Source organism: Candidatus Dadabacteria bacterium (assembly GCA_009840385.1).
Classification (GTDB): Bacteria; Desulfobacterota_D; UBA1144; order Nemesobacterales; family Nemesobacteraceae; genus Nemesobacter; species Nemesobacter australis.
In genome coordinates this window covers 1-97,475 of record VXNX01000003.1, presented here as the reverse complement: position 1 = coordinate 97,475, position 97,475 = coordinate 1, and the positions used below count along the sequence as shown (strand labels likewise).

Here is a 97,475-nt window from a genome sequence, read left to right as displayed (position 1 = left end):
ATGCTTCTGCTTACAGAGAAGTGGAATCCTCTCGGTGGAGTACCAGGCTAAGATTATATTGTTTTAGCTGGCTTATAACGGACAGGGAGAATCATAATGGATTCTTTCTGTCCGTTGTTTTTTGTTTTCTTCCCAACAAGCAGTTCTTGCGTCCCAAGCGAAGCGGACGCAGATTCTCGCTGTATTCAGGCAGGATAACTGCCCCTGTCTCTCTTTTTCTTCTCTTGGTCTTTCTCTGAAGCGCCGTTTGATATAATCCGCAGTATAATTGATAATAGAGTCTCCGGGACGGTGATCTTAATTGTCTGAAAAAATCCCAAATTTTCTCAAAAACGGGTACTTGGCGCTCGCCTTGGGAACCATTATTGTCCTATCTTTTTTTCTCGTCGCCGAGCCGGTCAGTCTTGACCGAAAATACAACAATCAGAGCATAAAGATTGCCGAGGACGCCCTTAAGCATGTAAACAAGTTTTATCTGGATAAAGCCAAGATCGACTACGCAGAAATGCTTGAAAAGGCGGTCTCCAGCCTCGAAACCTTTCTTGACGACGTGCTGGTGGAATTCCCAGAAGATCGGGGCGGGAACTTCGCCGTTCAGGTAAAGGAAAAAACGAAAAAATTCAAAGAAAAGGAACTGCCGTCCTCAAACGATGTCGCAAGCACCTTGGGCCAAGTCGTGTCTTTTGTCCTTTCTAACACAGGGGCCGAAGAACGCGCCGTCAAAAACATAGAATATTCAATATCGGACAGCATGCTGAAGGTCCTTGACCCGCACTCCGCCATGATTCCGCCGGATGTCTACAAGGAGTTTTTGATAGATACTGAAGGAAGCTTCGGAGGACTCGGAATAGTGGTCGGAATAAGAGACGGTCAGCTGACCGTCATATCGCCGATAGAAGGCACTCCCGCCTACAGATCGGGAATAAAGACCAAAGACAAGATCGTGCAGATAGAAAACGAGTCGACCATAAACATGCCGCTTCTCGAGGCCGTTGGAAAACTCAGGGGCAAAAAAGGGACCAAGGTAAACTTGCTTATTTCCAGGAAAAACTTCAGTAAACCCAAGAAGTTCTCGATAGTAAGGGACACAATAAAGATAGAAAGCGTTGAAGGGTTTGATCTTGAAAACGACATTCTTTACCTGAGAATAAGAAATTTCCAGAAAAACACATCTTCTGATCTTAAAAAAGAGATAAAAAACCGCTCCTACCCTATCAAGGGAGTAATTCTGGATTTAAGAGCAAATCCCGGGGGTCTTCTCTCGGAGGCGGAAAAAGTAGCCGATCTCTTCCTTTCCTCGGGAACGATAATGACGACAAAAGCAAGGGATTATTCAAAGACCTACAGGGCGACGGCAAGACAGCCTGAGTACAAGGGAAAGGTAATAGTGCTTGTGAACCAGGGAAGCGCGAGCGCGTCGGAAATAGTCGCCGGAGCGCTGAAAAACAACAAAAGAGCAATTGTGGTGGGAAAAAGATCCTTCGGCAAAGGTTCTGTCCAGAAGATCTTCGAGTTCGAAGACGGCGCCGCGTTGAAGCTCACCATAGCGAAATATCTGACCCCGGGCAATATCTCCATACAGGATAGCGGTATAACCCCCGACATCCTCCTGCAGGGATCCTTTGTTAACGAGGAGAAGGTCGTTTACAATCCGCTACCCGAAAAAAGAGAAACCGCAGAGGAGACAGAACCGCCGACTCCTGAACTCACGATCAAGTATATTGACGACAGCTTGGCACCGCAGGAAGAAGACGAGGCCGAAGTCCAGCCGGACGAATCACTTACAAAAGTGCAGAAACTTGAGAAGCTGGAAAGCGATTTCTACATAAAACTCTCAAGCAGGCTGCTTCTGGCGGAGACCCCGGAACAGATGTATGCAGCGGCCGGCGATTTCTCCAACGCACAGCTTGAAGAAATCAAAACCCGTATCGAGGATACGGGAATCGACTGGTCGGCAGGTGAAACAAAAGATCTCAGCGTATCAGTTGAAACGGTTCCCTCGAAGACAGTTTTCCGAGCCGGTGAAGAGAGTTTTCTCGAGATAAAAGTGACAAACTCCGGCCCCGACCCAATCTACAGGCTCAGTGCCGTCACAGACTGTGAGAACCGCGTTTACAGCAATGGGGAACTTCTGTTCGGAAAATTGCTCCCTGGGCAGAGCAAAACCTCGAAAGTTAGGTTCTCCGTACCCAGGTGGGTAACTACCAGAGAGGATAATCTAAAGCTTGTTTTCACAAGTTCGGGGGAAAAAACCTTTACGGAAGAAAGCCTGCTCGTGAGAACCGTGGCGGACAAGCGTCCCGTCTACTCCCATAACCACGAAGTAGTGGACGACGGAAGATTCGAGAGCCAGGGAAACGGAAACGGACGCGCGGAATTTGAAGAAACGGTAGTACTCAACTTGAGATTAAAAAACGTAGGAGACGGAGTATCGGAAAAAACGGTCGTGACTCTCAAAAATCTTTCGGGCGACGGCGTGTTCCTTGAGAGAGGAAGAATTGAATTTGAGAACTTTCGTCCTGGAGAAATCCGCTTTGCGCCGTTTCGTTTCAGGCAGGACGGCAAAGCCGATGAGACGAAATTCGAACTTATCGTAATGGATGAAGACTTTCGGGAAGTAAAAACACAGAAAATAACCCTACCTGTCTTCGCGCAAGAGAGACCGTTTTCCCCGGCTTCGGCAAAGAAAACCGCCGTGTTCAGGGACGCAAGCTACATACTCGGGGGGACTTTCCCCGAAGCCTCGTCAATAGCCTTGGCGCAGAAAAGCTCCATTGTAAAAATTCTCGGGGCCTCGGGGCGATGGATACGGGTTGAGGGGAAGAACTCGGTAGCGGGCTGGGTTGAGGAAAAGTCTATCAGGGTTAACCGGGCAAGTCACGATGACTCATCCGGGGAAACGTCGGGAGAGAGCGGATCAAACGGCGCCGCACAGCAGATCTCGCTTCTCGAAGAGGCTTTTGAGTGGCCCCCCTCCATAATAATTTCAGATTTCCCGATGTCCACAGAAGATTCCATGATACTGGTACGAGGGTCTGTCAGGGACTCTGACCGCATAGAGAGCGTCTCGGTGTGGAAAAAGAACGACAAGATAAAGCTCCTCACTCCGGGCAAAAACACCGCCGCCCTGCTTTTTCCTTTAACTCTTGAAGAAGGGATAAACCTTTTCACCATAGTGGCCAAGGACGAAAAGGGAATGACGTCAAGAAAAATCCTGGCCATAAGAAAGGATATTTCTTGACCTTCGGATATGCGGCGCCTACGCATTGAGAACAGTGGATGAAGTCCCAGAAACAAAATAATGCTTAAATTTCTTTCCTTTCGAATACTGACCGGAGCAGTCGTGATCCTCGCGGTCGCAAGCATAACCTTCTTTTTGCTCAGAGTGCTTCCCGGAGGTCCTTTCGATACGGAAAAAAGCATTCCTCCGCACATACTCGAGAATATCGAGAAGAAATACCACATGGACAAACCACTGCACAAGCAATATCTCATCTACATGGGGAACCTGGCCCAGGGGGATTTCGGACCTTCATACAAATACGACGACAGGCCAGTTACAGACATAATAAAGGAAACCTTGCCGGTCTCAATGGGGCTCGGGTTTGTATCCCTTGTGCTTGCGTTTTTCTTGGGAACTGCCGTCGGAATGATCTCCTCGCTGTTTCCAAGAAGCATCCACGACATTGCTTCCGTGCTAATCTCCACCTCTCTTGTATCGGTCCCGAGCTTCGTCGTGGGAGCAGCGCTCATATATTTTTTCTCCGTTAAATGGGGGGTTCTGCCGGCCGCTCTCTGGGGAGAGCCCAAGCACATCGTCCTTCCGGCGGTGACCCTGAGCCTAGCTCCATTCGCCTATATCTCAAGGTTAGTACGCTCCAACATGCTCGATGTGTCGGGCCAGTTTTTCGTAAGAACCGCAAGAGCGAAGGGTCTTGGAAGAACAAAGATATTCACAAAGCACATACTGAGAAACGCGCTTATACCTGTCGTAACGGTGCTCGGCCCCCTGACCGCCTACCTAGTTACGGGATCATTTGTCGTCGAACATATATTCGCGATACCGGGAATGGGACGGTTTTTCGTTTTCGCCGTGGCAAACAGAGATTACTCAGTGGTGCTCGGGATAACGATCATCTACGCTCTTCTGCTTGTAATAGCGAATCTCATCGTCGACCTTCTCTACGCCATACTTGATCCGCGAATAGAGCTTAGAAAACAGGAGCCGATCGCCTGATACCGGGCAGCCGCAGACGGAAATGAAAAACATAAAAATAGTTATCGAGTATGACGGCACGGACTACCACGGCTGGCAATGCCAGGCGAATCTTCCCACGGTACAGAAGACGATAGAGGACGCCTTACGGCAAATTACCGGAGAAAACATAAAGATAACGGGATCCGGAAGAACGGATGCCGGCGTGCACGCGATGGGTCAGGTGGCAAGTTTTCTCACCGAGACGCAACTGGATTCCGAAACCTTGCGAAAAGCACTCAACTCCACCCTTCCCCGCGACATATCCATTATCAAGGCCCTTGAGGTTCCAGAAGGCTTTCACGCACAGTTCAGCTCCCGAAACAAGATATACGAATACAGGATTTTCAACAGACCGCATCCCCCTGCACTTCAGAGAAACAGAGTATGGCATATCCCGGAGAAGCTTGATACGGGGAAGATGAAAGAAGCCGCCTCCCATCTTGAGGGAAAGCATGATTTCTCCGTTTTCGCCACGGCCGACATAACCGTGAAAACCACGGTGCGCACGGTAAAACGGGTTCACATCAAGAAAACCCGCGAAGGGATAATCCTTATTGAAATAGAGGCGAACGGGTTTCTGAAAAGAATGGTGAGAATGATAACCGGAACCCTCGTGGAAACTGGAAAGGGAAAACTCGCCCCAGAGGGATTCGGACAGATACTCGCCCAGGGACAGAAGACCAAAAATGTTTTCACCGCTCCTCCTCAGGGACTTTTTCTTAAAAAAGTCCTTTACTGAATCTCAAAACGCTTAAAAGACCGATACTCTTATACGAGATTCCCGTATATAATTAGAGGCATTTAAACGAAACGCGCGATGAAATTCCTAAGATTCAAAAACGCCGAAGAAGAACCTGTATTCGGAAAATATCTCGACGGATCGGTCTTTGAGATAGAAGGGGATATTTTCGGTAGGTATTCGGTAACGAACGTAAAGCACGACTACGCGGACATAGCGCCGCTTGCTCCCTGCCTCCCGACAAAAATCATAGCCGTAGGACTCAACTACGAGGATCACGCCAGGGAAATGAAAAGGACTCCTCCCGAAGACCCAATGCTCTTTATGAAACCCTCAACGGCGGTTATCGCACATCAAGAAGAAATAAAATATCCTGCGCACATGTCGAGCAGGGTCGACTACGAAGGAGAACTCGGGGTCGTTATAGGAAAGAAAGCCCGCATGGTGGAAAAGGAACAAGCGCTTGAATATGTCTTCGGGTATACCTGCGTAAACGACGTGACCGCAAGAGACCTTCAGGCAAAGGATATACAGTTCACAAGAGGCAAGGGATTTGACACGTTCGCCCCGTTCGGACCTTTCATAGAAACGGAAGTCGACCCCACGGACCTGCACATAAAAACTTTTTTAAACGGTGAAGTAAAACAGAACTCAAGCACGAAAAACCTGATATTCAGCGTCCCTGAGCTTGTAAGCTTCATATCAAAGGTGATGACGCTTCTTCCGGGAGACATAATAGCGACCGGAACTCCTTCCGGGATAAGTCCCATGAGCCTTGGAGATGTGGTGGAAGTGGAAATTGAGGGAATCGGAAGGCTCGTAAACCGCGTCGCCCGGTAAAAAATTCTACTTCTCGGGCGCTTGCGGGAATCTGGCCTCGGAATTAATAATCATTCAGGTAGGTTAATGCCCTGAAAAAATCAGAGAACGCAGAGGAAAACTTAAATTGCCTAAAGTACTAGTAATCCCGGGAGACGGGATAGGAGTTGAAGTAACCGAAGTCAGCGTGTCTATACTCAAGGCCGTAGGGAAGAAAAACGGGATTGAGTTTGCGCTTGAAAGCGATCTTCTCGGCGGATGCGCCATAGACGCACACGGGGTTCCCGTAACCGAAGAAACCATAGAGAAAGCTAAGCAAAGCGACGCGGTGCTCCTGGGGGCCGTGGGCGGTCCGAAATGGGAGAACATGGAACACCACCTAAAACCCGAAAGGGGACTTCTCGAACTCAGAAAACAGCTGGACACCTTCGCGAACCTGAGGCCCGCGATTGTCTACGCTGCACTTGCCGATGCGTCCACGCTTAAAAGGGAAGTGGTGGAAGGAGTCGACATAATGGTCGTGAGGGAGCTTACGAGCGGAATATATTTCGGACATCCGAGAGGAACCGAACAGCTGGGCAAGGGGGAAAGCAAGGCGTTTAATACCCTCCATTACACAACTTCCGAGATAGAGAGAGTAGCGAAGATGGCCTTTGAAATCGCCAGAAAAAGAAAAAACAAGGTTACCTCAATAGACAAATCGAACGTTCTCGAATCGATGGTACTCTGGAGAGACACTGTCACGGAGATCCATGACCGCGAGTTCTCAGACGTGACGCTCGAGCATCTGTACGTGGACAACGCCGCTATGCAGCTCATAAGAAGACCCACAGACTTCGACGTTATGCTGGCGGGGAACATGTTCGGCGACATAATAAGCGACGAGGCCGCCCAGCTCACCGGCTCCCTCGGCATGCTGCCCTCGGCAAGCGTCGGAAACGAAGGGGCCATATACGAGCCGGTGCACGGAAGCGCTCCCGACATCGCCGGCAAGGGCGTAGCGAATCCCATAGCCTCGGTTCTCTCGATGGCTATGATGCTACGTTACTCCTTTGACATGGACGAGGCCGCCACACAGGTCGAAGAAGCGGTAGCAAATGTTCTTGAGAAGGGTTATCGCACATCCGACATATACGAGGAAGGAAAAACCAGGGTGGGCACAGAGGAAATGGGATCTCTCATACTCGACGAGTTGTGAGAAGAAATGATTCCTGTCCCGAAGAGTGAACGGTAAAAATCCCACGATTGAACTTTCGTCACACCTGGGAAACCCCATGGTGGAGGAGTTTCTTGCATCCCCGCCCGGAGGACCGACGGATCTTTCCGGTCTTTACGGAAACTCCCCCTATTTTCTTCTGGCTCTTCTCTCCGAGGTTCCGGGCAAAAGAATTCTCCATGTCTGTGAGCAAAGAGAACAGTGCGCCGTTGCGGCGCGGAGTGTCTCTTCTCTGAAAGGAATGGAAATCCCGGTTCTTCTCTCAAAAGGAATGGAGAAAAACCGCTCCCTTTTCGAAAAAAAAGAGATCTCCGAACCCGAGAGGCTTCACTCCCTTTTCATGTGGAAGCAAACGGGAGTGCTCTGCGCAGACGCGGCTTCCCTTGCCGAGATACTGCCTCCACCCCGCTCCCTCGAAGCCGAGAGCTTCACCGTGGAAGAGGGAATGGAAGTTGATCGGGATGAGCTTGCGCAAAGACTCCTCGGGATCGGTTACCGCGAGGTGGATTTTACCGAGAAACGGGGAGACATGAGCGTCCGGGGCTCCATAGTGGACTTGTTCTCGCCGGGTTCTTTGAATCCTTTGAGAGTGGAGCTTTTCGCAGACAGGATAAATTCGCTTCGGGAGTTCTCTTCTTCAACTCAGAAATCCATTGGAAAAACAAAAAAAGCCGTGATCAATCCGGCTTCTTTCGCAATTTACCGCCAAACAAGCAAAGACACCCTGATCAAGCAGATACTCTCCGGAGCTGACAAGCAGGGGCTTACGTCAAGCGAGGTTGAACCTCTGGTAGAGGCGTTTGAAAACGGCTCATATTTCAGGGGAATCGAGTGGTTCACGCCGTTTTTTTGGAACTCGCGCCAATGCATACTCGATTACCCCAGAGAGGATCTTATCATAAGCCTTCCCCAAGGATTTGAGGAAGTTGAGCTGCTATTAAAACTTGAGGAGAAATTCGAAGCGAGAAGAAAATCCCTTGGGAAACTCGAAAAATCGCTTCCCCAATTCAGAAAACTTTATCTCGAGGGAAAAAAGCTCAAAGAGAAACTGGGAAAATCAAGGCTCGTATACACAGGCGCGATGGAGATAGGTGCAGAAGGAAAAAACAGCATCAGGTTCAGCACCGAGGAGATATCGTTTTCAAAGCCTTCTCTCGAGGTCTTCATGGACAAAGCCGAAGAACTGATGGAAGACGGCTACGCGGTGTTTATATTTTTCACCTCGCGGGGCGAGAGAGAAAAATTCCTCAAGCTTACTGAGAACCGCCCGGATAGCGCGATGGTGCACGTGGTCGGAGAACTTTTTGAAAGCACCGTTCTTCATGATTTCAGGATCGCCCTTTTAACGGAGAAAACCCTGCTCCAGAAAACAAAAAGCCAAGGCACCCCCTTCGGAGGAAGCGACATACCCTCCGCGTTTCTTACCTCGTTCAGCCAGCTTAAACACGGAGACTACATAGTTCACAAGGAATTCGGGATAGGAATTTTCAGGGGGCTCAAGAGGCTTTCGTTTGAGAACCGCCAAGGTGATTTTCTTGAGTGCGAGTACAAAGGCGGGGACAAGATATTCGTCCCCGTGGAGAAATCCAGGCTGATCCAGAAATACATGGGAGACGGAAGAGAACCGAGAATCGAGAAACTCGGAAGTGCGAACTGGAAAAAAACCGTCGGCAAGGTTAAAAGGGCTGTCGAGGAAGTCGCGACCGAGCTTGTGGAACTCTGCGCTGAGAGAAAAGTCGGGAAAGGCTTTCAGTTCTCCCCCAGGGATCAGATGTTCAATGGATTCGAGATGGAGTTTCCCTGGAGCGAGACCCCGGATCAGTCAGCGGCGATAGAGGACGTAATGTCCGACATGGAATCGGAAAAAGCCATGGACAGGCTGATCTGCGGAGATGTCGGGTTCGGAAAAACCGAAGTGGCCCTGCGGGCCGCCTTTAAAGCATGCCTTGACGGAAAACAAGTCATGGTGATCGCCCCGACAACCCTTCTCGCCAGCCAGCACTACCGGACCGCGCTTTCGAGGTTTGAGCACTACCCCGTAAGAATCGATATGCTCTCGCGATTCACAACGGCCAAAAAAGAAAAAGAGATACTAAAAAGGCTCGAAGACGGTTCCCTCGACCTCATAATCGGAACACACAAGCTTCTGGGGAAAAAAATAAAGTTCAGAAACCTCGGCCTCGCGGTAATAGACGAGGAACAGAAATTCGGTGTCAACCACAAAAAATCCATAAGATCGATGAAAAACGCCGTTGAAGTCCTCACTCTTTCCGCAACCCCCATCCCGAGAACCCTACAGCTCTCCCTAGCCGACGTAAGGGACATAAGCGTAATAAACACCCCTCCTGAAGGACGTCAGCCGGTGGAAGTGTACATTCAGCAGTTCAACACCGGAGTTATAAAGGAAGCGGTGGAAAAAGAAGTCAAAAGGAACGGCACGGTTTTTTTCATACACAACAGGATAGAAGACATATTCGAGAAGGCGGACCTTCTGCAAAACCTCATGCCGGAACTGTCAATAGGGGTAACACACGGACGCATGAACGAAACCCGCCTCTCAAGAACCATAGAACAGTTCGCGGACGGAAGAGTGAACCTGCTGGTAACAACAGCGATAGTTGAATCCGGACTCGATATACCGAAAGCCAATACTATAATAGTGAACAACGCTCACACTATGGGACTTGCGGACCTTTACCAGCTGAAGGGCAGAGTCGGAAGATCGGACAAAAAAGCGTACGCCTACTTTCTCATACCGTCTGTGCACTCCCTAACCGAGGAAGCGAGAAAAAGACTTGAGGTCCTCTCGCGCCTCACTGATCTTGGAAGCGGCTTCAAACTGGCCACGGCCGACCTTCAGATAAGGGGGGCCGGAACCCTTTTCGGAGAAAAGCAGTCAGGACATATAGCGGATATCGGTCTTGAGTTTTATCTTGAGCTGCTTAGAGACACCGTGGAGAGCAAAAGGGGCGAGAGCCGCGTCCACGAAATCAGACCGGAGATAAAAACACAGGACGATGCGTTTATCCCCGAGCACTACATACAAAGCGGTTCGGAGAGGCTTTTTTACTACAAAAAAATATCATCGGCGGGAGAACGCGGGGAATTAAGAGAAATCGCCGCGGAAGTTGAAGACAGGTTCGGTGCTATGCCCGACCCGCTGAAACGGCTGATTCTCATCGCGGAACTCAGGATCGCCCTCGGGGAGAAATTCATAAAAAGAGCCGAGATAGGAAAAGCTTCAGCGACCCTGAGCCTTGCGGCCGCGGAGAACCGGGGCCGGGAGAAGAAACTCAAAATCCCCCTTCCGCCCGAGCGCAGATACGAAACGCTCATAAGCGCTGTGGAAAAGGTAGAAAAACCGGCCCAAGCCCGTGTATAGTATAATTCGCGGAATCGAGGCAAGAGAGAAAAAAAACGGTTTGTAAGGAGATTTCAGATGAAAAAACCATGGTGGCTTACGGTCCTGGCGCTCTTCACGGTCTTTACGCTCGTGTCTGTCCACACAACGCAAGCGGCGGTCGTGGAGAAGGTGGTGGCCGTGGTAAACAACAGAATAATAACGCTTAGCGAACTGAATCAGGAGATAAAGGACGTGACCATAAACCCGGAGGCGGAAATCAACAGTAGCGAAGTGCTTGACGCCATGATAGATCGTATTCTGCTCGACCAGCAGGCGGCCGCCAGGAAGATATCGGTAAGCGACGAAGAGGTAAAGGCGATAGTAAAAAGCCAGCAGGAAGCCATGAACCTAGATGAAGAAGCAATAGCCGAGGAACTTAAAAAACAGAACATGTCGGAAGAGCTTTTCTACCGCCAGTGGAAATACCAGATACTCTCAAGAAGGCTTCTTGACCACGTCACTCAAGGAAGCATAGCGGTTACGGACGAGGAAATAGAGGAATACCACAAAAAACATTATGGAGAAGAGGGAAGCGGTTACGGAAAACAGACGAAAATCGCCCATATACTGATTGACCAGGAGGCGGAAAACGCGCTCGCCAAAGCAGAAGAAGTTCTGGAGCTCGCAAAATCCGGGGAATCCTTCGGGGAACTCGCAAGAAAATACTCGATGGACGAATCGTCGGCGCAAAACGGCGGGGTGCTTGGATATTTCGTCAAAGGAGACCTGGTAGCTGAAATCGAAAACGCTGTGGAGCAGACCGAAGTAAATGGTATCGCGGGACCGGTAAAGTCATCTCGCGGCTACCACATAGTAAAGGTTCTTGAGAGAATCGAAGCTGGAGAAGCCTCGGTTTCCCGGTACAAAGACCGCATAAAGCACCAGATCTACATGGAAAAGGTCGAGCGGTTCATAAGTTCCTGGCTTGAGGACATCAAGAAAAAATCTTACATAGAGATAAAGATCTGAATTTCCCCCTATTACTCCTCCGCCGCATAAGCCTCGGGGGGAAGACACGTGCACACCAGATTCCTGTCACCGTAGGCATTGTCTATTCTTGAGACCGGCGGCCAGAATTTGTTAGTCCTGAGATATGGAAGCGGGAAAAACGCCTGCTGGCGTGAATAGGGATGTTCCCAGTCCGAAGACACGAGATCCAGGACCGTGTGGGGAGAATTCCTAAGTACGTTGTCCGAAAGGTCCGTCCCGCCGTCGATGATCTCCTGGATTTCCCTGCGTATTTCTATCATCGCGTCGCAGAACCTGTCCAGCTCTTCCATGGATTCGCTCTCCGTAGGTTCCACCATCAGCGTTCCCGCTACCGGCCATGACATAGTCGGCGCGTGAAACCCGTAATCCATGAGTCTTTTGGCTACGTCTTCCGCCGTTATTTCCGCGCTTTTCCCGAGTTCCCGGAGGTCGAGTATGAATTCATGGGCGACCCTTCCGTTCTCTCCCTCGTACAGAATATCGTAGTGCTCCCCAAGCCGGCACTTGAGGTAATTGGCGTTCAGTATCGCATAGCGGGAAGCATCGGTCATTCCTTCCTTTCCCAGAAGTCTTATATACCCGTAGGATATAAGCAGTATGCTCGCACTTCCCCACGGAGCCGCCGATATCGCTCCGCAGGACTTCTCACCCCCTACCCCTTCCACGACGGCGTGTCCGGGAAGATGCGCGGCAAGATGGGACGCGACGCATATGGGGCCCATTCCCGGACCTCCTCCTCCATGTGGAATGCTGAAAGTCTTGTGCAGGTTTATGTGGCATACGTCAACGCCGATAAGGGAGGGAAAGCAGAGGCCCACCTGCGCGTTAAGATTCGCCCCGTCCATGTATACCTGCGCACCGCTTGAGTGAATTATTTCGCATATTTCCCTTATTCCGGACTCAAAAACCCCGTGAGTCGAAGGATAGGTAATCATAAGGCAAGCCACTTTCCCCTCATTCTTCCGGCAGCATCTAACAAGATCGTCTATGTCCACGTCCCCGTTTTTCCGGCACTTTACCACCACAACGTCCATCCCGGCCATCCGGGCGCTTGCGGGATTGGTCCCGTGGGCAGAAGAGGGAATCAGCACCACGCGCCTTTGGGTCTCCCCTTTCTCCTCAAAGTATCTGCGTATGACCATAAGACCCGCATACTCTCCCTGGGCTCCCGAGTTGGGCTGAAGCGAGCAGGCGTTAAGTCCGGTTATTTCGCAGAGATACTTTTCGAGTTCACCGATCACCCGAGCGTATCCCGCCGTCTGATCCGAGGGCGCAAAAGGATGGATTCTTGAGAATTCCTCCCAGCTTATCGGTATCATTTCCGTCGTACCGTTGAGCTTCATAGTGCAGGAACCGAGGGGAATCATGGAATGGGCCAAGGAAAGATCTCTGCCCTCGAGGCTCTTTATGTACCTAAGCATCAGGGTTTCGGAGTGATAGCGGTTAAACACGGGCTGGGCTAGAAAATCCCCCTTCCTCTGAAGTTCCTCGGGTACGGACGCAACGGCGGAAACCCGGTCCGCTGTGACAGCCACTTTTTCACCGAGTTCCAAAGAGTCTGAAAAAAACGAAAGTATTTCCGCAACATCCTTCTCCGCAGTGGTTTCGTCAAGGGATATGCAAACTTTCTGGTCCGGAAGATATCTGAAGTTGATCCCTTTTTTAAGGGCGCTTGCGCGAAGCGTCTCGCAGGAGTCCTCCCCATGGGGTGAGATATCCACAAGCAGGGTATCGAAAAACGCTCCGTTTAGCTGAGCTACTCCGAGCTCCTTAAAGCCCAGGTCAAGCATTTTCGCGAGCGTGTTTATCCTCCCGGAGATGCGCCGCAGCCCGGCAGGACCATGGTAAACAGCGTACATGGAGGACATTATGGCAAGCAGAGACTGCGCGGTGCATATATTGGAAGTGGCCCTCTCCCTCCTTATGTGCTGTTCCCTGGTCTGAAGAGCCATTCTGTAAGCGGGGTTTTCGTCCCTGTCTAGAGATACCCCTATTATTCTTCCGGGAACCTGTCTTCTGAACTCGTCTCTTGTGGCAAAATACGCGGCGTGGGGACCGCCGTAACCAACGGGAACCCCGAATCTCTGCGAAGTTCCAACAACCGCGTCGGCCCCGAAGCGCCCTGGAGGAGTAAGCAGCACGAGGCTCATGAGATCAGCCGCGACCGCGACCATAATACCGTGGTCATGGGCACTTTTTATGAATTCCGAGTAATCCCTGACTTCTCCGAAAGCGTCGGGGTACTGAAGAAGCGCGCCGAAGAAACTCCCGTCAAGCGAAATTTCTTCCTCATCTCCCTCAACGATTCTTATTCCCAAGGGCGCAGCCCGGGTCTTTAAAACATCAATGGTCTGGGGAAAACACCTTCTGGAAACGAAGAACCCGTCAGCGTCCGCCTTCTCCCGCTTCGCGCCGCCCAGCCTGTGAAACATGGCCATAGCCTCAGCGGCAGCCGTCGCTTCATCAAGCAACGAGGCGTTTGAAAGTTCCATTTCCGTAAGTTCCGAAATTACGGTCTGGAAATTGAGAAGGGCTTCCAGGCGTCCCTGCGATATTTCCGCTTGGTAAGGAGTATACTGAGTGTACCAGCTCGGGTTCTCAAGAATGTTCCTTAATATGACCGCCGGGGTGATGCAGTCGTAATAACCCAGGCCTATATACGACTTGAAAACCGCATTCTCACGCCCGATGCCCCTTATGTGGTCAAGATAGGAACTCTCGGTCATAGCCGCGGGAACAGACATCTGGACATCTGAAAGCAGGTCGGCGGGAATGGTTTCCTGCACCAGTTCCTCAAGACTCCCCGCCCCCGCGCATGAAAGCATGCGGTGCGTTTCCTCGGGCGTGGGACCTATGTGCCTAGCCGAGAAAAAATCCCCTTCTTCATAAATGCCGTTTTCGCTTCCCAATCAGAAATCTCCGGAAAACCCGGGCAGGATGCCTGAATGTATCAGGCATCTTCCTCGTCTTCTATCAGTTCTTCATAAGCTGAGGGATCAAGAAGTTTTTCAACTTCGCTTTCATCAAGCTCGTCCGTATGAATTTTTATGATCCATCCGTCACCGTAAGGGTCGGCGTTTACAAGTTCCGGGGAGTCCACCAGAAGATCATTCACCTCGGCGATCTCTCCTGAGATCGGGGCGAAAAGTTCCGAGACCGCCTTTGTCGACTCCGCCCCGCCGAAGGAATCCCCCTGAAACAGTTCATCCCCTTCAACCGGCAGTTCAACATAGACTATCTCCCCGAGGGCCTCCTGCGCATAATCCGTTATTCCGACCACCGCCCTGTCCCCCTCGAACCTGATCCACTCATGTTCTTCAGTATATTTCAAGTCTTTCGGTACACTCATAACTTCAATGCTCCTTATATATTACTTGTCTCAGTCTTTATGAAGCGGAAATTCAGAAGAAACCGCTTTTCTCGCGTGTCCCCGGATCTCAATCCCTATTTCATCTCCACACTCAACTTCACCAGAGGTCACCGAAGCTATACCCACACCAATATCAAGAACCGGAGACATGGTACCGCTTGTAACTTCTCCTATTCTCTTTCCGTTCTTCACTACATCGTAGCCATGCCTGGGAACTCCCCTCTCAAGCATCTTAAAACCAAGGGTTTTCCTCGCTGTTCCACCCTCCATCTGCTCCAGAAGCGCAGCGCGGCCGATAAAATCGCCCTTGTCCATTTTCACGTACCTACCCAAGCCGGCCTCAATCGGGGTTTTCTTCTCATCCAACTCGTTTCCGTAAAGAGGGTATCCGGCTTCTATTCGAAGGGTGTCGCGCGCTCCAAGGCCGCAAAAAGTGATCCCTGATTCGCTCCCGCTTTCGTAAAGCCTCTCCCAGATCCAGACCGCGTCCCCCGCGGGCACGAACAACTCAAAGCCGTCTTCACCAGTATAACCGGTCCTGGCAGCTATCACTCCCGTCGCCTCGCCCTCCAGGATTCTGAAAGAAAATCTGGGGAAATCCCTCACGCTCTCCTCGCCAAGCGCCTTCTCCATTACTGATACCGAGTCGGGACCCTGAACGGCGATCTGAGCGTAAGCGGCGCTCGCGTCGGTTACCTCAACGTCAAGATCACCGCAGTTATCGCCCATCCAGCGATAGACTTTCTCAGTGTTAGACGCGTTCACGCAGACAAGGAAATGCTCCGCCGAGAACCTGTAGGTTATAAGATCGTCAACCGCTCCGCCGTCTGGATAGCAGAAAAGACCGTACCGGGCCCGGCCGTCGCGAAGCTTTGCCATGTCATTGGTGTTAAGCCTCTGGCAGAGATCTTCCGCCTGAGGTCCGTTGACCTCTATTTCTCCCATGTGGCTCACGTCGAAAAGTCCGCAGGCGGTCCTGACAGCCATGTGTTCCTGCCTTATACCGTCAAACTGAAGAGGAAGCTTCCACCCGGCAAAATCGATCATCCGCGCCCCGAAACTCTTGTGTGTTTCGTATAAAGGGGTGTAAGTCATATACTAGATTAAACATCCTAAAAAGTGGACTGTCAAAACAACCTCGAGGAAGCGGGAGACTTATTGATATTTACAATTAAGAAATAAGATGAAGTTGAAACAGGATAACTGGATATATGACATGAAAATTGCCTTTATGATAAACTCCGTATTAAAATGATGTCATGGTTGAATGGAGCCGTAATACCAAATTCAGAACAGCCCATCGTCAATGCCGCCTTGGCAGACCGTATGCCGGGCGGGCGGAAGCCAGAAGCTGAACGCAAGATGAATCATCTTAGAGTAATTGCCTGCACCATATGCCTCTGTTTGCTTGTCTTGTTGTCGTCAGCGCCGGCAGTAGCGCAGACCTGGAATGCGTTCAACGCCCAGTTGCTCTATGGTACGGACTTCGAACTGGAGCGTGAGAAAGCGGGAACCCTCACTCTGGAATGGATTAACGGCTGGGCCTATGGCGATAACTTTGCCTTTGTGGATATCCGACCATTGAGAGGTAACAGTTCATTCTATGGGGAGTGGTCCCCCCGTCTGAGCTTCTCCAAAATAAGCGGTAAAGCTTTTTCCGCGGGGCCGGTGGAAGATGTGCTTCTGTCCGGCACTTTGGAAAAGGGAGAAGGTTTTACCAATTATCTCATTGGCGCCGCGGTGGACCTTGATGTGCCCGGGTTTAATTTCGTCCAGACAAACGGCTACTTAAGGGAAAATCCGGATCTTGCCGGAACAACTTGGCAGGTGACAGTGGTTTGGAATGCGACCTTCAAAACGGGACCGGCGCACTGGATGTTCAATGGCTATTTCGACTGGGCCGGCTCAGAGGGTGAGGCTGAAACATCCGCCTATGAAAAACAAAACTTTCTTATGCAGCCTCAGCTCCTGCTGGATGTGGGTCGTCTGGTGAACCGGCAGGGACAGGTATATGTCGGTATTGAGTGGTGGTATTGGCACAACAAGTTTGGGATCTCGGGGGTCGAGGAATCAGTTGTTCAGGCGATGATAAGGGTGGATTTATAGCTGATATCCATTGCCAAGCACAGCGGGAAGATCGTCGGCCGCGGGCACATCCACGAGAATCAGGCGCGCGGGGCTTTGCCCGCAATAGCTTTTTCATTATAATTAACGCTTCATTGCAGGTTTGCCGTTTGGTTCTACGGTTCCACACAATCCCGGAATAAGACATGAAAAACCTCTTTTTCCCCGCAGGCGCACAGCCTCTTTTTTCGTTCTCCGATGCCGAGGGGTTTTTCGGTCTCATGGTGGACAACCTCGTCCAGTACCTTCTGATCGTGGTACTGCTTACGGGTCTCGTGGGATTGCAGAGGGAGTTCATCATCTCATCCGTTCTCCCCGCCGTAGCCATATCGCTTATCATCGGCAATCTCTACTACGCCTGGCTTGCGCAGCGTCTGTCGGCTGCCACAGGAAGAAAAGACGTAACAGCGCTTCCCTACGGAGTCAACACGATTTCCGTGTTCGCTTTTATCTTCCTGGTAATGATCCCCGCAAAGCTTGCGGCACAGAGCCAGGGAGCTACTCCGCAGGAGGCCGCGCTTGTGGCCTGGCGCGTCGGCGTGGCCGCATGCTTTCTCTCCGGAGTCATTGAACTCGCGGGATCCTTCGTAGCCGAGAGGATCAGAAAAGCGACCCCGCGAGCCGCACTGCTCACCTCTCTTGCCGGAATAGCCGTAGCGTTTCTGTGCATGGACTTTGCCGCAAGATGTTTCGCCTATCCTCTGGTCGCCCTGCTCCCCTTTGGAGTGCTACTGTTCACCTTGCTCTCAAGGACAAGGCTTCCGCTTGGAATTCCCGGAGTGGGTCTTGCCCTTGTCCTTGGAATGTTCGCCGCGTGGGTTCTCTTCGCAGCGGGATTCGGAGAGGAAACATCCGTTTCGGGACCCGCTGTGGGCAAAGCATTCGGCGACGTGGGATTCTACCTGCCTATTCCAGTTCTGGGCGATCTCGTTGCAGGGCTTTCGGATCCCCTGGTGCGCTCGGTACTGATTCCCGTAGTGCTTCCGATGGGGCTTTACAACATTCTCGGGTCCCTGCAAAACATAGAGTCCGCAGAGGCCGCGGGAGACCCCTACCCCACGGGACCGTGCCTTGCAGTTAACGGAGTGGGATCGATAGCCGCATCCCTTTTCGGGTCGTGTTTCCCCACGACCATATACATAGGCCATCCGGGATGGAAAGAGATGGGAGCGAAAGGAGGCTACTCGGTTATGAACGGAGCTTTCTACGCCGTTGTGTCGCTTGTCGGTCTCAGTTCCCTCGCCGTGGCCCTGGTGCCGGTCGAGGCCGCCGGAGTAATACTGATATGGGTAGGTCTCGTGATGACGGCCCAGGCGTTTCAGACCACTCCTCGCTCCCACGCCCCCGCCGTAGCTCTGGGACTGGTCCCGTCTCTTGCGGCGTGGGGAACGATAGTGGTTTCCCAAACAGTAGGAGCGGTGGGAGCAGCGATTTCGGACGGTTCTGTAGCTCACCGCGCGTTTGAGAATTTAGACGTGTTTGTCGCCTCTGGGCTTCAGCTGCCCGGGCTGGTAGCGCTTTCCCAGGGATTCATGCTCTCCTCCGTTGTCTGGGCCGCAACAGCAGTGTGCCTTGTAGAACGCAGGCTCACTCAAGCGGGAGTTTGGATGGGAGTGGGAGCCGTGATGGCCTTTTTCGGTTTCATACACGCAGGGGAAATCTCGGTTGAAGGAAGCCTCTATTCTCTCGGCTTCGCAACAGGAGCCAGATGGGCCGCCGGATACGCGCTTGCGGCCGTCTTTTTCCTGGTCGTTTCCCACATTAACCGCAGAAGCGGCGGAGAAACAATACGTTGAGCGGTACAGGCGAATCCGAAAGAATACGGAATTTTTACTCCGTCCTGTATAAAAGATATGGTCCGCAGAACTGGTGGCCCGCCCGTACAAGACTTGAGTGCGCCACAGGCGCCATACTCACCCAGAACACCTCCTGGAGAAACGTGGAGCGAGCCATTACGGCTCTGAGGGAGAGTTCCATGCTTTCGGCAGAAAAACTGAAGTCGGTATCCCACGGGCAGCTTGCGGCCCTGATTCGTCCCTGCGGGTATCACAACCTAAAAGCCAGAAGGCTTAAAAACTTCATCGACTTTCTGTTCGCAAGCTACGGGGGAGAGATGGAAAACATGCTCGCAGAGGACACAGACAAACTCAGGGAGGAATTGCTTTCGGTAAACGGCATCGGCCAAGAAACAGCTGATTCGATCCTGCTTTACGCCCTTGGAAAACCCGTGTTCGTGGTCGATAACTACTCAAGAAGAATTCTCAGCCGCCACCGCCTGATCCCCGAAGACGCAAGTTACGCGAAGATACAGGAGCTTTTTACGCAAAGTCTTTCCCCAAACACAGGAGTTTTCGGAGAGTACCACGCGCTCATAGTGAAAACGGGGAAACTTCACTGCGCAAAGACCCCGCGCTGCGAAGGCTGCCCGCTTGAGCGCGACCCGCACGACCCCGGTATAAACCCGCTTTAGCCGGGAATAGAATAGAAGCCCCGGTCGGGGCGGAAGATCATCCCTTCTTCGAGGTCGCGAACTCCACCACGGCCTTGAAACTCTCGGGGTTTCTTATGGCGAGCTCTGAGAGACTTTTTCGGTCAAGTTCGACTCCGGACTGCTTAAGCGCGTTTATGAACCTGCTGTAGGAAAGTCCAAAAGGCCTTACCCCAGCGTTTATTCTCATAATCCAAAGCGCCCTGAAGTCTCTTTTTCTGCGGCGGCGGTCCCTGTAGGAATAGGCAAGTGCCCTGAGTATGGTTTCCTTCGCCCGTCTGAAATTGTTTTTTCTTCTCCCCCAGTACCCTTTTGCAAGCTTAAGAACTCTTTTTTTACGTCTTCTGGAAGTGACTCCTCTTTTTATGCGCATCGGTATTCTCCGTTTGTATCAGTTCACAGGTAAGGAACGTAGGTTTTGATCTTCTTGGCCGCGGAACCTTCGATGAAATCCGTCTCCAGCAGTCTCCGCATCCTTTTTGAACTCTTCTTCACGTTTATATGGCTTTTTCCACCCTTGTTCCTTCTTATTTTTCCGCTTCCGGTAACGGAAAACCTCTTGGCCGCGCTGCGGTTCGTCTTCATCTTAGGCATCTTGTGAATTCCTCACTGTTTTTTTTGCCGGTACAAGCACCATTATCAGGTTCTTGCCCTCTATCTTGGGCTCCATGTCCACCGAGGCGACATCGGACAGTTTTTCGCAGACATCCTCGGCGAGCTTGCGGCCGAGGTCCGAGTGAACTATTTCCCTGCCCCTGAAAAATATCCTTACCCTGGTTTTGTGACCCGCTTCAAGAAAACCCTTCATTCGGTTTACCTTGACTTCAAGGTCGTGGTCCCCTATGTTGGGACGAAACTTGATCTCCTTTATCGTCTGATCTTTCTGTTTTTTCGCGCTTCGCTGTTTTTTGAGTTCGTACTTGAACTTCCCGTAATCCATCAACTTGCATACGGGCGGAGTAGCGTTTGACGCAATCTCAACCAAGTCTACTTCCTTTTCCTCCGAGATCCGCAAAGCCTCGTCAATGCCTACGATCCCGAGCTGCTCACCTTCAATATCTATGAGCCTCACCTCTTTCGCGGTGATTCTCCTGTTAATCCGGGTCTCCGGAACGCGGGCCCTGAAATTATTTCTCCTTCTAGCTATACCGTTACCTCCATCCAACTGTAGGGATCGTTCTCCCCCACGACGATTTCGATAAAATCCTTTACCGGCAACGCCGCCATGGCATCTCCGCCGTACTTCCTGGGAGCAACCGTTCCCGTCTCAACCTCCTTGTCTCCCACAACCAGCAGGTAGGGAATTTTCATCACCTGAGCCTCCCTAACCTTATATCCTAGCTTCTCGTTTCGCAAATCGCTGCCGACCCTGATTCCCCGGCTCCGAAGCTCGGAGCAGACTTCCTCGCAGTACTCGGCCTGGCTCTGTCCCACGGATGCCACCCTTACCTGTTCGGGGCTGAGCCAGAGCGGAAACGCTCCCCCGTAATGTTCTATGAGAATTCCAAAGAACCGCTCGATAGAACCGAATATGGCCCTGTGGATCATTATCGGGGTATGTCTCGCGTTATCCTCACCCACAAATTCCATGTCAAACCGCTCGGGCAGGTTGAAATCTACTTGAATAGTTGAGCATTGCCAAGCCCTGCCTATCACGTCCTTTATCTTAAGATCTATCTTGGGACCGTAAAAAGCCCCGCCGCCGGTGTCAACTCCGTACGGAAGCCCAACATCCGACAGGGCCTCCTCGATGGCCTCTATAGACCTCTCCCAGTTCTCCTCGCTTCCAACAAACTTGGCCGGGCGCGTAGAGAGAAAGATCTCGTAATTATCAAACCCAAAAGTCTTCAGGAAATCCAAGGTGAGGCGAAGCACCCCGGAGACCTCTTCGCGTATCTGGTCGGGTCGGCAGAATATGTGGGCGTCGTCCTGGGAAAAGCCCCTTACTCTCAAAAGACCGTGGAGAACCCCTGAACGCTCGTACCTGTACACGGTTCCTATCTCGGCCCACCTGATCGGCAGATCCCTGTAGCTTCTCGTCTTTGTCTTGTATATCAGTATGTGGAAGGGACAGTTCATGGGCTTTACCTGATAATCGGAATTCTCAACCTCCATGCACGAGAACATGTTCTGCGAGTAAAAATCCACGTGACCGCTCGTGCGCCAGAGATCAAGTTTGGCCATATGCGGCGTGTAGAGCACTTCGTAGCCCCGGGAGATATGCTCCCTCTTCCAGAAATCCTCTATTACGTTTCTTACCTTCGCCCCCCTAGGATGCCAGAGGATGAGACCGGGTCCTATTTCTTCGTTCACGCTGAAAAGATCGAGTTCCCTCCCAAGCTTTCTGTGGTCCCTTTTTTTTGCCTCTTCCAGGCTCTGCAGATGTTTGCGCAGCTCCTTTTTGTCCCAGAACGCCGTTCCGTAAATTCTCTGGAGCATGGGGTTGTTCTCGTTGCCCCTCCAGTAAGCCCCTGCGGAACTCGTGAGCTTAAAGGCCTTTATGAGACCCGTTGAGGGAAGGTGAGGCCCCCTGCAGAGGTCATACCAGTCTGTCTGGTCATATATGGTTATCTCCTCCCCTTCGGGAAGGTCGTTTATTATCTCAACCTTGTAGTTCTCGTTTATCCCGGAGAAGGTAGCTATGGCCTCCTCCCTCGTGACCGATTTTCTCGTAAGAGGCCGGTTCTTCTTTATTATCTCAAGCATCTTCGCTTCGATGTTCTCAAGATCCTCGGGAGTGAAGCCCCTCTCGAAATCAAAATCGTAGTAAAACCCGTTTTCTATCACGGGACCTATGGTGACCCTCGCCTGGGGGAAAAGAGACTGGACGGCTTCAGCGAGAACGTGGGCCGCGGTGTGCCGCAGAAGCCCCAAAGAGGCTTCGGTATTGCTTTTTACGGGCAGAAGGTCGCAGTCGCTCCCGAGGCGGTGCCAGAAATCAACTACCTGGCCGTCTACGACGGCCCCTACTGTACGCTTGTCTTCCCCAAGTTCCGCCAGCACGTCCCCCACGGTGATTCCCGAAGAAAACCTGCCTTGCTTCCCGTCGATATTTACCTCTATACCCAACTGATTCGTCCTCTGAAACACATGGTGAGCACGGCAGGATTTGAACCTGCGACCCCTTGCACGTCAAGCAAGTGCTCTGCCACTGAGCTACGTGCTCAAAAACCTGATATTGTCTTTAATTATCGCACATTGTCAACAACTGCGGGGACGCTTGAGAATGGCCGCGGTTTCGGGTAGTTTCACCATTCAGTCAAAGCGTCCCGCAAAAATCGGGAATCAAGTGGCAGAACTATTCACCAAACGATACTCAGCACGGATTTCATCGGATTCGCAGAACCCACCAGAGGCAAGGTAAGAGACATCTACGACCTGGGCGAGCGCATCCTGATGGTAGCCACCGACCGCATCTCAGCCTTTGACGTGATACTCCCAAACGGGATACCGGCAAAAGGCGAGGTGCTAAACCGCATCTCAGAATTCTGGTTCCGGAAAACAGAGCATATAATCCCGAACCACATGATCTCAACGGACCCCGAGGATTTCCCCGACCCCTTCGGGGACCATGCCGAGGCGCTCTCAGACCGCTCGATGCTCGTCAAGAAAACCGACCCGCTTCCCGTGGAGTGCGTAGTGAGAGGCTATATAAGCGGTTCGGGGTGGGAAGAGTACAAAAAAACCGGTTCCGTCTGCGGCATACCCCTTGGAGAAGGGCTCCTTGAGTCGCAGAAGCTTCCGGAACCCGTTTTCACGCCGTCAACCAAGGCCGAGCAGGGAACCCATGACGAGAACATAACTTTCGCGGAAGTGCGCGAGATGATCGGCGGGGAGCTCGCGAGCAGGGTAAGGGACGCAAGCATCGAGATCTACACGGCAGCCGCCGGTATAGCCGAAGAACGAGGCATAATAATAGCCGATACGAAATTTGAGTTCGGTATAGACAGAGACACAGGAGAACTCATTCTGATAGACGAGGCCCTGACGCCGGATTCATCAAGATTCTGGCCCCGGGCAGACTACGCTCCGGGCGGACCGCAGACAAGCTTTGACAAGCAGTTCGTAAGGGACTACCTCAAGCAGACGGGCTGGAACAGAAATCCTCCGGCACCTGAGCTTCCCCCCGACATAGTCAGAAAGACAAGCGAAAAGTACCTCGAGATGCTCAGGCTTTTCTGCGGAGGATAGGGTTTTGGGAAAAACGAATTCTCCCTGCAACGGCATATGCATAATGGACGAGGACACGGGGCTTTGCGTCGGATGCCTCCGCACGAGCGACGAGATAGCGAACTGGGAGGAGTACTCAGACGAGCAGCGGGCGGAAGTCACGCGTGAAATAACGCGGCGGGAAGCGGAGCAGGACCAGTGAGGACCGTGAGCATTCTGGGCTGCGGCTGGCTTGGGGAACCGCTTGCTCTACATCTAAAGGGTGCGGGTTTTTCGGTGAGAGGGTCTGTAAGGGACCCTGAGAAGCTCCCCGCTCTTTCGGAAAAAGGAATAGAGCCCTACCTGATAGATATCGCCCCCGAGGTGAGGGGCGAGGGTGCGGATGAATTTTTCTCCTCGGACATTCTTTTCATCAATTTCCCCCCGGAACGAAGGGACGATATAGAGACCTACCATGAAAAACAGATCAGAAACCTCATCGGGGCCATACCGAACCCCCGAGGGAAGATGGTTATCTTCGCCAGCTCGACATCCGTTTATCCGAACACAAACGGGGTCGTAAGGGAAGAAGACTCGCTTCACCCCGATAAACCGTCGGGAAAGGCCCTTCTGCGCGTGGAGAGGCTTCTCATGGAACAGCCGGGAATCGATACGACCGTGATACGCTTCTCTGGACTAATAGGTTACGACAGGGCTCCCATAAAATCGATCAGAAGAAAAAAACTCGTGCTAAACCCCGATTGCCCTCTTAACCTCATACACCGCGACGACTGCATAGGAATCGTTCGGAGCGTAATAGATCTTGATGTAAGAAACACCGTGCTCAACGCCACCTGCGATAAGCATCCGACGAGAAGGGAGTATTACTCGCGCGAAGCCCGGAAATATGGAATCCCGCTACCGCTTTTCAAGACGGAAAGCTCCCCGGAGTACAAGATAGTCTCAAACGAAAAGCTTAAAGAAACGCTCGGCTACAGAATGATTTACCCGGACCCGCTTGGCATACCCTGAAAAAACGGGATCCGCGGTTAATTGGAATGCGATCTGAAAACTGTTGAGAAAAAGCCTAAAAAAAGGGAAAATAAGCAAAGGTGAGATGCCAAGTTGTGCAGAATCGTTTTCGGGTTGGAGCAAAAAATCTAAAATTCTAGACGCGAAGCATAATCTTTCCTGTACGCGGTAACTTAATTGCCTATGGATGGAATCAGAGAGCTTGAACTTGAGAATATAGAAGCCGTAAAGGTTCTCTACGGGGAACTTAATTCAAATCTCAAGGAAATAGAAAACGAATTCGACATAAGCATCCACACCCGGGGCAACAAAATCACTCTCAAGGGGGACGAGGAGAGAACCGCGGAAGCGGGCATGCTCATGGGGCAGATGTATTCGCTGATAGAAAAGGGCTATGTCCTTCAGCCTTCCGACATAAAAATAGCGAAGAGACTCCTTAACCAGAAAGACGCATCCCTTGAGGAAATATTCCTCGACACGGTCTGCATATCCGTCCGGAAAAAAATAATAAGTCCCAAGACCATAAACCAGAAACTCTACATCGACGCCATAAGAAGAAACGACATGGTGTTCGGCATAGGACCCGCGGGGACGGGAAAAACCTACCTGGCGATGGCGATGGCCGTTTCAGCGTTTACGAACAAGAAGGTAAACAGGATAGTGCTCGCGCGCCCCGCTGTGGAGGCGGGAGAAAAACTGGGATTCCTCCCCGGCGATCTTCAGGAAAAGGTGAATCCCTACCTGCGACCCCTTTTCGACGCCCTCTACGATATGATGGAATTCGAGAAAGCCAACAGGCTAATTGAGAAGAATATGATCGAAATCGTTCCGATAGCCTACATGAGAGGAAGAACACTCAACGATGCATTCATAATTCTCGATGAGGCGCAGAACACTACAGCGATACAGATGAAGATGTTTCTCACCCGACTCGGGTTCGGCTCAAAAGCGGTCATAACGGGAGATATCACCCAGATAGACTTGGCCAGGGAACAGAACTCAGGACTTATCGAGGCCATGAACATCCTATCCGGAATAAAGGGAATAGATTTCGTTCACTTCTCGAAAACCGATGTCATAAGACACCCTCTCGTCATGAAAATAATAGACGCGTACGAAAAAATTAAGGATAATCTCGGTAGCCGTACCCCCGTAACAGGAGAAAACGAATGAAAATACTCGCGGTCTTTTTTCTCGCAGTCATGCTGCTCGCTCCCTCGTGCAGGAGATGGGAGAACCCGGCGACTTCCATGATATCGGCCGACAAATCCGTAGCTGTTCTCATACTTAACCCTTCTGTGTACACGATGCAGGAAGTGCGCGTCAGGGGAAAAGTGTGGGAAATCTCGACATCTGAGGAACCGGCGGAATCAACGACCTTTAAGCTGGCCGACAGCGAGGGGAACTACATAACCGTCGTCTGGGAAAAGGAGCTCTCCTTCGCCGAAGGAGACATAGTCGAAGCGACAGGCCTTTTCGACAGCAACTTCATCTCGTCTGAAAACAGATTTGACCCCAAGCTTGCGGCAAAGACAATCGAGGTTCTCAAAGAGGACTGATTACCGAGAGAACACACAGTCGCTTAACTCGAAGTACTTGTCGCGCTGCGGTCCCACCGAAACTATCCAGACCGGGATCCCGGTCAGTTCCTCGACCCTTTTTATGAAACCAAGGGCGTTTCGGGGCAGTTGTTCAACGTTTTTTATCTCGGCCAGATCCTCATCCCATCCATCCATTTCCTCGTATGAAGGCTCGCAGTCCTCAAGAACGGAAAGGCTCGCGGGGAACTCTTTCGTGATTGACCCGTTATGTCCGTAGCCCGTGCATATCTTTACCTTTTCAAAACCGGAAAGCACGTCTAGTTTCGTAAGAGCTATGGCGGTTACCCCGTTTGTTCTGATCGCGTAGTTGAGCGCGACGGCGTCAAGCCACCCGCACCTTCTGCTCCTGCCGGTGGTAGCACCGTATTCCTCCCCTTCCCTTCTGAGCACTTCCTGTATCTCGCCCGATTCCTCCGTGGGAAAGGGCCCCTCTCCCACCCTGGTGGTATAGGCCTTTGCGACTCCCACTATGGAGCCTACAAGTCCCGGGACAGCCCCGGTTCCGGAAAACACGCCCCCGAGACCCGCGTTTGACGAAGTGACGTAGGGATAAGTACCGAAATCGATATCGAGAAGCGAGCCCTGAGCGCCTTCGAAAAGAATCCTTTTCCCCTCCTCGCCGCTTTTGCGGATAATCGCGGAAACATCCGAAATAAAGGACCTCAGAACCTCTCCATACGTAACGTACTCCTCATACACGCTCTCGGTATCCAGGGGATCCGCTCCAAGAACCTTCTCAATATAGGCGTTTCTCTCCGCCATAACCGACCGAAGTCTTGCGAGAAAGGCTTCGGGTTCTGTAAGATCAAGCATCCTTATGCCCCGCCTCGCGTACTTGTCTTCGTAAACGGGGCCTATGCCCCTTCCGGTCGTGCCTATTTTTCTTCCGCTTGCGCGCCGCTTCTCCCTCAGCAGGTCTATTTCCCTGTGGTACGGCATTATCACGTGAGCCCTTTCACTCACGAGAAAATTCAAAGGGCTTACCGGATAGCCCGCGCTTCTGAGCGCTTCTATCTCCCCGACCAGCACCTTGGGGTCAACAACCACCCCGTTTCCTATAAGGGACAGGCTGTTTTCCCTGAGTATGCCCGAGGGTATGTGGTGGAGTATGATTTTCCTTCCGTCCGCCACGATGGTGTGGCCCGCGTTGTTTCCGCCCTGGTATCTTACCACCAGGTCGGTTCTTGAGGCTATCAGGTCTACTATTCTTCCCTTGCCCTCATCCCCCCACTGCGTACCCAGGACCACTATGCTCGACAAGCCTAGAGCCCTCCTCCGGTAAGAAGTTCTTCGAGATTGGAGAATTCCCTGATCGACCCGGTCCGGGATTCAACGAGCTTTATTTCAGAAGGAGATTCAAGCTTTATCAGCCCGTACGTAGCAAGCGAGCCGTCTCCGTCGAAGAAATCCTGAGAATCAATCATGTCGGCGTAACTTCCGTTGAGGTCAAGTATGACCTTGAAGCTGCTTGAGCGAAGCCACTCGGCAAGCCTTATGGCGTCACCTCTGAGATCCTGATTTTTTGGCACTATTATGAAATGGACCTGATTCTCTCCGTCGCCACCCTTGGTGCTCTGCATAAGTGCCTCGGCGTCTATGGCAAAACCCGCGGCGGGGACGTTTTTCCCGTACCGGTTTACAAGCCCGTCGTATCTGCCGCCCGTCACCAGAGAAGCGGGAGCTGCTGAAGATATTATCTCGAAAGTAACCCCCGTGTAGTACTCAAACCCCTTGACCTCCACAAGATCGATCGATATGTCGCACTCAACCTTGTATTCCTCAAGCACGGTAATCAAGGAGATGATCTCTTCTATGCAGGGCCTGAATCTCTTGTTCCGGGCCGCCCTGCGAAGGATATCGGCATCGCCGTAATAATCTGAGAGACTGAAAAGAACATCCTTTACGTCTTTTGGAATCGCAGAGGGCTCCACTATCTTTCTTATCAGCTCCTGGTCTTTCTTTATGAGGGCGTGTACAAGCTGGTCCCTTATTTCTCCTGCATCCTGCAAAACCGCATCAAGAATGCCCGTGTGTCCGAGATTCAGGGTTATTTTCTTAAGACCGAGACGATTAATGGATTTCAGAGCGAGCGCGATTATCTCGGAATCCCCTTCCGTTGAACCAAGTCCCAGAAGCTCGCAGCCGAGCTGAAAGACCTCCCTTTCCTTGCCGCTCCCTTTCTCCTCGTACCTCACTACCCTTCCCGAATAGCAAAGCCTGAGGGGGTGGCGGTGGTCGCTGAGCTGAGTGGCGACCATGCGTCCGATCTGTGGAGTTATGTCGGGGCGCAGCACCACAACTTCGCCCGTGTGCGGATCGACGAACTTCATTAGCCTGTGCTTGAAGTTCTCCCCTATGCCCACGGACATGGTGTCGAGATACTCGAAAAGAGGAGTTATAACCCTCCTGTAGCCCCAGTAGGAAAATTCCTCAAGGAGCACGTTTTCTATCCGCTTGAGGTTCTCCGCCTTCACGGGACCGAAATCTTTCACTCCCTGAGGCAGCGTCAAAAACTTATTCATCTGAAAAACTGACCTGGGTTACCGAAATAATATTCTCTATGGCGGAAATTTCCTGGATAACTTCCTCGCTTACCCTTGTATCAACGTTCGTGAACACTATAGCTTCCCCGCCCACGGATTTTCTTCCAAGGTGCATACGGCCGATATTGACGTTGTTTTTTCCCAAAACAGAACACATCGATCCTATGAAGCCCGGGCGGTCGTAGTTGTGGCTCACGAGCAGGAATCCCTCGGGAACGACGTCGATCTCGACCCCGTTTACCTTGACTATCCTTCCATGATTGCCGCCGAACACGCTTCCCGAGATTTCGCTGGTCTCCTTACGGGTCGTCACCATTACAGTAATGAGGTTTGTGTACTGGCTCATAACGGCAGACTTCGACTCAACTACTTTTATCTTCCTTTCCTCGGCTATAGACGGAGCGTTAACGTAGGTCACCGAGATGTCCATTATGTGCGAGAGAAAGCCTTTCAGCACGGCAACTGTCAGGTACCCGGAGTCCATCTCGGCCACCTCGCCTTCGTAAGTGACCTCTATAGTGCGGACAGCGCCCTCGCAGAGCTGGCCGTGAAGACTTCCTATCTTCTCGCAGATGGACAGATACGGCTTCATCACGGTAAGCTGCTCCGTCGTCAGCGACGGCATGTTGACCGCGTTTTTCACGACTCCTTTCTGGGCAAAATCTATCAGTTGCTGCGCCATGGTGGTTCCGACCTTTATCTGCGCCTCCTCCGTTGAAGCACCGAGATGCGGGGTAAGCACTATGTTCTCCTCGACTGACAGAACAGGGTTGTCGGGATCAACAGGTTCCGAGGTGTACACGTCAAACGCGGCTCCTCCCACCTTGCCTTCACGAAGCGCCTCCGCCATGTCTGCCTCGTTCACTATGCCTCCCCGGGCGCAGTTAATCACTATCACCCCTTCCTTCATCTTTTCAAAAGACTCGGAGTTTACAAGATCCCTCGTCTCGTCAGTAAGAGGGGTGTGCACCGTTATCACGTCTGAGCGGTGGAAAAGCTCATCTAGGGAGACAAGCTCGATGCTTAGCTTTTTCGCGGCTTCCTGGCTCAGGTACGGGTCGTAGGCAATCGCCTTCATCTTAAGACCCATCGCCCGCTCGGCTACCAGCTTTCCTATGTTTCCAAGACCCACAAGGCCTATTGTCTTCCCGTAAACCTCGACCCCCTTGTACTTGTTTCTCTCCCACTTGCCCGACTTTATCGAGGAATGGGCCTGGGGAATCCTTCTCGCGAGGGAGAGCAGAAGAGTGATTGTGTGCTCGGCCGTGGTTATGGAATTTGACTCCGGGGTATTCATAACGGCCACCCCGTTTCTGGTCGCGGCGTCAAGGTCTATGTTGTCTATTCCTATGCCAGCGCGGCCTATTATCCGAAGCCGCCCGCCCGAAGCCTCTATAACTTCTCTGGTGACCTTGGTGGCACTTCTTACCACTAGGCCGTCGTAGTCCTTTATGATATCAGTGAGCTCTTCGGGAGAGACGCCTTTTCTTTCGTCAACCTCCACTCCCTCGGCGGCCATCAGAAGTTCAAGACCCTGCTTCGCAAGTCCGTCAGTTATAAGTATTTTCAAGAGATTCCTCCGGAAAGGCGGGATAAAAAACCAGTAACATAATAGTTAAACCAAAGACAATGTCAATCAGTCAGACCGCGTTCGGAAAGCGGGCAAAGAGAGTCTCCGGCGGACGCCGAAGGGATTGTTAAAAATCCCGATTTGGGTTACCCTAACCTGCCGTAATGAAAGAAGAAAGCGGCATGAATTTTCTCGAGCATGCAGAAGAGCTCAGGAAAAGAATCATATATTCAGTAATTCCCATACTTGTCTTTTTCATCCCCTGCTATCTTTTCTCGAAACAGCTCTTCGACCTGCTCATGGGACCAATAATAAGGAGCCTGCCCGAGGGAAGCTCCCTTATATTCACCCGGCCGGCCGAAGGATTTCTGACCTACCTCAAGGTATCGCTGTTTTTCTCCTTTTTCCTTTCGGTTCCGTTCATTCTATACAATGCCTGGCATTTTGTTTCCCCGGCGCTTTACAAGAAGGAAAAAAGGGTCGTTATCCCGCTCGTAACTTTTGGAACCCTGTTTTTTATCCTGGGAGCGCTTTTCTGCTACTTCGTCGCCGCCCCCCAGGGACTGCGGTTCCTGCTCGGCGAATACACTACCGAGTACGTAAAGGCGTTTCCGAGCATAAAGGAAGCGCTTTCGTTCTTGACAGCACTTATGATCGGTTTCGGGCTGGTATTCGAGTTTCCCCTCATCGTTTTTATCCTCTCAAGGCTGGGTCTGGTCACGGCCGGGTTTCTGGCCAAGCAGAGAAAATACGCGCTTTTGATAAACGCCATACTGGCCGCTTTTATAACCCCGACTACAGACGCCGTGTCGATGATGTTCATGCTCGTTCCGCTTTTCATTTTCTACGAACTGGGAATAGTTATCGCAAAAATATTCGCTAAGAAAAAACCCGAGGCGGAACCGGCTGGAGAGGAATTTGGTTAAGTGGAAAGACCTGACCCCTAATTGAGAAGCCCGCCCCGGTACGGAAAAGGAGAGAAAAATGACAAGAAAAAAACCTAAGGACCTAATGCATCCCGTCACTTACAAGCGCGAGAACGGGAAATTCGACGTCAACTGGTACCTGAAGGAAGACAGGTCGGACTGGGTGCTTCCCAAGGTGCTCAGGGAACAGGCGAAAAAACTGGGCAAAAAGCCCTTCCTTCAGTTCGGCTACAAAAAGCCGCTTAGCTTCTACCAGACAAACCGTCTCGCCAACCGTGTGGCAAACGCCCTTTGCGGCCTCGGGGTGGAAAAAGCGAAAAAAGTCGCCGTCTACATGCCAAACTCCGATGACTACGTAATAATCTGGTTCGGAATCCTCAAGATGGGAGCCGTGATGGTCCCCATAAACACGGCCTACAAGATGGATTTTCTTGAATATATAATCGACAGCTCAGACGCTGAGGTGCTTTTCATAGCCGAAGAGTATCTGGACCGCATGCCCCCCATAGCGAAGAATCTCTCCAAGCTTCGCCATGTCATAGTCTGGACAAGGAGCGGGAACAGGAAGTTCAAAAAACACGGATACAATTTCCCCAAGATGATCTCCTATTCAGAATTCATAAGCTCGGGCTCGGGCAGGGAGCCGGATGTCGAGGTTACCTTCATGGACTACGCAAGGCTCATGTACACCTCCGGCACCACGGGCCGCTCAAAGGGGGTCATGAGACCTTGCGCCGCCGATTACAGCAGCGCGAGAAACTACGCCGAGATAATGGACATCGGCCCTGATGACGTTTGCTTCACCTGCCTTCCGCTTTTCCATTCAAATGCTATGGTGATGACCGTCTATCCGGCACTGATAAAGGGAGCAAAAACTGTGGTGGAGGAAAAATACAGTTCAAGCCGCTTCTGGAAATGGATGGTCGACCACGAGGTGACAAAGTTCAACACCGTGGGGACCATGTCGTATTTTCTCTGGAACACCCCTCCCGTGCCTGAGGAGGGGCAACATAAAATAAAGCTCGTCCTGGGCTCCCCAGCCCCCCACGACATGATAGAGGAGTTCATGGAGCGCTTCGGGATAAAGTTCATGGAAGGCTACGGCCTGACGGAAATAGGCCAGTGCACCTGGATGAGACCTGGAGAACCCTTCAGGGTGGGGTCCTGCGGAAAGGAAGCCCCCAACTACGAGATAAAGGTCGCCGACCCGGAGACGGACGAAGAAGTGCCGAGGGGGGATATAGGGGAAATCATAGTACGCCCCAGGATACCGAACGTGATGCTTCACTACTATCACAAGATGCCTGAGAAGACCGTCGAGGACTTCAGAAACTTCTGGTTCCACACCGGCGACGCGGGAAGAATGGACAAAGACGGCTACATATACTTTGTCGACAGGGTTAAGGACTACATAAGAAGAAGGGGCGAGAACATAAGCTCCTTCGAAGTGGAGAAGATCGTCAACTCCTACCCCGATGTCGAGGAGTCGGCCGCGATAGGCATAAAGTCAGAAGCCGGGAAATACGCAGAAGACGAACTCATGATACTCGTGATTCCGAAGGAAGGAAAAGAGATAGATCCCCCGGAACTCATGGACTACCTGCAGCCCAGGATGCCCTATTTCATGATCCCGAGGTTCATAAGATTCGTTGATTCCTTCCCCAAGACAGGCACGCAGAGAACCCAGAAAAACAAGCTTCGTGAACAGGGAGTAACGAAAGACACCTGGGACATGGTGAAGACCGGTTACAAGCTAAAAAGGTAAAGAAACCGCATCTCGAGTTGTTAAATCAAAACCAGTTCGGGTTCTTTGAACACTTCTTTTCTGTGCCAGCGGATGTAATCCGTCCTTGGGAAATGATTGCTGTTTCTGGGCAATCTGATTTTACGCTTATGGTGCTCCCGTATAAAACTGTTTTCTCGGTCGGGATCAAATATCCACTCTGAAAGAATGATTTGATAATTATCAGAGAGTGCCAGTACCCCTGAGTCAAGTAATTTGTGGTGTGTGGCGCAGAGGGCAAGACCATTGTTCTCGGTGTCAGGTCCTCCATGCTGATGCCACTTGATATGTGCAGCTTCAAGGGCAACGGGTAAAGTTTTCATGCGCAGATTAAAACCGCACACTGCACAACTGTAACCGTAAGCGTGAAGAACCTTCTGCCGAAATCTACTGTCTCTTTTGGTTTTCTTGGAAATGTATTCTTCGGCAGAAATTGTCTTGTAATCTAAGCCTACCGTTTCCAGTATGTCCTGATGCAACGATTCTGGGAAATGTCCATTAAGCAACTTCCGTGCAGCCTGTAGAGCAATTTCAGGGTTCTCCTTTATTTCTCGAGCAACTTCTTTGGAGAACAAGCCCGTAGCATTACATTTTCTCAGATCACTTACGTAAGCACTTCCAGAACTGGTTTGTCTTATTATTCCGTCGTATTCAACTTCCCAGATTCCATCCCCGCGCAAACGCCAGAAAGGGTCATTTACATGATGTCTGCGCCCAGGAAATGATTTATAAAAATCATTTAACAACTGATCAAGATCTTCTTCTATGCGAGAGAACTCAAATTTGGCGTTTGGGTCCCGGACTTGTTCAGCAAGCGCATATAGAAGAAGTAGAGGCTTGTGAGGGGCTCTTTTGTCCCCTCGCTTCCAGATATTCAGGTTATCTATTGCCTCGAGTAATTTCATCCGCCCCGACCCGTAAACAGCTAGGAGTCGGAATAAATTCTACACAAACTTAAACTCCCTACCCAATGATTCCTCTTCGCCATCCCCCCGTGCGACCGTCTCGTAATCGCATCCTACTGCTTTGGCTAGGGCTCCAAGACGTCGACCTACAGTCTCAGGATGGGGTATCTGGTTCGGCATATGCAAAGTAAGCTTTTCTCCGGCTCTCTCGAGCCTAGTGCTCTCAAGGATCCGCGTCACCCCTCCCGAAACCGTGTAGGCCAAGCGAAGCGCAAGCCCGACAACTCTGGCTTCCTCAATATCGTTTCCGGAAAGAAAATCCGAAACTTCCCAGCGGCGGACCAAGTTTCCAATCGCCGCGTGCCTTGAGGCGACGGAAAAAGCTACCCTTACCCTTTCAGGGTGTGTAATTCCCACAAGCGGCATCCGCAGTATCCTCAAAAACACCTGCTCGGCCCGGTACTCGGGGTGTTCGGAAATCCCTATGTCTGAAAGATGGCATGCGGCTAATCTCAGCCTCGGATTCCCGGAGTATTCATCGGGAATCGCCGGCTCTATCCACCTACAGAAAGACTCGCCGTCTTCAACCGATCTTCCCATCTTGAGCGCGATTTCCCGGCACATGACAATAAGAGGATCCAGGGAACGCTGCTCCGGTGGAAGATCATCATATATGCACCCTTCTCGAAGGCCGTATGTACAGAACATAAGATCTCTTACCCCTGTTCTTTTCAGAAGGCTTTTCATAAGCGCGGCGGCGTATGGGGCGGATTCCATCCTGTTTCTTCCTATGATCCAGAGACTCCGAAGTGAACCCGGGGATATATCAACTATCTCCTGGGTCATCTCAAGTGCCCTGGAACTGGAAAGACTGTAGCCGTGAACTATGCGAAGCGGGTAGTCCTCAGACTCCATGTGTCTTTTCGCAAGAGCACGCCACGAACCCCCGACGGCGTAGAAGGTTTTTTTCTTCGCGTCCTTAAGCCAGGGAAGCTCTTCAAGGCAGGGAGTGATCAGTTTCTTGGCGGCCTTTGCGGGACTGAGGCCACTTTCAAGAAGCGGGATAGTGCCCAGCGGCAACGTGGCGTGACTTCTTATTTCCCCCTCGCAAATCTCTACCAGTTCAAGGCTCCCGCCGCCTATGTCTCCCATCACACCGTCAGCGTCGGGGATGGCGCAGAGAGTACCGAGCGCGGAAAGCCTCGCTTCCTCCATGCCAGAGAGCACCCAGAGCGAAATCCCGCATTCCCGCTCAATAGCCTCTTTGAGATCGGGACCGTTTGCGGCGTTCCTCACCGCGGCGGTGGCAACGGCCTTTATGCCGGAGACCCTCATCGAGCGTGCGATATCAACGAAGCGCCTCACGGTTCGGAGGGCGAGATCCATGCTCTGCGGTGACATCATGCCCTCTGAATTCATCCCGCGCCCCAAGCCGCAGGAAACTTTCTCGTCGAGTATCGGAAGCGGGGCACGCCTAGGTCCCTTGTAGACAACAAGACGTATGGAGTTTGATCCCACGTCGATTACCGCTACAGTCCCACCCTCGCCGAATGGCGTGGCGGAAGGAGATATTTCTGTCATAAAATTATTCCTGCACAAACTCAGCCGGCATTAGCGGCCGGGATTCGGCAAGCGCCTTGCCTCTTCCCGAAAGACTGGGGTTGGTCATAAAGTATTTGTGAGCCGAGAAACTGTCCGAATCGCTTTTAAGCTTGCGGAAAGAGCCGTCGGGCCCCATCTCCCAGCTGTTAGCTACGTCGTTTAGATTAGCTACCATCACCTGCTCAACAAGCTGCTTCTTCACGGTGGCGTTTTCGATCGGAACCAGAGATTCCACCCTGCGGTCGAGATTTCGGGGCATCCAGTCGGCAGATGAGATGAAAACCTTGCAGGCATTAGAGGGAAGCCCCTCCCCGGCACCGAAACAGATGACCCTGCTGTGCTCGAGGAAACGTCCCACGATGCTCTTTACCCTGATGTTCTCGGAAAGCCCTGGAACCCCGGGCCTCAGGCAGCATATTCCCCGAACGAAAAGCTCGATTCTCACCCCCGCGCGGCTCGCCGCGTAAAGCGCGTCTATGATCTTGCTGTCCACCAGGGAATTCATCTTGGCCCATATCACCGCGGGGCGACCGGCCTTCGCATGGTCTATCTCGTCCCTTATCAGCTCAAGCACCTTCGGGCGCATAGTGACGGGAGAGAAAAATATCCTCTCCATCTTCTTCGGAGTGGCGTAGCCAGTCATGTAGTTAAAAAGCTTGGCGGCGTCGCGGCCGAGCGCCTCGTCGGCCGTGAAATAGCTGAGATCCGTGTATATCTTGGCGTTTACGGGGTGATAGTTGCCGGTGCCAAAGTGGGTGTAGGTGCGGATGTCAGAACCTTCCCTTCTCACCACCAGCGATACCTTGGCGTGGGTCTTAAGATCGATGAATCCGAACACGACCTGAACCCCCGCGTCCTCGAGGTCATGAGCCCAGCGGATGTTGGCCTCCTCGTCGAAACGGGCCTTGAGTTCCACCATGGCGGTTACGGATTTTCCGGCCTCGGCGGCCTCTATGAGCCTCTTCACTATCGGGGAGTCTTCCGAGGTGCGGTAAAGTGTCTGCTTGATCGCGACGACCGCCGGATCCGCCGCGGCCTGTTTCAGGAACTCGACCACGACGTCAAAACTCTCGTAGGGGTGGTGAACGACGAAATCCTTCTGCCCTATGGCGGCTATCACATCGCCTCCGAATTCCCTGACCCGCTCGGGGTAGCGGATGCTCATGCGCTTGTAAAGAAGGTCGCTCCGCTCATCCAGTATTATCTGCTTCACGCTCTCAAGCCCGAGCATCCCCTTGATCCTGAAAAAATGCGCGTCACGGGCCTCAAGCTTGTCCATTATGAAGTCGGCAATAGCATCCGGCATGTCCGCGTTGACGTCAACCCTGATCACCGATCCCCCCCTGCGCTGCTGCTTAAGCGCCGTCTCAAACGTCTCGACCAGGTCTTCCGCGTCCTCGTCTATCTCAAGAAGGCTGTCTCGGGTGATCTGGAAGATTCCGTTGTCCTCCACTTCAAAACCCGGGAAGAGGGATTTCATGTTGTGCTCAATGACCTTCTCAATCGGGACAAACTGGATTTTTTTTCCTCCCGGAACCCTTATGAAGCGCTCCACCTGGGAAGGCAGCAGCATGAGACCCTTCATGCGCTTTCCGTCCTCGGCGCGACCGAGCTGGACAGCGCACACGAGGCTCCCGCTCTGTATGAAGGGGAACGGATGCGCCGGGTCTATGGCAAGCGGGGTAAGCACCGGAAAAAGCTTTTTCGAGAACCACTCGGAAAGCCACTTGGCACCTGAGCGGTCGAGTTTCTCGGGAGTTACGATCTTGATCCCGGCCTTCTTGCAGAGGGAAAACAGTTCTTTTTCGCACTCGTACTGGCTGTCAAGCAGGAAATGGACCTTTTCCCTTATGGCTTCCAGCTGCTGGGATGGCGTAAGGCCGTCCTTGCTGCGATCGGTAACTCCCTCCATAACCTGTCCCGCGAGACCCGCCACCCTGACCATGTAGAACTCATCGAGGTTGCTCGCGGAGATTGAGAGAAAACGCACCCTCTCAAGAAGCGGAACATTCTTACTGGCCGCCGTCTCAAGAACCCGCAGGTTAAAATCAAGCCAGGAAAGCTCCCTGTTGATATATCGTTCCGAAGAACGAAGCGAGACCCTCTTGCTTGAAATATCCGTTACCGAAGAAGCCATCTGCAGTCTCCCTAGGCGATAACATTCTGCGTCTTAACACCCACAATCCGTGAGTTTACATAATTACCCGGCGCGTGAAAAGTCGGACTCACCGCGCCGTCTCCCAAAACGGGGTAATCCTCCCGAGGCGCCTCCACTGCGGCTGCGCCGTGCGAAGGCACTTTCTGACCCGGGCCTGGGACCATTCCTGCGCGAGGCGGATTACCGAGGGATCAAGCCTCCCGGGCTTGACCGCCGCGAGGATATGCCGCGCGACTATCGCGTCGTTTGTCTTTCCAAGGCTGTCCTGGAAGCGTCCCATGAGTTTCATGAAGGGCGGAACCTCGGGACCGCTCCAGAGCGAGTTAAAAAACTGCGTTGCGTAGCGGGCCTTTTTCCCCCGCTTTCTTATTTCGTGAAGATCCTCGTCAGGAAGGCGCGAAAGAGGCCTCGTATCCTCGAGAAAATAGCGCCACGTTCTCCTGAGCACGCTTTTTGCAAACGGCTTTACCGGCTGATCGAAAGCCTTGGAACCGATTTCTTTCTCTAAAGACGCAATCCATCGCTCGAACTGAAGAAGCAGCCGGGCGTAGCGGCGGCTCTCAAGGTAAGCGGCAGCGTCTCCCACGGCGCGGCGGCGCTCGGCGCGCGCGATGCGCCGAAGACGCTTTATCACCTCTTCCTGCTCGGGAGCGACAGCGGCTATCTTTGGAAGCGTTTCGCTCAAAAAGACCTGCCAGTCGCGGGCCGGAGCCAGTCGTTGCTGAAACCATCGGAACTCTCCGTTAAACGCCTTTCTCTTGTCGTAGGGAAGTATTCTCTTGAAAGCGCGAAGCGCCGCGCGCACACGCCTCATCGCCACCCTCGTCTGGTGCACCCCTTCTGCTTTACCCTCGAGGGTCGGAATCTCGTTTGCGAACATGTGTTCAAGGGCGCCCGAGATGATGAAATTAAACGCCTCTCCCACGCTCATCTCCTCTGTGAGCGCAACCTTCGGGGCCTTAAGGGGTCTTGGCCGAAGGGCCGGCCTCGCAAGTGCATAACCCCTCTGCGCCTTGGTAAGATGACCGAGCCGTATGTCGTAAGTTTCGCAGAGCTCAAGTGCTATATCGAACATGTGAGCCGGGTCGCCTGAGAGCAGTTCGAATTCCGCTTCGCAGATACGTTCCTCTACGCGTCCCCCGCGCGTCTCGGCGCAAATCACCCCCTGATCAACCGCAAGCTCGAATTCGGTACCATTGGTCCTGATATAAACCGCTTCGCGCTCAAAGTCCGTTGTGAACACTGGACGCAGGCGCTTTTCGTAACGCCGGCGGGAAAGCTTGCGCGAGAGCGCAGGGTCGTCCACCGCACAGAGATTAGGACAGTCACCGTTTACCGGCACGGTCCATTCGCGGAAATTCTGGAGGCCCGCGGGGCCCTGGAACGGCGCTTTCACGGTCTGCTCCCTGCCCTTGCCGTTATCGCGCACCCGAAGCACTATGTCGGATTTTCTAAGCGCATGGCGGGGAGTATCGAAATAGGTGCTCACTAGATGGCGCTTTACGCGGCGGCCCTTGCGGTGGGGCCTGAGTCCCTTGTAGCGTAGAATCCGACTCGCCACGGAAGGCGAAAGGGAGAGCTTGAGCTCCGTTTCCTCGTGCATGACGTAAAGATTTAACCACCCGTTTTGTCCGTAACCGGACTCTTTAATTTACTTGATTAAAACCCGGTTGTCATTTTCTCCCACTACTGGATGAAACCGAGGAAAAATGTATAATTCAGTAACCCGCGATGGCAGACTCCTTCGTTCACCTACATTTACATTCGCAGTACTCGCTTCTTGACGGTTCGATAAAGTTCGACGAGCTGATCGAAAGAGCCGAGAGCCACTCCATGCCCGCCGTCGCAGTCACCGATCACGGAAATCTCTTCGGCGCCTACGAGTTTTTCGAAAAAGCAAAAGCCGGGGGCGTAAAGCCCATAATAGGATGCGAGCTCTACGTAACCCCCACTCTCAAGCTTGAGAAGCCTTCTGACGGAAAAAACTACCACCTGACCGTGCTCTGCATGAACGAGCAGGGATACAGGAACCTCTCAAGGCTCGTAACTAAGGGATACTTCGAAGGTTTTTACCGCCGCCCGCGCGTTGACCACGAGATGCTGGCTGAGCACAACGAGGGACTCATAGTCCTCTCCGGGTGCATGAGCAGTGAACTTTCCCAGGCAATTTTCAAAAAGGACTTAAAGGAACAGACAAAAATCGCTTCGATCTACAAGGAGATATTCGGAGACCGCTACTATCTTGAAGTCCAGGCAATCGCTCTTGAGGAGCAGCGCAGGATCAACCGGGGTCTTCGAAGAATCGGCGAGCGCCTCGGCATAAAGCTCGCCGCTACCAACGACTGCCATTTTCTCACCAGGGAGGACTACAAGTCGCACGACGCACTTCTGTGCATCCAGACAGGGAGCATGGTGGCGGACCAGAAAAGAATGAGGTTCCAAAGCGATGACTTCTACGTTAAGACAAGGGAGGAAATGGCCCGTGACATGGAGGGCTTTGAGGACGCGCTTGAAGAGGCGGTGAGAATTTCTGAGCGCTGCGACTTCGAATTCAAAAGCGACGGGTACAGATTCCCCGAATACGTCCCTCCGGAGGGAAAGTCTCTTGACGAATTCATACGGGAGATCTCAGGCAAAAATCTCGAGAGAATACTCCGGGAAAACGAAATACCGGAAGAGGACCACGAGGCCTACCGGGAGCGTCTCCGCTCGGAGCTTGACACCATCTGCAAGATGGGATTCTCAGCGTATTTCCTCGTGGTTTCAGACTTCATATTCCACGCGAAGAAAAACGATATCCCGGTCGGCCCCGGTCGGGGAAGCGCAGCAGGGAGCCTAGTCGCCTACGCCCTAGGCATAACGGCTATGGATCCCATAAGGCATAACCTTATTTTTGAGAGGTTTCTTAATCCCGAGAGGGTAAGCATGCCGGATATAGACGTTGATTTCTGCGGGGAGCATCGGGATGAACTCATAAGATACGTGACGGAGAAATACGGGGCGGACAAGGTGGCCCAGATTGGCACCTTCGGAACCATGTCCTCAAAAGCCGTGATAAAAGACGTGGGGAGAGTCATGGGACTTGCGTACTCCGAAGTCGACCGGCTCTCGAAACTGGTTCCCTCTTTCCGGGGAAAGGTGTTCAGCATAGAGGAGGCCGTAAACAGGGTAAAGGAAATAAAAGAGCGCCTCTCCGAGAACAAGCAGCTTGCCGAAGTGGTGGAGCTGGCGAGATCGCTTGAGAACATGGTGCGCCATTCCTCTACCCACGCCGCGGGAGTCGTGATATCGAACGAACCGCTTGCCGATTACATCCCCCTTTACAAGGGGAGCAAAAACGAGATCGTGACCCAGTTCGACATGAGTTCTATAGAGAAGCTGGGGTACGTGAAATTCGATTTCCTCGGACTAAAGACCCTTACCATAATCGACAAGGCGGTAAAGTACGTCCGGGAGAATGAAAAAGAATTTGATCTGGACAAGGTTCCCCTTGACGACCCGAAGGTCTACGCTCTGCTGCGCGAAGGCGCGACCATGGGAATATTTCAGGTTGAATCATCGGGAATGAAAGACCTTCTCGCCAGACTTCGGCCCACGGAGTTCGAGGACATAACGGCCGCTCTGGCGCTTTACCGTCCCGGTCCTCTTGACAGCGGCATGGCGGAAGAATTCACCCGGAGAAAAGGCGGGGAAAAGGTGGATTTCCCTCACCCGGCGCTCCAGGAAATACTGGGAGAGACCTATGGCCTTTTCGTTTACCAGGAACAGATAATGCAGACGGCAAGCGAGCTCGCGGGCTTTACCATGGGAGAAGCGGATCTTCTTCGAAGGGCCATGGGCAAAAAGAAATCAAGCGAAATGAGAGCCCAGCGCAAAAGGTTTCTCACGGGAGCAGAGAAAAAAGGCATCGAGCCTAAAAAAGCCGCCGAGCTTTTCGACACCTTGGAAAAATTCGCCGAGTACTCCTTCAATAAGAGCCACAGCGCCGCCTACGCCATGATCACCTACCAGACAGCCTATCTAAAGGCACACTACCCGGCCGAATTCATGGCCGCTTTCATGTCCGTAGAGGCTAATAACATGGACAAGGTGATCTCCGGCATAACAGAATGCAGAAAACTCGGAATCGACGTGCTGCAGCCCGACATAAACCGAAGCTCCTCGGGATTTACGGTTTCGGAAGGAAAAATACGGTTCGGGTTCACAGCGATCAAATACGTCGGCGACAGCCTGACAGAGGAAATAGTCAGCAGCAGGGAAAAAGACGGGGAATTCGAATCCGTCTTTGACTTCTGCGCCAGAGTGGATTCGAGAAAACTTAACAGAAAGGCATTTGAAAGCCTGATAAGAGGAGGAGCGTTCGATTCCCTCGAATCCAACAGGGCACGGCTGTTTGCTTCCTGCGAGTCCCTGCTGGGCTACAACTCCATAAAGCAACACACCTCGGCAAACGGACAGGGAATGCTGTTTGACCTTCCAAATTCCGTGGCAGCCCCGACGCTTGCGGAAAGAGAACCATGGGACAACCGCATCAGGATCGAGAACGAACTTGATGTGCTCGGGTTTTTCATATCCTCCCACCCTCTCCAAAAGTATTCTTCCGAGCTTGAAAAATACAGTCTCCTTCACGATGCAGAATCCATAAAGCAGGCAAAAGACGGCTCGGAAGTGAGAATAGCCGGTGTGGTGAGATCAATCGAGATCAAAAACACCAAAAAGGGAACCAGCCTTATCGGTTACCTGACCCTTGAAGATCTAAACGGCCTAACCGAAGCAATCGTTTTTAACGACACCCTTCAGAAGTCGCGGGTGCTCCTGGAGCAGAAGGTCGAGCCGATAATAGTCAAGGGAAGGGTTGAAGTCTCGGATGAGAAGATACGCCTTCTGGCAAGCGATATTTCCTCGCTCAAGGAAGCCAGAACTAACTCCGCGGTCTGCATAAGCATCTCTTCTGAATCCGCTAGCGAACAGAGCATTCTCAGCCTGAGAGAGATACTCGAGAAATTCCCGGGAGGCTCAACCGTGATAATAGATATGAAAACCGACCACTCAGAGGCCGTCTTGAGAGTCGGAAACTGCAAGGTTGACTTCGGGGATGAGCTTATAGAAAACGTGGAGGGGCTACTCGGGGAAGGCGCAGTGACTCTCAGGGAAAGCTCATTTGCCTGAAAGCTCTATAACCGTTTTCAGCTCCTCGGGGTTGTTCGTGATGATGAACACCTCCTGCACCGAGGTGCCGCTTCTCGCTATGAGCTTGGCACCGCTTCGGGTGCTGTACTTGTAGCTCACCGCGAGTCTCTCCCCGGTGGCACGGCCGACCTTTATCTCCCCGGGAATGATTCCCGTCACGTAGTCAAGGTCCGAGATGTTGTCCTCGAGAAAACGCCGTAGTCCTTTTATTATCGAATGTTCGGTTTTTATCTTGTTTTTTCTGTACTTCATGCTCTCTCCAGAGAATATTATACTTCCTTATAGGACTAGTGGATATCCCATCCACAACGACCGGAACTTTTCCCGGCTCCCTGTATTCTGCTAATATAATCCAGTAACCAAGCGGCAGGGGATGCCCCAAGATGAGGAAAATAACAGATCTTCGCTTTGAAAACGCCTACGCGGAACTACCACCCGAGTTCTACCAAAAAAAAGACCCGCTTCCCTTCCAAAAACCCCACATGGTGGCGTTTAACGGGAACCTAGCAACGGAGTTGGGCGTAGATCCCAGCGAAGGGCAAAACCCCCTTGCGGCCGAGTACCTCTGCGGGAAAAGGTCTCTTGCGGGCGCAGACCCTCTGGCAATGTATTATGCTGGATGGCAGTTCGGCGTCTACAACCCGCACCTTGGAGACGGAAGAGCTCTTCTGCTCGGGCAGATAATCGACGAGCGCGGCCGCAGATGGGATCTTCACCTCAAGGGATGCGGCGCGACCAGATTCTCAAGAGGCTTTGACGGAAGAGCCACGCTCAAGTCCTCCATAAGGGAATACCTGGGAAGCGAGGCTCTCCATCATCTGGGAATTCCCTCCACAAGGGCGCTTTGCATAGTGGGGAGCACGGAGAAAATCGAGAGGGAAACCAAAGAGCCCGCAGCGATGATGCTCCGGGTGGCGGAGACTCACGTGCGCTTCGGTTCGTTCGAAGGCTTTTATCACTTGGGACAGGAGGAAAACATCCGGATACTCGCGGATTACGTAATCGCCCGCCACTACCCCGAAATCCCTCGCCGGACAAAAGAAGGCTACGGGCTTTTTCTTCGTGCCGTTGCCGAGAGAACAGCGTCCACGATCGCAAAGTGGCAGGCTTTCGGCTTCACACACGGAGTAATGAACACCGACAACATGTCTATAACGGGCCTCACTCTCGATTACGGACCGTATGGATTTTTGGAGATGTTTGACAGGGACTATGTACCGAACCACTCGGACCATTTCGGCAGGTACAGCTACGCAAACCAGCCCGCGATCGCGCGGTGGAACCTCGAGAAATTCGTAAAATGTCTTGACGCTCTGGTGGATGAAAAGCAGGCCCAGAACGCGATTGAGGCCTACAACAAGACGTTTTCTGCAACCTACAGGGATCTCATGCTGCGCAAGTTCGGTTTTGAAGAAGAAAAAAAGGAATCTCTGCGATTCATCGAAAAAACTCTAGGCATGCTCGCTGAATCCGATACGGACTACCATATCTTTCTTAGAAATATCTCGGACGTAGGGTGTGACGGCTCTTTCGGGGAAAATCCATGGCTAAAAGAACTCTCCGAAACATCCGAGAAGTGGCGGCAGTGGTTCTCTGAGTACGCCGGAGAGCTTCGGGAAAATTCGCTTCCCGACCACGAGAGAAAAGAGCTCATGGATTCAGTTAATCCCAAGTACGTCTTGAGAAACTATCTAATGGAAACCGCCATAAAGGAGGCTCTGGAGCAAGAAAACTACTCGGAGATAGAAAAAGTAAGGAAGATCTTTGAGAACCCCTTCTCGGATCAGCCGGAGCACGAAAGCTATGCGGCCCCCTCCCCAGAGTGGGCAAAGGACCTCGTAGTAAGTTGCCTCTCCTAGGCGGTAAGATAGCTCGCGAGGATTTTTTTCACGCCGGATACGGAAAAAACAACCGTGACCACGGCCTCATTTCCCTTTCCATCGATCCGTTTAACGACCCCGGGGCCGAAAATCGTGTGGGTAACCTTCTGGCCGGGCCTTAAGCTACAATCGGCATCTTCGGGCTCACGCGACGGTTTTTCTGGAGGCAAATCGGAATAACTATCGCTTTCGCTGCCGGAAAAATCTTTTCTGCGGGATTCGTAGACTACATACTCCGGCGGGAGATCATCCAGAAAGAGTGATCTTCGGGCTCCGTACACGCCGCCCGAAGTGGCTCTCGAAGAAGCATAGCTGACATGGAGCAACCGCTTGGCGCGGGTAACCGCAACATAAAAAAGTCTTCTCTCCTCCTCAAGCCCTTCCAAGCTGTCCATGGATCTCTGGTGAGGAAGCAGGCCCTCGTTTACCCCGACCACGAACACCACGGGAAACTCAAGCCCTTTGGCCGCATGGATTGTCATGAGAGAAACCTTCTCCCCTCCAGAATCACCCCTGTCCTCATCCGTAGCGAGCAACACTAGGTCGAGAAAATCAGAAAGGGTCATTTCCCCCAAGCCCTCGGCCGCGTTCAAGAGCTCCTTTACGTTCTCCATCCTGTGATGCTCTTTTCCCAAGTAATCCAGATAACCGGTACGCTCCAGAAGAGTACTGATCACTTTTGCCGCAGGCTGGTCTTGCGCCACCGAACCAAACTCCCTTATCATGTCGAGAAATCGGGAGAGTGCACGCAGAGCCTGTCCAGACAGAAGTTCCTGCTTCTGGCAGTATTCAATCGCGTCCATAAGAGCGAATCCGCCGATTCCTGAGATCTCGCGCAATTTCCGAAGCGTAACTTCCCCTATTTTTCTCGGCGGAACGTTGACTATTCGCTCAAAGCTGACATTATCCCTCGGGTTTTGAATCAGCCGCAGGTAAGCGATTATATCTTTTATCTCAGCCCTTTGATAAAAGCCGACCCCAGACACGATCCTGTAGGCAATTCTCTGTGCGCTGAGACCCTCCTCAATAACCCTTGACTGAAAGTTGGCCCTGTAAAAAACCGCCACATCACCCCAGGTGAAATTCCCGGACTCGACCAGATGCGAAACCCGCTCCGCAACAAAGCGTGCTTCGTCTGAATTGTCGCCGGCCTTGAAAACCACCACTTTTTCTCCCGCAGGATTTTCGGTCCAGAGGTTTTTTCCCTTTCTCCCCAGATTTTTCTTTATCACCGAGTTCGCGATGCCGAGTATTGTGGAGGTCGAGCGGTAATTGCGCTCAAGCTTAACGACTCTCGCCCCGGGAAAGTCTCTTTCAAAATTGAGAATATTGTTTATGTCGGCTCCTCTCCATCCGTAAATCGACTGGCTGTCATCACCCACCACGAAAAGATTCCTGTGGCGCTGCGAGAGAATCTTGGCGAAGCGGTACTGGGAAACATTTGTATCCTGGTATTCGTCTACAAGCACATGAGAGAATCTGTCCTGATAACGAACGCGAACCCCCTCGTTTTCAGAAAGAAGCCTGTTTGCCTGAAGAAGCAGGTCGTTAAACGTCATGGCGTTTCGCTTCACTAACTCATCTTTGTAAAAATCATAAAGCTCCCTGAGTGCGCGGCCGTAAAAATCGTCCCTGAAAGATACGTCCCCTCTGTTCTCAACGGCGTCAAACTCGGAAAGTACACCCTTGGGCGAAAAAAGGCTCTCTCCGTAGTCAAGCTCTTTCATGCAGCTTTTTAGCAGGCCCAGCTGATCGTCCTGATCGTAGACAACAAAATCCTTTGTGTAGTCCTCAAGAAAATCCACTTCCATCTTGAGAATCCGAAGACAAATCGAGTGGAAGGTGCCGATCCAAATGCCGCTTGTCCACTCACCTGCCAGTTCTTCTGCTCTTTTTTTCATTTCCGCAGCCGCCTTGTTGGTAAAAGTCACGGCCAGAATCTCTCCGAGAGAAACAGATAGGTCATTTATCAGGTAGGCAATGCGGTGGGCTATTACCCTGGTTTTCCCAGAACCTGGGCCCGCAAGCACAAGCAGCGGACCTTCTCCGTGGGTTACGGCCTCGATCTGGGAAGAATTAAGTCCTTTAAGAGAATTTCTTGGCACGGTACTTGAACCGTCTTTTTGGCTGGGGCGGGAGGACTCGAACCCCCACTACCGGGACCAAAACCCGGTGTCCTGCCGTTAGACGACGCCCCATTCGGAAAGAGAATTTACTGAGAGTCAGAAACAGCCTCGCAAGTGACGCCCGCGTATTCCCATGAAGTGCAGTCGCTGACTCCAAATCCCGCATGCCCGCACTCAAACAGCATGGTTTCGGTACCGCCACAGTCTACATCATCAAGCAGGAAAAGAAGCGGAGGCAATCCTATCCGGATTATATTCGTCTCCGCGGTGCCTCCGGACAAGCCTAACTGCCTACACGCGACTTCTGCCTCTTCTGTGCCCCACCCGTCATCACATATCCCCTTCCACTGCTTTGTCTCATTATCAAATATTTCAAGCATCCCCGAGCTGGAACCCGAAGTTTCACCTGTACTCGTATCGGTGGTGGAGATCAATCGCAGGCTACCGTCGGGCAGATCAGGGTAAATCGGCCCTACCTCAAAGCTTGTAACTTCCTCCGAATTGTCCTCGTCATCGGTGAATCTGATTCTCACTTTGACCCAGTTCTCTTCATCTATGGACTGGAAAACATAGGTGGAACTCGTCGCACTTGGAATTTCAGTCTCGTTGTAAGCAACATCAACCCTAATCCACTGATAGGCAAAGGAACCCTCCTCCGCCGGCTTGCCGTCCTCGTCAGTTATACCGGAGTGATCCGCAGCCACCGTAACCCCGGTTTTCGTTTCGGTACCCCTGACCGCAATCTGCCCGACGGCGTCGTTGTTCGAAGTCGCGGCTTCGCAGGCAACACCGAAAGCCTCATCGGCACCGCAGTTGTTCTCTCCGCGCTGCAAATGCTTGCACTTGTCCTCGCCAAATATCCTTGCTTCAGATCCCGAACATTCAAGATCGTCAAGCAAGTAATACTCTAACGGAGCCTCGCCATCTCCCGCAGCGTCATCCGGCACCGCAAGCTTGGTAAGCGGAGTTCCCCCAGAGAAACCAAGCTGGCGACAAGCGACCTCGGCCTCCTGCCTGCCGACTACCCGGATATTGTTGTCCTCTTCTCTTCCCAGAGTCTCCAACCCATCATCGCATATGCCCTTCCATTCGCCGGCACCGTCGCCGTCTGGATCATCGAATATTTCAAGCCTGCCCGAAGGTGCCGGAGTTACAATGAGGCTCACTACCTCGCCGGTAGTTATATCCACCAACCGGAGGTCGCCATCAGAAACAGTTTCCTGAGTGTTTACCTCTGCGGGTGCACCCATCAGCCAAAGCCCAAACAGAAATCCCGCGGCCACAACGAAAACGCGTGACACATCCAGGGCCCTAGCGGCCTTGCTTCCAATGCGTATCAAGTGATTACCCCTGTTTCCGAGGCGATTTCCAAGTTTTCCCAAGAGTGCTGTTTTCATTCTAAAGACTGGTTTAAATCAGGGCAGCTTTCCGGTTCTGATCAGCTTTTTCTCGCTCTTAGCCATTTTACTTTCACTACCCCATTTTTGCAAGCAGAACAGATATTTAGATTGTTCCAGGAAAATATAAAGCGGTTAGCCGTAACAAAGGGGGAAGATCGTCAACGAGCGGCTCATCTAAAGGATTCAGTCCGCAAGGAAATGCCAGCCGCTTATCCCCTGGGCCAGAAAAACGTCAAATTGTGAAGAAGTCCTCAGGTATTCGTAGATTTCCTCCGCTTCCCCGCGCTCGCGGAAAACTGAAAAAACGGAAGATCCGCTCCCGGAGACCAGCACGAAGCTAGCCCCGAGCGACCGGAAAATCTCCTTGAAGGAAAGAATGTCGGGCAAAATCCCGCAAGCCGCATCCTCAAGACCGTTTTCAAGGGGGAAGCCGTCGCGGAACCGCTCTACCAAGAAAGCAGGGTCGACTCCCTCGGGCGGCTGCTCGGGAAGTTCCAGCTTGTCGTAAACTTCCCCGGTGGAGAGGCCTTTGCCCGGGAAAAGGATAACGTAGTGAAGAAGCGGGAAATCCGAAAGTACCGTTACCTCTTCTCCCGCTCCCTCGACAAACGAAGAGGTGCATCTTATAAAAAATGGGACATCCGCACCCAGAGACGCAGCCATCCGCAGCAGGTCCCGGTCAGCAAAGTTCCTGAGAACTCTGTTAAGGCCCACGAGAACCGCCGCGGCGTTCGAACTTCCGCCGCCAAGGCCCGCGCCGAGAGGAATATTCTTTTTCACTCCTACCGAAACCTTTTTTCGCGTCGAGGCGGAATCAAGATAAAGCCGACAGGCGGCCACGGCAAGATTGTCACTTCCGGAAGACATCTCCCTCCCAGAAGAAAAAAGGCTGACCCCTTCTCCCGATTCGACCGAAAGGCTTATCTCGTCAAAGAGGCTTACGGGCTGCACTAGGGACTGGAGATCGTGATATCCATCTGGGCGCTTTCCGAGAATCCTCAGAAACAGGTTCACCTTAGCCGGGGAGAGGAGCTTTACAAAACTCATCTTCCCGCCCCGTCCGACTCGAAATTCATCGCGAGCTTCACGCTTCTAAGCGGAAGCACGAGCCTCTTGAGCTTGGCCGTTTTCTCGTTAAAGCTCAAAAGAAGACTGAACACCACGTATTTTCCCTCGGGGGTTTTTTCCCGCAACCTGTACTTATAGACGAAAACGCTGCCGCCCTCCTCGTTTAGCTTTGCGTACGGACGGCCGAGAATCTCTATCACCTCCGAGAGGTTCGGAATTTCCTTGGATTCAAGAGACGTAACCGCCGCGGTGCTTGTCTTTGCAAGCTTTTTCACTTCGGCACCGCCTACCGAGCCCATCACCTTCCCGAGAACCTCCTTGCTTATATACTTAGTGAAACGCTCGGGAAAGACGATCTCGCAAAGCTTCCTGCCACAAAGCTTCATTCCCATTGCCAGGTCGAAATTTCCGCCTTCGCTTTTTCTGCCCGGGTATTTCTTTACCAGATGATAGGTCCAAAGCTCGGTGTCCTGCGAAACGCGGGTTTTTACGGGCGGCGAGTAGACCATAAGCCACGCCATGTCTCCTGCGAGCAGCACGGGCTTTTTAAATATAAGCCTGAGGCCGTCGTGGTCGCTCACGCTGAAATTCTCGGTGAAATTCCCGAGCTGGCCCTTTACCTCGAGAAACCTGAAGAGCCGGCATCCCCCCGCCCCCAGGCACAGAATGAGCAGAAAGGATATGAGAATTTTTCTTCGCGAAGGCAGCTTTCCCATCGGCAATTCGGCATTTCCCCCCGGATATATTATTATACCGTAACAGATAACCGGGATTGCCCGGGGGGAATTCAAATGTTTGTAAGACTGTTAATTCTGTTCACGGTGGTTCCGCTCATTGAGCTGGCGCTGCTCATAAAGCTCGGAAACCTGATAGGGCTCTGGCCGACCATATTCATAGTAATAGCAACGGGAGTGCTTGGAGCGGCGCTTGCAAGAAGCCAGGGGACGCGTACCGTCGGCGCGATAAGGGCGGAGCTCGCCCAGGGCCGGGCGCCAACGGAAAGCCTCATAAACGGCCTTCTAATACTCGTGGGAGGGGTGGTGCTTCTCACCCCGGGACTGCTCACGGACCTTCTCGGCTTCTCCCTTCTCATCCCCTTTACAAGAGACTGGTTCAAAAAGAAACTCCGAGGCAAGCTGAGAAAATACGCGGAGAGAAACTCAGCCTCCGCGACCATAATAATCCGCTGAAGGAAAAAACGGCGGCCGCTTAGGGCTCAAACGGCTCGTGGCTTATTTTATGTATTATCGGCATGGAAAAGCTCACAGACTCCATGAGCTTCTGTCCGTACTCCATCACCCACTGCTCGGGGGCAAGGGAGTAGAAGTCCCCAAGCGTCATCCACTCCCCTCCCCTAACTACCTCCCCGTAGTCGGCGCTTACAAGAAAAGCCGTCATGTCTCCTCCGTCCATGGCGTTTAGCACTGAGCACTCGACATAGGAATGGACATCCCTTAGGACAGGGCAGCCGTTTCTGCCCTCGAAGTGGTCTATGCCGGGGAACTTTTTCCTGTCCCTGCCCGAGTAAAAACCGAAGTTTCGCACAAGGGCTATCTGATCCCTTTTCAGGAGGTGAACCACCAGATTTCTGCTTTTCATTATGAACCCATGGGTGTGGTTTCCCTTCCATATACCGATAAGGAGCCTAGGCACGGTATGGACTATCGAGGAGGTGACAAGGGTTACCGCCACCTGGCCGTTTATTTCATCCTCCCGCCTGCTGGTTATGACCACCACCGGGGAGTTATGCCAGAAAATCCCGGAAACCGAAGACGCTTCGTTCACTGAAAAACTCCTTTTTTTGTCCCAAGCGAGAAAAACGCTCCAGGAGAATTGAAAAACCTTCCCCCGTGTGCTACAGTAATCCCGTCTTTAAGTTTACCCGCCACAACTCGGTGGCGCCTTTTAAAACATACTGAAATTCTATACATGAAAAAAATAGTCCCGGCGGTTGCCTTTCTCTTCTTGGTTGTGGGCGTTTTGCACATTTCGGGGTGTTCGAAGAAGACTCTCCCTCCCCCACCTGAAGAACCTTCAGCAGAAGTTGAGTACAGGGTTCTGGCAGTTTCGGAAAAACTTGAAGAAGCCCGTGCTGAGGGGGCTGAAGACACTTGGGAGTACGAAGAAGCGCAAAAGCTTTTCGAACTGGCAAAGAGCCTAGTCAGTGACGGAGAGTTTGAGGAAGCCGAAAAGGTTCTTTCCCAAGCGGAACTTAAGGCCACCCAGGCGGTCGGAGTCGCAAGGGAAGACACCTTCATGGAGGGCTTTGACGAAGCCGCCCAGGAAATACGAAAATCCCTGCTCCGCGACTCTTTTTCCAGAGAAAACCTTATCAACCTTCCCACTTCGGATGTTTTCTTCGAATTCGACAGTTCGGAGATACCACAAGAGGCAATGGATGTAATCGACGGCAACATCGCTATCTTTGAAAAGAACAAAGACAAGATCAAATTCATCCTAGTCTTCGGTTTCTGCGACATCCGAGGAACCGAAGAATACAACCTCTCCCTTGGAAAGAAAAGAGCGGATGAGATCAAGAAGTATATGATCGGAAAAGGAATGTCTCCCGAGATGCTACATTCCATCAGCAAGGGAGAAACGGAAATATGGCAGGAAGGGACATCGGAAGAGGCCTACGGCCGCAACAGGCGGGGACACTTCATAGCCCTCTCAGCTGACAGCCCTTCAGAAAGCAATTCTCCAGATAACCAATGAGAAGAAAAATTCTTGCCGTAGCGATATCGTTCTGCTCCATATTTATGTACGGGTGCGTGGCGACGGAAGGGGACACGGACTTTCTTTACTCGAGGCAAAGGGAAATCGAGACAACCCTGAAAAAGACGCAGAAGGATATCGACTGGCTGAAAGCTGAAGTAAAGAAAGAAGAGAACATCCTTGATCTCAACGAAAAGGCTTTCGAACTTGAAAACAAGCTTCTGGAACTGGAACAGATGATAGCGGAAATGCACGCGCAGAATGAAGAACGCTTCAAGAAAATAGAAAGCAAACTGTCGATGAAAACAATTCCCGCACCTCAACAGACAGCCCCCGTACCACAGACGCCGCCCGCCGCTGCGCCCCAAACACCTTCTGAGACCCCGACAGCCGAACCTGAAGCTGCTCCGGCCGAAACCCCTACCGCGGAGAAAGTCTCAAGAAAGAACTACGATATGGGACGGAAGGAGTTTGACAACGGAAATTACGGAACCGCGAGAGCGCTGCTTAGAGACTATCTGGCCGACGACCCAAGGGGCGATAAGGCTTCAGACGCGATGTTTCTGATCGCCGATTCCTACTTCAAGGAAAAGCTTTACGAGGAAGCCATACTCGAATACCAGAACATAATCGAAACCTGGCCCGCCAGTCCCAAAATCCCTCTTTGCCAACTCAATCAGGGGCTCGCGCTTATGGAAATAGGGAAACCGAACGAGGCGAGTCTCTTTTTCGAATCGCTGATTGAAGCGTTCCCTGAGTCACCAGAAGCCGCCATGGCGAAAAAACACATAAAAAGCCTGTCGGCATCGGAAGAATAAGAACTCTAATCCCGGTCGGCGTCGAACCGTTTCCTATGAATACCCGGGGAATTAACTAGACAGTTAGGTATAACACAATCATGATAAGGACTTACAAATGCCGGGCCAAGCTATCTAGGTCGGGGCACGAAACGCTTTCCCGAGTATTTCAGATGTGTGCCGACCTTTACAACGCCTGCCTTGAGGAGCGGATTGACTGCTACAAGAAGACGGGCAAAGGTCGCTCATATTACGACCAGTGCAGGGCATTGACCGAGGTAAGGGCAGATGATCCTGAGTACGAGAGCATAAGCGTTCAAGTGTTCCGAGGTGTTGTGGGCAGGATAGACAAGGCATTTCAGTCGTTTTTCCGCAGGGTAAAAGCCAAGGAGAAGGCAGGATTTCCCCGCTGGCAGAGCAAGTACCGTTGGCATACTATAGAGATAAATGACCAGTGCTGGCGGATGCTAAAGAGTGAGGGCGACAAAACAGTCCTCAAGATAAAAGGACTTCCCCGTATCGTGGTGAAGCCGTCCCGGGAACTTCCTCCGAACGGTCTTCTCAAGGCAGTACGGATTACAAGGAAGCCTTTGAGAACTGAAGTGGCGTTGTCTTATAAACTGCCGGATGTTGAAACCGTGAAAGGGACAACCCGCCCCGTGGGTATAGACGTAGGCATATCGAAACGTCTTGCTCTGAGCGATGGAGAGAAGGTGGCCAAGCGGGAGATAGACAGAAAGAAACTGGTACGTCTGCAACGCTCCATGTCCCGCAAGGTGAAAGGATCGAACAACAGACGTAAAGCCGCATCCCTGCTCGCCAAAGAATGGCAAAGGGTAACGGACAAGGAAAGAAACTACCTTCACCGATTGACTGCTGAGTTGGTGAAAATGTACGACTTTATAGCAGTGGAGAAGTTAGAGACAAAAAACATGCTTCGCAACAAGCAGTTGGCAAAGAATATATCTGAGCAGGCTTGGGGCAGGTTCATTACGCTTCTTAACGAGAAGGCCGAAAGTGCTGGCGTTAAGATGGTACGTGTGAATCCCAAGAATACTTCGCAGAAATGCTCAAGCTGCGGAGCAACGGTGAAAAAGAACCTGTCTGTGCGGACGCATAAATGCTCATGCGGACTTGAGATAGACAGGGACTTAAACGCTGCGATAAATATCCTTCATCGAGGTATCTCGATTGCGGGCGGGAATCTTAGCCGCATGGTCGGAAGGATGGAAACTAAGCAAGGCAGTGGTCTTGTTCGACCAAGAACAGTAGAGGTAACTGTCTAGTTATGACTATAATTCCCAACACCCGCAATTCAGAAAAGCTTTTCCGCAGGGCGAGAAACGTTCTCGTGGGCGGGGTGAACAGCCCAGTGAGATCCTTCGCGGCCGTCGGAGGTTCGCCACTTTTTGTATCGAGGGCCGAAGGTCCTTACGTGTATGACGCCGACGGCAACAGGTTCATCGACTACGTGGCCTCCTGGGGTCCTCTGATACTTGGTCACTCGCACCCTTCGGTCGTAAGCGCCGTGGAGAAAAGGCTTCCGCTTGGAACAAGTTACGGCGCCCCCTGCGAACTGGAAACGGACCTTGCCGCGCTGATAGCCAGAAGCTTCCCGTCGATTGAAAAAATCCGCATGACCAACTCCGGAACCGAGGCTACGATGAGTGCCATAAGGCTCGCAAGAGCAGCCACCGGAAGGGAGTACATAGTGAAGTTCGAGGGATGTTACCACGGGCACTCGGATTTTCTGCTCGTTAAATCCGGCTCGGGAGCCACTACTTTCGGAAATCCGAGCAGCGCCGGGGTTCCCAAATCGTTTGTGAACAGAACCCTGCTCGCGCGGTATAACGACATAGATTCCGTCGCGAAGCTTTTCGCGAAGTACCCGAAGAAAATAGCCGGGGTAATAATCGAACCCGTGGCGGGGAACATGGGAGTAGTAACCCCAGGGAAAAATTTCCTCAGGCGGCTGCGCTCGGCATGCAAAAGGCACGGAGCCCTTCTCATCTTTGACGAGGTCATAACGGGGTTTCGCCTCGCCAGGGGAGGCGCGCAGTCACTGTTCGGCGTAACCCCGGACATAACATGTCTCGGGAAAATAATAGGAGGAGGTCTTCCCGTGGGAGCATACGGGGCAAGCGGGAAAATAATGGGGATGGTTTCCCCCGAAGGCCCCATGTACCAGGCGGGAACCCTCTCGGGAAATCCGCTTGCCATGGCGGCTGGACTTGCTACCGTAAAAGAGCTTAACGCAAGAACCTACAGGCGCCTTGAGAGCCTGACCGACTCTCTTGTATCGGGAATAAGGGAGACAGTAGCGGAAATCGGTATTGCCGCCACCGTAAACTCGGTAGGTTCCATGTTCACCGTTTTTTTCACCGGAGAGAGAGTCACGGACTACTCCAGGGCCCTTGGATGCGATACCGAAAAGTACGCAAGATTCTTCAGAAACCTCCTTCGAAACGGGGTCATGTTTCCGCCGTCCCAGTTTGAAAGCGTATTCGTTTCAACCGCGCATACGAAAAAGCAGATAGATCAGACGCTTCAGGCCATACACACATCGCTTCTGGAGATTTCCCAGGGAGAGTAGAGATTAGAAATCCTAACTGGCTTTTTTTCACTGTAGTCGGCATTGAATTCGGCTTTTCTGTCATAGCAGGGCTCTTCCTCGGCGACTATATTGACGGAAAACTTGACACCGCCTTCCCTTTCTTTACCCTGCTAGGTCTTGTATGCGGAGTGGTAGCAGGACTAACCCTGCTTTTGCGGACCCTTAAACTCAGGCAGAAAAGGGAAAACGGAAACGATGAAAAATCTTAGTCTCGGCGTTGAGAAGGTGTCCCTGGCAGTAACGGCTCTTCTTTTCGCCGTGAATATCGCCATCGGGGAAAAAGAGATCGCAGTGGCCATAGCCGTTGCGGGAGTGCTTTTTCTGCTCGATTACGTGGCCATAAAATTTATCGTAAAGGCGCTTGCGGAGAAGAGATATTCGCTTGCGTTTTCCATGTTCATACTGGTCATGAAAATGCTCGCGCTGCTTGCGATAATAGCGGTTCTGCTCATATTTGCAAAACTAAATATATATGGTTTAATGATAGGCTTAACTTCCGTGGTGATAGTAATAATAGGTAAAGGTTTGAAGGGCTAAACATGGAACATTTCAGCTGGTTTTCCCTAGCCGGTCTCATACAATACGACCATATTCTGGGCGGAGTACTCGTAATTCTGTTCATACTTTTTGTCGGCCTGAGGACAACTAAGCATTATTCGAAAGAAGAGTCCGTAATCCCCGAAGAGAAGCCGTCGATGAACATTTTCTTCGAACTCGTGGGACTTGAGTTTCTCTTCAACACGATTGAAAACGTGTTTGGTTCCCGAGAGAAAGCGAAGAAATACTTCCCGCTTCTGGCCGGGTCGTTTTTCTTCATACTGTTCGCGAACCTTCTGGGAATGGTCCCGGGCTTTTTGCCGCCGACCGGAAATCTTAACACCACGGTCGCGTGCTCCCTTCTCATATTCGTCATGTACAACTACTACGGAATAAGAGAGCACGGATTCGGTTACATCAAACATTTTCTGGGCCCGGTAATTTTCCTCGCACCGCTCATGCTGATCATCGAGGTGATAAGCCATCTCGTAAGACCCCTGTCACTCTCCCTCAGGCTTTTCATGAACATAACGGGCGACCACATGGTGCTTGGGGTGTTTACCAACCTCACGCATATACTGATTCCAATGGCTTTCGTGGGACTCGGTATTTTCGTATCTTTTCTGCAGGCTTTTATATTCACTATACTTTCGACCATATATATCGCGCTTGCCGAAGCGCATGAACATTGACACAAATCTAGGAGGTTAGAAATGAAAAGGTTGTTTTCTTTTATAGGTCTGGCGGCGCTTGTTTCGCTGGGCGCTTTCGTTCCTGACGCATTTGCTGCGACCGAGGGGGGCCTAGGCGATCTGGCAAAAATGGGACTTGGCATCGGTGCCGGCGTGGGAATAGGCATAGCCGCGGGCGTTGCTGGAGTAGGACAGGGACTCGCCACGGCTTCAGCTGTTGACGGCATAGCCAGAAATCCCGGAGCTTCGGCGAAGATTCAGACGCCAATGATTATCGGTCTCGCCCTGATCGAGTCTCTGGTAATCTACGCCCTGCTGATAGCGTTTCTGCTTCAGGGAAAAATCTGACTCGTATACAATAAAACAAGGACGGGGAATGCAGCATAAGAGCCATTCCCCGTCTTTTTTTGCTACCTCTTTTTTCCTACAAGATCTTGTACGGAAAAATTCCTCAATGGTGGATTCCCGCCTTTTTACCAGCTATTCACCCGACGTATCACGGAAATGTCCGTGTACCCACGGAACAGCTCCGGTTAATTGCAGGTGAAACCCGGACAAAAACCGCTAACTGCGGCTGGCGGGGTAATTCTTCAGGACAAACTCTACGGCTTCTTCTTTGGAGGACAGCCTGTTCTCAAGCTGCAGTTCTTCAACCTGCCCAAGTATTTCTGAAAAAACGGGTCCCGGAGAATAGCCGAGATCTATAAGATCCTGCCCGGCGAGAAGCGGTGTGGGCTTTATCTCCTCACGCCCATACTCTTTCATCTTTTCCCGTATGAAATCGTAGGCGTCTGTTTTCCCGTGACTTGCCATGCAGTCGGCAAGATGCATCTCCATATGCTCCTCAAAATACGGAAGGGAAAGAAATTTCTTGAGGGTGCTTTCTCTCATGTTGAAAACATCCTTGAACTTGAGGTGCTCCAGGATAAGTTCCGAAATTCTCCTTATCTGCTTTTTGGAAAATCTCAGCCTCCTGCAGATATCTTCCGACATCTTGGCTCCCACCCTGTCGTGTCCGTTGAACCTTATCCTGTCGGATTCGCTGTAAGTGGGCGGCTTGCCGACGTCATGGAGAAGCGCGGCAACCGCAAGCTCCTCCGAGTAGCTGCCGTCCGTGTTGGCATAGAGCTTGTCCATTACCAGACAGGTGTGGTCAAACACGTCGCCTTCGGGGTGAAACTGAGGGGGTTGCTGCACCCCATGCATGCATTCGACTTCCGGGAGAAAATGCTCGAGAAGACCGCAGGAGCTAAGAAGTCTGAGTCCGTCCCCCGGGTTCTGGCGGGTGAGTATCTTGACAAGTTCCTCGCGTATTCTCTCCCCGCTCACAACGGATATTCCGGAAGCCCCGTCACGGATGGCCGAAAGTGCCGCCCCGTCAAGCTCGAAACCGAGACATGAGGTGAAGCGCACCGCCCTCATCATTCTCAGCCTGTCTTCGCCGAATCTCTTCTCGGGATCTCCTATGGTCCTGACCAGCCTGCGCTCAAGGTCTTCGAGACCTTCCACGTAATCGTAAAGCTCTCCTGAGAGCGGATCGTAGAGCATTCCGTTTATAGTAAAATCCCTTCTCCGAACATCCTCCTCGGGACTTTTCGTGTAATCGACGGATTCAGGATGTCTTCCGTCACCGTACCTTGATTCCCGCCTGAAAGTGGCGACTTCGAATTTCAGGTCTCCTCTTATTACGAGCACCACGCCGAAGCTTTCCCCCACGGCCACGGTTTTCGCAAACGCCTGCTGCACCTCCTGTGGGGTCGCGCTTGTGGCTATATCGATCTCCTCGCACGCAACGCCGAGCAGGGCGTCGCGCACGCAGCCTCCCACGAAAAAGGCTTCGTGTCCCTTTTCCCCGAGGGTCTTTACTATCTCAAGCGCCCCCGCAAAATTTTTCTTCTCAAAATCAAGTTCCCTTTTCATAAATTCGTCACTCTGGCGCGCAAACCGGTTAAATTATAGTTTTTAATTTTACCCGAATCACAATCCGCAAAGGCGGTCCGAAGAAGAAAGATGGAAGAAAGGAATTTTCACAATTTCCTTGCGCAAAGAACGAAGGAAAACGGCTCAAGGCTGCTGTTTCAGAAAAAAGACGGGTGGAGCTGGAAACAGATCACCTGGCCCGATCTTGTGACCGAGGTTGAAAGCATAGCCTGTTTTCTTCTGAATTCGGGGTTCTCCACCGGAAGCAGGGTTATTGTTCTCTCGCCTAACACCCTGGCGTGCCTTTTTTTCGAACTTGCCGTATTCACGCTCGGGGGGATATCCCTGCCTGCAAGGAGCATCAAGGAAGCAAGGGATATCCTCGAGGTCTCGGCTGGAGACTGCTTTTTTCTCTCCGCAAGCATAGATGACGCGCGGGAGCTGGTCGGGGACCCCATGCTCGGAGAAAAAGTGGAAAAAGCCTTTCTCAGCGTAAACCAGAGGGTTCCAGTGGAGGAAGAAATAGTCAGCTACGCAAATGTCGTGAAATTCGGCTTTCTCGCCAGGAAAAAGCTCAAGGACGAGATAAGCGCGCTTGGAAGTTCGGTAAAGGAAGACTCAGAGGCCGTAATATTCAATGCAGGAGGCGCCCCCGATGAGAGCAGGGTCTTTTCCCATGGGGACATACTCGACCTCCTGCGTCTATCAGAACAGGATCTGGGAACGGTCTCCATTGAGGATCAGACGTTTTCCTACCTTCCCCGCGGCGGTTCTTTTTCGAAATTCGCCAACCTCCTCAACCTGCAGACCGCAGCCAGGGGAGCCATCGCGGATGCCCCGGAGGATTTTTTCGCGGATGCCCCGGAGATAATGCCTGTAATGCTTTTTCTTTCGGGCACCGAGATTGAAAATGTCGTTAACAGGCTTTGCGACGAAAACGGTTCGGCGAAAAATCTAAGAAGCGATCTCGGCGGAAGAATAAGGCTGATACTTACGGACTTATCCCCGCCCGAGAGAACACAGGACCGCCTGTACGCACAGAACATATCCGTCGTCGAACTCAAGAGTCTTTCCGTCGTTCCCTGAAAATCAGGCCTGCGGTTCGTCCTCTGTCCCCTCAACACTGCAAAACGCCCTGCCTCTGCTTAGCCTTAAGATGAGTTTTTCCTCCTGCTCAAGCGTTCGGGAATCCTCTACTATCTCGCCGTTTTTCTCTCTTGAAACAATGGCGTATCCCCTCCGCAGAACACCGAAAGGATTGAGGGAATCCAGTTTTCCGGAATAGTTCTCGATGCGGCGCTCGAGGTTCTCAATTCGCGAGGTCATGTGATGTCTGAAGCTGTTTGCGTATCCGTCAAGCTGCATGGAGAACATATCGACGCGGTTTGTGAGGGAGCGATCGAGGCGGCGGCGAAACTGCACAAGATCTTCGAGAATCTCTCTTTTCTCCCTTACGGCAAGCTCGGCTGCCATCGAAGGCGTAGCCGCCCTCACGTCGGATACGAGATCGGCTATGGTCACATCCACTTCGTGACCCACCGCAGAGATCACCGGGAAAGGAGAAGCGGCAATTTTTCTGGCGACTCCCTCGTCGTTAAAAGCCTTTAGATCTTCTTTTGACCCCCCTCCCCTGGTTACGATCACAAGGTCCAGACCCTCCATGGCGTAGAGCCTCTCAAGGGCCCTGACTATCTCAGCCGGTGCACCGTCTCCCTGAACGCTTGCGGGGGAAATAATCACCTCAACGTTGGGAGACCTTCTGTATACGACCTTTATTACGTCTCTTACGGCGGCTCCCGAGGGGGAGGTAACCACTCCTATTTTACGGGAGAGAAACGGGAGGGGGCGTTTTTTCGAGATGTCGAAAAGCCCTTCTTCTGAAAGCTTCTGCTTCAGTTTCTCAAGCGCCAGCGCGTCGGCACCGATACCTCTGGGCTCCATGGCGCTTACGTAAAGCTGGTAAACGCCGCTTTTCTCGTAAACCCCAACCCGCGCGGCGCATATGACATCCATCCCGTTCTCCGGCGTGAACTTTATCTGCTGGTTGTCTCTTCTGAAGCAGGCAGCGGAGATCTGGCTCTGCTCATCCTTAAGGGAAAAGTACCAGTGGCCGCTTGCGTAATGCCCCTTGAAACCGGAAATCTCTCCGGCAACCCATATCGTCTCCCCTCCGAACTCAAGCTCAATCGCCTCTTTTATCGAGGAATTGAGTTCCGATACGCTATAGATTTTCCTGTCCATTGTTAAACGTAAATTAATCGGTCGGATGGGCGTTGGCAAGGCGCCGAGACCACTTGGGTATCAAAGGATGCGAAAAAGTTTCAAAAAAACCTTCCTGTCTGAAAAGCTCACTCAAACAGATGCGGGGACTTGTCTTTTACCTTCTCAAGGATTGCGTCTGAAACCTTGAGATTCTGAAGGTCCTTGAGAGCGAAGAGCTGCGGAGCCCGCAGTTTTTTCGCACCCGTAAGGTCTGCATCCCTCAGAATCGCCCCGTCAAAATTCGCAAGCTTGAGGTTTGCGCCCGCGAAATCGGCGCCCGTGAGATCGGCCCCGAGCATGTGGGCTCCCTCAAGGTTGGCACCCCTGAATACAGCACCGCGAAGATCGCATCCCTCGAAGTTTACTCCACGCATGCTCGCCCCTGAGAAATCCGCACCCACCAGACTGCACCCCTTGCAGAAAGCAAGCTTGAGAACCGCCCCGGCAAATACCGCGCCGTCAAGATCAAGCCCGTTAATATTCGCCCAGCCGAGATCCGGCAGAACATCCGGCTCTTCCTCCCGCCACCGGTTCCATGCGGCCGCACCATCTTTTAGTTTCGAGACATGATCGGGATCAGCCATAATACCCCGCCCCCGGCGAAAATCCGAAAACCTTAAAAGCGGACAAAAGGATGTAAGCCGCGATCGCTATAAGTATTACGCTTCTAAGAAGTCCCCTGACGCCGCCTTTCATCTTTCCTCTAATCTTCTCCCCGCAGGAAAGGCAGATATCCGTTTTCGCGGTGGTCTCGTAACCGCATTCCTCGCATCTTGTTACAGGACTCATCGACATCGGATTTTTTCCCTCACTCGACTCTCTGCAGAGCGGATTGGACGAAGACCGGATGAACTTCCTCAATGCTCCGGGCAAGCTGCTCAACTACATTCCTTATATCCCATTGTGCCCCCTCGGACATTCGCAGGTTCGTCAGGTGGTAGAGCTCCCAGAGATCGAAACTGCCCGAAACCCTCCTGTTATGGGCGTTTGTGACAACATAGCTTGCGATATCGTCAAAACCGGCGTCGATGAGCTTTTCGTAGAAATTCTCGCTTCGCGCTACGGCCCCGAGCAGAAGTTCCTCGGTTCCTGATTCCGTAACGTGCGGGGGAATCGTAACGCCCTCATCGACAGAAGGCTCCTTTATGGTCCAGTTGACTTTCCTGTGCCTGAGCAGCTGATGCCACGCAGCCTCGCTCAGGACAAACTCCGCGTTGTAATTGACCGATTTGAATATCCCGGCCGGATTATCGTGTTTCCCGAGAGCCTCGACCGCGATTGAGAAAATTTTCTCGAGCTCGGAGGTGTTTTCAGAAAGATGCCTTTCTATCTCGCTGCCTGAAAGTCCCGAGAACTCGAAAAGAAGCCCTCTTGCGATCTCCCTCAAAGCCTCGGCCTGGGGATTTTCCCCTCCCTTCCCCGTATAGTCGAAAAGGGTGACCGATGACCCGTTTTGGGGTCTGTTTTTTTCCGCGTCGCCAAGGCCGCGCGAGAACTCCGCAAGCGCATCGCGAGTTTTCACTATGTAAGGGTTTTCGTTGGCGTATTTCACGAGCGTCGGAACGGAGAACCTGACCTCGCTTTTTATCTCCTCGGCCCTCCGCCTCGCCTCGAGGTAGCGGCTTGAGAGAAGCGCAGAGAGGGTCTGTTCTATGGCTCTCGCGTTTGCCGTCATGCCGAGATTCGTAAGGGTGGAGAGATTAAGTGCGTACCTTGCATCTTCAAACGCTATTTTCTCAAGCGCTCTGAAGTGAGGTCTTTCCTCCTTGCCTTCGGGAACGGGGAATTTTCTTTTCAGAAAATCGAAAAGCTCATCGTTAAGCCTTGAATAAACTTCATATTGAAAATCGCAGAGATCCTCGAACTCCTTTTTAAGGGCCGGATGCGAGTCAAGTTCTTCGGGAATGTAATTGTCGCCTTTGCGCGGTCTCTGGTATCTCTGCGAATATTCCGTGAACGAAAGAAATTCGTTCGCGCACTCAAGCAGGGAGGAAAAAAGCCTTGAAACCCTTTCAACGCCTATGTGCACGGTAGCGTGCTCCGCAACAGAGGCATGGCCGTAGTTAAGAACCCACTTCTCATGGAACTTCTCCGCCCTGTCCCTCCCCATTTCCTGCTCCCGTATCACGGTATCTATGTTTTCCCTGAAACTTTTGGGGCTTCTGCTCACATAGGCGAAGATGACGGCGACGACCTCTTCAGGAATATTGCTTATGGTATAGATGTCGCTGTCGAGATTCGAAACGTAACGTTCCATCTCCTGGGCAACGCTTTTGTCATCCATTTTTATTTCGACAGACAAGCCTGCTCTCCGGTTCCCCTCACACGACCCTCCGGGCTCACGAAACCGTGTGCATTTCTTTGAGTTTACCGACTATGTACGGCATGACCATGCTGGGGCTTCCGGATATGACGGCGCTTACATAGTCATCAGCCGGGGTTTTTCTCTCGCCGATGATAACGACCCTGTTTCCCTTGTTCATAACCTGGAAGGGAAAGGACGCCACGGGTTCGATTTCAAGATTCGCCCCGACTATCATCAAAAGGTCGCAGTGCTGAAGCCTCATCCACGATTCTCTTATCTCCCAGTGAGGAAGCGGCTGACCCGGAAAAGACATCGGAGGCTTCATCTGGTCGCTTTGACATTCCTTGCATTTCGGGATACCGGTTTTGCTGTCCTCAAGGGAAAGCAGAATCCCGTCGGTGCGGTAATCGTTTCCGCATTCGTGGCAGTGGACCCAGTTTATCGTCGAGTATATCTCTATTATCTTTTCGCTGCCGGTTTTACTGTGCAGGCCGTCGGCCGCCTGGGTCAAAACGCAGTCGACGTTACAGAGAAACTCCATCTCGTAAATCGCTTCGTGGGCTGGGGAAGGCCGCGCCTCCGAGATTCTGGGATAAAAGTCCTTTATTTTTTCCCAGTATTCCCTTCTGACCTCCGGGCGATTCTTGAATTTTCCTATGTCGGGATTAAAGCTAAGATCCGAAACATCCGGCAGCCCGACCTCAAGGGAAAGCTCAACTCCTGTAAGAAAAACTATCTGGGAAGCCTCCTGGGCCCACTTGACTGTCGCGGAGAGCGCGTCCTGTTCCTGCTCGCTCATTTCAAGATTTGATTATAACCGCTTGCGCCAACTGTCCGCAAATTGACTGCGGCCCGTCGACAGCAGACGAATTCAGACCGCTAAAAACGCCGAATCTGTCCCTGCCCAAAACCGATGCACCTGCGATGGCCGCCAATTGAAACCATGCCAATATCGGCGAATTGGAACCGTGCTTAGATTGCAGCCAAACGGACGGGTAGAATATCGTATCGTGGGCGTAAAACCTAAGGAAATAAACGAATTCACAGAAAAAGCTCTCCAGATCGTCTGGGATGACGGGGAAGAAAGCATACTGTTCTACGACGAGCTCAGGGAGATCTGCCCATGCGCCACCTGCAGGAGGCTCAGAAAGAAAAGCAGAACCGGAAAACTTCCGTTTAAGAAACGGATTCCCCTTGGAAAAAGCGACATGACACCGGAGAGAATAGAGTACGTGGGGAATTACGCCATAAGGTTTATAGGCAAGAACTGGTGCGAAACCGGGTTCTACACATTCGATTTTCTCAGGAAAAACTGCGTGCCGGGCGAATAGCGTTCCCGCGGCGTAAGATCACGCCTGCGCGCTTATGGAAAGCCAGTTCCTGGTAACGAAGTGGTCGCCGTCCTCATTCACTTCCCCGTGCAGAAGAATGGCGGGCTCAACCGCGTTTTTCATCGCGTCGGAAGCAGCCTCATCCGGATATCCGTGAAGGGCGCCGGAAGCATACTGCTGGAAGGAGCTTATATGTTCCCACGCTTCTTTCGTAAGGTCAGCGGCGAATTCCCGGGCATCGACAAGATCAAATCCCACCTGGCTTACGAGTTCCTCGTAGTAAGAACGCGGGTGAAACTTCGCGGCCTCGGCTTTTCTTTCAATCTTTACTCTCTTCACTCCCTGCTTTTTTAAGAACTGAACGGCGTTTTTCACCTGGGTTCTGTAAAAAGGTATGGTCTCCGCGGGTCTCGCCTCTTCGTAGAAAGCAGTATTGAAAAAGAACCAGCCTCCAGGTTTAAGCGCTTTTTTGATCGCCCTGAGGCTCTTCAGCTGCTCCTCTTCGTCAAGGTAGTGGATGCCGTTACCCCATATCGCCACGTCAAGACTCTTGGGGGGCAGATCAAGTTCCTGTATGGACGAATTGATAAGGGTCAGCTTGTCAATCTCTTTTTCAAGTCTGCGCTTGGCAAGCTTGAGAGCGCCGGACGACTGGTCAAGGCAGAAGACCGCGGATTCCTTGAAGTTTGCGGGAAGCATATCGAAAAAAAGCTGCGCCATGGTGCCCGCGCCCGTAGCGATATCAAGGAACCTGTCTAGACTCTCGACCCCTCTGTCAGCCATTATCTGGATCCAGCTCCTGGTCATATCGCCGTTTACCTTTCTGTACTCTTCGGTATCGGCAAAAGGCTCGTAATTGTAATCTTCTATATGCTCTTCCATCGTGGCTCTCTCCTCGACTCTTAACCCATCCCCACAACCTACCTTTTATACCCTGAATTCTAACACAATAGCAACAAAAAGCTTGAAAAAATAAAAAAAGGCGACGAGGTTAAAAAGCCATCCAAGAAGGCTAAACGCCTCTTTTTTCTCCCCAGAATATTTTGTGAAGCTGCGGAAGCACCCTTACGTCTTCCATGCGGTCGCGAAGAACCCTCTCCGCTATCCAGTCCGCTTTTGTGCCGTAGACAGGCTGGAATATAATCGAAGCCCTGATACGACGCTTCGCTATAACGCCCATCGCGTACTCGTAGTCCGCGTCGTCGGCTATTACGAACTTAAGCTGGTCCTTTTCCCCCAAGGCGTCGTAAAGTGAAAAATCCATCTTGGAGTCCATGCCGGAACCGGGACATTTGCAGTCCATGCTCACAACAGAATTCGGATGAGAGAAAATCCCGGGGGGCTTCTTGTGTCCGCTTGTTTCAAGCACTACGACAAAATCCCTTTCAAGCAGAAATTCCGTCACCTCCTCCACGGCGTCACGCTGTATAAGCGGTTCCCCGCCGGTTATGCAGACACGGGAGCAGCCGTACCCCAGGATCCTGCTCAGCACCTCTGCGGTTTCAATCTCCCGGAAATCGGTTCCTTCCACGGCGTACATTGTATCGCACCAGCTGCATCTGAGATCACAGGCGAAAAGCCTGAGAAAAACCGTCGGCAGCCCGATATGAACTCCCTCCCCCTGTATTGAAAAGAAAATCTCGCTTACCTTCATCACAATTACGCTTCGTATTCGGTCGGATCGCCCACTTCCGCTTCGATAAAAGCTCTTTTTCTCTCCCTGCAGGAACTGCAGGTGCCGCAGTGCACCCGGGAGCCCACATAACACGACCACGTGTCCTTAAAAGGAACTCCAAGGCGCGAGCCGAGCTTAACTATCCCTGATTTGTCCATGTCCACAAACGGGGCAACTATGGTAAGCCGCTCGTTATCCGTTGCAAGCCTTTCTGCTTCCTCGAAAGCCGAAACAAACTCCGCGCGGCAGTCGGGATACACCCCCCTGTCGGAATGATGCGCGCCGTAGAACACAACGTCACAGCCGATGCTCTGGGAATAGGCGACCGCCAGAGAAAGAAAAATGGCGTTTCGGTTCGGAACGACTGTGGTGGAAAGAGTTTCGTAATTGCTTGTGGATGCGGAGACCCTCGGAATCTCGACCTCACGGTCGGTAAGCGCAGAGGCACCGAAAAGAACGCTTACCGAAGAAAGATCAACTACATTGGGTCGAAGTCCCAGATGGCGGCATATATTCTCCGAGGAAAGGACTTCCTTTTCATGCTTTTGCCCGTAGATAAACGTAAGAGGCGAAACATCGTAACCTTCCCGCACCGCCTTGTAGCAGAGAGTGGAACTGTCTATGCCTCCTGAAACCATTACAACCGCTTTTCCAGACACCTGTTTAATATTAAAGCTGAAAAAAGCAAATAACAATTAGAGGAACCCGGCCGGCACCGCGGCTACGCGCGGGTGAATCGAAATTCAAACGGTTTCAGTATGTTGGCATAAGCAAATTAGAGAGTACAATTTACGGAGGAAAAATCGGGGAGGCATCTGCCCGACACCTCGCGGCCGTCAGCGTGGCGGGAAAGAGGCGCGGAGAAACTTATGGGCAAAGCGAAAGAAAAACGTGAACAAACCCTTCTTTTCGGCGATTTTCCAAGCGTATCGAAAGAAAGCTGGAAAAAACAAGTTGAGAAAAGGTTCGCAAAGCTGGGATCCTACGAAGATTTCATATGGCACACAGAAGACGGCATAGCGGTCGAGCCTTTCTACACCGAAGAGGAAACCGAGGGTTTTTCCTTCCGGGAGAATCAGCTTCCGGGAGAATTTCCGTTTGTCCGGGGAACCAGAAGAAAAGATAACACCTGGTTTCTGAGCGAAGACGTAAAACTTGCCGACCCAAAAGACGCCGTGCGCGACGCGCTTGCCGCCATAAAAGGCGGAGCGGATTCGCTTACCTTCATCCTGGAAACGAAAATAAAACGCGGGGCAATCGAGACCCTTATAAAAGACATAGATCCCCTGCGCACCAGAATCAATTTCGCACTGAGAGAAGACCCGGAAAAAATCTGCGCGCTTTTCATCTCCGCATGCAGGAAAAAGGGAATCGACACCCAGGAGCTTAGCGGGGCGGTTTTTTTTGACCCTCTCTCCGAACTGCTCGCACGCGGGCACCTCGTGACGCCGCTTGAGAAGCATGTGGAGAAAATCGCGAAAACCATCGAATATCTCTCCGATGCCGTACCCGGTTATGCGGCGTTTTCGGTGAAAAGCTCAACGTATAAAGACTCGGGGGCAACGATAACCCAGGAGCTTGCTTTCACGATTGCCGCCGCGGTCGAGTACCTGGTCATGCTCCGCCAAAGGGGCGTCGACGCAGATTCCGCCTGCCGCCACCTCGTTTTTTCCTTCTCCACCGGTTCAAGCTACTTCGCGGAAATCGCCAAGCTTCGCGCCGCAAGGGCGCTCTGGGCAAACGTCGCGGAAAAATTCACCCCCGCATCCGCCGAGTCCGCAAAAATGAGGATCCACTGCCGCACCACGACCTTTAACAAAACCATCTATGACTCTCACGTAAACATACCGCGGGCCACACTTGAAGCCATGGCGTCGGTAATCGGGGGAGCGGATTCCCTAACAGTGGAACCCTTTGACGCCCGCCACAGGGAACCCGATGAATTCTCGAGGCGAGTGGCGAGAAACATTCAGCTTCTGATTAAGAATGAGTCCCGTCTCGACGCGGTCACTGATCCCGGAGGCGGCTCCTATCACATAGAGGAGCTGACGCAGTCCATCTCACGGAAATCCCTCGAGTTGTTCCAGGAAATAGAGAGAGAAGGCGGCTATCTTGAATGCCTCAGGAGCGGGTTCATACAGAACGCGGTCAAAGAAAGCAGAGAAAAAACCCTCCTCGACATTTCCCGGAGGAAAAAAACGCTTGTCGGAACAAACGAGTTTCCCAATCCTCTGGAGAGGATGATAGAGCATGTCCGGAAAACCGCGCCCGCGGAAAAAGAGACAGACGGCTCAGCCCGGACGGTAGAACCCATCGCGGAATCAAGAGCAGCCCAAGGGTTTGAGAGAATAAGGCTTTTAAGCGAAGAACTCGCTGAAGGAACGGGCGGGGCGCCGAAAGTTTTCCTGCTTCATCTGAGCGGCTCTCCGCAGACAATCGCAAGATCGGTTTTTTCGATGAACTTTTTCGGATGCGGCGGGTTCACGGTAATTGACGGGGCCGAAAGTCCGGGAATTGGCAAGGGAGTCACGGCAGCTCTTCGTGAGAGCCCTCTCGCGGTGGTGCTCTGCGGTTCCGACAAGGATTACGAACAGTCCGCGGAGGAAGCGATAAAAAGACTCAAGAACAAAAAAGCGGGAATAAAAACCGTTGTTCCAGGCGGCCCACAAAACGTAACCGAGAAGCTCGCACATGCGGGAGCGGATGACTTCATCAACTCGGATTCGGATGTTCTTGAGGTGCTTGAAAAATATCAGCAGATACTTCTGTTGGGTGAGATCGAACAATGAGACCTGATTTTTCGAAAATAGAACTCTGCGTGGGCTCAGGCCGGAGTGACAGCTCCCAGGAGAGCGGAGATATAATACGTGAATCACCGGAGAAAATAGACATAAAGACGCTTTATGTACGCGACGACCTAAGCGACACGGAACATCTGGGATTCGTCTCGGGAGTTCCTCCCTACCTTCGCGGTCCCTATCCGACCATGTACATCTCAAGGCCTTGGACTATCAGGCAGTACGCCGGCTTTTCCACTGCGGAGGAATCAAACGCGTTTTACAGGAGGAACCTTGCCGCGGGACAGAAAGGGCTTTCCATAGCCTTTGATCTTCCTACCCACCGGGGGTACGACTCGGATCATCCCAGGGTCTCGGGAGACGTCGGAAAGGCAGGCGTGGCGATAGACTCGATACTCGACATGGAAATTCTTCTTGACCGAATACCTCTTGATCAAATTTCGGTTTCCATGACCATGAACGGCGCGGTTCTGCCGATTATGGCTTTCTACATCGTCGTAGCGGAGCGCCAGGGAGTGGGACCGGAAAAACTGAACGGCACGATCCAAAACGACATACTAAAGGAGTTCATGGTAAGGAACACCTATATTTATCCGCCCGAATTCTCGATGAAGATAGTCTCGGACATCTTCGAATACACGTCAAAGAACATGCCGAAGTTCAACTCAATAAGCGTAAGCGGCTATCACATGGAAGAAGCGGGCGCCACGTCAGACATAGAGCTCGCCTACACCTTGGCGGACGGACTTGAATACTTAAGAGCGGGAGTTGATGCGGGACTCGATATTGACGACTTCGCTCCCAGAATCTCCTTTTTCTGGGGAATAGGCATGGACCATTTCATGGAAATCGCGAAAATGAGGGCCGCCAGGATGCTCTGGGCCAAGATCGTCAATCAGTTTAACCCCAAGAGTCCGCAATCGCTTATGCTCAGAACCCACTGCCAGACCTCGGGATGGAGTCTTACGGAACAGGATCCGTTTAACAACGTGACGAGAACCTGCGTTGAAGCCCTGAGTGCGGTGCTCGGCGGCACTCAGTCGCTCCATACAAACGCCCTTGACGAAGCCATCGCCCTTCCCACCGACTTTTCCGCCAGGATAGCGAGAAACACCCAGCTTTATCTTCAGAAAGAAACCGATATATGCAGGTTGATCGATCCCTGGGCGGGATCCTACTACGTCGAGTACCTTACCCACGAACTGGCGAGAAAGGCCTGGGAACTCATAATGGAAATAGAAGAGCTCGGCGGAATGTCCAAAGCCATAGAAACCGGCATACCGAAAATGAGGATCGAGGAAGCGGCGGCCCGGAAGCAGGCGAGGATAGATTCGGGAAAAGACGTTATAGTAGGAGTCAACAGATACAACCCGGACGTACAGGAAGAATTCGATATACTGGAAGTAGATAACCGCAGGGTGAGGCAGAATCAGATTAAAAGACTGGAGAAGCTGAGGGAAAATAGAGACTCTAAGGCGGTGGAGCGCGTGCTCAGGAAGATCACTGAATGCGCCAGAACGGGAGAAGGGAACCTTCTTTCCCTGGCGGTTGAAGCCGCGAGGGAGAATGCCACGCTCGGAGAGATATCGGACGCGTGTGAAGAGGTATGGGGAAGATACCAGCCCGGATGGCGCACGATCTCGGGAGTATATTCCTCGGAAATCTCGAAGGATGCCGGATTCGCCAAGGCGAGAGAGCTTGCCGACCGCTTCGCCTCGCTGGAAGGAAGAAGACCCAGAATACTGGTTGCCAAGATGGGGCAGGACGGCCATGACCGCGGGGCGAAGATAATAGCTACGGGTTTTGCCGATCTCGGTTTCGACGTGGACATAGGCCCACTTTTTCAGACCCCCGAAGAAGCCGCAAGGCAGGCGGTCGAAAACGACGTCCATATAATCGGAATATCAAGCCTGGCCGCCGGTCACAAAACGCTCATCCCAGAGCTGATAGAAAAACTCAGCCAGATGGGGGCGGATGATATAATGGTAGTGGCGGGAGGGGTTATCCCAAAACGCGATTACGATTATCTCAGGGATGCCGGCGTCTCTCAGGTATTCGGTCCGGGAACCGTGCTGTCCGTAGCGGCTGAAGCCATACTCCTGCCACTTGTGGAAACCCGAACATGAAGCCGCGCAGAAAAACGCAAGCTGAAGCCTACCGCAAGGGTATAAGCAAGGGAGAAATACCAGTTCTGAGCAGAGCGATAACTCTAGCGGAAAGCACCCTGCCCGAACACAAGAAGCTTGCGCAGGAAGTAATCACTTGGTGTCTGCCGCGATCCGGAAAATCCATAAGGGTGGGGATCACGGGCATACCAGGAGTCGGAAAAAGCAGCTTCATAGAATCCCTGGGCCTCTACCTCGCTCGCGAGTGCGGAAAGAAGATAGCGGTGCTCGCAATTGATCCCACGAGCAGCGAAACGGGAGGAAGCGTTCTCGGCGACAAACTCAGAATGCAGGAGCTCTCCCGGCACGAAAACGTTTACATAAGGCCTTCTCCTTCGGCCGGTTCTCTCGGAGGAGTTTCGAAAAAGACAAGCGACGCGGTGATTCTCTGCGAGGCTGCGGGGTTTGACACGATTATCATAGAAACGGTGGGAGTCGGACAGTCAGAGATCACATGTCATTCCATGGTCGATTTCTTCATGCTGCTGATGATTACCGGAGCGGGAGACGATATTCAGGGGATAAAAAAGGGAATAATTGAACGCGCCGATGCCGTATTGATAACAAAAGCGGACGGGCGGAACAAGAAAAAGGCGGAGCTTATGAAACAGGAAATGGAAGAAGCGCTCAGATTTCATAAGCCACCCGAATCCGGGTGGGTTCCCAAATCTTACGCCTGCTCCTCAGTTACGGGCTACGGGATAAAAGAAATCTGGCAATGCGTCGAGGAATATGAAAAGCTCTGCAGAGAGAGCGGATATTTTATGGAGAAAAGAAAAAAGCAGGCGAAATACCGCCTTCACGAGGCGCTCGCCCAGAATCTTGAGGACAGCTTTTACGAAAACGCCCTGATCAAGAAAACGCTCGGCGAAGTGGAGAGGGAAGTGATGGAAGGAAAAACGGATCCTTACACGGGAGCCGCAAATCTACTTGACCTTTACTTTGAAAAGCTCGGATTGCCCCCCTCGCCTGAAGAAAAATGATTATAAAATCCATCTCACCGAAATACATAAACGAGATCGTGAAAATCGAAAACGAGTCCTTCATTTCCCCGTGGCCGAAACAGATACTCGCAGATTACATCAAAAAACCCGGATTTTTCTGCAATATCGCCATAAACGGAACCGACGAAGACGTTGCGGGCTACTCAATATCCACTCTTATCTACGACGAAATCCACGTATTCAAGATCGCCGTGTCACCTTGCCACAGAAGAAAGGGAGTAGCGAGGGAACTGCTTTCCGACACGTTTAATTTTTACGAGAAAATGGGAGCCCTCTCAGTTATTCTCGAGGTAAGAACGACAAATACCCCGGCAATCGCTCTTTACGAAAAACTCGGGTTTGAAATCGTAAGAACGCGCAAGAACTACTACGGCAGGGGCAGGGGGGACGCTTATGTCATGGGCCTTGCTCTTGACCATTACTATCAGAAATCTCTCTCAGCCACGTAATCGGCGAGGTGGTCCAGGGACTCTTTATAATTGCTCTGCGCTATCCCGTCCAGAGATCTTTTCGCATCGACGACAAACTCCTTTGCGCGCTGCCTGGTCAGATCAACCCCGCGGTAATGGCTTACGACCTCCATTATTTCCTCTATCTCGGAACTATTGAGATCGTCTTCCTTGTCGAGCGTTTCGATTACTCTGCGTTTTACGTCTTCCGGGGCGTTTTCAATCGAGTAGTAAAGCGGAAGGGTCATTTTGCGTTCAGCAAGATCCTGGCCGGTCTTTTTTCCGAACTTGTTTTCTTCCGAACAGTAATCAAGCGCATCGTCTATAAGCTGAAACGCTATTCCTATATTGTGGCCGTAATGTGAAAGGGCCCTGATCGCTCCGTTCGAGGTGTTTGCCAGAAGCGCTCCGGTCTCTGTAGAGCACTCAATGAGCGCCGCCGTTTTGTGATCAATCACGGAGAAGCAGAAATCCTCGGAAATTTCAATCATCTTTCTTTCGCTCATGATCTCGAGCACGTGGCCCTCGGCAAGACGCGACGAGGCCCTCGAAACCACCCTCAGAAGTTCAAGACTGCCGCAACTGTATATCAGCTCAAGGCCCCGCGCCAGCATAAAATCCCCCACCAGCACGGTGGGTTTGTTCCCCCAGACCATATTTGAAGAGGCGTTTCCCCTTCTGAATTCCGCCTGGTCTACCACGTCGTCGTGAAAAAGTGTGCCGGCGTGGAAAAGTTCAATGCCCGCGGCGGCCGCAATCCTGTTCTCTCCCTCAGTAAGCCCGCAGGCCGCGCTTGAGAGCAGAACAAGGGAAGGCCTGATTCTCTTTCCCCCTCCGCCAAGCAGGTACTTAGCTATCTCGTAAACCAGCGGAACGTCGGATTTTATGAATTCATCGATTTTCCTCTCCGTCTCCGCGAGGCTTGGGTGAATTATCTCAATTATGTCCGAGAACTCCATCGGACGCTTAGACTATATAAACGAACCCCACAAGTCAAAGATTGGACACCGCCTTGAACCTAATGTAAGTTTCTTTTCTCAAATGAAATTTTTCGTAAGATAGCCCGCAAAACCGTAACGGTAAACTGATTTGAACCTTTTCGATATCTTACTCCTATGCATAATTCTGATCTGTTTCGCAACGGGACTCAGATCAGGACTTATAAGGCAGGTTTTCTCCCTCGCAGCCATAATAGGGGGAATAGCGCTGGGCTTTTTTTTCCATGAGTCGCTGGGGAATCTCCTGCTCGAGAAAAACATTATCGCCGAGCCGGAAATCTCAAATATTCTGGGATTCCTGATCGCAGCCTGCTCCGCATACATACTCATACATTATCTCTCGCGTTTCCTGACGGACGTGATGGAAAAAATCAATATGGGGTGGATTGATCACCTTCTCGGCGGAGCGATGGGATTTATCATCGGTCTGCTGCTCTGCTACCTCGTGGTAGTGGGGGTAAAACAATTTGTGGGGGAAGATTCTCCTTTCGTTAAAAATTCCGTTCTGGCGCCCAAAGTCGTAACCGGATACCACATTCTCAGGGAACAGGCACCGGATAACCTCGACAAAAGCCTAGAAAAATTCCGGGAACTGCGGGAAGGAAAAGAGGAACCGGACTTTGAGTGAGCGAATATGAACCAAGGGATCTTAACAATTGTCCTATCCGCAAGTCCACGTCGCTTCTCGAGCTGAAACGCTTTTTCTCCAATCATTATTAATCGATCTCCCCTTAATTAACTCCGCCGATTCAGTTAAACTCTTATGGAAAAGCGTTTTGTCGTGACCTTTCTCTAGAACAACTCGCAACATGGTTTCAATAACTACTCTCGACGAATTTATCATAAGAAATCAGTATGAATTTCCCTACTCCACGGGGGAACTTTCAAGGCTGCTTCGGGATATAGGGTTCGCGGCAAAAATAGTTCACAGGGAAGTAAACAAAGCCGGTTTGGTCGCGGACATACTGGGCAAAACAGGCCAGATAAACATTCAGGGGGAAGAGGTAAGAAAGCTTGATTCCTACGCAAACGAAAAATTTCTGACCGCGCTTGAACATGGCGGAGAATGCGCGGGAGTAGCGTCTGAGGAAAACGAGGATTTCATAGCCTTCTCCGATGAGAACTCGAAGAACTCAAAATACGTCATAGCGATAGACCCTCTTGACGGCTCTTCCAACATAGACGTGAACGTGTCGGTGGGAACCATATTCTCCGTATACAGAAGAACGTCAAAAATGTTCTCCCCGTGCCTAAAGGAGGACTTTCTTCAGCCGGGCAAGGCCCAGACGGCCGCCGGGTACATAATATACGGTTCTTCGACCATGCTGGTATACACCACCGGGCATGGAGTAAACGGATTTACCCTAGACCCGTCGATAGGAGAGTTCTGCCTTTCCCATCCGAATATAAAGATCCCGAGCCACGGCAGCATATTCTCGGTCAACTACTATAACTATCCGAAATTCCCGGACAAGGTAAAAAAGTATCTCGATCACTGCAGGGATGGAGAAAACAATTCAAGCCTTTCGCTTCGATATGTCGGGTCCATGGTCGCCGACATCCACAGAAACCTGCTCAAAGGGGGAATATTCCTCTACCCGCAGACCTCGGATTCTCCGAACGGAAAACTAAGGCTTCTCTACGAGTGCAATCCAATGGCTTTCATAGTGGAGCAGGCCGGAGGGGCTGCATCGAGCGGAGCGGAGAGAACCCTCGATATTCAGCCGACGGAACTTCACCAGAGAACCCCGATATATATCGGTTCATACAACATGGTAAGCAAGTTCCTGAATTTCTTGAAAGACACCAAAGAACCCGAGGAGGAGTAAAGAATGAGTGAGAGAATCAGCTTCGGGCTTACCGCCCCCCTTCCGGGCAAACCCGTTACCGAACTCGTGGATTTCGCCGTCCGCTGCGAGGCGGCCGGTTTCGATGCCGCATGGTTTCCCGACCACATACTGTTTATGGCGAAAAAACTGACTCCGGAAGTGTGGTCCATAATCACGGCTGCGGCGGTAAAAACGGACAGAATCCGACTTGGAGCCATCGGGGACCCCCACAGGTCCCATCCCGCCATGTTCGCCCACAGGCTCGCGACCATAGATAACCTCTCGGGAGGAAGGGCGTTCAGCTGTCTTGGGTACGGGGAAAAGATGAATCTTGACTACTACGGCATAAACTGGAACAGGCCCCTTGCGCGCCTGCGGGAATCCGTACCCATCATGAGACGGCTTTGGGCGGGCGAGACGGTGACCTTTGAGGGAGAGTTCTACTCTCTTAGCGAAGCCGAAGTAAGAATAAGTCCCGTTAACGGAGAAGAAGTTCCGGTATACATAGCGGCGACCGGCCCGAAAGCCCTCGGGGTCGCCGGCGCGCTGGGGAACGGCTGGGTAACGAACGCGATGCCCACATGGGTTTTCTCAAGCAAGCTCAGCGAAGTGGAAAAAGCCATGAGCGAGAATCCAACCGCCTCGGAGAACTTTGAGAAGTGCATATACATTTTCGTATCCATCGCCAAGGACAAGGACACTGCCTACGAAACTCTTGACAGAATAAAACACGCGATAATCTGGCCCGACGTCATAGAGGAAGCCGGGTACGATCTCGAAATAGATCCCAAGTACAAAGGGCTCTCCTACACAAGCATAATGCCCAACGACCAGGACATGCTGACCAGATTCAGGCAGATGGGAGAGACGTACTATACACGGGAGATACTGTCTGATTTCGTGATTTACGGAACGGCCGGTGACGCGATAAAAAGGTTCGAAGAATATATAGAAGCCGGGGTTACCCACTTCATAATCAGGGATTTCAGCCCCGATCTTGAGTACTCCTTTGACACGCTCGCAGGAGAAGTGATAAGCCACTTCAAGTAAGCGCCCGACACTCAGGCAATCGTGATCTCCCGCTCCAAGTAGACGTTCTGAATGCTTTTCAGAAGCGCGATGCCTTCGCGCATGGGTTTCTGGAAAGACTTTCTTCCGCTTATAAGTCCCATTCCCCCGGCCCTTTTGTTTATAATGGCGGTTCTCACCGCATCCCCAAGATCGTCTGAGCCTGAGGCACCTCCCGAATTTATAAGCCCCACTCTCCCCATGTAGCAGTTTGCGAGCTGATAGCGGGTAAGGTCTATGGGGTGGTCGGAAGTCAGCTTTGAGTAAACGCGCTCGTGGGTCTTTCCAAAGGAAAGAGCCGTGAAGCCGCCGTTGTTTTCCGGGAGCTTCTGCTTGACTATATCGGCTCCCACGCTCACCGAAAGGTGGTTTGCCTGCCCCGTGAGGTCAGCCGAAACGTGGTAATCCGCCTCGTCCTGCTTAAAAACCGGGTTTCTCAGATAGGCCCAGAGTATCGTTGCGAGACCCAGAGAATGAGCGTGGCTGAAAACTTCGGATATTTCCTGAATCTGGCGGGAGCTTTCCTCGGAACCGAAATATATCGTCGCTCCGACCGCCACGGCCCCCAACTGAAAAGCCTGATCCACGTTTCCGAAAATAATCTGGTCGTAAGTGTTGGGATAGCTCAGCAGCTCATTGTGGTTGATTTTCGCTATGAAGGGAATTTTGTGCGCGTATTTTCTTGAAACCGAACCCAGCACTCCCACGGTCGAGGCCACGGCATTGCAACCTCCCTCCATGGCAAGCTTCACTATGTTCTCAGGATCGAAATAAAGCGGATTAACCGCAAAAGACGCTCCAGCCGAGTGCTCAATCCCCTGGTCCACCGGAAGGATGGATACGTATCCCGTCCCTCCGAGACATCCGTGATTAAGGATGGTCTGCAGGTTTCTTATCACTGCGGGCGAGCGGTCGTTCTGGACGAATACCTCGTCTACGTAACCTGGTCCCGGAAGATAGAGGTTTTTCTTGCTTATAGTAGTGCACTTGTGGCCGAGCAGGTATTCCGAATCCTCTCCCAGCAACGCCTCTATCTTATTGATCCCCTTAAGTTCTTTTATGGCCATGAGTTCTCCCCTGAAAAATTTCAGATTCTACTGAAATAAATACCTGATAGGGCCTTAGCTGTCACTGAGAACCGATATTCCTGGGAGGTCGGACCCTCCGAGGAACTCGAAACAGGCACCGCCCCCGGTCGAAACGTGGGTCGCTTCGGAGAACTTGACCCCGGACTTTTTAAGTGACGCCACGCTGTCTCCCCCTCCGAGAACCGTGGTGGCCCCTCTCCATGTGGCAAGCGCAAACGATCTGGCGATGGCACTTGTGCCGTTTGAAAAATCGTCCACCTCGAAAAATCCCATGGGACCGTTCCAGAAAACCGTGCCTTCCCCCTTTATATGCGAGGTGAATTTCTCCACCGTCTTCGGCCCTATGTCAAAAGCCGTCATGTCGTCGGGAATCTCCGCGCCCGTAACCACTACACGCATTTTTCTGCCGCCGACGGCCTCGGCCATCACGTGATCAACAGGCAGAAGGATCTTTTCCTTATAGGTTTCAAGGGCTTCCCGAGCCCAGTAAAGCATCTCCTTCTCCACGGAACATTTCCCGACGCTAACCCCGCGCGCCGCAAGAAAAGTATAAGCCACCCCGCCGCCCACAAGAACCTTGTCCGCTTTTTTGATTATGTTCTTGAGGGCTCCTATCTTGTCCTTTATCTTCATTCCACCAACGATGACCACGTAGGGTTTTTTTGGTCTTTTTATTAAACGACTAAGAAACTTCATTTCGTTTCCCACCATAAGGCCCGCGAGCTTTTTCTCGAAGTGGGCGGTCATTCCGTAGGTGGAGGCGTGGACTCTGTGCGAGGTGCCGAAAGCTTCGTTCACGTAAATATCGGCCAAAGAGGCGAGTTTCCGCGAGAAATCCGCGTCGTTTTCCGTTTCTTCATCGTGATACCTGAGATTCTCAAGAAGCATCACTTCGCCGTCTTTGAGCTTTTTCGAGGCGTTCTCAACCTTTCTGCCAACAACCGCGCCTGGAAAACGGACTTTGACCCCCAGGAATTCGTTAAGCCTTTCCGCCACCGGAGCCATTGAAAGATGTTCTATTCTGCGCCCTTTGGGTCTTCCCATGTGGGAAGCAAGTACTACCCTGGCTCCGCATCTCGTAAGGTAATCGATTGTCGGGATAGTGCGCCTTATCCTGTAATCTTCGGTTATTTTCCTGCCGTTTACGGGAACGTTGAAATCAACCCTTACGAAAACTCTTTTCCCCTCGTACTGCGAGCAGGGAAGGTCGGTCACAAGAAGTTTTTTCTTCAAAGTCCTCTCCCGACAAGCTCTATGAGATCAACCACTCTGGAAGTGTATCCGTACTCGTTGTCGTACCAGGCAACGACCTTAACCAGATTATCCTCCACCACTGAAGTCAGCATTGAGTCAAAGGAACAGGAATGGGTATCTCCCACAAGATCGGAAGAAACGATTTCGTCCTCGACGTAAGCAAGGTAACCGCTAAGCGTTCCTTCAGCCGCTTCCTTGAACTTGGAATTCACCTCATCTGCGGAAGTTCCTTTTTCCACTTCGCAGGTGAAATCCACAAGCGACACGTTGGGCGTGGGTACCCTTACGGCGACCGCGGAGAGTTTCCCCTTGAGTTCCGGAAACACAAGCTGTATGGCGCTTGCGGCCCCCGTGCTTGTGGGGATTATGGAGAGGGCAGCAGCTCTTGCCCTCCTTTTATCTTTATGCGGGGTGTCAAGTATTCTCTGGTCGTTCGTGTAGGAGTGTATCGTGGTCATCTCTCCACGCCTGATCCAGAAATTTTCGTGGAGAACCTTGACCAGCATCCCGAAGCAGTTGGTGGTGCAGGACGCGTTTGAAATCACGTCGTGGCTCTCGGGCTCGTAGTCATTATCGTTTATGCCCACTACCGTGGTGAAATCCACCTCGCCGCTCGCGGGCGCCGTGATTATCACTTTCTTCACGGTTTCGCCCATATGCGCCGCCGCGGCCTCGCGGGTTCTGAAAATACCGCTTGCTTCCGCCACGATCTGTGCTCCCGTCTCGGTCCACGGAATATTCGCAGGGTCCCTCTCGGAAAACACCCTTATGAATTTCCCGTCAACGGTTATTCCCTCGTCGTCACACTCGACCTCTCCCGGGTAGCGGCCGAACACCGAATCGTACTTGAAAAGATGAGCCAAGGTCTCGATGTCCGTAATATCGTTTATCCCCACAAACTCAAGGCCTTCTCTGCCAAGACCGATTCTGAGTATGTGTCTTCCTATTCTTCCAAACCCGTTTATTCCGACCCTGATGGACATCACAAAACCTCCGAAACTTGACTTTGAACTTGGCAAAAACTATACACTTGCCTGCTGTTAGTCAATAGGGAAATCAATTTGAAAATAAATACCGTTTTTGTAATTGTACCGTGTAATTAGTCATCAATTAATTTGCAGGGAATCTCTTCCGCCCAGCCCCAATATTCTCGGGCGGGTAAAATACCGCAACCGCTTGCCAATATCGTCAAGAGCTAGGTAAAGACAGGGCACAAGGTAAAGTATTATGAAGGTCGAAAAAACAAGCCCGAATCCTAGGGAAGCCGCCATCGGAGCGAGAATGCCCGCCTGGCCCTTGTAGGCGAACATCAGTGAGAAAAGCCCCGAGAAGGTCGTAAGCGTGGTAAGAACGATAGGCCGGAAGCGATACCTCGCGGAAAATATTATTGCCACAGCCTTGCTCGGCATCTTCTTCGCCCTTCGGTTGATAAAATTCATCAGCAACAGACTGTCGTTCACCACTATGCCCAGAAGCGCGACCATTCCTATTATGGCGGGAAGCGTCATGGGTTCTCCGCGCAGCAGAATCGCTACGATCACTCCCGTAACGCAAAAAGGCAGCACGCTCATTATTATAAGGGGCTGAAAACCGGAGCGCAGTATACTTGCGAGAATCAGATAAATGAGAAGTACGGCTATGAGAGACGCCTTTTTTATGTCGCTTATAGCCTGAGTGTACTGCTCCTCCTCCCCCGCGAACCGAAACGAGTAGCCCGGGTAGTTCTCTAAAAGACTGCCGAGGTGACGTGAAAGATTCGCGTTTACCTCCCTTGAAGTGGTCGTTTTACTATCTACCTCGGCCGTTACGGTTACAGTTCTTTGAAGTTTCTCCCTTCTTATCTCAAGCGGTGTCTTGGAATCCGTTATTTCCGCAATGGTGCCGATAGGAACCCGACTTCCGAGAGGAGTAGGAATCTGGTGCGATTTTACCGAGAAAACGCCGGACTCTCCCCTTCCGTATCGCAGATTTATCTCGGCCTCTTCTTCCCCCACTCTGGTCTTCGCAACCGTGAGACCGTCTCCGAGAGCCTTGATTTCCCGCGCCACACTCCACTTGTCAATACCGAACACCCCGGCTTTTCTCTCGTCTATTTCAATTCTCGCCTCGGGCTTTCCGTAAACAAGATTACTGGTTGCGGCGCTCACCCCCGGCTGACTGCTCAGAAACTCCCGGGTCCGGGAAGCTATTTCCATCAGCACCGGTATTTCATCCCCGCTTATCTTGACGTCCACAGGCTTCCCGGTAGGAGGACCAATCGTCATGAGGAAATCAACTTGCTTGGCTCCCGTAACCGTTCCCCTTGCTCTGCTCTCCGCAATCTCAGAGAGTTCAAGCGCGTTTTCTTTTCTGGCAGAGTAATCCTCGTATTCAATCAGAACCGTGGCCACGTGGTCTCCCATGGAAAACATGTTGTCAGGGTCCGACATATCGAGTCCAACCATAGACAACGTGTTCTTAAGAACATGAGTGGGAACGCTGTCGCGCACGGCCTCTTCCACCTGGGCTACGGAAGCGGTTGTATGCTCCAGGCTGGATGAGGGAGGATTCTCAACCCTTACCATTATCTCCTCTATATCATGAAGGTAGAACATCACGTTGGGAATCCGGACAAATATAAAGACCGAAACGGCAAAGATAACCGTGAAACATCCTATTACCGCATAACGGTTTCTAAGCGCAAACAGAAGTCCCCGCAGATAAAGGCCTCTTACGCGCAGAAGCGGCGCGTTTCCGCGAGGAGACCTCGTTGTGCCGTTTGCCGGAAGCCAGTCGGCGCAGTGAGACGGCATGATCACCAGGGCTTCGAAAAGGGAGAAGGAAAGGGCGAAGATCGCCACTTTGGGGATTACGGAAAGGAACTGTCCTATAAGCCCTGTGGCGAGAAGAAGAGGGGTAAACGCGGCGATATTGGTCAGCACCGTAGCGACCACGGGCCATGCGACCTCTCTTGTTCCCACTACCGCTGCCCTCATGGGTTCCATTCCCCTTGATATATACCTCTGGACGTTCTCGACGACGATTATGGCGTCATCCACCACCATTCCCAGCATCATTATAAGACCGAACATGGAAAGGACATTCAGCGTCGTGCCGGTCATCTTCATTAATATCGCGGCCCCCAGGAAGGAAACAGGAATCCCCAGGGCAGCTATGAAGGCCGCCTTGCGATCAAGAAAAAGAGTGAGAAGGATTATTACCAGAACAAACCCCAGACCCCCGCTCTTAAGCATGGTCCGAAGGCGGCTTTCCACCCAGTGTGACCTGTCAAACGCTAGGGTTACCTCCATATCTTCTGGAAGCTTGTTTTTGTATTTTTCTGTAAGCTGCTCTACGCGGTTGACGGCATCGAGGATATCAATGTTTTTCTGTTTCTCCACCCAGAAAGTAATAGCGGGACGACCGTTTATCCTTGATCTCAGGTTCTCTCGCTGTTCTCCGAGAGCAACCGTCGCCACATCACGAAGCAGAACATGTTTACCCTCAATGCTCCTGGCAACCGGAATGTCGAGAAGATCTTCCACAGATCTTATCTTTCCCTCGGTTCTGAGCAGAAAATCAGCACTGTTCCGAGTAAAATTCGCCCCGGGAATGTCCAGATTTTTTGCGTTGATGGCATCTGAAATTTCCTCAATCCCCACTTCAAACTGCACCATCTTCGGATAATCCAGATACACCCATATCGCCGGATCAGGCAGTCCGACGGAAGTCACGCTGTCAATACCGTCTAAAAGCGCAATTTCATCCCGCAGTCTTCTGGCGCTGCTATAGAGAATACCTCTTGGCATATCCCCTGAGACCGAAACGCCTACCAGCGGATAACTCGACTCTTCTTCTTTTGTTACGGGTTCCTCGGCGTCCTCGGGAAGATCATCTGCTATCAGGTTGATTCTGGAATCAATATCCCAGGCAACCCTTCTGGTGTCTTCACCCGGGTAAACCTCAGCAGTAATCCGCGAGAAGCCTTCGGAAGAAACGGATTTTACGATCTTGACGCCGGAGATGTTCTTTATCTGCTGCTCAATTGGAACGCTAACGAGATTCTCAACATCTTCGGCGGAAGAACCCGGAAAAGATGTGGTTACCGTCACCATTTCGAGTTTTACGGAGGGAAACAGTTCAAGAGGAAGAGAGAATGCAAGCAGAAGCCCTATAAATATTATGGCTCCCATCAACAGATTGACGAAAAAGGAATTCCTTACTGAAAAATCGGCGATGTGCATAGAGAATCAGTCGATAATGCTTAGTGTACGCTCAATTAAGACCCCGAATGCGGGGGAAACTGATCAAGCGGTATATCTTTTCGGTATCGGCAGGTTTTCCTCCTGCGGATTTGAAACCGTATCTTGCCTTGTTAAACGAAGTTCCCACCCGGTCTGCGGTCGACCGCAGCCTCAAAACGCCTTTGGTAATTGTACCGGATAATAAAACGCCGACTAATTCCCCGAGAAACCCTCGGAAATTCCGGGATGGATACCGAAAATTCAAGGTTGCCCATGCAATCCCCAAGACAAATGTCCGAATTGTCGGGAGCGGATTGAGTTTTTCCGATTCCCGTAGTATCGTTTCACCGTGATGGAAAAGCTTAACGTATGCATTCTGGGAGCAAGCGGCTACACGGGAGCGGAACTCATAAGGCTCCTTAGCGGACATCCCCGGGCTAGTGTTTCGCATCTAACCGCGTCAAGGAACGCGGGTCGTGCGCTGGCCGAGGTCTTTCCGCACCTTGGAGAAATAGCCGATCTCGAACTCAGCAGTTCGGATCCTTCGCTCATCCCGGACGATACCGACGTGGTATTCGCCGCGCTTCCTCACGGAGCGTCGGCAGAGCTCATAGAGGAAATCTACGAAAGGGACGTAAGGATAATTGATCTCGGGGCGGATTTCCGCCTCAAGGAAGGCACCTACAGGGACTGGTACGGGGATCATCCGTGCACCCATCTTCTCGAAAACGCCGTCTACGGAATCCCTGAACTCCATGCGGAACAAATATCGGAAACAAAACTGGTGGCAAACCCGGGATGCTATCCCACCTCTTCAATCCTTCCGCTCGCGCCGCTTCTTGAAAACGGCATGGTGGAGACAGAAGGAATCATTATCGACTCGAAATCCGGGGCTTCGGGAGCCGGGAGGAACCCCTCACTCGACCTCCATTTCTGCGAGGTCTCCGAGGGAATGAAAGCCTACAAAGTAGGTGAACACCGTCATACCCCTGAAATAGAGCAAGGACTCTCGGATTTTCTAGGCAACAAAGTGGAAGTCGCTTTCACCCCGCATCTTATACCGATAAACAGGGGGATCCTCTCAACAATATACGTAAGCCTCTCGGGCACCCAGAAGACCCGGGACCTGCTGGAAGCTCTCGGGCAATTCTACGAGAACTCCCCCTTCGTGAGGATTCTTCCCGAGGGGACTTTTCCGAACACTTCCTGCGTCAGGGGTTCAAACTTCTGCGACATAGGCGTAAGGGCAGACCCGGAGAAAAAAACCGCGGTAATTGTCTGCGCCATAGATAATCTGGTAAAGGGAGCCTCCGGTCAGGCAATACAGAACATGAACATCATGCTCGATCTCCCCGAGAGCCTGGGACTTGACTCCGTCCCGCTTTACCCCTAATTCAGACGACACTTACATATCGCCCGCCGATACACAGAACCCTTCAAGCGGTTCCCGTACATCCCGTCAGAAATCCTGAAGCGTCCTTATTCTCTCCACTATGGCGGGAAGAAGCTCGATCACTCTGTCAATTTCCTCCGAACGGGTAAAACGACCGAAGCTGAACCTGACCGAGCAAAGCGCTTCTTGTTCTTCGAGTCCCATGGCGATCAACACATGGGAAGGATCAACATTCCCCTCGGAACAGGCGGAACCAGTTGAAACCGCTACGCCTTCAGTGTCGAGATTCATAACCACAGAGTCACCCGGAGTGCCGGGAAAACCAACGTTAAGGGTATTGGAGACTCTCGCGTCGGGATGTCCGTTCAGGTAAACATCCTCTACCCTCCGGAAAAGCTCTCCGAAAAGACGGTCGCGCAGCTCCCCCAGTCTTTCGTTTTCCGTTTCAAGCTCCCCACGGAGAAGCTCGCACGCGCGACCGAACCCGCAGACGGCCGCCACGTTCTCCGTTCCCGATCTTTTTCCCCTCTCCTGTCCCCCGCCGTGCACGAAAGGCTCAAGGCCGATTCCTTTTCTTACGTAAAGAGCCCCCGCCCCCTTGGGGCCGCAAATCTTGTGCGAGGAAAAAGACGCCATGTCCACCGGCAGATCAGCAAGATCGATTTCCATTTTCCCCAGAGCCTGGACTGCGTCGGCATGGAAAATCACCCCTCTCTCACGGGCAATTTCTCCTATATCGCGAATCGGGCTTATAACCCCGGTCTCGTTATTCACGTACATACAGGAAACAAGAATCGTGCGCTCGGTAATCGCATCCCGGAACTGCTCGGGGGAAACCAGTCCGAAGGAATCCACCGGAAGGTAAGTGACCTCGAAACCACTGCGCTCAAGAAACCTGAACGTCTCAAGACACGATGCGTGCTCGACCGCGGTCGTAACCAGGTGGTTCCCCCTGTCAGAGAGGGCGTAGGCCAGACCTTTTATGGCGAAATTGTTGCTTTCGCTGCCCCCAGAAGTAAAAACTATTTCTCCCGGCCTTGCTCCGAGATAATCCGATACTCTTTCCCGGGCGCAGTCAACCGCCGCACGCGCGACGCTTCCAGGAGAATGAATGCTGGAAGGGTTCCCGTAGTCCTCGGCGAAATAGGAAGTCATTTCTTCCAGAACGCGCGGGTCAAGGGGGGTGGTCGCGTTATAGTCGAGATATATGGAGCTTATGGAGTCAGGCGGCATCTTCTCACCGTCAGTCAAACAGCATATCTGATACCGGATAATAACCGATCGACCGCGTAAATCACGGCGACGCACGGCCGCAAGCAGGCTTTAGAGCAGGTCGGGCTTGTCCGTAATTACCCCATCAAGGCCCATCCCGGCCAGTTTCTCACCTCGCTTCGGGTCATTAACTGTCCAGCAGCACACAAAAAGACCGTTTTCCCGTGCTTCCGAAACAAGCCGACGCGTCATGAAACGGTGATTCGTAGCAACTACCCGGCAACCCAGCGAAAGAGCCTTCTTCACGCACCCAAAGCCGAAAACCGTAATAAGTCCCGTGGGGATGGCGGAATCAAGCGCCCTTACCGAGCGAATACAGTCTCCGCGGAAAGAAACCACCGCGACTTCCTTGGTGAGACCATGTTTTTTTATAAGCGAAACCGTTTCCTCTTCGGTGCCCCTCTCCTTAAGCTCGACTACGAGTCCGCAACGCCCCCCGAAATTCTCGAACACCTCCTCAAGAGTCGGAATCCGTTCCCCGCGACCAGCGTCAAGAGACCTGAGTTCAGAAAGCGTCTTTCCCGAAACGGCTCCCTTACCGTCCGTGGTCCTGTCAACTTTACTGTCGTGAATGACGACCAAGCGGCCGTCACGACTTTTTCTCACGTCGAATTCTATCGCGCTCGATCCCATATCCAGAGCTTTACGGAAAGATCGAAGCGTATTTTCCGGTTCGTAGTGACTCGCGCCCCGGTGAGAGATGAGAAGAAAGTCTTTTTCGAAAAAACCTTTCATGGAATTCGCAGAAATCACCTGAAAAGGTCATGGGCAGGATCTCTGATCAGTTCACCCGAATCCCCTTCCCCACGGATGTAGTCAACCCCGCGTGCTATCACCACTGGCAGCGCCGCGGTCTTCTCCATCAGCAATCCCGCAGCACACGCCACCTGGTCGGCGGTCGCCATCTCGGTTGCCGTAAGCAGAAAACCCTTGGTATCGGCCTCTCCTCTGCGATCAGAAAGTGGCCTCATGCCGCTACAGCCAATGGCGATGTCGGTAAGCCCTTCCCGCCAGGGGCGTCCCACAGTGTCGCTTATTATAACGGCTACGTATTTCCCGGTTTCCTGTTCTATATGTCTTCTTACAACCCCGGCGGAACGATCGGAATCAAGCGGAAGAAGCGTGACATCCTCGCCCCCGGAAACGTTTGAAGCATCAACGCCGGCGTTTGCCAGCACGAGCCCTCCGGTCGTCTCAACTATAAGCCTTCCCTTCCCGCTTTCTCTCTCGTCCATTCTCACGATTCTCCTGGTTTCCCCCAGAATCACTTCCACCAGTCTTGGATCCTTTGAAACTTCCCGAGAAACGGTGACCGCGAAACCCGAAGGTTCTATCTGGGAGAGATTAACGACCCTGCCTTCGGCCTTTGAAACCACCTTCTGGGCAATTACAACTATATCCCCGTCGAGAAATGAAAATTCCTCGCGGGCGGCGGCGCGCAGAATCATCTCTCCGAGGCTGTCCCCCTTCTTCACTTCCGGAATTCCCCTCAGGGGAACAAATTTTATTTCTCCCGTCTTGTCCATGCGGAAATCCTCCCAGCGCGGCGGCGGTATGTACCGACTAAGCTACTTAGTATATACTACCGACATTAAGGGGGAGAGAAATGGAGAGATTCTTCATGGAAAGAGAGACCGACCTCGAGCTAGAGAAGCAGTTCGAGGTATCAGATGTGGCGAAGGAATCAGGCCTCATGATCCGCATATTTGTAACCTCTCTGCTTAAAAAGGAACTGATGGAGCCCGATTCCGAGGCCTCGGCCCGCGGAGAGGATGAAAGCACCAGGCTAAAAGAGATACTTTCCCCGCTTGTGTCGTCCATAAGGGCGACCAGAAAAGCGAAGAGAACCAACATTATCAATTTCTCCGCTTCGGTTACCAAAGACGGAAAGGGCCGGGAATTTCAGGTTATTTCCTATCTGGGACCGGTAACAAAAGACTCCGAGGAACCCTGCATAACCCTTCTTCTGCCCGAAGACCTGCCGGAAGAAACACCTTAGCCGCAAAATCGTGTATTATTAGCTTTACAATGGGGTGTACAGAGGACATTTCCGGCGAAATCTACTTTGACAACAACGCAACTACAAGACCACTTCCCGAAGTAACAGAGGCCATGCACGAAGCTATGGGCGAGGGGTTCGGCAACCCTTCAAGCGCCCATTCGGCGGGAGAGCGAGCGAGGCGCCGCATGGATCTTGCCCGCAAACGCACATCCGATCTTGTGGGATGCTCCCCCGAAGATCTCATATTCACAAGTTCCGGCACGGAATCAAACAACATGGTTTTCTATTCCTGCACAAGGAAAAAAAACAGGCCGCGCATCGTCACAACCCAAGTAGAGCACTCCTCGATAATGAAGATGTGCAACTTCCTCGAACTAAACGACGTCCACATCGAAATGCTCGAGGTGGACGAACAGGGAGTTCTTGACATCCAAAGACTCGAAGACGCGCTTTCCGAGAAAACCGATCTTGTCTCCGTGCAGTGGGTTAACAACGAGACCGGAGTTATACAGGATATGGCGAGCATTTCTGAACTCTGCAGGAAAAACAGCGTGCTTCTCCACACCGACGCCGCCCAAGCTGTAGGGAAACTCAAGGTAGACCTTGCGAAACTTCACGTGGATTTTCTCTCTTTCACGGCTCACAAAATCAGCGGTCCCCAAGGTGCCGCGGTTCTCTATGCTAAAGACAGGCTACTTGTGAATCCCTTCCTCTTTGGAGGATTTCAGGAAGAAGGGTTTCGCCCCGGGACCGAGAATCTTCCGGGCATAGCCGGCCTGGGAACCGCCTGTGAGATAAGACACACAAGCTTTGAGCAGGCCATAGGGAAGATGAGGGGCCTTCGCGACCAGTTCGAGAAAACAATAATCGAATCCATCCCGGACACTTCGATTAACGGTGGCGGCGGGGAAAGAGTATGCAATACCACCAATATCCATTTCGGCGGAACCGACGGAAGAAAACTGGTCTCCCTTCTTGACGAAGCGGGAATAAGGTGCTCGCAGAGTTCTGCGTGTACGAATTTCGACGTTACGCCATCTTATGTTCTGACCGCCATGGGACTGGATGAGCAGCACGCGTATTCGAGCATAAGATTCAGTTTCTGCCCGGAAAACAGTTTCGAAGAGACACAAAAGGCGACGGAGATTATCCGGGAGAAATGCGAATTTCTCAGGAACCATCCCTGCTGAACCCGCACACCCTGGGGAGAGTAAAACCTCCCGACCAAAAACGGGCACGGCGACATTAATTGAAGATCAGTCGACAACCCTTACCGGATGACCAGGAAGCAGGCCGAAGTTCCCCTCGGTTATAATTCTGGAATCTTCGGGAAGCGAGGCAAAAGATATGTAGGCCGAGCTGTCGTCGATCCAAGTGGGCATCACCTTAACCTTCAGAACTTCTCCGTTTTTTTCAACCAGCACGAAAGAGAAAGCTTCCCTGCTGTCGGACAAGACAGCCGTCTTGGGAATTCTGACTACATTATCAAGCTTCTGCACCGGTATTCTTACGGAAACCATTTCCCCGGGCCACCATTTTATCGAGGGGTCGGATATGGCAATCTCGATATCGTAGGTGCCCGAGAAATCATCAGAGCCCGGACTCACGCCGTCAACTTCGCCCGTGACAGTTTCCACAGTGCCGTCTCTTGCAAGGGATACCTCAAGGGCATCTCCCCGTTTGACGCTTCTGGCAACAGACACGTCCACACCGGCTATTACTTTCCTGCCGCTTAGGTTAACGACCTTCGCTACCACGTCCCCGCTTCTTGTTTCCTGCCCTATGTCTGGAACGATTTCAACGATCTGACCCTGGATAGGGGAACGGATTTTGAGGTTTTCGTAATTCCACTTGGCTCTGTTGTAAGAAGCTTCAAGCGCCTTTACACCGGCCGAAGCGGTTTCAAGCAGGTTTCGCGACGCTTCGGTCTCATCCTCAGACACTATTCCCTTCTCGAAAAGAGCCGTGTTCCTTTGGTATACTCTGTCAGCCTCGGCAAACTTTCCCCTGGCGGATTCAAGGTTGTACTTTGCTTCGTCAAGCCGGGTTTCCACACGGTAATCGTAAAGCTCGAGGATTATTCCGTCTTTTTCAATTTCCTGGCCCCGGCCGGAATCTACCCGCTTTACCCATCCCGAAACGGTCGCGCGGACCAAGACGGTCTGCTTGCCACGGACTCTTCCGAGAACTTCGGTGTAGATCGAACCCGAAGACGGAACAGGCGTTATTACCTTTACGGGCCTGTACGCGTTCTCCTCAGAGTGGTGTTGCGCATCCGATTCCCTTTCGTGAAGAAATCTGGCATACAGGAAAACGAGCACAAAAAGAAACCCGAATAATATTAAGAATAGAACCAACCAGTTGCTTTTTCTTTTTTCCCTGAACCAAGATCTCATCTAGCCTTCCACTCCAAAAATCCAAATGAAATGAGGTAGCTATACAGTATCAAGAACGCCTACGTTTCGCAACAACCGATAATAATGATTGACTTTTAGCCCAAATACTCAGATAATTTATTAAGGAAATCTTAAGGAGGATGTTAATGAACGGAAAACCATTAACAAAATCCCAGCTTTCAAGCAGCCTAGCAGAGAAGGCGGGAATAACAAAGGCAACAGCCAGAACCGTGATAGACGCTATAGCGTCAATTGCATGTGAGGAAGTAAAAGCAAAAGGAGAATTCACCATTCCCGGAGTCGGCAAACTGGTTATCAGTAATCGTAGTGCCAGAATGGGAAGAAATCCCGCCACCGGTGAAGTAATCAGCATACCAGCCAGAAAAGTCCTGAAATTCAGGGTTGCAAAAGCCTGTAAGGACTCTGTACTGGGTTAAGAACCCCTGGTTTTTCTTAACTGATACCGCCTTTCAGCGACCAGTTAAGAATCTCTACGGGATGTATAACTTTGGTTCGGGAATCTGAGCCGAGTAATCCCCTGCGGATTTGTATCATGCACCCGGGATTCCCGACGGCCAGATAATCGGCGCCGGTTTTCTCTATCTCGCGTATTTTCCCCGAGAGAAGTCTGGAGGACATCTCCGGCTGCACGATATTATATATCCCGGCACTCCCGCAGCAGTGATCGGATCGCAACATTTCGGTAAACCTAAGCCCCGGAACACTTGCCAGAAGTTCCCTTGGAGCAGATCGTATCCCCTGGCCATGGACAATATGGCACGCGTCCTGGTAAGTAACCTTTATATCAAGAGGATGCAGTCGCGCGCCGATTCCCGTATCCGAAAGAAATTCCATGAGGTCCACCGTTTTTGCTGAAAGCCGCGCCGCGGCATCGAAGTAAACCGGATCCTCGCGCAGAAGCTCGACGTACTCCTTCATGGTCGAACCGCATCCGGCGGAATTAACAACTATGGCGTCTACGTCAACGGCATCGAAAAGATCCACGAGTTTTCTCGCGAATCCCCTTCCTTCCTCAAGCCTTCCGGAGTGAACGGAGAGAGCCCCGCAGCATCCTTGATTCTGCGGAACAAAAACTTCGCACCCGCTTGCGCAAAGCACTTCTACCGTGGCCCTGTTTATCTCCGGAAAAAAGACCCCCTGAACGCAGCCACTCAGAAGAGCGACTCTCTTTTTTCTCTCTCCAACAGCCGGATAAGAAGCCGCAAGGGTTTCCCCGAAAGCGGAGCTTATTTCAGGGAGCATGTGGAACATGGAAGAACCCGAGAGACTTATCCTATTCAGAAGAGCCGACGGGAAAACTCTCTTTAGGCCAAGCGCTTTCACCAGATAGACAAACGGCAGAAGAAACCTCAGTCTTCGGGGATATGGAAAAACGCTGAAGATAAAGGCCCTCAGCATCTTTTCCCCAAATCCCCTCTTGAATCTCCTTTCAATCTGCCCCCTGGACATCTCTATGAGACTCCCGTACTTGACTCCCGATGGGCACGCGGTTTCACAGGCGAGACATCCAAGGCACAGGTCAAGGTGTTTTACAAGCGAGGTCCCCATAGGGATTCTTCCTTCCTCCGCGGCCTTTATCAGATGTATTCTCCCTCTAGGAGAATCAAGTTCGTTCCCGGTTTCCAGGTAGGTGGGACAGGATGAAAGACAGAAGCCGCAGTGAACGCAGTCCTGTATTATCTTCCCGCTCGGCCGGTCCGTATCGTCAAAAGCACTCTCAAGCGACATTGCGTCCCTCCACCTTCGAGGAAATCGAGAGGTCAAAAGTTTCGCCGTCCGCCCGGTGAAACGCTTCTTTTAACTCCGCCTCTTCGCCGAACGATTTTTTCTCAAGCTTTCTGCCGGATATATCAAAGCGAAGAGAGTCCTGCGAAAAAGGATTTGGAGAGACCGTATAGTTAAGTCCGTCCTCTGAGGACAGGTTTATCTCCGTTGTATCTCCAAGGTAGTTAACCGGAACGTCCCGAATCGTGACTGATCTTGTTCCGTGGCAAAGAGCGAGCGATATTATGTCGCCCACCTGAAGAAATCTGAGATTAGTCCGGATATCAGCGGGAAGATATCCGTTCAGGCTCCCCTCTCCAACCCTGATCCCAAGGTCCCGGCGCAGGAACCCCCTGATCTTGTTTCTAAGCGAAACGGCCGCTTTATCGCCCGGATTCCTCGATATGTTCCTCTCGTTAAATTCGGAGAAGTGAAGCGCTATAAGAGCGCAGGCGTATGGATGCTCGCCCAGATGTCTCTCAAAACACTCAGACCAGATCTCAAACTGGCTCTCGGTACGCATCTCCATGAAGTTTCTCGGATAGCCGTTTTCCGGGTTGAAATCAGCCGCAGAATCCACCTTCTCCCATCCGCAGTCATGTTCCCTTATGGCCAGCATCACCTTATCTCTGGGGGTGATGGTCTCAAAATCCTCATTACCCCAGAAATTCATTATTCTCGAAGAAAGAAAAGCGTGGTCCGGCTGCGCTATGAGCACCCATCCCTCGTCGGATTCTCTTCTTATCATAATCTATATCCTCAGTTCGCGTCGAATATCTTTTCGCCGGGCAGTATGCCCCCGGGATCAAAACGCTGCTTGATGTTTTTCATAAGAAAGAGAGATTCTCCAAAATCTCCCCACGCCTTTATCCTCTCCCTGAGTCCGCTGGGAATTCCCGAGAACATGATACGGCCCCCGAACGAATCAGAAAAATTTTCAAGAAGACGCGCCGCTTCGACCGCCCCTTCATCCTCGCCGCTTACAGAAACAAGCGCGACTCCTCTGGCGGGCCTTGAAAGACAACGCACCGTGACTCCCGAGATTGCCGGAACGCTCTCAATATCGGAGAGAACCTCTATCGAACCCGTTACGGGGAGAGTAAGCTTGGAAGAAAACCCTCCCTCCAGGGAAAACGGGAACTCCCTTACCGAATCCCATAACTCCCGCGAACGCTCATCGTCCATCTCCACGAAAGCGGCGGTCTGGCCCGAAGTCGCTTCCCTCACCTGTTTTATCTGATCCATTACGGCCTCTTCGAAGCTGTCGAACCTAAGCAGGATGCTCCTTTTCGCCTCCTGCGAAGCCCCGAGCTCCGAGGAGAGCTTTTCATCCAGTATTTCAAAGCACGTGGGAACAACATCAGCGGCAAGAATCGTCCGCGCGGCCCGGGAACAGGAAACATGGTCATCGAAGCTCAGGACAACGGTCCTGGAGAAGGGCTGTCTTGGGTAGAGCCTGAAAGTTGCTTCCGCCAAAACGCACAGGGTTCCGAGCGAACCCACCATAAGTTTGGGGATATCGTAACCCGCCACGTTTTTAACCACCTTTCCTCCCAAGTTTATCACCTCGCCGTCGGCCCTCACAGCCTTGACTCCCAGAATAAGTTCCCTGCAAGTACCGTATCTGGTGCTCATGGGGCCGCAAAGATTCGATGACACAAGTCCCCCCACGGTCGCCCCGGAGGCAAGACGGGGCGGGTCCACCGGAAAAAGCTGATTCTCACACCCGACCGCCTCCTGAAACTCCCTGACCTCCATACCACACTGGACCGTGGAAACCATGTCGGAAGGCTCGTGAAACAGCACCCTGCAAAGACGCTTGAGCGAGAGCGCCGCACCAACCGTCCCGACCGGGTTGCCGAGAAAAAGCTTGGTCCCTCCCGCAAAAGGAAAAACCCGGATGCCGTTTCGCGAGGCGAATCTGAGGACCCGGGATACCTCCTCGACGGTTTCAGGATAAAGAACTATTTCGGGAGAGAAACCGAATTCCGGGACACCAGGGTCTACATCCCCGGAACCCGGAACATGGAAACTTGAAACCATCTTGGAGAGTTCTGCTACGTAGGACATTTTCTTCAAACGGCCGGACCATGTACTGAGAACAAGGCCCCGGCGCTGCTAGAAAAGCTCCCCCATTTCCTTTGACGGAGGAGCTTCGGAACCGTGCTTCCGCATCCCGGGCTCAACGCACGTTCTCGGCGTCGGAAACACTTTGCCGGGGTTGCAGAGCCCTTCCTCATCAAAAGTGCACCGCACCAGATTCATCGTGTCTATTTCCTGTTCACTGAACATAAGCGGAAGAAATCTCTTCTTGTCAAACCCGACGCCGTGCTCTCCCGTAATGCTCCCGCCGACATCAACGCATACCCTGAGAATTTCCCCGGAAAGTTCCTCAGCTTTCTCAGATTCCCCTTCAATTTCGGGATCATAAAGCACCAACGGATGAAGATTTCCGTCTCCAGCGTGAAAGACGTTCGCCACCCGAAGACCGTACCGACTGCCAAGCTCTCCTATCTCTCCGAGAACCCTGGCGAGACTGCTCCTGGGTATTACCCCGTCCTGGACATAGTATCCGGGACTTATTTTCCCCATGGCGGCAAACGCGCTTTTACGTCCCTTCCAGAAAAGCTGCCTTTCGTTTTCATCCGCCGCCAGTTTTATTTCAATCGCGTTGTTCTCCCGAAGTATCCGGTTTACGGCCGGAACCTGCGCATTAACTTCCGCCCCCGGCCCGTCAAGCTCCACTAGAAGAATCGCTCCGGCATCCCTCGGGTATCCGGCGCCCACGGTGGATTCAACAGCGTTTATGCTAAGATTGTCCATGATCTCCATCCCCGCGGGAATTACCCCGGAAGAAATAATCGCGGAGACCGATGCCCCGGCATCTTCAATCCTCTCAAACGAGGCAAAGAGGGTTTTAACGAGCTGAGGCTTCTTTATTATCCTCAAAAAGACCTTGGTAACGATGCCCAACAGCCCCTCGCTTCCGACCACGAGCGAGAGAAGATCGTATCCTAAACTCTCCGGGGTAGGACCCCCGAGCGTAACCACTGCACCGTCAGGTAAAACCATCTCCACTCCAAGCACGTGATTGGTCGTTACTCCGTACTTAAGACAATGGACTCCCCCCGAGTTCTCCGCAACGTTGCCTCCTATAGTGCACACGATTTGGCTTGAAGGATCGGGGGCGTAGTAAAATCCCTCGGCGCTTACCGCATCGGTCACGGAGATATTTACCACCCCGGGTTCGACCACAACTACGCGGTTCGGGATATCCACGTCGAGAATTCTGTTCATTCTTGAAAGCGATATAACTATCCCTTCCCGGCTCGGAAGAGCACCCCCGGACAGCCCAGTTCCCGCTCCTCTTGGAACGAAAGGAATTTTTTCGCGACTACAGAGCCCTACGACCCGGGAAACTTCCTCTGCACTTGAAGGCAGAACGACGAAAACAGGCTTAACCCTGTATCCCGTAAGCCCGTCGCTTTCATAGGCGATCAGTTCATCTTCGGCGGAGATAACCGCCTCGGCACCCAGTATTGCTGCGAGTTCCGAAGCGATACGGGACTTCCATCTTCCGTCTCTTTTTGCGGCTTGCAAACCCATTGTTAAACTTATAGTATATCGCAACCCGGCAACCACGAAAAATTGACTGAGATCATAAAAGAAAACGACCCGCTCGTACTCGATAGAGTATCCGCCTGCCTTACGGGCGGAGGAGTGATCATATACCCGACCGAGACTCTCTACGGAATTGGCTGTCTTGCGTTTAACCAAGAGGCCTGCAGGAGAATAGTGAGGATAAAAAGGAGGTCCGGGCAAAAGGGTCTCATAGTCCTGATAAGGGATGAGGAGATGCTTGACCGCCACTTCCACGTTCCCTCGGAGCTGCTAGAAAGATATTCCAGAAGCCAGAAGCCTCTCACGCTTATACTGCATCCGAAATCCGCATTTCCCGAAGAGGTTTCCGGGGGAAGAGATTCCGTCGCGGCAAGAATCTCCCCTTCCCCCTTCGTAAAAGAGATCCTCAGCCGCGTGGGGGAACCGATAACCTCAACGAGCGCTAACATAAGCGGCAGAGAAAATTCCAACCGGTTCGCCGATATCCGCAGGGACTTTCCGAGCGGAATTGATGTTATCGTGGATTCTGGTACCCTTCCACCTTCAATGGGTTCCGCGATAGTGAATCTAACGACCACGCCGCCCCAGATTATCAGAGAAGGCGATCTTTCCGCAACCGAGATAGAGAAGATTCTCCATGGCTGAGATAGAACCTTTCAGAGGCATAAGATATAACGAAGAGGCGGTCGGGGATTTCTCAAAAGTCATCGCCCCCCCCTACGATGTCATAAGTCCGCGGCAACGCGAGGAACTCTACGCCAAAAGTCCTTTCAACGCCGTGAGGATTGAACTGCCCGAAGGAGAAGGCAAGGAGCGCTACGAAAACGCAAAGGAGATTTATTCGAAGTGGCTTCGGGACAGGGTGCTCATAAGGGACGATGAGCCGTCAATTTATCCTTATTATCAGGATTTTGAGTTTGAGGGAGAACGCTTCACAAGAAAAGGGTTCATAGCGAACGTAAAGGTTGAAGATTTCGACAAAAGAATTGTCCTGCCGCATGAACAGACTTTCAGAAAACACAAAGAAGACCGCCTGGCGCTCACAATCGCGTGCAACTCGAACCTGAGCCAGATTTTCTGCGTCTACCCCGATGCTTCAGGAAAAATCGAGGAAGACATAGACGAGAGCATAGGGAAACCGCTTGTGGACGTTACTTTTGAAGAAGGAATAAGAAATACTCTTTGGAAAATATCCGATCCAAGAATCATACGGCGGGTAAAAAACCTGCTCGAAGACAAGTCCATTTTGATCGCGGACGGCCATCACCGCTACGAAACCTCTATAAACTTCAGAAATCTCAGGAGGAAAGAAACGGGGGGAAATTCAGGACCGATGCCCTGGGACTACGTAATGACTTACCTCTCGAGAGGAGAAGGCCAAGGGCTTATAATCAACCCCACGCACAGAATTGCAAGAAGTGCCGGGGTGAACCTGATCGATAATCTTCGGGAAGATTTTGAAGTCGAGAGAGTAGCGCTTGAGCACTCGCTTGATCTTGGGGCAGACCAGATATCCGTTGTAACCAAAGATCCCGAGAGAACCTTCAGACTTACCCCCAGGGCAACGCGCGAAAAGGAATATGAGAACCTAGCCGTGATAATTCTTCACAGTCAGGTATTCGGAAAACTCATAGAAGAAGACAAGGCCGGCGTGCGGTACTCCAAGTTCCCGGAGGAAGTATTCGAGAACGTGCACAACGGAGAATTCGAGGCCGGATTCCTTCTTCCCAAGCTGAAATCAGAAGACATATTCGAAGTTGTTCTCGACGGAACCAAGATGCCTCACAAGACCACCTACTTCTACCCGAAAATCCTCTCCGGGCTCGTATTCAGCCCTCTCTGGCGTTAAAAGGCACAAAAAAAAGAGGAGGAATAACCGTTACCGGTTTCCCTCCTCTTTCACTTATCACAAGCTTCGTGTCTACTGACACAAGCTCTTCTC

85 protein-coding genes and 2 tRNA genes are annotated in these 97,475 nt (G+C 52.0%); 43 read left to right on the top strand and 44 right to left on the bottom strand.

The window, feature by feature from the left end; translation table 11 throughout:
• The first annotated feature begins 301 nt into the window (after positions 1–301).
• The 7 genes from F4X55_01265 to F4X55_01235 all read left to right on the top strand — a co-directional run bounded on the left by F4X55_01265 (position 302) and on the right by F4X55_01235 (position 11,404).
• The gene (locus F4X55_01265; GenBank protein ID MYC39639.1) at positions 302–3,241 is read left to right on the top strand and encodes a PDZ domain-containing protein; all 2,940 of its coding nucleotides are present in this window, start codon (positions 302–304) and stop codon (positions 3,239–3,241) included.
• A gap of 60 nt (positions 3,242–3,301) precedes the next feature.
• Positions 3,302–4,237, top strand: a complete 936-nt coding sequence (locus F4X55_01260) for an ABC transporter permease (GenBank protein ID MYC39638.1) — start codon at positions 3,302–3,304, stop codon at positions 4,235–4,237.
• 22 nt (positions 4,238–4,259) lie between these two features.
• Entirely contained in the window at positions 4,260–4,997 is a 738-nt protein-coding gene (gene truA, locus F4X55_01255; protein ID MYC39637.1) for a tRNA pseudouridine(38-40) synthase TruA, read from the top strand.
• Between the two features lie 78 nt (positions 4,998–5,075).
• Positions 5,076–5,837: a 2-hydroxyhepta-2,4-diene-1,7-dioate isomerase gene (locus F4X55_01250; GenBank protein MYC39636.1), complete on the top strand. Its 762-nt coding sequence runs from the start codon at positions 5,076–5,078 to the stop codon at positions 5,835–5,837.
• Positions 5,838–5,943: 106 nt separating this feature from the next.
• On the top strand, positions 5,944–7,014 hold the full coding sequence (leuB, locus tag F4X55_01245) for a 3-isopropylmalate dehydrogenase (GenBank protein ID MYC39635.1): 1,071 nt from the start codon (positions 5,944–5,946) through the stop codon (positions 7,012–7,014).
• Between the two features lie 25 nt (positions 7,015–7,039).
• Positions 7,040–10,414, top strand: coding sequence for a transcription-repair coupling factor (gene mfd, locus F4X55_01240; GenBank protein ID MYC39634.1), 3,375 nt, complete (start codon positions 7,040–7,042; stop codon positions 10,412–10,414).
• Between the two features lie 57 nt (positions 10,415–10,471).
• On the top strand, positions 10,472–11,404 hold the full coding sequence (locus F4X55_01235; protein MYC39633.1) for a hypothetical protein: 933 nt from the start codon (positions 10,472–10,474) through the stop codon (positions 11,402–11,404).
• An 11-nt stretch (positions 11,405–11,415) separates the two neighbouring features.
• On the opposite strand, the gene gcvP is transcribed toward F4X55_01235, so the two are convergent.
• The 3 genes from gcvP to gcvT are packed head-to-tail and all read right to left on the bottom strand — an operon-like array spanning position 11,416 to position 15,890.
• Positions 11,416–14,334 carry an aminomethyl-transferring glycine dehydrogenase gene (gene gcvP / locus F4X55_01230; GenBank protein ID MYC39632.1) on the bottom strand — a complete coding sequence of 973 codons (2,919 nt, stop codon included), beginning with the start codon at positions 14,332–14,334 and terminating at the stop codon, positions 11,416–11,418.
• Between the two features lie 41 nt (positions 14,335–14,375).
• A complete protein-coding gene (gcvH, locus tag F4X55_01225; GenBank protein ID MYC39631.1) occupies positions 14,376–14,792 on the bottom strand; it encodes a glycine cleavage system protein GcvH in 417 nt (138 codons plus the stop codon).
• A gap of 12 nt (positions 14,793–14,804) precedes the next feature.
• Entirely contained in the window at positions 14,805–15,890 is a 1,086-nt protein-coding gene (gcvT, locus tag F4X55_01220) for a glycine cleavage system aminomethyltransferase GcvT (GenBank protein MYC39630.1), read from the bottom strand.
• A 168-nt stretch (positions 15,891–16,058) separates the two neighbouring features.
• Between gcvT and F4X55_01215 the strand changes: the two genes are divergently transcribed.
• From F4X55_01215 to F4X55_01205, 3 genes are all read left to right on the top strand, one after another.
• Positions 16,059–16,901 (top strand): DUF5020 domain-containing protein, encoded by an 843-nt coding sequence (locus F4X55_01215; GenBank protein MYC39629.1) that lies wholly within the window; start codon positions 16,059–16,061, stop codon positions 16,899–16,901.
• Between the two features lie 164 nt (positions 16,902–17,065).
• The gene (locus F4X55_01210; protein MYC39628.1) at positions 17,066–18,715 is read left to right on the top strand and encodes an NCS2 family permease; all 1,650 of its coding nucleotides are present in this window, start codon (positions 17,066–17,068) and stop codon (positions 18,713–18,715) included.
• Complete coding sequence (locus F4X55_01205; protein ID MYC39627.1) at positions 18,712–19,389, top strand: endonuclease III domain-containing protein; 678 nt, start codon at positions 18,712–18,714, stop codon at positions 19,387–19,389. Before F4X55_01210 ends, F4X55_01205 begins: the two co-directional genes overlap by 4 nt.
• 37 nt (positions 19,390–19,426) lie before the next feature.
• Here F4X55_01205 and rplT read toward each other — a convergent pair whose 3' ends face one another.
• From rplT to F4X55_01180, 5 genes are all read right to left on the bottom strand, one after another.
• Entirely contained in the window at positions 19,427–19,780 is a 354-nt protein-coding gene (gene rplT, locus F4X55_01200) for a 50S ribosomal protein L20 (protein ID MYC39626.1), read from the bottom strand.
• A gap of 23 nt (positions 19,781–19,803) precedes the next feature.
• A complete protein-coding gene (gene rpmI / locus F4X55_01195) occupies positions 19,804–20,001 on the bottom strand; it encodes a 50S ribosomal protein L35 (GenBank protein MYC39625.1) in 198 nt (65 codons plus the stop codon).
• Positions 19,994–20,554, bottom strand: coding sequence for a translation initiation factor IF-3 (locus tag F4X55_01190; GenBank protein MYC39624.1), 561 nt, complete (start codon positions 20,552–20,554; stop codon positions 19,994–19,996). Before F4X55_01190 ends, rpmI begins: the two co-directional genes overlap by 8 nt.
• A complete protein-coding gene (thrS, locus tag F4X55_01185) occupies positions 20,551–22,476 on the bottom strand; it encodes a threonine--tRNA ligase (protein ID MYC39623.1) in 1,926 nt (641 codons plus the stop codon). Before thrS ends, F4X55_01190 begins: the two co-directional genes overlap by 4 nt.
• A 22-nt stretch (positions 22,477–22,498) precedes the next feature.
• Positions 22,499–22,573: transfer RNA gene (locus F4X55_01180), tRNA-Val, on the bottom strand.
• A 134-nt stretch (positions 22,574–22,707) separates the two neighbouring features.
• Here F4X55_01180 and F4X55_01175 point away from each other — a divergent pair.
• The 5 genes from F4X55_01175 (at position 22,708) to F4X55_01155 (ending at position 26,147) form a co-directional block, all read left to right on the top strand.
• Positions 22,708–23,598 carry a phosphoribosylaminoimidazolesuccinocarboxamide synthase gene (locus F4X55_01175; protein MYC39622.1) on the top strand — a complete coding sequence of 297 codons (891 nt, stop codon included), beginning with the start codon at positions 22,708–22,710 and terminating at the stop codon, positions 23,596–23,598.
• Positions 23,599–23,641: 43 nt separating this feature from the next.
• A complete protein-coding gene (locus tag F4X55_01170; protein ID MYC39621.1) occupies positions 23,642–23,779 on the top strand; it encodes a DUF1289 domain-containing protein in 138 nt (45 codons plus the stop codon).
• Positions 23,776–24,588 (top strand): SDR family oxidoreductase, encoded by an 813-nt coding sequence (locus tag F4X55_01165; protein ID MYC39620.1) that lies wholly within the window; start codon positions 23,776–23,778, stop codon positions 24,586–24,588. Before F4X55_01170 ends, F4X55_01165 begins: the two co-directional genes overlap by 4 nt.
• A gap of 183 nt (positions 24,589–24,771) precedes the next feature.
• A complete protein-coding gene (locus F4X55_01160) occupies positions 24,772–25,761 on the top strand; it encodes a PhoH family protein (GenBank protein MYC39619.1) in 990 nt (329 codons plus the stop codon).
• Positions 25,758–26,147 carry a hypothetical protein gene (locus F4X55_01155; GenBank protein MYC39618.1) on the top strand — a complete coding sequence of 130 codons (390 nt, stop codon included), beginning with the start codon at positions 25,758–25,760 and terminating at the stop codon, positions 26,145–26,147. The genes F4X55_01160 and F4X55_01155 overlap by 4 nt, the downstream gene beginning before the upstream one ends.
• Here F4X55_01155 and F4X55_01150 read toward each other — a convergent pair whose 3' ends face one another.
• Genes F4X55_01150 through F4X55_01140 form a run of 3 tightly spaced genes read right to left on the bottom strand, consistent with a single transcriptional unit; the run spans position 26,148 to position 30,326 of the window.
• Positions 26,148–27,449, bottom strand: coding sequence for an adenylosuccinate synthase (locus F4X55_01150; GenBank protein MYC39617.1), 1,302 nt, complete (start codon positions 27,447–27,449; stop codon positions 26,148–26,150).
• A 2-nt stretch (positions 27,450–27,451) separates the two neighbouring features.
• Positions 27,452–28,711 carry an ATP phosphoribosyltransferase regulatory subunit gene (hisZ, locus tag F4X55_01145; protein ID MYC39616.1) on the bottom strand — a complete coding sequence of 420 codons (1,260 nt, stop codon included), beginning with the start codon at positions 28,709–28,711 and terminating at the stop codon, positions 27,452–27,454.
• Positions 28,704–30,326 carry a phosphoglycerate dehydrogenase gene (locus F4X55_01140; protein MYC39615.1) on the bottom strand — a complete coding sequence of 541 codons (1,623 nt, stop codon included), beginning with the start codon at positions 30,324–30,326 and terminating at the stop codon, positions 28,704–28,706. Before F4X55_01140 ends, hisZ begins: the two co-directional genes overlap by 8 nt.
• 140 nt (positions 30,327–30,466) lie before the next feature.
• Here F4X55_01140 and tatC point away from each other — a divergent pair, with 140 nt between their 5' ends.
• Positions 30,467–31,228 (top strand): twin-arginine translocase subunit TatC, encoded by a 762-nt coding sequence (gene tatC, locus F4X55_01135; protein MYC39614.1) that lies wholly within the window; start codon positions 30,467–30,469, stop codon positions 31,226–31,228.
• A 58-nt stretch (positions 31,229–31,286) separates the two neighbouring features.
• Complete coding sequence (locus F4X55_01130; GenBank protein MYC39613.1) at positions 31,287–32,993, top strand: ATP-dependent acyl-CoA ligase; 1,707 nt, start codon at positions 31,287–31,289, stop codon at positions 32,991–32,993.
• 20 nt (positions 32,994–33,013) lie between these two features.
• Here the strand turns inward: F4X55_01130 and F4X55_01125 are convergent, their stop codons facing one another.
• The 4 genes from F4X55_01125 to F4X55_01110 all read right to left on the bottom strand — a co-directional run bounded on the left by F4X55_01125 (position 33,014) and on the right by F4X55_01110 (position 39,279).
• Positions 33,014–33,916 (bottom strand): restriction endonuclease, encoded by a 903-nt coding sequence (locus tag F4X55_01125; protein MYC39612.1) that lies wholly within the window; start codon positions 33,914–33,916, stop codon positions 33,014–33,016.
• Positions 33,917–33,955: 39 nt separating this feature from the next.
• Entirely contained in the window at positions 33,956–35,497 is a 1,542-nt protein-coding gene (locus F4X55_01120; GenBank protein MYC39611.1) for a Ppx/GppA family phosphatase, read from the bottom strand.
• A gap of 4 nt (positions 35,498–35,501) precedes the next feature.
• Positions 35,502–37,655 carry an RNA degradosome polyphosphate kinase gene (locus F4X55_01115; protein ID MYC39610.1) on the bottom strand — a complete coding sequence of 718 codons (2,154 nt, stop codon included), beginning with the start codon at positions 37,653–37,655 and terminating at the stop codon, positions 35,502–35,504.
• Positions 37,656–37,743: 88 nt separating this feature from the next.
• Entirely contained in the window at positions 37,744–39,279 is a 1,536-nt protein-coding gene (locus F4X55_01110) for a CYTH and CHAD domain-containing protein (GenBank protein MYC39609.1), read from the bottom strand.
• A 128-nt stretch (positions 39,280–39,407) separates the two neighbouring features.
• Between F4X55_01110 and dnaE the strand changes: the two genes are divergently transcribed.
• Entirely contained in the window at positions 39,408–42,845 is a 3,438-nt protein-coding gene (gene dnaE / locus F4X55_01105) for a DNA polymerase III subunit alpha (protein ID MYC39608.1), read from the top strand.
• On the opposite strand, the gene F4X55_01100 is transcribed toward dnaE, so the two are convergent.
• Positions 42,834–43,118, bottom strand: a complete 285-nt coding sequence (locus F4X55_01100; GenBank protein MYC39607.1) for a metal-binding protein — start codon at positions 43,116–43,118, stop codon at positions 42,834–42,836. The genes dnaE and F4X55_01100 overlap by 12 nt on opposite strands.
• Positions 43,119–43,249: 131 nt before the next feature.
• Between F4X55_01100 and F4X55_01095 the strand changes: the two genes are divergently transcribed.
• A complete protein-coding gene (locus F4X55_01095) occupies positions 43,250–44,725 on the top strand; it encodes a YdiU family protein (GenBank protein MYC39606.1) in 1,476 nt (491 codons plus the stop codon).
• Here F4X55_01095 and F4X55_01090 read toward each other — a convergent pair.
• The 5 genes from F4X55_01090 to F4X55_01070 form a co-directional block, all read right to left on the bottom strand.
• Positions 44,722–46,851 carry an AAA family ATPase gene (locus F4X55_01090; protein MYC39605.1) on the bottom strand — a complete coding sequence of 710 codons (2,130 nt, stop codon included), beginning with the start codon at positions 46,849–46,851 and terminating at the stop codon, positions 44,722–44,724. The two genes, F4X55_01095 and F4X55_01090, sit on opposite strands and share 4 nt — an antisense overlap.
• 19 nt (positions 46,852–46,870) lie before the next feature.
• A tRNA-Gln gene (locus tag F4X55_01085) sits at positions 46,871–46,944 on the bottom strand.
• 14 nt (positions 46,945–46,958) lie between these two features.
• Positions 46,959–48,269: a scavenger receptor cysteine-rich domain-containing protein gene (locus F4X55_01080; GenBank protein ID MYC39604.1), complete on the bottom strand. Its 1,311-nt coding sequence runs from the start codon at positions 48,267–48,269 to the stop codon at positions 46,959–46,961.
• Between the two features lie 186 nt (positions 48,270–48,455).
• Positions 48,456–49,319 carry a 4-(cytidine 5'-diphospho)-2-C-methyl-D-erythritol kinase gene (gene ispE / locus F4X55_01075; protein ID MYC39603.1) on the bottom strand — a complete coding sequence of 288 codons (864 nt, stop codon included), beginning with the start codon at positions 49,317–49,319 and terminating at the stop codon, positions 48,456–48,458.
• On the bottom strand, positions 49,316–50,056 hold the full coding sequence (locus tag F4X55_01070) for a hypothetical protein (GenBank protein MYC39602.1): 741 nt from the start codon (positions 50,054–50,056) through the stop codon (positions 49,316–49,318). The genes ispE and F4X55_01070 overlap by 4 nt, the downstream gene beginning before the upstream one ends.
• A gap of 75 nt (positions 50,057–50,131) precedes the next feature.
• Between F4X55_01070 and fxsA the strand changes: the two genes are divergently transcribed.
• The gene (gene fxsA, locus F4X55_01065) at positions 50,132–50,530 is read left to right on the top strand and encodes a membrane protein FxsA (GenBank protein ID MYC39601.1); all 399 of its coding nucleotides are present in this window, start codon (positions 50,132–50,134) and stop codon (positions 50,528–50,530) included.
• A gap of 19 nt (positions 50,531–50,549) precedes the next feature.
• Here the strand turns inward: fxsA and F4X55_01060 are convergent, their stop codons facing one another.
• On the bottom strand, positions 50,550–51,125 hold the full coding sequence (locus F4X55_01060) for a flavin reductase (protein MYC39600.1): 576 nt from the start codon (positions 51,123–51,125) through the stop codon (positions 50,550–50,552).
• A 144-nt stretch (positions 51,126–51,269) separates the two neighbouring features.
• On the opposite strand from F4X55_01060, the gene F4X55_01055 reads away from it, so the two are divergent.
• From F4X55_01055 to F4X55_01020, 8 genes are all read left to right on the top strand, one after another.
• A complete protein-coding gene (locus F4X55_01055) occupies positions 51,270–52,055 on the top strand; it encodes an OmpA family protein (protein ID MYC39599.1) in 786 nt (261 codons plus the stop codon).
• The gene (locus tag F4X55_01050) at positions 52,052–52,873 is read left to right on the top strand and encodes a tetratricopeptide repeat protein (GenBank protein MYC39598.1); all 822 of its coding nucleotides are present in this window, start codon (positions 52,052–52,054) and stop codon (positions 52,871–52,873) included. The genes F4X55_01055 and F4X55_01050 overlap by 4 nt, the downstream gene beginning before the upstream one ends.
• Before the next feature lie 80 nt (positions 52,874–52,953).
• Entirely contained in the window at positions 52,954–54,138 is a 1,185-nt protein-coding gene (locus F4X55_01045; protein ID MYC39597.1) for an IS200/IS605 family element transposase accessory protein TnpB, read from the top strand.
• A 2-nt stretch (positions 54,139–54,140) separates the two neighbouring features.
• Entirely contained in the window at positions 54,141–55,445 is a 1,305-nt protein-coding gene (gene hemL / locus F4X55_01040; protein MYC39596.1) for a glutamate-1-semialdehyde-2,1-aminomutase, read from the top strand.
• On the top strand, positions 55,355–55,675 hold the full coding sequence (locus tag F4X55_01035) for an AtpZ/AtpI family protein (GenBank protein ID MYC39595.1): 321 nt from the start codon (positions 55,355–55,357) through the stop codon (positions 55,673–55,675). The genes hemL and F4X55_01035 overlap by 91 nt, the downstream gene beginning before the upstream one ends.
• Positions 55,662–56,003 (top strand): hypothetical protein, encoded by a 342-nt coding sequence (locus F4X55_01030; GenBank protein ID MYC39594.1) that lies wholly within the window; start codon positions 55,662–55,664, stop codon positions 56,001–56,003. The genes F4X55_01035 and F4X55_01030 overlap by 14 nt, the downstream gene beginning before the upstream one ends.
• A 2-nt stretch (positions 56,004–56,005) precedes the next feature.
• Entirely contained in the window at positions 56,006–56,695 is a 690-nt protein-coding gene (gene atpB / locus F4X55_01025) for a F0F1 ATP synthase subunit A (GenBank protein ID MYC39593.1), read from the top strand.
• A gap of 21 nt (positions 56,696–56,716) precedes the next feature.
• Positions 56,717–57,043, top strand: coding sequence for an ATP synthase F0 subunit C (locus F4X55_01020; protein ID MYC39592.1), 327 nt, complete (start codon positions 56,717–56,719; stop codon positions 57,041–57,043).
• Positions 57,044–57,259: 216 nt separating this feature from the next.
• Here F4X55_01020 and F4X55_01015 read toward each other — a convergent pair whose 3' ends face one another.
• Entirely contained in the window at positions 57,260–58,615 is a 1,356-nt protein-coding gene (locus F4X55_01015; protein MYC39591.1) for a CCA tRNA nucleotidyltransferase, read from the bottom strand.
• Between the two features lie 90 nt (positions 58,616–58,705).
• Here F4X55_01015 and F4X55_01010 point away from each other — a divergent pair, with 90 nt between their 5' ends.
• On the top strand, positions 58,706–59,701 hold the full coding sequence (locus F4X55_01010) for a long-chain fatty acid--CoA ligase (protein ID MYC39590.1): 996 nt from the start codon (positions 58,706–58,708) through the stop codon (positions 59,699–59,701).
• A 3-nt stretch (positions 59,702–59,704) separates the two neighbouring features.
• On the opposite strand, the gene xseA is transcribed toward F4X55_01010, so the two are convergent.
• From xseA to F4X55_00985, 5 genes are all read right to left on the bottom strand, one after another.
• The gene (gene xseA / locus F4X55_01005; protein MYC39589.1) at positions 59,705–60,856 is read right to left on the bottom strand and encodes an exodeoxyribonuclease VII large subunit; all 1,152 of its coding nucleotides are present in this window, start codon (positions 60,854–60,856) and stop codon (positions 59,705–59,707) included.
• A 107-nt stretch (positions 60,857–60,963) separates the two neighbouring features.
• Positions 60,964–61,461, bottom strand: coding sequence for a pentapeptide repeat-containing protein (locus F4X55_01000; protein MYC39588.1), 498 nt, complete (start codon positions 61,459–61,461; stop codon positions 60,964–60,966).
• Positions 61,454–61,666: a hypothetical protein gene (locus F4X55_00995; GenBank protein MYC39587.1), complete on the bottom strand. Its 213-nt coding sequence runs from the start codon at positions 61,664–61,666 to the stop codon at positions 61,454–61,456. The genes F4X55_01000 and F4X55_00995 overlap by 8 nt, the downstream gene beginning before the upstream one ends.
• A 19-nt stretch (positions 61,667–61,685) precedes the next feature.
• A complete protein-coding gene (locus tag F4X55_00990) occupies positions 61,686–63,179 on the bottom strand; it encodes an FAD-dependent thymidylate synthase (protein ID MYC39586.1) in 1,494 nt (497 codons plus the stop codon).
• A 37-nt stretch (positions 63,180–63,216) separates the two neighbouring features.
• Positions 63,217–63,981 (bottom strand): hypothetical protein, encoded by a 765-nt coding sequence (locus F4X55_00985; protein MYC39585.1) that lies wholly within the window; start codon positions 63,979–63,981, stop codon positions 63,217–63,219.
• Positions 63,982–64,027: 46 nt separating this feature from the next.
• Here F4X55_00985 and F4X55_00980 point away from each other — a divergent pair, with 46 nt between their 5' ends.
• Positions 64,028–64,513 (top strand): DUF971 domain-containing protein, encoded by a 486-nt coding sequence (locus F4X55_00980; GenBank protein MYC39584.1) that lies wholly within the window; start codon positions 64,028–64,030, stop codon positions 64,511–64,513.
• An 18-nt stretch (positions 64,514–64,531) separates the two neighbouring features.
• Here the strand turns inward: F4X55_00980 and F4X55_00975 are convergent, their stop codons facing one another.
• The 3 genes from F4X55_00975 to queC all read right to left on the bottom strand — a co-directional run bounded on the left by F4X55_00975 (position 64,532) and on the right by queC (position 66,826).
• Entirely contained in the window at positions 64,532–65,395 is an 864-nt protein-coding gene (locus F4X55_00975; GenBank protein ID MYC39583.1) for a methyltransferase domain-containing protein, read from the bottom strand.
• Between the two features lie 130 nt (positions 65,396–65,525).
• Positions 65,526–66,167 carry a radical SAM protein gene (locus F4X55_00970; GenBank protein MYC39582.1) on the bottom strand — a complete coding sequence of 214 codons (642 nt, stop codon included), beginning with the start codon at positions 66,165–66,167 and terminating at the stop codon, positions 65,526–65,528.
• Between the two features lie 5 nt (positions 66,168–66,172).
• Positions 66,173–66,826 (bottom strand): 7-cyano-7-deazaguanine synthase QueC, encoded by a 654-nt coding sequence (gene queC, locus F4X55_00965; GenBank protein ID MYC39581.1) that lies wholly within the window; start codon positions 66,824–66,826, stop codon positions 66,173–66,175.
• A gap of 231 nt (positions 66,827–67,057) precedes the next feature.
• Between queC and F4X55_00960 the strand changes: the two genes are divergently transcribed.
• The 4 genes from F4X55_00960 to rimI are packed head-to-tail and all read left to right on the top strand — an operon-like array spanning position 67,058 to position 72,604.
• Positions 67,058–68,977 carry a hypothetical protein gene (locus tag F4X55_00960; GenBank protein ID MYC39580.1) on the top strand — a complete coding sequence of 640 codons (1,920 nt, stop codon included), beginning with the start codon at positions 67,058–67,060 and terminating at the stop codon, positions 68,975–68,977.
• A complete protein-coding gene (gene scpA, locus F4X55_00955; protein MYC39579.1) occupies positions 68,974–71,112 on the top strand; it encodes a methylmalonyl-CoA mutase in 2,139 nt (712 codons plus the stop codon). Before F4X55_00960 ends, scpA begins: the two co-directional genes overlap by 4 nt.
• Entirely contained in the window at positions 71,109–72,134 is a 1,026-nt protein-coding gene (meaB, locus tag F4X55_00950) for a methylmalonyl Co-A mutase-associated GTPase MeaB (protein ID MYC39578.1), read from the top strand. The genes scpA and meaB overlap by 4 nt, the downstream gene beginning before the upstream one ends.
• Complete coding sequence (gene rimI / locus F4X55_00945; GenBank protein ID MYC39577.1) at positions 72,131–72,604, top strand: ribosomal-protein-alanine N-acetyltransferase; 474 nt, start codon at positions 72,131–72,133, stop codon at positions 72,602–72,604. Before meaB ends, rimI begins: the two co-directional genes overlap by 4 nt.
• Here the strand turns inward: rimI and F4X55_00940 are convergent.
• Complete coding sequence (locus F4X55_00940) at positions 72,580–73,563, bottom strand: polyprenyl synthetase family protein (protein ID MYC39576.1); 984 nt, start codon at positions 73,561–73,563, stop codon at positions 72,580–72,582. The genes rimI and F4X55_00940 overlap by 25 nt on opposite strands.
• Positions 73,564–73,693: 130 nt before the next feature.
• Between F4X55_00940 and F4X55_00935 the strand changes: the two genes are divergently transcribed.
• The 3 genes from F4X55_00935 to F4X55_00925 all read left to right on the top strand — a co-directional run bounded on the left by F4X55_00935 (position 73,694) and on the right by F4X55_00925 (position 76,481).
• Positions 73,694–74,230 (top strand): CvpA family protein, encoded by a 537-nt coding sequence (locus F4X55_00935; protein ID MYC39575.1) that lies wholly within the window; start codon positions 73,694–73,696, stop codon positions 74,228–74,230.
• Between the two features lie 181 nt (positions 74,231–74,411).
• Entirely contained in the window at positions 74,412–75,431 is a 1,020-nt protein-coding gene (locus tag F4X55_00930; protein ID MYC39574.1) for a class 1 fructose-bisphosphatase, read from the top strand.
• Between the two features lie 3 nt (positions 75,432–75,434).
• Positions 75,435–76,481 (top strand): LLM class flavin-dependent oxidoreductase, encoded by a 1,047-nt coding sequence (locus tag F4X55_00925; protein MYC39573.1) that lies wholly within the window; start codon positions 75,435–75,437, stop codon positions 76,479–76,481.
• Positions 76,482–76,492: 11 nt separating this feature from the next.
• Here the strand turns inward: F4X55_00925 and F4X55_00920 are convergent, their stop codons facing one another.
• The 4 genes from F4X55_00920 to F4X55_00905 form a co-directional block, all read right to left on the bottom strand.
• Positions 76,493–77,566 (bottom strand): class I fructose-bisphosphate aldolase, encoded by a 1,074-nt coding sequence (locus F4X55_00920; protein ID MYC39572.1) that lies wholly within the window; start codon positions 77,564–77,566, stop codon positions 76,493–76,495.
• A gap of 54 nt (positions 77,567–77,620) precedes the next feature.
• Positions 77,621–78,802, bottom strand: a complete 1,182-nt coding sequence (locus tag F4X55_00915; protein MYC39571.1) for a phosphoglycerate kinase — start codon at positions 78,800–78,802, stop codon at positions 77,621–77,623.
• A gap of 14 nt (positions 78,803–78,816) precedes the next feature.
• Positions 78,817–79,824, bottom strand: coding sequence for a type I glyceraldehyde-3-phosphate dehydrogenase (gene gap, locus F4X55_00910; GenBank protein MYC39570.1), 1,008 nt, complete (start codon positions 79,822–79,824; stop codon positions 78,817–78,819).
• A gap of 123 nt (positions 79,825–79,947) precedes the next feature.
• A complete protein-coding gene (locus F4X55_00905; GenBank protein MYC39569.1) occupies positions 79,948–83,064 on the bottom strand; it encodes an efflux RND transporter permease subunit in 3,117 nt (1,038 codons plus the stop codon).
• A gap of 352 nt (positions 83,065–83,416) precedes the next feature.
• Between F4X55_00905 and F4X55_00900 the strand changes: the two genes are divergently transcribed.
• A complete protein-coding gene (locus tag F4X55_00900; protein ID MYC39568.1) occupies positions 83,417–84,457 on the top strand; it encodes an N-acetyl-gamma-glutamyl-phosphate reductase in 1,041 nt (346 codons plus the stop codon).
• Between the two features lie 66 nt (positions 84,458–84,523).
• On the opposite strand, the gene F4X55_00895 is transcribed toward F4X55_00900, so the two are convergent.
• The 3 genes from F4X55_00895 to cofE all read right to left on the bottom strand — a co-directional run bounded on the left by F4X55_00895 (position 84,524) and on the right by cofE (position 87,255).
• Positions 84,524–85,675, bottom strand: coding sequence for a cysteine desulfurase (locus tag F4X55_00895; protein MYC39567.1), 1,152 nt, complete (start codon positions 85,673–85,675; stop codon positions 84,524–84,526).
• Between the two features lie 105 nt (positions 85,676–85,780).
• Positions 85,781–86,464: a glycerophosphodiester phosphodiesterase gene (locus tag F4X55_00890; GenBank protein MYC39566.1), complete on the bottom strand. Its 684-nt coding sequence runs from the start codon at positions 86,462–86,464 to the stop codon at positions 85,781–85,783.
• Positions 86,465–86,478: 14 nt separating this feature from the next.
• A complete protein-coding gene (cofE, locus tag F4X55_00885) occupies positions 86,479–87,255 on the bottom strand; it encodes a coenzyme F420-0:L-glutamate ligase (protein MYC39565.1) in 777 nt (258 codons plus the stop codon).
• 80 nt (positions 87,256–87,335) lie between these two features.
• Between cofE and F4X55_00880 the strand changes: the two genes are divergently transcribed.
• Positions 87,336–87,728, top strand: a complete 393-nt coding sequence (locus tag F4X55_00880; GenBank protein MYC39564.1) for a hypothetical protein — start codon at positions 87,336–87,338, stop codon at positions 87,726–87,728.
• Positions 87,729–87,757: 29 nt separating this feature from the next.
• On the top strand, positions 87,758–88,921 hold the full coding sequence (locus F4X55_00875) for a cysteine desulfurase (protein ID MYC39563.1): 1,164 nt from the start codon (positions 87,758–87,760) through the stop codon (positions 88,919–88,921).
• 66 nt (positions 88,922–88,987) lie between these two features.
• Here F4X55_00875 and F4X55_00870 read toward each other — a convergent pair whose 3' ends face one another.
• Entirely contained in the window at positions 88,988–90,127 is a 1,140-nt protein-coding gene (locus tag F4X55_00870; GenBank protein MYC39562.1) for an efflux RND transporter periplasmic adaptor subunit, read from the bottom strand.
• Between the two features lie 146 nt (positions 90,128–90,273).
• Between F4X55_00870 and F4X55_00865 the strand changes: the two genes are divergently transcribed.
• Positions 90,274–90,564 carry an HU family DNA-binding protein gene (locus F4X55_00865; protein MYC39561.1) on the top strand — a complete coding sequence of 97 codons (291 nt, stop codon included), beginning with the start codon at positions 90,274–90,276 and terminating at the stop codon, positions 90,562–90,564.
• Positions 90,565–90,580: 16 nt separating this feature from the next.
• Here F4X55_00865 and F4X55_00860 read toward each other — a convergent pair whose 3' ends face one another.
• Genes F4X55_00860 through F4X55_00845 form a run of 4 tightly spaced genes read right to left on the bottom strand, consistent with a single transcriptional unit; the run spans position 90,581 to position 95,518 of the window.
• Positions 90,581–91,876 carry a 4Fe-4S dicluster domain-containing protein gene (locus F4X55_00860; GenBank protein ID MYC39560.1) on the bottom strand — a complete coding sequence of 432 codons (1,296 nt, stop codon included), beginning with the start codon at positions 91,874–91,876 and terminating at the stop codon, positions 90,581–90,583.
• Positions 91,866–92,660 (bottom strand): DUF3891 family protein, encoded by a 795-nt coding sequence (locus F4X55_00855; GenBank protein ID MYC39559.1) that lies wholly within the window; start codon positions 92,658–92,660, stop codon positions 91,866–91,868. The genes F4X55_00860 and F4X55_00855 overlap by 11 nt, the downstream gene beginning before the upstream one ends.
• An 11-nt stretch (positions 92,661–92,671) precedes the next feature.
• Positions 92,672–93,982, bottom strand: a complete 1,311-nt coding sequence (locus tag F4X55_00850; GenBank protein ID MYC39558.1) for an FAD-binding oxidoreductase — start codon at positions 93,980–93,982, stop codon at positions 92,672–92,674.
• Positions 93,983–94,030: 48 nt separating this feature from the next.
• Positions 94,031–95,518 (bottom strand): FAD-binding protein, encoded by a 1,488-nt coding sequence (locus tag F4X55_00845; GenBank protein ID MYC39557.1) that lies wholly within the window; start codon positions 95,516–95,518, stop codon positions 94,031–94,033.
• Between the two features lie 15 nt (positions 95,519–95,533).
• Here F4X55_00845 and F4X55_00840 point away from each other — a divergent pair, with 15 nt between their 5' ends.
• Together F4X55_00840 and F4X55_00835 are read left to right on the top strand one after the other, a co-directional pair.
• Entirely contained in the window at positions 95,534–96,178 is a 645-nt protein-coding gene (locus tag F4X55_00840; GenBank protein MYC39556.1) for a threonylcarbamoyl-AMP synthase, read from the top strand.
• Positions 96,171–97,382: a DUF1015 domain-containing protein gene (locus F4X55_00835; protein MYC39555.1), complete on the top strand. Its 1,212-nt coding sequence runs from the start codon at positions 96,171–96,173 to the stop codon at positions 97,380–97,382. Before F4X55_00840 ends, F4X55_00835 begins: the two co-directional genes overlap by 8 nt.
• Positions 97,383–97,475: the final 93 nt, after the last annotated feature.

Bases quoted from the DNA above. Each gene is read 5' to 3' on its own strand.
- F4X55_01260 (MYC39638.1), top strand. From the start codon at position 3,302: ATGCTTAAATTTCTTTCCTTTCGAATACTGACCGGAGCAGTCGTGATC.
- truA (MYC39637.1), top strand. From the start codon at position 4,260: ATGAAAAACATAAAAATAGTTATCGAGTATGACGGCACGGACTACCAC.
- F4X55_01250 (MYC39636.1), top strand. From the start codon at position 5,076: ATGAAATTCCTAAGATTCAAAAACGCCGAAGAAGAACCTGTATTCGGA.
- F4X55_01235 (MYC39633.1), top strand. From the start codon at position 10,472: ATGAAAAAACCATGGTGGCTTACGGTCCTGGCGCTCTTCACGGTCTTT.
- gcvT (MYC39630.1), bottom strand. From the start codon at position 15,890: ATGACTTACACCCCTTTATACGAAACACACAAGAGTTTCGGGGCGCGG.
- F4X55_01210 (MYC39628.1), top strand. From the start codon at position 17,066: ATGAAAAACCTCTTTTTCCCCGCAGGCGCACAGCCTCTTTTTTCGTTC.
- rplT (MYC39626.1), bottom strand. From the start codon at position 19,780: ATGCGCATAAAAAGAGGAGTCACTTCCAGAAGACGTAAAAAAAGAGTT.
- rpmI (MYC39625.1), bottom strand. From the start codon at position 20,001: ATGCCTAAGATGAAGACGAACCGCAGCGCGGCCAAGAGGTTTTCCGTT.
- F4X55_01170 (MYC39621.1), top strand. From the start codon at position 23,642: ATGGACGAGGACACGGGGCTTTGCGTCGGATGCCTCCGCACGAGCGAC.
- F4X55_01160 (MYC39619.1), top strand. From the start codon at position 24,772: ATGGATGGAATCAGAGAGCTTGAACTTGAGAATATAGAAGCCGTAAAG.
- F4X55_01155 (MYC39618.1), top strand. From the start codon at position 25,758: ATGAAAATACTCGCGGTCTTTTTTCTCGCAGTCATGCTGCTCGCTCCC.
- hisZ (MYC39616.1), bottom strand. From the start codon at position 28,711: ATGAATAAGTTTTTGACGCTGCCTCAGGGAGTGAAAGATTTCGGTCCC.
- tatC (MYC39614.1), top strand. From the start codon at position 30,467: ATGAAAGAAGAAAGCGGCATGAATTTTCTCGAGCATGCAGAAGAGCTC.
- F4X55_01130 (MYC39613.1), top strand. From the start codon at position 31,287: ATGACAAGAAAAAAACCTAAGGACCTAATGCATCCCGTCACTTACAAG.
- F4X55_01125 (MYC39612.1), bottom strand. From the start codon at position 33,916: ATGAAATTACTCGAGGCAATAGATAACCTGAATATCTGGAAGCGAGGG.
- F4X55_01120 (MYC39611.1), bottom strand. From the start codon at position 35,497: ATGACAGAAATATCTCCTTCCGCCACGCCATTCGGCGAGGGTGGGACT.
- F4X55_01115 (MYC39610.1), bottom strand. From the start codon at position 37,655: ATGGCTTCTTCGGTAACGGATATTTCAAGCAAGAGGGTCTCGCTTCGT.
- F4X55_01110 (MYC39609.1), bottom strand. From the start codon at position 39,279: ATGCACGAGGAAACGGAGCTCAAGCTCTCCCTTTCGCCTTCCGTGGCG.
- dnaE (MYC39608.1), top strand. From the start codon at position 39,408: ATGGCAGACTCCTTCGTTCACCTACATTTACATTCGCAGTACTCGCTT.
- F4X55_01100 (MYC39607.1), bottom strand. From the start codon at position 43,118: ATGAAGTACAGAAAAAACAAGATAAAAACCGAACATTCGATAATAAAA.
- F4X55_01095 (MYC39606.1), top strand. From the start codon at position 43,250: ATGAGGAAAATAACAGATCTTCGCTTTGAAAACGCCTACGCGGAACTA.
- F4X55_01080 (MYC39604.1), bottom strand. From the start codon at position 48,269: ATGAAAACAGCACTCTTGGGAAAACTTGGAAATCGCCTCGGAAACAGG.
- ispE (MYC39603.1), bottom strand. From the start codon at position 49,319: ATGAGTTTTGTAAAGCTCCTCTCCCCGGCTAAGGTGAACCTGTTTCTG.
- F4X55_01070 (MYC39602.1), bottom strand. From the start codon at position 50,056: ATGGGAAAGCTGCCTTCGCGAAGAAAAATTCTCATATCCTTTCTGCTC.
- fxsA (MYC39601.1), top strand. From the start codon at position 50,132: ATGTTTGTAAGACTGTTAATTCTGTTCACGGTGGTTCCGCTCATTGAG.
- F4X55_01055 (MYC39599.1), top strand. From the start codon at position 51,270: ATGAAAAAAATAGTCCCGGCGGTTGCCTTTCTCTTCTTGGTTGTGGGC.
- F4X55_01050 (MYC39598.1), top strand. From the start codon at position 52,052: ATGAGAAGAAAAATTCTTGCCGTAGCGATATCGTTCTGCTCCATATTT.
- F4X55_01045 (MYC39597.1), top strand. From the start codon at position 52,954: ATGATAAGGACTTACAAATGCCGGGCCAAGCTATCTAGGTCGGGGCAC.
- hemL (MYC39596.1), top strand. From the start codon at position 54,141: ATGACTATAATTCCCAACACCCGCAATTCAGAAAAGCTTTTCCGCAGG.
- F4X55_01030 (MYC39594.1), top strand. From the start codon at position 55,662: ATGAAAAATCTTAGTCTCGGCGTTGAGAAGGTGTCCCTGGCAGTAACG.
- atpB (MYC39593.1), top strand. From the start codon at position 56,006: ATGGAACATTTCAGCTGGTTTTCCCTAGCCGGTCTCATACAATACGAC.
- F4X55_01020 (MYC39592.1), top strand. From the start codon at position 56,717: ATGAAAAGGTTGTTTTCTTTTATAGGTCTGGCGGCGCTTGTTTCGCTG.
- F4X55_01015 (MYC39591.1), bottom strand. From the start codon at position 58,615: ATGAAAAGGGAACTTGATTTTGAGAAGAAAAATTTTGCGGGGGCGCTT.
- F4X55_01010 (MYC39590.1), top strand. From the start codon at position 58,706: ATGGAAGAAAGGAATTTTCACAATTTCCTTGCGCAAAGAACGAAGGAA.
- xseA (MYC39589.1), bottom strand. From the start codon at position 60,856: ATGGACAGGAAAATCTATAGCGTATCGGAACTCAATTCCTCGATAAAA.
- F4X55_01000 (MYC39588.1), bottom strand. From the start codon at position 61,461: ATGGCTGATCCCGATCATGTCTCGAAACTAAAAGATGGTGCGGCCGCA.
- F4X55_00995 (MYC39587.1), bottom strand. From the start codon at position 61,666: ATGAGTCCTGTAACAAGATGCGAGGAATGCGGTTACGAGACCACCGCG.
- F4X55_00985 (MYC39585.1), bottom strand. From the start codon at position 63,981: ATGAGCGAGCAGGAACAGGACGCGCTCTCCGCGACAGTCAAGTGGGCC.
- F4X55_00975 (MYC39583.1), bottom strand. From the start codon at position 65,395: ATGGAAGAGCATATAGAAGATTACAATTACGAGCCTTTTGCCGATACC.
- F4X55_00970 (MYC39582.1), bottom strand. From the start codon at position 66,167: ATGAAGGTAAGCGAGATTTTCTTTTCAATACAGGGGGAGGGAGTTCAT.
- queC (MYC39581.1), bottom strand. From the start codon at position 66,826: ATGGTTTCAGGAGGCATAGACAGTTCCACTCTCTGCTACAAGGCGGTG.
- F4X55_00960 (MYC39580.1), top strand. From the start codon at position 67,058: ATGGGCAAAGCGAAAGAAAAACGTGAACAAACCCTTCTTTTCGGCGAT.
- scpA (MYC39579.1), top strand. From the start codon at position 68,974: ATGAGACCTGATTTTTCGAAAATAGAACTCTGCGTGGGCTCAGGCCGG.
- meaB (MYC39578.1), top strand. From the start codon at position 71,109: ATGAAGCCGCGCAGAAAAACGCAAGCTGAAGCCTACCGCAAGGGTATA.
- rimI (MYC39577.1), top strand. From the start codon at position 72,131: ATGATTATAAAATCCATCTCACCGAAATACATAAACGAGATCGTGAAA.
- F4X55_00940 (MYC39576.1), bottom strand. From the start codon at position 73,563: ATGGAGTTCTCGGACATAATTGAGATAATTCACCCAAGCCTCGCGGAG.
- F4X55_00930 (MYC39574.1), top strand. From the start codon at position 74,412: ATGGTTTCAATAACTACTCTCGACGAATTTATCATAAGAAATCAGTAT.
- F4X55_00925 (MYC39573.1), top strand. From the start codon at position 75,435: ATGAGTGAGAGAATCAGCTTCGGGCTTACCGCCCCCCTTCCGGGCAAA.
- F4X55_00920 (MYC39572.1), bottom strand. From the start codon at position 77,566: ATGGCCATAAAAGAACTTAAGGGGATCAATAAGATAGAGGCGTTGCTG.
- gap (MYC39570.1), bottom strand. From the start codon at position 79,824: ATGTCCATCAGGGTCGGAATAAACGGGTTTGGAAGAATAGGAAGACAC.
- F4X55_00905 (MYC39569.1), bottom strand. From the start codon at position 83,064: ATGCACATCGCCGATTTTTCAGTAAGGAATTCCTTTTTCGTCAATCTG.
- F4X55_00900 (MYC39568.1), top strand. From the start codon at position 83,417: ATGGAAAAGCTTAACGTATGCATTCTGGGAGCAAGCGGCTACACGGGA.
- F4X55_00890 (MYC39566.1), bottom strand. From the start codon at position 86,464: ATGAAAGGTTTTTTCGAAAAAGACTTTCTTCTCATCTCTCACCGGGGC.
- cofE (MYC39565.1), bottom strand. From the start codon at position 87,255: ATGGACAAGACGGGAGAAATAAAATTTGTTCCCCTGAGGGGAATTCCG.
- F4X55_00880 (MYC39564.1), top strand. From the start codon at position 87,336: ATGGAGAGATTCTTCATGGAAAGAGAGACCGACCTCGAGCTAGAGAAG.
- F4X55_00875 (MYC39563.1), top strand. From the start codon at position 87,758: ATGGGGTGTACAGAGGACATTTCCGGCGAAATCTACTTTGACAACAAC.
- F4X55_00870 (MYC39562.1), bottom strand. From the start codon at position 90,127: ATGAGATCTTGGTTCAGGGAAAAAAGAAAAAGCAACTGGTTGGTTCTA.
- F4X55_00865 (MYC39561.1), top strand. From the start codon at position 90,274: ATGAACGGAAAACCATTAACAAAATCCCAGCTTTCAAGCAGCCTAGCA.
- F4X55_00860 (MYC39560.1), bottom strand. From the start codon at position 91,876: ATGTCGCTTGAGAGTGCTTTTGACGATACGGACCGGCCGAGCGGGAAG.
- F4X55_00855 (MYC39559.1), bottom strand. From the start codon at position 92,660: ATGATAAGAAGAGAATCCGACGAGGGATGGGTGCTCATAGCGCAGCCG.
- F4X55_00850 (MYC39558.1), bottom strand. From the start codon at position 93,982: ATGTCCTACGTAGCAGAACTCTCCAAGATGGTTTCAAGTTTCCATGTT.
- F4X55_00845 (MYC39557.1), bottom strand. From the start codon at position 95,518: ATGGGTTTGCAAGCCGCAAAAAGAGACGGAAGATGGAAGTCCCGTATC.
- F4X55_00835 (MYC39555.1), top strand. From the start codon at position 96,171: ATGGCTGAGATAGAACCTTTCAGAGGCATAAGATATAACGAAGAGGCG.